We start from the raw sequence: 115343 nt of genomic DNA, 5'->3' as shown, positions 1-115343 counted from the left end.
ATTCTTCCTCAAATTTGTGAGGACTGTTCAAATTTGTTTCGTCCGATAAATAAACAGCAAAGCTGTCGAACTTGCCAGAAAGAACTGCCTGGTGATATTACGTATTGTGAAGATTGTATTGCTTGGAAAAACGCCTATCCCAATTATGATTTCAGTCATCATGCTTGTTTTTACTATGATTCAGCCTTCAAAGAATGGTTAAAGCGCTATAAATTTATGGGAGATGTCCGACTGGCAGGTACATTTGCTAAACAGTTGCAAATAATCCAACAAGAATTTAGCGATTATCAAATCTGTCCAATCCCACTAGCAACTGCTCGTTTAAAAGAACGTGGGTTTAATCAGGTCATTGAAATGTTGAGAGTAGCTAAAATACCTTATCGTCAACTGCTGACTCGCTCTGATCATTCACTTTCACAATCCCAAAAAACACGTCAGGAACGTTTAAAAACTACCCAACCTTTCAAATTAGCTGTTGTTCCAACGATCATCAAAGGGAAAAAAGTATTGTTGGTAGACGATGTCTATACGACGGGGCAAACCCTTTTCCATGCTGCTTCTTGTTTATTGCCACATGCTCCTGAAAAAATCCGCACCTTTTCGCTAGCTCGATAAATAAATGAAAAACGAATGTCCTTGATAGCGATTTAGTTTGCAAATGGATTAGAGTTCGATATAATGGTAGTAAGAAGAGGGAAAGAGTGGTCCTTCTCCTTCTTGATTGTGGTAGACGAAAGGGGTAATTTTTATGTTTAGATACAATGTACGCGGTGAAAATATCGAAGTAACTGAAGCGATTCGTGACTACGTTGAGAAAAAAGTAGGAAAACTTGAACGCTATTTCAGTGATGCACCCGATGCTACAGCACATGTAAATTTAAAAGTTTATACTGAAAAAACAGCGAAAGTGGAAGTAACTATTCCATTACCTTATCTTGTATTGCGTGCCGAAGAAACATCACCCGATCTTTATGCAAGTATTGATTTGGTAGTTGACAAATTGGAACGACAAATCCGCAAATTCAAAACAAAAATTAACCGTAAATCTCGCGAAACCGGTATGAACACAGCCGATGCAGCGGTATTATTCAATAACGAAGCTGACGATGCCGATCATGAAAATGATTCTGAATTAGACATTGTCCGTACGAAACGTTTATCACTGAAACCAATGGACAGTGAAGAGGCTGTTCTACAAATGAACATGCTTGGTCATAATTTCTTTATTTTTGAAGATGCAGAAACCAATGGTACAAGTATCGTTTACCGTCGTAAAGATGGCAAATACGGTTTGATTGAAACCGACTGATAAATAACAATTAGAAAAAGCAGTAAAAAGCTTGTGGCAAACCCTTAACGGTTTGCCACAGCTTCTTTTTTGTCTACGTCAGAAATTGTGAATTAATTGTGAATATATTACATTAATTGTGTTAAGATATTTCAATTATCTAGAACTAATGATAAAATAGAAACTAGAATCTACATAATCTGGATAATATATGTAAAAAGGAGATTATACAACGCATGGCCAATTTTATTCGTTCGATTATCGAAAATGATAAAAAAGAACTAAAACGTTTAGATCGTATTGCTAAAAAAGTAGAAGATCATGCTGACGAAATGGCAGCATTAACAGATGAACAATTACAAGCAAAAACAGCTGAGTTTAAAGCTCGCTATCAAAAAGGGGAAACTTTAGATCAATTATTACCGGAAGCCTTTGCGGTAGTTCGTGAAGCTGCCAAACGAGTGTTGGGACTTTATCCTTACCATGTACAATTGATGGGGGGGATCGTTCTTCACGATGGAAATATCCCAGAGATGCGTACTGGTGAAGGGAAAACTTTAACAGCGACAATGCCGGTTTATTTGAATGCATTGACGGGAGAAGGCGTTCACGTCGTTACTGTCAATGAATACCTGGCTACTCGTGACTCCTCTGAAATGGGCGAATTATACAACTTTTTAGGTTTAACAGTTGGCTTGAATATCAATTCAAAATCAGCGGACGAAAAACGAGATGCTTACAATTGTGATATTACCTATAGTACCAATAATGAATTAGGTTTCGACTATCTAAGAGACAACATGGTCGTTTATCGTCATCAAATGGTTCAAAGACCATTGAATTATGCGATTGTCGATGAAGTCGATTCGATCTTGATCGATGAAGCAAGAACACCGTTGATTATTTCAGGTCAAGCTGAAAAATCAACAGCTTTATATACAAGAACAGATAATTTTGTGAAACGTTTGAAAGAAGAAGAAGATTATAAAATCGATGTGCAATCGAAAACAATCAGCTTGACTGAAGCAGGGATCGAGAAAGCCGAAGAAACATTTGGCTTAGAAAATCTATATGATATCGAAAATACTGCCTTAACCCACCATCTGGATCAAGCATTGCGTGCCAACTATATCATGATCTTGGATATTGATTATGTGGTCCAAGATGGAAAAGTCTTGATCGTTGACCAATTTACTGGTCGTATCATGGATGGACGCCGCTACTCTGATGGATTACATCAGGCGATTGAAGCAAAAGAAGGCGTAGAGATCGAAGACGAAACGAAGACGATGGCGACAATCACGTTCCAGAACTATTTCCGAATGTATAAGAAATTGTCAGGTATGACTGGTACAGCAAAAACAGAAGAAGAAGAGTTTCGGGAAATCTATAATATTCAAGTTTGTCAAATCCCAACAAATCGTCCAGTCATTCGTGACGACCGACCTGATTTGTTATATCCAACATTGACTAGCAAGTTCCAAGCGGTGGTGCAAGACATCAAAGAACGTTACCGCAAAGGACAACCTGTTCTTGTCGGAACGGTAGCAGTGGAAACTTCAGAATTATTGTCTGATATGTTGAATCGTGAACGTATCCCACATGAAGTATTGAATGCAAAAAACCACTTCAAAGAAGCGGAGATCATCATGAATGCTGGTCAAAAAGGTGCGGTGACGATTGCAACGAATATGGCTGGACGTGGTACAGATATCAAGTTGGGACTTGGTGTCAGAGAACTAGGCGGACTAGCTGTTATCGGGACAGAACGTCATGAATCACGTCGTATCGATAACCAATTACGTGGTAGGGCTGGACGTCAAGGAGACCCAGGGATGTCTCAATTCTATCTTTCATTGGAAGATGATCTGATGAAACGATTTGGTTCTGAACGGATCAAAGCATTCTTAGATCGCATGAAAATCGGTGAAGAGGATGCAGTGATCCAAAGTAAGATGCTGACAAAACAAGTGGAATCAGCACAAAAACGTGTCGAAGGAAATAACTACGATACTCGTAAAAATGTCTTACAATACGATGATGTAATGCGAGAACAACGCGAAGTTATCTACAAACAACGTCAAGAAGTCATCATGGAAGAAACAAGTTTGTCTAAACCAATGATGAATATGATCAAACGTACGATCAGTCGGGTAGTAGATGCGCACACACAACTAGAAAAAGACAACTGGAACCTTGAAGGAATCGTTGATTTTGCGGGTAGTACATTAGTCCATGAAGACAGTATCTCGATCGATGATCTTAAAGGGAAAGAACCGCAACAGATCAAAGAATATTTAAATGAGTTAGCACAAGAAGTATTTAATACGAAAGCTAACCAGCTCAACGGACCTGAACAATTACTAGAATTTGAAAAAGTAGTCATTCTACGAGTAGTGGATTCGAAATGGACCGATCATATCGATGCTATGGATCAATTACGCCAATCAATCGGTCTTAGAGCATATGGACAAAACAATCCATTGGTTGAGTATCAAACAGAAGGATACAAGATGTTTGAAGAGATGGTTGGAGCGATCGAATATGAAGTGACTCGTCTCTTTATGAAAGCTGAGATTCGTCAAAATGTTCAACGGGAGCAAGTGTCAACCGGCGAAGCAGTTCAACCAACTACCGGTGATGCAAAAGAAAATAGCAACACAAGTGCCAAAAAACAACCGGTTCACGTGAACAAAGTAGGCAGAAATGATCCTTGTCCATGTGGTAGCGGGAAAAAATATAAAAACTGTCATGGAAAAGATGAGAACTAATTTTTGACAGCTAGCAGATAAGATTGGTGAGATCGGTTCTTTTTGATTAAGAATCGACTCACCTTCTTTCTGTTATGAAGCGTTTCTGTTAAACTAAAGTGGTTGAATAAAACATAAAATAATGTAGATAGAAAGAGGGAAGTTTATGGAGATTTCAGAAATCCGTAACTTATTAGCTGAGATGGAAGAAAAGGTCACAAGTTTCAGGAGGTCTCTTTGACTTAGATCGGTTGGAAGAAGACATCGCTGAAGCTGAAGCCAAAATGGCAGAGCCTGGTTTTTGGGATGATAGCGAAGCAGCACAAAAAGTGATCAATGAAAACAACACAAATAAAGAAACGTATGATCAATTCAATGCGTTAGCTGAAGAATTAGAAGAATTAGCGCTAATGGTAGAAATGTTGCAAGAAGAACCAGATGCACAAATGCAACAAGAAGCAGAAGACAGAATCCAACTATTAGACGAAAAAATGAAGACGTATGAATTAGCCATGCTTTTAGATGGTCCATATGATCGCAACCATGCAATCGTCGAACTTCATCCTGGAGCAGGGGGTACAGAATCCCAAGACTGGGGAAGTATGTTGTTACGCATGTATACACGTTGGGCAGAACAACATGGCTACCAAGTGGAAACATTGGATTACCAAGCAGGGGATGAAGCAGGAATAAAAAGTGTGACTTTACTGATCAAAGGGCATAATGCATATGGCTATTTAAAATCAGAAAAAGGTGTCCACCGTCTTGTTCGGATCTCCCCATTTGATTCAGCCAAACGGCGCCACACTTCGTTTTGTTCGGTCGATGTGATGCCAGAACTAGATGAAACGATTGATGTTGCCATCAACCCAGATGACTTGAAGATCGATACGTACCGAGCAAGCGGTGCTGGAGGACAACATATCAATAAAACAGAGTCTGCCGTTCGGATCACTCATCTTCCAACAGGAACGGTCGTAGCTAGTCAAGCGCAGCGTTCACAATTAAAGAACCGAGAACAAGCAATGAGCATGTTGAAAGCGAAGTTGTATCAACTTGAGGTTGAAAAGAAAGAACAAGAAGCTGCAGCATTGCGTGGGGAGCAAAAAGAAATTGGTTGGGGTTCACAAATTCGTTCCTATGTCTTCCATCCATATTCAATGGTAAAAGATCACCGGACAAACGTAGAAACTGGTAATGTTCAAGCTGTAATGGATGGCGATTTAGACTTATTTATTGACGGATATTTAAAAATGCACCTCTAAATAGTTGACTTTAATTGAAATAAAATTGTAAGATTTTGAAAGCAAGATGAAACATTACCATGCTATAATGGTGAGAGACTGAGAAAAGATATGGAGAGAACGCCATGATTGAAATGAAGGATGTCATGAAAAAGTACTCAAATGGTACGACTGCAATCCGAAATTTATCGGTTGTTATCGATCAAGGAGAGTTCGTTTATGTAGTTGGTCCATCAGGGGCTGGGAAATCTACATTCATCAAATTGATGTATCGAGAAGAAAAAGCGTCAAAAGGAACCTTAAATGTTGCTGGTCATGATTTAATGGCAATCAAAAACAAAGATGTTCCTTACTTACGCAGAGAAATCGGGGTAGTTTTCCAAGACTACAAACTGTTGCCGAGAAAAACAGTTTACGAAAATGTCGCTTATGCGATGCAAGTAATCGGTAGAAAACCACGAGATATCAAAAAACGTGTGATGGAAGTGTTAGATCTTGTTGGATTGAAACATAAAGTGCGTGTTTTTCCAAGTGAGCTATCTGGTGGGGAACAGCAACGGGTATCGATTGCCCGTGCAATCGTAAATACGCCGAAAGTATTGATTGCTGACGAACCTACAGGAAATCTAGATCCGGAGAATTCTTGGGAGATCATGAAGTTATTGGACCGAATCAATGCTCAAGGGACAACGGTCGTTATGGCAACCCATAACAGTACGATCGTGAATACAATTCGTCATCGAGTGATCGCCATCGAAAATGGACGAATCATACGTGACCAAGCGGAAGGGGAATATGGATACGATGATTAGAACCTTTTTCCGACATTTATTAGAGAGTATCAAGAGTTTAAAGCGTAACGGCTGGATGACTGTCGCTTCAGTGAGTGCCGTGACGATCACCTTAACATTAGTTGGGGTGTTCATGGCTGTGATCATGAATGCAACGAAACTAGCCGAAGATATCGAAGGTAACGTAGATGTTTCTGTTTTCGTTGATATTGGCACGAATGAAAAAGATATGAAGACTCTTGAAAAACAATTAAAAGAGATTGATCACGTCAAAAGTGTCAAATTCTCAAGTAAAGACCAAGAGTTGAAAAAGATCCAGGATGCTATGGGGAATTCATGGAGTTTATTTGAAGGAGATAACAACCCGTTATATGATGTTTATGTCGTTCAAACGTCAGAACCTTCTTATACGAAACAAGTATCTCAAGAAGCCGGAAAATTAGCGAATGTTTCTCGCGCGGATTACGGTGGAACGTCTTCAGATAAAATTCTTAAGCTTGCAGGAACCGTTCGAACATGGGGCTTAGCTGCAGCAGCATTATTATTGTTTATTGCAATGTTTTTGATTTCAAATACAATCAGAATCACGATCTTATCTCGCCAAAAAGAAATTCAAATCATGCGATTAGTTGGTGCCAAAAACGGCTACATTCGTTGGCCATTCTTTTTAGAAGGTGGCTGGATTGGTTTGATCGGTGCAATTATTCCGGTATTGCTGATTACATTTGGGTACCAAGAAGTATTCCGAATGCTTAACCCTTCATTATTGCGCTCCCACTATTCCTTGATCCAACCACAGGATATCGTGTGGAAAATCAACGCTTTGATGGCTGGGATCGGAATCATTATCGGTTCATTAGGATCAATTATTTCGATGAGAAGATTCTTGAAGTTTTAATTCATTTCCATCGTTTCACCATATGAAAGGATGGAACGAGTTGTTTCAAGAAGATCCAACAACTTTAAAGTTTAAATGGATGATTCAATGAATCAGCAGACAGAAATTCATTTTTCTGTCTGCTTTTTTAGTTATGATAAGAGTGACCATTTTGTAAAACGCTATGATTTTTTTTACCTCATAATATAAAATAAAAAAATAATATCAAGTAATGATCAATAGGAGGTCATATCGGTTCAGCAGTAGGTATTTTAATTCATTGAGATCATTATCTGTCTGATACTTTCACTTTACTTTAAAAAACATCTCGGCTATTCTTAAGTAGGTGTAAAAGTGAAGAGGTGAGCCATGAGAGTAGTTGTTGATAATTTTTTTACGATCATCTTAATTGCGAATATCTTATTATCAATTGTCATTGTTTTTCGTGAACGAAAAGAAACCGCTCAGACATGGGCATGGTTGTTAGTATTAATGTTTATTCCGATTGTCGGTTTTCTTTTATATATCTTTTTTGGCAGAGGTATTTCACAAGACAAGATCTTTGATTTGAAGATCCAAGGGAAAATCGGGAAGAACTTGGAAATTGAAGAAGACAAACAAGCCTTGATGCGAGGACTTTATCCGCATCCACCAACAGGACAAGTTGATGTCAAGCAACTAATCTATATGCTGACAGTGTTTGAAAGTACATTGTACACAACTGGAAATGAAGTGACTTTGTTTACGGATGGACGAGAAAAATTTGATGCATTGATTGAAGACATCAAGCAGGCAAAAGATCATATCCATCTACAATATTATATTTATCGGGGCGATGCTCTGGGTAAGGAAGTGCGTGACGCGCTGACTGAAGCAGCTCAAAGAGGGGTCAAAGTCCGTGTATTATTAGATGCTTGGGGGTCTACCCAAGTAAATGCAAAATTTTTCCACGAATTACAGGTAGCTGGTGGTGAAGTCGCTTTTTTCTTTCCACTATTTGTCCCTTATATCAATCCACGAATCAATTATCGAAACCATCGGAAAATCGTTGTCATTGATGGGAAAATTGGTTATACTGGTGGATTTAATGTAGGAAACGAATATTTAGGAGAAGTTTCAAAGTTTGGTTATTGGCGAGACAATCATTTGCGAATCTATGGGGAAGCAGTTTATACGCTACAAAATCATTTCTTGATGGATTGGAACTCGCAGCACGTGAAAGAAGTCAGCTATGCACCAAAATTTTTCCCAAAAATTGATTCTGTAGGCACTTTAGCACTTCAAATCGTCACAAGTGGCCCAGATTCTGAGCATGAACAAATCAAATTGACTTATTTAAAAATGATTTCATTAGCAAAAAAAGAAATATTGATTCAAACGCCTTACTATATCCCAGATGAATCCATTCATGAAGCATTGAAATTAGCCTTGCTTTCTGGTGTCAAAGTTCAGATTCAGATTCCCAATAAACCTGATCATCCGTTAGTCTATTGGGCAACTTATTCTTTTGCAGCAGAACTAATCGAATATGGTGCAGTGATCGAAACCTATGAAAATGGGTTTATCCATGCTAAGACCATGATCATTGACAGTGGAATAGTTTCAATTGGTTCAGCAAATATTGATGTCCGTTCATTCAAATTAGATTTTGAAGTGAATGCGTTGATCTATGATGAAGGAATGGCGACTCACGTAAGAAAAGCTTTCTTTGCTGATTCAAGAAAGTCACAACTGTTAACCAAAGAACGCTATGAAAATCGAGGATTTATCATCAAATTAAAAGAAGGTTTGGCACGATTGATCTCGCCATTATTATAATTGCTACTTCCAGCTAATCAAAAAGGACATGAGGGAGGCGTCTAAGACGTCAGCTCATGTCCTTTTTCTGTCGGAGCCATTTCTGTAAACTGTCAGAAATGGAGAAAGCGTCTCACAGGAACAAAACTAACTTTGGGGTACTTCTTGTTTTTGGGGAAAGCAAGAAATAAGTTAGATAATGTTTGATAAAGAGACACATTTCAAAGCCAGTATAGCATAGAATAACCTAATGAGATAGTGTTTTTTTATTAATAATCATTATTTTTGTTATTTTATAATTTTAATTCGTTTTCAAGTATTTTGTTAAATGTTAAAATGAACTTACTTTAGGACTGAAGGAGATTTCTAAATGAAAAAATTAAAATTACTTTTACCAATAATAGGATTAACTATTCTTTTATCAGGTTGTTCAAAATGGATCGATCGAGGAGAATCCATTACAGCTGTCGGGTCTTCCGCATTGCAACCATTAGTTGAAACAGTCGCTGAATCTTTTCAGGCTGCAAACCCTGGGAAATTCATCAATGTCCAAGGAGGAGGAAGTGGAACTGGATTATCTCAAGTCCAATCTGGAGCAGTAGATATCGGGAATTCTGATTTATTTGCGGAGGAAAAATCTGGAATCGATGCAGCTGCTTTAGTTGATCATCGGGTGGCTGTAGTTGGGATCACACCGATCGTTAACAAGGAAGTGGGCGTTAAAGACATCTCAATGGAAAACTTACGGAAGTTATTTACGGGTGAAATCACCAACTGGAAAGAACTTGGCGGGAAAGACCAACCAGTGGTTATTTTAAATCGTGCATCAGGAAGTGGGACACGTAGTACTTTTGAAAAATGGGTCCTTGATGGAGAAACGGCGATTCGTGCGCAAGAACAAGATTCAAGCGGAATGGTGCGACAAATCGTTGCAGATACTCCAGGAGCAATTAGTTATGTCGCTTTCTCATATGTAACCAACGATGTGGCTACTTTGAGTATTGATGGTGTAGAGCCAACCGATGACAACGTTACGACCAATAAATGGATCATTTGGGCTTATGAACATATGTATACAAAAAATCAACCAAAACAGTTAACGAAAGAGTTTTTAAACTACATGCTATCAGAAGAAGTTCAAAATAATATCGTAGGTGAATTAGGTTATATTCCGGTTTCACGTATGCAAGTTGAACGTGATTGGGAAGGAAATATTGTAAAATAATCATCTTTACACAATCTTTACAAACTTCGCATAAATTTTACATGTTATTAAACTCAAATTGATGTTCGCTTTGTACACTGTATAAGTATGTTAAACCTTACTGGGGGGGAATCATCTGTGGAAGATGTGAAAAAAGTATTATTAACAAAATCAAAACGTTCAAAAATGGAGCAGCGTGGTAAATTCATCAGCTTCTTATGTATCGCCTTGATCGTTCTAGTAGTAGTAGCCATTTTTTATTTTGTTGCAAGTAAAGGATTAGCGACCTTTTTCGTTGATAAGATCAACGTATTTGATTTCTTGTTTGGAACGAATTGGAATCCTGGACAAATTGGTGCAGATGGTAAACCGATGGTCGGGGCATTACCAATGATCGCTGGTTCGTTTATCGTTACTTTTTTATCTGCGATCATCGCGACACCTTTTGCCATCGGTGCAGCGGTCTTCATGACAGAGATATCTCCAAAAAATGGCACAAAAATCTTGCAACCAGTCATTGAACTATTAGTTGGTATTCCATCTGTTGTTTATGGTTTTATTGGATTATCAGTCATCGTACCATTTATCCGAAACATTTTTGGCGGAACTGGTTTTGGTATTTTAGCTGGGACATTTGTTTTGTTTGTCATGATCTTACCAACTGTGACGACTATGACAGTCGATGCCTTAAAAGCCGTGCCGCGTCATTATCGTGAAGCGTCATTAGCTTTAGGAGCTACACGTTGGCAAACGATCTATAAAGTCGTTTTACGAGCTGCTGTACCGGGAATCTTGACAGCCGTTGTATTTGGTATGGCACGTGCATTTGGTGAAGCATTAGCGATCCAAATGGTCATCGGGAATGCTGCCTTGATGCCAACAGGATTAACAACTCCTGCTTCAACATTGACATCGATTTTAACAATGGGGATCGGAAATACGATCATGGGAACAATTGAAAACAACGTGTTATGGTCATTAGCTTTGATCTTGCTATTGATGTCATTAATCTTTAATATCGTGATCCGAATGATTGGTAAGAAAGGGGCATTGAAATAATGAACGCAAAACGCTCTGATAAAATCGCAACAGGAGTCCTTTATGCAATATCGGGAATTATTGTATTGATCTTAGCTGCGTTACTTTTATATATTTTAGTTCGAGGAATTCCTCATATCTCTTGGTCATTTTTAACTGAACCATCAAAAGCCTATCAAGTAGGCGGCGGAATCGGTATCCAATTATTTAACTCGATTTATTTATTATTGATCACGATGATCATCAGTTTTCCGCTTTCTTTAGGAGCCGGTATTTACCTTTCTGAATATGCTGGTAAAAACTGGTTGACTGATGTTATCCGTACTTCAATTGAAATATTAAGCTCATTACCATCTGTAGTCGTTGGTTTGTTTGGCTTTTTAGTTTTTGTTATCCAATTCCAGTATGGCTTCTCCATTATCTCTGGGGCACTAGCTTTAACAGTTTTTAACTTACCTCTATTGACGAGAACGGTAGAAGAATCTTTACAAGCGGTGCATTACACACAGCGTGAGGCAGGGCTTGCATTAGGTTTGTCACGTTGGGAAACAGTGATTCGTGTAGTTGTACCTGAGGCAACTCCAGGGATTTTAACAGGAGTCATTTTAAGCTCAGGGAGAATTTTTGGGGAAGCAGCAGCTTTGATCTATACAGCTGGGCAAAGCGCGCCTGCACTTGATTTCTCAAACTGGAATCCATTGAGTGTCTCTAGTCCAATCAGTATTTTCCGTCAAGCTGAAACACTAGCTGTTCATATTTGGAAAATCAATACGGAAGGAACGATGCCAGATGGCGTATCAGTATCTGCTGGAGCATCTGCGGTCTTAATTATCGCAGTATTACTATTCAATTTTGGTGCTCGTGCGATTGGTAAACGTTTATACCGGAAAATGACTTCAGCTTAAGGAGAAGAAGTAAGATGAAAGAATATAATTGGAATGAAAGAAATATCATCACAATGGGTCAAGAAAAAGAAATTGCCCTTTATACAGATGATCTTCATGTTTGGTACGGTGACAACGAAGCGATCAAAGGTGTTGATCTGGAATTTGAAAAGAATAAGATCACAGCTTTAATCGGTCCTTCTGGCTGTGGGAAGTCAACTTATTTACGTTCGTTGAATCGGATGAATGATGGGATCGCAAATACTAAGGTGACTGGTAAAATCATGTACAAAGATGTCGATATCAATGCACCACAAATTGATGTCTATGAGATGCGTAAGCGAATCGGAATGGTTTTCCAACGACCAAATCCATTTAGTAAATCAATCTATGAAAATATCACGTTTGCATTGAAGCAACATGGCGAAAAGAACAAGAAGAAATTAGATGAGATCGTTGAGACCAGCTTGAAACAAGCCGCATTATGGGATCAAGTAAAAGATAGCCTGGATAAAAGTGCTTTAGCCTTGTCAGGTGGTCAACAACAACGTTTATGTATTGCACGTGCGATTGCGATGAAACCGGATATCTTGTTATTAGATGAACCAGCCAGCGCACTTGATCCGATTTCTACTGGGACAGTGGAAGAAACATTAGTGAATCTAAAAGATGATTACACGATCATCATTGTGACCCATAACATGCAACAAGCAGCTCGTATCAGTGACTATACTGCCTTTTTCTACTTAGGAAAAGCGATCGAATACGATAAAACGAATAAGATATTTACTAGACCAAAAATTAAAGCGACCGAAGATTATGTATCGGGTCATTTTGGGTAAGACGGAGGATTCGTTATGACAAAAGAAATTATCTCATCAAAAGATCTTCACTTATATTATGGAAAAAAAGAAGCGTTAAAAGGAATCGATCTAAGCTTCAATCAAGGCGAAATCACAGCGATGATTGGTCCTTCTGGCTGTGGTAAATCAACTTATCTACGCTCATTGAATCGAATGAATGATTTGATACCGAGTGTGACGATCACTGGAAGTGTCCTGTATAAAGGAAAAGATATCTATGGCCCTAAAACGGACATTGTTGAATTGCGTAAAGAAATTGGAATGGTCTTCCAACAACCAAATCCTTTTCCCTTTTCGATTTACGAAAATGTGATCTATGGGTTAAAACTAAAAGGCGAAAAAGATAAAAAAGTCCTTGATCAAGTAGTCGAAGAAAGTTTAAAGGCTGCATCTGTGTGGGATGATGTCAAAGACAAACTGCATAAAAGTGCCTTATCCTTATCAGGTGGTCAACAACAACGGGTATGCATTGCAAGAGTGTTAGCCGTCAATCCAGAAATTATTTTGTTAGATGAGCCAACTAGTGCGCTTGATCCTGTTTCTACTGGGAAAATTGAAAGCATGCTCTTGGAATTAAAGGAAAGATATACTATGATTATAGTTACGCATAATATGTCACAAGCTTCACGGATTTCTGATAAAACAGCCTTTTTCTTAGATGGGAATTTAATTGAGTTCAATGATACGAAAAAAATCTTTATGACTCCAGAAAAACAAGAAACGGAAGACTATATCTCAGGGCGATTTGGATAAGGAGGAAACGAAATGTTACGTACACAGTTTGAAGAAGAACTACTTAACCTTCATAATCAATTTTATGAGATGGGGATGATGGTAAGTAGTGCAGTGCATAAATCAGTTCGTTCTTATATCAAACATGATAAAGCACTTGCTCAAGAAGTGATCGAAAATGATATTAAAATCAACGACATGGAAACACGTTTAGAGAAAAAAAGTTTTGAAATGATTGCTTTGCAACAACCAGTGACTACAGACTTACGGATGATTATTACCGTGATGAAAGCTAGTTCTGATTTGGAACGAATGGCAGATCATGCGGTTTCAGTTGCCAAATCAACGATCCGTGTGAAAGGTCAAACCAGAATCCCAGAGATCGAAAAAGAAATCTCTGATATGTCTGATTATGTCAAAAAAATGGTGGACAATGTGTTGGTTGCTTACGTCAAAACGGATGAAAAAGATGCTCGAACGATCGCAAATATGGATCAACGGGTCAATGATTATTTCAATCGCATCTACAATGCAACGATCAAAAATATGCAGTCTGATCCAGAAACAGTCATCAGTGGGACAGATTATCTAAATGTTGCCAGCTACTTAGAACGGATTGGCGATTATGTAACGAATATTTGTGAATGGATCGTGTATCTAGCTACAGGAAAAATAACCGAATTAAACTCAAATCATAACGAAATTTTCTAACTCTTGAAGATTGGAAAGTAACGATCAACGTGTGAGTTATAAGAAATAAGCCGAAAAATTCCAAAATAGGAAATATCCTAGGAATTCTTCGGTTTTTTTGTAACTTGAAGACTTAGAGTGAATATTGCTGACTTCTCTGAGAGAAAAAGGTCAAGACTAATTGTCTTTTGTATAATCGAAATTCAGCGACTAGTCTTTGTTTTTTCAACTCGTTCAATTATAATAAGAGCATAGAGATGAAAAGGAGTGAAAGAAGATGAAATTTGTTGAGCAAGATTTTGCTTATTATGAGCGGACAATCAAAAGAATGTATCAAAGTTATTATTGGAAGCGAATTCTAATCTTAGCATTCGTACTCGTGATTGTTCTGGCTTATACAGGCATCTTTCAGGAACATTTGCTTTATAATGTTTTACTGATGATAATCATTGCTGGGGGAGGTATTTATCTTTATCTGCAAAAACAAAAATTTCCAGAGGTCTATCAAAAATATCTAGAGATAAATCAACCAGAAGCAAAAATCGTTAAGATCCAAGAAGCAGAGTATAGCTATAATGATCTTGAAGACAAGAGTGTCAGGATTAACAAAACTGGTATGCGTAATTTGCCGTCAAGGAATAAACAGTAAACATTGATGGTTGGATTCTCCAAGTCCTTTTTTCCGCGTGAACCACTTCAAATTGTTTATTATGATATGCTTGAACTAACCTATGAAGAAAAGTTTCGTTTGAAGCGAAACGGCTATCATTCAATGCCACGTTTTTTGCGTCGGTTTACATTTAGTAATTTAAAAGAAAGCATTGGTAATATGGGACGTTTTATTGTCGGAAATATATTTTTACTAGTTATCCTGTTTCGTGTTATACGCTATTTATGGTCATTTATCCAATTGCTTTTTTAATATCTATAATATTCATACATAATTCATAAAAAATTAGAAAACAATATTTCTTGCCATAAAAAGGGAAAGAAATATTGTTTTTAAAGCATTATTGGCTGGTTCAATGGGAAGTAAATCGTTCAGTAACTCAAGTTGGAGAAAAAGTTACAACTTAAGTCCTATGACTTTTTCTTCCATTCCGTGCATAATATGAATGTAAGGAAAAGCTTGCAAACTATATTTGCTTAAGGAGGCAATTTCCATGAAAGAAAGAGAACGTATTTTAGACTTAGTTAAAAAAGGGATCCTTTCCACTGAAGAGGGCTTAGATTTATTAGAAAGCATGGCAACTGAGAAAGATGAAAAGCAAATCGCAAAAGAAGCAGATAAAGTAACTGCTAGTCATAAAGAAAAAGATCAAGCAACTCAATTGATCGATGAATTGGAAAATGGCACATCAGAAGAAATCCATTTTAATGCCGATCCAAAACAAAACGAAAAAGAAGATCAAGAAAATTTGGAACGTATCTTAGATGAGTTAGCAACACAAGCCAATCAAACGTCGGCTCATTTAGACGAAGTGAATGAAAAGTTAGCACAAAATAAAGCGGCAAGCAATGACAAACAGGAAACATTGATGCAGCTGAATACCAAAGAAGAATTGGATGAACTAACAGAAGATGAGCTTCTCCAAAGAAAGACTCTTGAATCTGAGATCAAGGAATTAGAAGCTGCGAGTGAACAATTAACAGAAGAACAATTGAAACTAGAAGCAGAATTAAAAGATATTCGCAAAAACCAATGGACAGAAAAGAAAGAAACAATTGCTGATAAATTTGAGTTACCAGATGACTGGAAAGAACAAGCCAACGATACATTGAACCAAGTTGGAGAAAAAATGTCTGAAGCTGGTTCTCAGCTAGGCAAGTTTTTGCGGAAGACATTCCAAACGGTATCGGAAACAGTTAATGAAAACATGGAATGGAAAGATGTCAATCTACGTGTACCAGGTATCGCAACGACAAAATTTGAACACGAATTTTATTATGAAGCACCTGCAGCAAGTATTCTTGATATCAAAGCTGCAAACGGAAATGTCACATTGAAAACTTGGGAAAGTGAAGATGTGAAAGTTGAAGCTAAAATTAAATTATACGGTAAAATGAATGCAGAACCATTCGAGGCATTCTTAGAACGTAGTCAAATTGAAGTCAATGATGAGCATGTCTCATTCCAAATTCCAAATAAACGTGTACGTGCGGATCTAGTCTTTTATTTACCAAAACGAGTATATGACCATACAGCAATCAAATTGTTAAATGGGAATATTACGATTAACGACTTAGAAGGTAAAGATGTGTACACCAAATCGACAAATGGAAATATCGTCATTCAAAAATTACAAGCAACCATGCTTGAAATTGAAGGCGTTAATGGGAATATCGATGTTCAATCAGGTGCAATCTTAGATTCGATCATCGAAACAGTGAATGGTACGGTCACTGTAGGAACAACCCCTGAAAATCTTTCCGTTTCTCTCGTTAATGGGGATGTACGGTTGACAATGAAAGAAGAACATTTGAAAAAAATTGAAGCAAGTTCAGTCAATGGCAATGTCAAAGTAGCTTTACCAACAGGAATTGGCATGGAAGGTAATGCGAAAACAAGTTTAGGCAGCATCAACAGCCGCCTGACTGATTATGAAGTAATCCGTGAAAAAAAAGAACGGACCAATCAATTACTACAGTTCCGTCGTCTCTCTGAAAATGAAGTAGCTAGAATCCAATTATCGACTACGACTGGTAGTATTTATTTAAAAGATACGGATCAATAAAGTAATCAACCGGTGAGTTAGCTTATTCTAACAATCGAAAGCAGGATTGATAAGTGGGATGTACGTTCACTATTAAACGATGATACTTGGTCATTCGTTCCTTTAACGAGGAAAAGCAAAAATCTTTGGAGAAAAAGTGTAGTGAGAATGAACAGTTTATCTATTGTCACACTCTTTTTCTTCCATTAAAATGAATAGAACAGAGGTGAAAGTAAAATGAAAAGAAAATTGACAAAATCAAATAAAAATATTGTTTTGACTGGTACATTAGCTGGGATTGCAGAATATCTTGGAATTGATCCAACGGTAGTTCGTGTGATCTATGTATTCCTAAGCTTAGTGGCATTTGGAAGTCCAGTTATCTTATATATTTTATTGGCTTTGCTCATCCCTTCTGGACGAAACAAACAGACTCGTTATGGGCATGAAAACCAATATTATCAAAATAATAATTATCATCATGAACAAACAAAAAAACGTAAAGAGGCGGAAAAGGTCAATGATGACGAATGGAGTGACTTCTAATGTCTTATCTTCAGCGCCTCATCGTGAATACGTTGACGTTCATCTCTCTGGCAGTGATTTTTCCGACGATGATTTATGTAGATAGTATTTGGACAGCTATTTTAGCAAGTTTCGTATTGTCTATCTTGAATATGTTCATTAAACCTATTCTAACAATTTTATCACTACCATTCACTTTAGTGACACTGGGCTTGTTCACATTTGTCATCAATGCGGCAATCTTGAAGATGACTTCCTTTTTTGTTGGAGCATCTAATTTTAATTTTGCTTCCTTTGGATCAGCTTTTTTGATTGCTGTGATCATGTCAGTGGTGAATATGATTGTCAGTGAACACAATAGTAGAAGGTAAACGTGAACAATCGATAATGACTAAAAGGGTACATCCATGGGAAATGTCTTAAATTCCCTGGTTGTACCTTTTTGCTTTGTTTTATAAAAAAAGTGAATTTAAAATAAAAACGTTTTTTTTATTTGGTAGTACTTTTTGTCAGACAATGATAAAATGGGAAGGAACACTCTAATAGAAATGAGGTAGCACGAATGGCAGAAGTTGTAAAAGTAAGCCAATTAGTAGAAAAATTATCATTAGAAATAGTGACTGGTGATGAAAAGAGTTTGGAGCGTGTTATCGTAACTGGTGACATCTCAAGACCTGGTTTAGAATTGACCGGTTATTTTAATTATTATTCACATGATCGTTTACAATTATTTGGGAGCAAAGAGATTAGCTTTGCTGAACGGATGATGCCGGAAGAAAGACTGATGATCATGAGAAGATTGTGCAGTGAGGATATGCCAGCATTCATTATTTCTCGGGGGCTTCCAGCTTCTGAAGAAATGATTCAAGCAGCCAACGAATACGGTATGGCTGTCTTACGTTCACCAATCTCCACATCCCGTTTGCTTGGAGAATTATCTAGTTATTTAGATGGTCGTTTAGCTCCTAGAACGAGCGTTCATGGTGTGCTAGTCGATGTTTATGGGTTAGGTGTACTCATTCAAGGGGATAGCGGAATCGGTAAGAGTGAAACCGCATTAGAATTAATCAAACGTGGTCATCGCCTGATTGCTGATGACCGAGTAGATGTTTATCAACAAGATGAACTGACAGTCATTGGTGAACCACCAAAAATCTTAGAACACTTGATAGAAATCAGAGGGATCGGAATCATTGATGTCATGAACTTGTTTGGAGCAAGTGCTGTCCGTGGTTCAATGCAAGTGCAGTTAGCCGTTTATTTAGAAGCCTGGGCGAAGGACAAAAAATATGATCGACTAGGTTCTGAAGATACTTCTGTGGAAATTGCAGAAGTGGGGATTCCACAAATAAAAATACCTGTCAAAACTGGACGAAACGTGGCCATCATCATCGAAGTTGCAGCAATGAATTTCCGAGCAAAAACGATGGGATTTGATGCAACAAAAACGTTTGAAGAAAGATTAAGTCGTCTGATCGAAGAAAATTCAGGGGCACAATAGCAAGGAGTGGAAACATGATAGCGCAAATCGATCGGGTAGCGTTCAATCTTTTAGGAATACCAATCTATTGGTATGCTTTGATCATTGTATCGGGAATAATTATTGCCATGTGGCTAAGTAGCCGTGAAGCCGTACGAGTTGGCTTAAAATCTGAGGATGTCACTGATTTTATGTTGTGGGGATTGCCACTTTCAATTATTGGCGCACGGTTGTACTATATTTTATTTGATTTACCACAATATATAGCTGATCCTATTCAAATATTCAATATCCGTTCTGGCGGGTTAGCTATTTATGGTGGATTAATCGCAGGTGCCATTACTTTATACTTCTTTACCAAATACCACTTTATTTCCATGTGGACATTTTTAGATATTGCCGCACCAAGTGTCCTACTCGCTCAAGCAATTGGGCGTTGGGGAAATTTTATGAATCATGAAGCTTATGGCCCTGTCACGACGAGAATCTTTTTAGAAAATCTTCATATCCCAAGATTCATAATTGATAATATGTACATTGAAGGTTTTTATCGTCAACCTACCTTTTTATATGAATCCGTTTGGAGTTTGATTGGCTTTATCCTACTCCTATTTTTAAGAAACAAAAAGCATTTACTGAAAAAAGGAGAAGTTTTACTTGTTTATGTGATGTGGTACAGCTTCGGGCGCTTTTTTATCGAAGGATTACGGACAGATAGTTTATACTTCTTAGGTGTTATTCGGATCTCCCAATTGTTGTCAGCCTTTTTATTCGTTGGAACAATTATTCTGTTTATCTGGCGTAGAAAAAAAGGAAATCTACCAGATTACGATCGCACTTTTGGTAAAAATCAAATGATTATCTAATTTACAGAGCTAAAAAAATGAAAAAAATAGCAGGAGTGGTAAAATGAAATATAGGGTGGCAGTCTTAGGAGCTGGCTCATGGGGGACAGCTCTTGCGCAAGTTCTTGCTGAAAATGGACATGATGTTCGCCTATGGGGACATCGTCAATCGCAAATAGACGAGATCAACCAACAACACACCAATCAAAAATATTTACCCGACTATCATTTGTCAACGTCAATCCGTGGTTTTAGTGAGTTGGAACAGGCAGTTCAAGATATTGATGCCTTGTTATTCGTGATTCCGACACGAGCCATTCGCTCTGTAGCACAAGAGGTGGTCACTAAATTGAATACCAAGCCTGTAATCATTCATGCAAGCAAGGGTCTAGAACAGGAAACACACAAACGGATCTCAGAAATTCTTTTAGAAGAGATCCCGAGTGACAAACGTCAATCCATTGCTGTTTTATCTGGTCCGAGTCACGCAGAAGAAGTAGCAAATCATGACATTACTACGATCACAGCTGCTAGCACAGATCAAAAAACAGCTTCCTTTGTCCAAAGGTTATTCATGAATCATTATTTTAGGATTTATACCAACCCTGATGTGATTGGGGTTGAAATGGGGGCTGCATTGAAAAATATTATTGCTCTTGGTGCAGGAGCAATCCACGGATTAGGTTTCGGGGATAATGCAAAAGCTGCTATTATGACTAGAGGTTTAGCTGAAATCAGTCGTTTAGGTGTTGCCATGGGTGCCAACCCCTTGACTTTTATTGGTCTTAGTGGTGTGGGCGATTTGATCGTTACTTGTACTAGTATCCATTCGCGAAATTGGCGAGCGGGCAATTTGTTAGGTAAAGGGCATGAACTGTCAGAAGTATTGGAAAATATGGGGATGGTTGTGGAAGGTGTCCATACGACAAAAGCCGCAAAAGAACTTGCTCAGCAAGTAGGTGTAGACATGCCAATCACTCAAACAATTTATGAAGTACTTTATGAAAATAAAAATGTACAAATTGCGGCAAGAGAAATCATGTTGCGAGATGGAAAAAAAGAAAATGAATTTTCACGATTAATTTTTTAGAGGAGAGATGACAAAATGAAAGTAAAAAAGGCAGTTATTCCAGCAGCAGGTTTAGGAACAAGATTTTTACCTGCAACAAAAGCGATGGCAAAAGAAATGCTTCCAATCGTTGACAAACCAACGATTCAATTTATCGTAGAAGAAGCACTTAAATCAGGGATCGAAGACATTTTGATCGTCACTGGGAAAGCAAAACGACCAATCGAAGACCATTTTGATTCAAATATCGAGTTAGAAACGAATTTGAGTGAAAAAGGGAAAACAGAATTATTGAAGTTGGTTGAAGAAACAACTGATGTAAATCTACACTTCATTCGTCAATCTCATCCAAAAGGGTTAGGACATGCTGTATTACAAGCCCGTGCTTTTATCGGTAATGAACCTTTTGTTGTGATGTTAGGTGATGATATCATGGAAGATGAAGTACCTTTGACACAACAATTGATTGATGACTATGAGCGGACACATGCATCAACAATCGCAGTGATGGAAGTGCCACAAAAAGATACGTCTAAATACGGAATTATTAATCCTGGTGAAGAATTAGAAGAAGGATTGTTCAATGTTAAAAACTTCGTTGAAAAACCAGACCCAAGTAAAGCACCAAGTAATTTAGCTATTATTGGACGCTATTTATTAACTCCTGAAATCTTTGATGTTTTGGCAGAACAACAACCAGGTGCTGGGAATGAGATCCAACTGACAGATGCGATTGATACATTGAATAAAACACAACGAGTATTTGCTCGTAACTTTACAGGCAAACGCTATGATGTTGGTGACAAGTTTGGTTTCATGAAAACCAGTATCGAATACGGCTTGACTCATCCAGAAGTCGGCGAACCATTAAAAGAATATATCAAAGAGCTAGGGAAACAATTAGAAGCTGATCAAACGATGGTACCAAAAAAAGACAACAAAAAAATTGAATCAAAAGATGAGCTGAAAAAATAAATTTTTTAGCAATGAAAGCTTCAACTGCTCTTATCCAAAAAAAGTAGTTGAAGCTTTGCTATTTTTTATTTGTTTAAAAAATGCGAAAATGCTATGCTTATAGAAAGAGTATCAGAAGGGAGTTCGAGTATGACAGGCGGAGAAATTGCTGGGCTGATTGCGGCCATCGCATTTGCAGTCCTCGTTGTTTTTATCATAAGAGTATTGTTACAATTATCAAAAACATTAGAAAAAGTGGATCAAACAGTGGCAGAAGCAAATACGACGATTGAAGTCGTCACCAAAGATGTCGATCTTTTGTCAAGGCAGGTGGAAGGTTTACTAGTCAAAAGTAATGAATTGCTTTTAGACATCAATGGGAAAGTAGAAACGATTGATCCATTATTTACAGCTATCGCAGATTTAAGTGAAAGCGTGTCAGAATTGAATACATCAAGTAAAAATATCGTAACCAAAGTTGGTGGGATTGGGCGTACAACAGCTAAAGCTACCGTGGCTGGAAAAGTTGGTGGCACAGCTTTAAAGTTTTTCAAAAATAAAAAACATACAGAAAAGACTGGAGGAATTTAATTATGGCAAAAAAAGGTGGATTTTTACTAGGAGCAGTTATTGGTGGGACAGCAGCGGCAGTCGCAGCATTATTATTAGCACCAAAGTCAGGAAAAGAACTACGCGATGAACTTGCTGCACAAGCAGATGATTTACTTGATATGGCTTCAGACTACACGGATATGGCAAAAGAAAAATCAGCGACATTAACAGACATCGCAAAAGAAAAAGCGCAAGATCTATCCCAACAAGCTGGTGACTTAGCTGGTAGCGTGAAAAATAAAGTCAATCATTCTGCAAATGATGTCGAAGATGAGTCTGAAGACATTTTATTAACATTAAAAGAACAATCAGAAGATCTTTCTCATCGCTTCAAGAAATCAGCAGATGAGCTTAAAAAGCCAGTCGGACAAATGAATGAAACAGTTAAAGATGCATCTGAAGATATGATGATCAATGCGAAAGATGCTGCAGGTGAAGCTGGACAAACAGTCAAAGAAGGCATTGCTGAAGCAAAACCAGTCGCAAAAGATGCGCAAGCAATGGCAGATATGGCTAAAGAAGACGTAAAAGCTAAAAAAGAAGATTTAAAAGATACATTTACTGACAATGGAAAATAGGCAATTTCTATTTTTTGTAAATAATCAATAGATGCTATCTCGATTTTGGTTAATCGAACGGAACAAGTGATGAATATCAAAGCTAGCAAAGTTTCCTAGCTTTGATATTTTTTTGTTTGATAATTACTAGAATAATACATAATGTAAAGGTCTAATTTGCGTAATCACTTGATAGCATGCTTATTACCATGAGAGTGAAGACACTATAAAAGGACCAGAATGATCAGAAGAATTCGTAAAATCTATTGGTAACCAGAGCTCTTTGGTATGAATGGGTCAACAACAATTAGTGAGGTTGAAGATAAGAAAAAAATGAGTCTAGGACTAACAGTCGCCCTAGACTCATTAATAGATGTAGAAGTGATAAACGGCGTTCAAAGAGCTGATCTTCGGCGATAAGTCAAAAAATCTCAAAACATGGGAAGCTGTTTCGAGATTTTCAACCTTACTGCTCCTGTGATTACTCGTCGCAGGTTTTACTTGGTGAGCGCTCAGATCAAGCCGCTCTTCTCACAACCTCTGATCCACGGCGTTCAAGAAGCAACTCCTCAACAATAAACGATAATTTTCTAAAATATGAGAAGCTATTTTAAAAAATCATCGCTTATTCGTTCGGAGTTAACCGCTTCTTTCACGACCTTATTCAATAACCAATAATTCTTTTGGCGTAGTTGTAAATGGAATACAGCCGTCTTTTGTCACATAGACACAGTCTTCGATTCGAACACCTACTTGATCAGGGATATAGATTCCTGGTTCAAGGGAGAAGCACATGCCTTCTTCGATGACTAAATCATTTCCTGCTACAAGGGAAGGAAATTCATGGACAGTGGTTCCGATTCCGTGACCTAGACGATGATTGAAGTATTCGCCATAGCCATAGCTATTGATTACATTTCTTGCAATTTGATCTAGTTCGGCAGCCGTTACGCCGGGACGTACAGCTGCTTGGGCAGCTAATTGTGCCTCAAGTGTGATTTGATAAATTTTTTCCTGAAATTCAGTTGGTTTTTTATAGGCTACAGTTCGAGTAGCATCGCTGCAATAACCATCCCAAACAACACCTAAATCAAACAAAACAAGTTCATTAGGCGAAATTTTTGTGCTGCCTGGAGCACCGTGGGGGCTTGCTGCGTTTTTACCAGCTAAAACAAGCGTGTCAAACGACATTTGCGAAACACCTTGTTTTTTTAGTTGATATTCGATTTCTGCAATGATTGCTTGCTCAGTAACACCTTCTTTTACTGCCTTAAAGCCGATTTCAAAGGCAACATCTGCCCATTTACCAGCAGCAAGTAATTGGTCTTTTTCTTCCAGTGTTTTGATTAATTGGAGACGTTGAATGATTGCTGTTAAATCAGTAAAGTTGTCAGAACCAGTTAGAACATCTGAAATGGCATCGAAACGATCAACGGTTAACGCATTTTTTTCGATTCCGATATTTCCAGGCTGACCATAACGGTGACGAATTTCTTTCCCAATGATTTCCCAAGGATTTTCGCTGTCTAAATAGCCACGAACATCAAAAGACCATGCACTGTTTTGTGCATCTTCAACTTCTAAAGCCGGAGTGAATAAAAAAGGATCCTGTTCAAGTGGGATAAATAGTGCTAAGACACGTTCATGGGGTTCACTTTCGTATCCTGAAAAATAAGCGATGTGTCCTGGATCACTAATATAGGCAAGATCCACTTGATTTTGAGCCATCCATTTACGTAATTCGTTGATTTTTACGTTATTCATTTTGGCATCCTTCTTTCTAATTTATTGAATTATTAGATAATTGTACCACTTAATGTTTCAAAGACCAACGTATAAAAGTGAAAAAATGAATTATTTTCATGAAAGCGGTAGTAAAACGGTTGCAATTTTGAGTATTATTTGTTATCCTGTTTTAGAAATGTAAAGCGTATTTTCAGAAAACATATAAAAATGAACAGGAGAGCAAGAATGGAAAAGCAAACAATTACTATTTATGATGTAGCGAGAGAGGCAAATGTTTCGATGGCTACTGTTTCACGTGTCGTTAACGGGAATCCGAATGTCAAACCTGCGACTAGAAAAAAAGTGTTAGAAGTCATTGATCGATTGGACTATCGTCCGAATGCTGTTGCACGTGGGCTAGCAAGTAAGAAGACAACGACAGTAGGGGTAATCATTCCAGATGTCAGCAATATGTTTTTTGCTTCTTTAGCACGTGGGATCGATGATGTTGCTACAATGTACAAATACAACATCATTTTAGCAAATTCAGACGGCAATGATCAAAAAGAAGTGAATGTATTAAATAACTTGTTAGCAAAACAAGTAGATGGCGTGATCTTCATGGGACATCATATCACTGATGAAATCCGTGGTGAGTTTTCTCGATCTAAGACTCCTGTAGTATTGGCTGGCTCAATTGACCCTGATGAACAAGTTGGAAGTGTGAATATCGATTACACTTCAGCAACTAAGGATGCTGTCAATAAATTAGCTAAGAATGGCAATAAAAAAATTGCCTTTGTCAGTGGGGCATTGATTGATCCAATCAATGGTCAAAATCGCTTGAAAGGATATAAAGAAGCACTTAAAGAAAATAATTTACCTTACAGCGAAGGTTTGATCTTTGAAGCAGAGTATAACTTTAAAGACGGATTAACTTTAGTTGATCGCATTCATAACAGTGGCGCAACAGCTGTTTATGTTTCAGATGATGAATTAGCTATCGGTATTTTAGATGGTCTTTTAGATAAGGGTGTGAAAGTACCGGAAGAATTTGAGATCATTACAAGTAATAACTCATTGTTAACAGAAGTTGCACGTCCACGCCTAACAAGTATCACACAACCATTGTATGATTTAGGTGCCGTTTCAATGCGTCTATTAACAAAAATGATGAATAAAGAAGAAGTTGAAGAAAAAACAATTATCTTACCTTATGGAATTGAAGAAAAAGGATCGACGAAATAATAAGTGATTAACACTCCACTAGATGATGCTAGTGGAGTGTTTTTAACTTCTAAAATGAAACAAGTAAACATTCGTTGAAGCTTTTAGCTAGTTAACAAGAACAACTATTTATTTTTTTGTAAAAACTTGGACAAATTTTAGCTTTTTATTCCGTATAATGAAATGGAATCTCTATCAGAAGAGAAAATCTAAATTGTAAGGAGAAGTTATAAATGTCAGATATTTATTTTGTGAAACTGCTTCCTGATGTTTACGATGAGTTAAAAACTTCAAAGTACAAAGAAATAACATTAGAAAATTTAAATAGGACATATCTTGCATTGGAAAGAAATAGGAGAAATTGGTATATTCCTATTAAATCTTTTACAGAGAAAATTTTTACAGAGTTTGTATATCCATTGCCAGTAATGGAAGAGAAGTACAAGAACAATCGTCGCTGTACTCCAGGTTTTGTTTTTAATCATTCCTTGTATCTTGATTCTTCACTGGTAATAGTAACTAAGGATCCGGGAATGGAATTATATCGTCCGTTTATAGAAGAAAATAAAGAAAAGATCATAGAAAAATTTTATTATTTTGTAAGTATGGCACATCATATTAATGAACGTGGTAATAAGTTGGTTAACTCAATTGACTTATTTCCAGAAGGAGTTGAATATATACTAACTCTTAGGTTTAATGAGGGAATAGACGATAAAAGTATACAAAGCTTGAATAAACGGGGGGATAGGGAAGGGATTGAAACGTATCGAAAAAAACAACTTTCAACTTTTCTAGAAGAGGATAATTTTATTAAGTTTTTATCTGTTACAGCGCATCTTCCTTGGCAACATTCAAAAATAACCCAAAACCTGATCGCCCAAAAACCAGAGGTCCAATTGGCTCTCGAGGCTCAGGAATGGAAGAAACTAGGAAAAAAATTAAAACTGGGTCCAGACGCACTTTATAGAGACCATATAGAAGTACGTTTCGACAAAGAAACAAAAAGTAAACTAACAGCCTCTTTTCTAGTACAGGTTTTCGATGTTAGTGAATTAGCGGAAAAGCAAGAAATACCCAGACCAGCATACTATGTAGGGAATCAAACAGTTGATTCATTTCTCTACCAAATTTTGTTCCAAAGTATTAACCAATTTAAAAATATGCCAATCGAGATTCAGTCAGGAATGAATGATAAACAAACATTGAGTAACTTTATGCGTTCAGCCATACATAAGACAAGAGTGACTAGTACCGATCATCCAGACCAATTAGAATATTTTAAATCAGAAGCGATTGGTTATATCTTAGCAAAACATATAGGTTTACATACGGAGAGTTATTCTTTTGAATATCTTTCTACTTTGAAAAAAAGTGAATTGTCTGACAGTAAAATCGATGCTATTTTAGTTAGCATTAGTAGGAAAGCAAGTCAAATATATGGACGGTTTAGAGACAATTTTAACGATATTTTGAAAAAAAGCATGGAAAATGATACAGTCTTCCAATTTCAAAACAATCAATCTATTGAGTTATTAGATCCTGTCAACAAAAGGAGAAAAGGACGTGAAGCTTCAAATGAACGTAATCAAAAAAGGGTTGACAGCATACGTTTGGAAGAAGAGAAACAAAAACAGCATGACCCACAAGTATGGATAGAAGTACAAACTAACAGTAGCGAAAGAACCAATTGGAATAAAGATGAAAGTAAAATGCAAAGTCCTGAAGAGCCAAATAGAGAAAACAATAGCGATTATTGTAGGGAAATCGAAAGTAAGCAAGTGATGACTGTCAAAGAAGGGGATAACCGGCAATCAGGTGACTTTAAAGGAAAAGACAAAGATGATGCAAGCCTACCTTTAGAAAAAGCTGAGCCCTCGATGAATATCAATGGAAATGACCAACAGTCAGATAACCTAAAGAAATCAAGTGAAACGAACCCGCTGTGGTTTGAAATTGGGGTATGGGAACCAGTCATACATGAAAAAGAAAAAAGCAAACCTGCTACCAATGATCTAAATAGTTTTAACCCTAGCACCTTTAAAAGCTTGACTGCTCCTAAATTCAAAGAAGGAACCAGCCTATATTTAGAAAAAGCTGAGCCCTCGATGAATATCAATGGAAATGACCAACAGTCAGATAACCTAAAGAAATCAAGTGAAACGAACCCGCTGTGGTTTGAAATTGGGGTATGGGAACCAGTCACATATGAAAAAGAAAAAAGCAAACCTGCTACCAATGATCTAAATCATTCTAAATATTCACCGACTACAGATAAAAATACTCATCAACAGCAAACAGTGGATCAAAAAAGGAATAAAGCAATGAACTTAGTCAAACAGCAAGAAAAAAAGCGTATGGGCGCTACTGAAAAATTAACAAGATAAAAACAGTCGCCATAATTGGCGACTGTTTTTTAGGTCCTTTGTCAAATAATGTTGGTGCGTTTCATCAATATTATTTGACAAAGTCTGAGTTATTCTTTTTCTTTATCATTTTCTTTTTTTGCTGGATGTTCTCGAGCAAAGGATGAAGCAGTTCCCCAATAGTTTTTATAGTTTTCATCCGTTCCACCGACACCAAACTTGAATGTTGATTTTTTTGGACCATTTTTTGCCCAAAGCGATTCAACTGTCTGACTTGGCGTTTCGATGGTTTTCTTATCAACAGTAACTTTACCAGGAAGTTGTCCTGTAAAGGATGCTACTTTTTTCTTGGAGACATCAGAAGATAATTCAAATTTATCCTTTGTCCCGAACATCGCTGGATTTGCTTGGTATACTTGATTAATGAGATTGGCTAAATAGCTAGAAGAACGTAATCGGGCTCTTGAGTCCATTCCAGTGTTGTCATCGTGACCTGCCCAACTACTGATCGTAATAGATGGCGTTGAAACAATCAGCCAAGAATCACGGTAGTCATTTGTTGAACCTGTTTTGCCGATCCAATCCGCTTGTCCCAGTTCATGATTTAAAGCAGTAATATCATCTTTAAAAGGTGTCGTGATTTTCGCAGTGATTACACTACGCATCATATCATTCATAATTGATGCTGTAGCTTCAGAATACACTCTTACAGGTTTTTCCTCATGTTTGTAAATGGCTTTTCCTGAGTTATCAGTAATTGAATCAATCAAATAACCTTCTTGATAGACCCCGCCATTAGCTAAAGCTTGGAAGCCATTGGTTTGTTCCAAAGTCGTTACATCAACGGTTCCCAAAGGTGCAGACTCAACGCCCCAATTATCGTTGGTTGGATAATTCATTTTTGCCAAGTAATTTTCATAAGCATATTGTTTAGAACCACCATTTTCTAAAACATCCTGATATAAATGATAGGCAGGGATATTGTTAGACCATTCCAAAGACTCTCGAATCGTTTGGAAGGTATTAGAACCTTCATTCGTTGCATTGACGATTTTTTCTCCTGCGTTACTTCCTTCTTGCCAGGTAGTTGCGTAATCAGAAACACGTGATTCTGATCCTACGAGCCCCATATCGATGGCTGGACCATACACGAGTACTGGTTTAATCGAAGACCCAGCTTGTCTTTGGGTGTCAAAAGCATGATTATTTTGGTTTTGTAGATAATTTCTACCACCAACAAAACCATAGATACGACCAGTTTTATTATCCATCAAGACATTTCCTGTCTCAACTTGTGTGGCTTTGCCATCGTCTAATAGATGACCATAACTTTTTGCTGCTTCTTGCATTGCCGCATAAACATTTTTATCGATCGTTGAATGGATCGTATAACCTTTGTTTTGGATCGTTTGTTGTGCTTTTTGATAGTAGGCATCATAGACTGAACTATCAGATAAATCTGCATCATCTTTTTCAGCTAATTGTTTAGTGATGATCTCTGTGGCTTCACCCATAACGGTATAATATAGAAACTCACGATCACTTTGTTCAGCAATCTGTTGTGGTAAGAAATCTTTCGTGAGATCATAAGCTTTCGCTTCTTCATATTGCTGTTTTGTGATTTTATTTTCACGATACATGCTGAATAGAACCACATCTTTTCGATTCAATCCTGCTGAAAGGTCTTCTTTTAAACTCCCAGTATTTGTGTAAGGACTATAAGTGATCGGACTTTGTGGCAAGCCTGCGATAAAGGCAGCTTGTGGTAAGTTGACATCTTTGGCATTAACACCAAAGATTCCTTTCGCTGCTTCTTGTACACCAGCGATATTTTGTCCTTTATTGTTTCGACCAAATGGAGAAACATTTAGATACATAGAAATAATTTCATTTTTGGAAAAGTGTTTCTCGACTTGTGCCGCTAATAAAATTTCATTTGCTTTTCGCTTGAATGTTGTTTCATCAGTCAAGATTTGTTGTTTGACTAACTGTTGAGTCAACGTGGAACCACCGGAAGAACCGATACCAGTTGCTTCAGAAAATAAAGCACGCAAAACAGCTTTTGGTACATAGCCGTTATGTCGCTCAAAATACTCATCTTCAGTACTAATGATTGCAGTTTTCAATAAAGGCGAAATTTGATCTGAAGGAACGGCTGTCCGCATTAAATCAGTTTGGATCTTTGATATTTCAGAATTGTCAGCATAAACAAGTTTAGATGTTTCTGTAATGTTGCCAAGCTCTGATTGCAGGGTTGCTTTGGATGGTATTTCGGTATCTTCAACAAGATAGGCAAAATAACCAGATCCGATACCAACACCAAGGGCTGCCAGTAGCAGAAGAAGGACGACGATAAAAGTAGTCAGTGATTGGAAGACACCAAAAGCGATGTTTAATCCCAACCATTTTTGCTTTTTCCTTCGATGTTGCTTTTTCCGAGTATCTTTACGTGGCAAAAGGGTTCACCTCAACTAATAGTTTTATTTCGCTAATTATAGCAAATAATGGAACAAAAAAACAGATATGGTGATTTTTATAAGGATTATTTCAACTTTCTTTTTCTGAATGATAGAGTGAACGAGAAACTTAAAGCACTAGACCGGTTTTCGAGTCGTAAACTTTCCTTTCCCTATATGTTCAGTTAAAATAGAAAAAGATTAGCTTATTTAGAGTGATTATCAATGAATGTAATATGGCTTGATAAGGATTTCGATCATTGATTCACTTTTCATGGAGAGGAAGAATTTTATGTTATTAGGGTCACACGTAAGCATGAGTGGGAAAAAAATGCTATTAGGGGCAGCAGAAGAAGCTGCAAGTTACGGTGCTTCAACCTTTATGATTTATACTGGAGCACCGCAAAATACTAGACGTAAAGCAATTGAAGACATGAATATCGAAGCGGGGAAAGCGTATATGAAGGAACATGGATTATCTGATATAGTGGTTCATGCACCTTATATTATTAATTTGGGAAATACGATTAAACCGGAGATGTTTCCTTTTGCGGTTCAATTTTTAAGAGAAGAGATCGTCCGAGCGGAGGCTTTAGGAGCAACCCAGATCACTTTACATCCAGGTGCCCATGTCGGTGCAGGTGCCGCAGCAGGTATTGCCAAAATCATTGAAGGGTTGAATGAAGTTTTGACGAAAGAACAGACTGCACAAATTGCTTTAGAGACAATGGCTGGTAAAGGGACGGAAGTCGGTCGGACATTTGAAGAATTAGCGCAGATCATTGATGGCGTGACTTTGAATGAAAAACTGTCTGTGACATTTGATACTTGTCATACGAACGATGCAGGCTATGACGTGTGTCATGATTTTTCAGGTGTCATGACAGAATTTGATAAAGTAATCGGCTTGGATCGATTGAAAGTGTTACACATCAATGACTCGAAGAATCCTCAAGGGTCACATAAGGATCGTCATGCCAATATTGGTTTCGGTACGATCGGTTTTGATGCACTGAAAGAAATCGTACATGAACCGATGTTTTCAGATATTGCCAAAATCTTAGAAACCCCTTATGTAGGGAAAGAGAAAAAAACGGCCTATGCACCATATGGAAAAGAAATTGCTATGTTAAAAGAAAAACACTTTGATCCAGAAGCTTTCCCAGAATTATTAGCAGCAGTGAATGAATAAACAAATGAAACCTTAAAGTTTTGATTGTAGGATTTGTGCAAAATCTACTGATATTAGTAGAAAAAAACGTGATTTATCTACTTCACGAAGACATTTCAACAAATGGACATAAAAGTTGTTGAATGTAGTTATACGAATTAAAATAAGCCGAAGAATTTCCCTGAGTAACTATTTCGGGATTCTTTGGCTTATTTTTTAAAATCAGACACATCTGTCTCATCTTTTTTAGTCACATCAATAGAAGCAGGTACTTTTTATTAGTTATTTTCTTGAACGGTTAGTTGTTGCAAACGTTCTGCGTATCTTTTGTTCCCTTTATACAAGTCGACGATCGTCCAACACAATAAGGCTAAGACAGCAAAGATAATCAAGTAGGCCACATTGTCTGCCCACATCAATTCATTGGTAGTTGCTTGATCACCAAAGAAACTTTCGATTTGTCCAGGCAACCCTCGTAAATTCAAGAATGTCAGACTGATTACGGAGATCCAGCCTAAAGATTTAACGAATAGATTATTTTTAAATTGTTTCCCCATCTCTACTTCACTATTTGTCATCATCAATAATGGAATCATTGAAAAAGGAAGCGCAAATGCAAGGAATACTTGAGATTCGTTCATCAAATGATTCAAAGCAGTATGTTCTTCGATCGTTCCTTTCGTGCTAGTAAAGAGGACACAGAGTAAAACAGGGATGACAGACAAGAGACGTGTGACCAAACGACGTAACCAAATCGGCATACGCATGTGGATAAAGCCTTCCATGATCACTTGTCCTGTCAGTGTTCCAGTAATCGTAGAATTTTGTCCAGAAGCTAAAAGGGCAACAGCAAATAATGTAGATAAAATGCCAGATTTTGCTACAGTGGTCAATACATCATTGCTCATAACAGAAGGATTAGACAATGCTTCGTAAAGCCCAAAAAATGATGGGTCTTGCACAGAACCATTTTTAAATACTGCAACGCCCATGATCAAAAGTAAAGCATTGACTAAAAAAGCCATAGTTAATTGAATATTAGAATCCCAAGTTGTAAAACGAACAGCTCGAGCGATATCGGTTGGGTCTTTCCGATCGATTTCTCTCGTTTGTGAGACTGCAGAATGGAGATACAAATTATGAGGCATGACAGTTGCGCCAATGATTCCTAATGCACCTGTCAATGGTGTTTCACCACCAATCATCGGTGAATCAGCAAACGTTTTGCTATTAGGAACAAAGCCAGCAAATAAATGTTTCCAGTCGGGATTTGACAAAGCCACTTGGTAGACAAAAACGAATAAAATGACAAAGATCAAACAAACGACGATCGCTTCAATTTTACGAAAGCCAATCTTAGTTAACATCAATAAAACAAAAACATCAAAAACAGTAATAAATACGGCAATTACTAATGGAATATCAAAAAGTAAATAAAGGGCAATGGCGGCCCCAATTACTTCTGCAATATCGGTTGCCATGATTGCCAATTCAGTTAACACCCACAAAATCACACCAAGTGTTTTACTTGTACGGGCTCGGATGGCTTGGGCTAAATCCATTTGACTAACGATGCCTAGTTTTGCTGCCATATATTGCAAGAGCATAGCGACTAAGCTGGATAAAAGAATGACTGACATCAGTAAATATTGAAAGTTTTGACCTCCTGTAATAGAAGTCGACCAGTTTCCTGGGTCCATATAACCTACCGCAACGAGTGCGCCAGGACCTGAATAAGCTAATAATGTTTTAAAAAAACTTTTCCCTTTAGGAACTTTGACTGTTCCGTTCACTTCAGCTAAAGATAAGCCGTTGGTGTGTTCAATCAATTTTTGTTTATGGAATTGATTACTCAAAAAAATCACCTCTCATTTTCTTCACGACACCATTCTACACCTGCATCAAAAAAATTGAAAGCAATTTATTCGGTTTGCCTAAAAAAAATATATGGTCAAGCTTCTATTTGGCGAAGTTATAGGAAAGCAGTAAAATAAACTTTTTAGCCAAAACTAAAGAAAACGCCTTTCTTTTTTGGGAAAACTTTAGTAAAATAAGTCATTGAGAGCAATTCGGAAATAGAAAGGAGAGATTTATATGGTAAAAACAGGAATAGTCGTACTTATCGCAGTTATTGCTTTATTAATCGGCGCAATCGGTGGATTCTTTTTTGCGCGTAAATATATGAAAGATTATTTAGAAAAAAATCCTCCCGTTAATGAGGACATGTTACGATCAATGATGATGTCAATGGGGCAAAAACCATCTGAAAAGAAAATTCGTCAGATGATGCAACAAATGAAAAACCAAGGGAAAAAATAGGGTTTTCATTGGACAAATCATAGCGGGCTGATTGATTTCAGCTCGCTTTTTTTGTTAGATGGATTTATGGAAGCGATTAAAAACAAGGTTGTGTAGTTAGTGAGAAAAATGAGTGACACTGACTAAATTTTTAAGAGAAAAAGAGGTTGATGGGAGTTAAAAAGGAGGAAAAATATGTCTATTTTTAGGAAGTTGGGTTGGTTTTTTAAACAAGAAAAGAAGCACTATGTGATCGGCGTTTTTTCTTTATTATGTGTTGCCTTGGTTCAGTTAGTTCCGCCTAAAGTAATCGGGATCATCATCGATGAGATTGCAGATAAGAATCTCTCCATGCGATTTATCGTCTTTTGGATCGCTGTATTAATCGGATCTGCCATTTTACAGTATCTCTTTCGTTTCATTTGGCGGGTGAATATTTGGGGAAGTGCAGCGAGGTTAGAGAAGGAATTACGTCAGCGTTTGTTTATCCATTTCACTCGTATGGATAGTATGTTTTACCAAAAATATCGTACAGGTGACTTAATGGCACATGCGACCAATGATTTAAATGCGATTCAAAATGTGGCAGGAGCAGGCATCTTGACATTTGCTGATTCGGTCATTACCGGTGGAACCACAATCATTGCCATGATCCTTTTCATTGACTGGCGCTTGACTTTACTTGCTCTGATCCCTTTGCCGCTATTAGCTGTTACTTCAAGGATATTAGGATCAAAACTACATGATGCTTTTCGAGAATCACAAGAAGCTTTTTCCAGTATCAACGACAAAACGCAAGAAAGTATTACTGGGATTAAAGTAATCAAAACTTTTGGGCAAGAGCAGGAAGATCTGGCAGATTTTCAAGAAAAAATCGAACAGGCAATCACCAAGAATAAACGTGTCAACTTTTTAGATGCTTTGTTTGATCCGTTTATCACGCTGATCATTGGGTTATCTTATGTTTTAACGATCATCTTGGGTGGTAAATATGTGCTAGATGGCACGATCACGATTGGACAAATGGTTTCCTTCATCAGTTACATTGGAATGTTGGTTTGGCCGATGTTTGCTATTGGTCGGTTGTTCAATGTTCTGGAAAGAGGAAATGCTTCTTATGACCGAGTGAATGAACTCTTACATGAGAAGACCCATATCGTCGAACAACTTGGTGCAGTGAAGACACCCGCAAAAGGAGAATTAAATGTAGAGATCGCGCAATTCCATTATCCCAAAGAAGAATTACCCGCCTTGGAACAAATCAAGTTTGCAATTAAAGAAGGGGATACATTAGGAATTGTTGGTAAAACTGGTGCTGGAAAAACCACGATCATGAAGTTGCTGATGCGTGAATATGATGACTATCAAGGACAAATCAAATTTGGTGGTCGTTCGATCAAAGAATATTCCTTAGATGCTCTTTTACATTCTATTGGCTATGTACCACAAGATCATTTTTTGTTTTCAATGACGATTCGTGAGAATATCCGTTTTTCTGATCCTAAGTTATCTAACGAAGAAGTGGAAGCTGCTGCTTCGTTAGCATCAATCAACCAAGAGATCAAAGAATTACCGAAGGGGTATGAAACATTAGTTGGTGAGCGGGGTGTTTCCTTATCTGGTGGACAAAAACAGCGGATCTCGATTGCCAGAGCATTGATCCAAAATCCAGAGTTATTGATCCTTGACGATGCGTTGTCGGCAGTGGATGCTAAAACAGAAGAAAGAATTTTGCGAAATTTAAAAGAAATTCGTCAAAGTAAAACCACGATCATTGCCGCTCATCGACTAAGCAGTGTGATGCATGCTGATGAAATCATCGTCATTGACAAAGGACAGATCGTTGAACGTGGCCGTCACGCCGAGCTATTGGCTTTAGGTGGTTGGTACAAACAAATGTGGGAAAAACAACAGTTAGAAGCCAAAATTGAAAGGGGAGAAAATGATGGAAGATAACTATCAATCCGAATGGTCAAAATCCATTCCATTGCGAGAGCAAAAGCAAATCATTAAACGCTTGTTGCATTTTGCTAAACCCTTTAAAGCGACTTTCATCATTGCCATCCTGTTTGCTTTGGGATTGTCAGTAATCAATGTCCTATTACCTCGAATCATTCAAACCTTTATGGATGAATATTTAGCCAAACAATCTGCTACGACACAAGTGATTTTATTTTTTGCAGGCTTGTATTTATTTGGGGTCATCGTCAAAAGTATCATCTGGTTTTTCCAATGGTATTTGTATTCCAATGCTTCGCTTAAAACCTATCAATATATCCGTATAAAATTATTTGAAAAATTGCATACATTGGGAATGAGATATTTTGACCAGACACCAGCCGGCTCGACCGTCTCAAGAGTCACGAATGACACCGAAACGCTTTCTGAATTTTGGTATGTTTTTCTGATGGTATTGACAGGCATTTTCGCAGTAGTTTCCTCCTTTATTGCAATGTTTCAAATCAACGGACGCATTGCTTTATGGCTGTTGCTTTTTTTACCTGTTCTAGGAGTCGTGATCTGGTATTATCAAAAATTTAGTTCTCGGATTTATCGTAATATGCGAGAAAAGTTAAGTCAGTTGAATACTAAATTAAATGAATCCATTTCAGGGATGCGGATCATCCAGCAATTCCGGCAGGAAAAACGGTTAGCAAACGAATTTGAAGCGGTCAATACGGATTATCTCAATACACGATACGCTATGATCAAAACCAATTCGCTGTTATTGAGCCCGATTATCAGCTTTTTATATGCATTAGCCATTGCTTGGGCACTGACACTTTTTGGCTTAGATGCCTTAAAATCACCAGTGGAAGTTGGGCTGATCTATGCTTTCACCACATATGTCCAAGGGTTCTTCAATCCGATGTCTCAAATGATGGATTTCTTAAGTATATTCACTGACGGGATCGTCGCTGGTAGCAGAATCTTAAAAATCATGGACACAGAAGAATACGCACCACAGCAACATGAAGGAGCAAACAAAACCATCACTGAGGGGAAAATTGAATTTCGTAATGTTAGCTTTTCCTATGATGGAAAAAATAAAGTACTGAACAACATTTCTTTTGTTGCCAATCCTGGTGAAACTGTCGCATTAGTCGGTCATACTGGCAGTGGGAAAAGTTCGATCATCAATGTCTTGATGCGTTTTTATGAATTTTATGAAGGGCAGATTTTAATTGACGGGTGTGATATTCGGGAATATCCGATTGCTGAACTTCGTAAAAAAATGGGGTTAGTTCTCCAAGATGCTTTTCTATTCTATGGGGATATTGCAGGAAATATACGTATGATGGATCCAGCGATCACAGATGAACAGATACGTGCAGCGGCAGAATTTGTCCAAGCAGATCGCTTTATTAATGAATTACCAAATGGGTATCATTCAAAAGTGATTGAGCGAGGCGCAAGTTATTCTAGTGGACAACGACAATTGATCACATTCGCACGAACCATTGTTACTGATCCTAAAATCTTGGTTTTAGATGAAGCAACTGCCAATATTGATACCGAGACAGAAGGATTGATCCAAGAAGGATTAGCAAAGATGCGTCAAGGAAGAACCACTATTGCGATTGCGCACCGCTTGTCAACGATCAAAGATGCGGAACTCATTCTTGTCTTGGATAAAGGAAAAATCGTTGAACAAGGAACCCACCAGGAGTTGCTAGTAAAAGAAGGACTGTATGCTGATATGTATAAACTTCAAAGTGAATAGTTGTTCCAAATAGAAGTAATCAGACAGAGAAAAAGAGGAAATCATCTTCTTTTTCTCTGTTTTTTTAATAAAGACAATTTTATTGAGTATCAGAAGTAGAGTACCTTGAACAATAGCGTTTGAAATAAACAAACAGATATAAAATAACTATTTAGTGATCATTTCTTAGCGGAGACATTTTATCGTCTGTCAGAACTTAATGAAAAACAAAAAGCAGTTTTGGTAGACTTAATGGCCAACAAGATTGATGATTCAAAAGTATCCGTAGAAGAGCTCAAAAAAGTAGTGGCTGCCAAAATGGAACAACTCTCATCAATTGAATCAAAACAAAGAAACAAAGAGAGTGAGGGGGGGAGCAAGTTTTAGTCAGGCAAGAGAACGTAGACTAATAGGCGCTACTGAGCCTAGTCCAACTGCTAACAACTACGAAAAACAACATGAAATTTAAGCAAATAAAACCTAAAAAATATCCATGTTGTCATGGTAAATTTTTTAGGTTTTTCTTTTTGGACACGACTAACTTAACAAGCTAGATGGTGAAAAGAGAAAATGCATAAGAAGCTGAAAAGTGTGAGATAATTTATTCCTTAATTGTAGGAGGCTCTTCCATAATAGAGGAGCTGATTGGGCGATCGTCTACTTTTTGTCCGATTTTGATTAAATGGTTGAGGTTTTTTTGATATTCCTCTGCAAAGATACAGCTGTATAGTACGTCTAGTAAGTAACAAATTGAAGTATTGATCGTAAAATTACTGATTTTGGAATACAATCGTTCTCTGGTAGTGATACGAAGGATTGCTGAGCTGAAAGTAGAAAGAGTGGAATCACCAATACTCGTCAATGTTAAAATCGGCACATTGATTTCTTGCAAAATCTTGGCTGTTCGTAACATCATTTTATTTTCGCCGGTATAAGAAATTAAGATGGCACAAGTATCAGGCGTACAGTTGTAGGCTTCATAGTAGGATTCGCCTGAAGTCGTCACAATCGTTACGTCTCGTTTGATTCGCTTCATTTTCAACATAAAAGCCTGCGAGATCAAAGTATTCGAATTACTAGAAAAAAGGACGATTTTTTTTGCTTTCAATAAAAGCTGTTTTGCTCGTTGTAGGTCATCGTGGTGAAGCAATGAGAGTGTGTCTTCAATCGTCATTCGTTCCAGTGCAGCGACTTTGTTCGCAATAGACATGATTCCATCGTTTTCTAGAAAGGGGAGGTTGGCATCAACTTCTTGAAAATTTCCTTCCAAATACTCGTTTTCCGCCAAAAAAGCTTCCTTAAAGTGGACCCAACCGTTGAACCCAGCCTTTTTGGCAATCCGAATCAACGTAGAAGGATGGACATAACATGCCTTCGCAATTTGTTGAATTGTTGCTTCTTTGAGTTGATGTTCATGGCTTTGAATATAATGGATCACTTGTGTTTCTGCGGGAGAAAAAGCAATTTTTTTTAGTTTTTCTTTTAATAGCATGACGATCCTCTTTTACATGTTTTTAATTTTTTGTGTAAAAATATTGTAAGCGCTATTTGTTGATTCGTCAATCGTTCGTTGTTCATATACAAGATTTTTACAAAATAATCGGCTATATAATGAATTTTTGTAAATGGAAATGCAAAAGAATAAAGTTAACTTGTTGTTTTCGTTTACAAAAAACATAATATAGTTGTAAAAACAAAAAAGGAGGAAGCTCATGGAACAAAAAGTGAAGATTGCAACAATTGGTGGCGGAAGTAGCTATACCCCTGAATTGATGGAAGGGTTTATTAAACGATATGAAGAATTACCGATTAAAGAAATCTGGTTAGTGGATGTAGCAGAGGGTCAAGAAAAATTAAGAATCGTCAGTGAAATGTCTCAACGAATGTGGGATGCTTCGCCTTATGATGTTAAGATCTATGCGACGTTGGATCGAGAAGAAGCACTGCGAGATGCTGATTTTGTAACAAATCAGTTTCGGGTAGATCAATTAGATGCCAGAGTGAAAGATGAACGAATCCCTGCATATTATGGCATGCTTGGACAAGAAACCAATGGAGCTGGCGGGATGTTCAAAGCGTTTCGTACCATTCCGGTCATTCTTTCAATCGTAGAAGATATGAAAAGACTATGTCCCGATGCTTGGCTGATCAATTTTGCCAATCCTAGTGGAATGGTTACAGAAGCTGTCGTTCGCTACGGAAAATGGGAAAAGGTAATTGGGCTTTGTAATGTACCAGTTATGGCAATGATGACAGAGCCAGAAATGCTGGGAGAAACCAAAGAAAACTTGATTTATAAATTTGCTGGACTCAATCACTTTCATTGGCATAAAGTAGCAGATTCACATGGAAACGATCGAACGAATGAGCTAATCGACCGACTTTATGCTGAAAATAATGGCTTACCAAAAAATATATTCGATGTGCCGTTTTTCAAGGAACAATTACAACAAATGCAAATGATTCCTTGTGGCTACCATCGCTATTATTATCGTGAAGAAGAAATGTTGAACCATGCTTTAGAAGAATATCAAACAATTGGTACAAGAGCAGAACAAGTTAAAAAAACGGAAGCAGAATTATTTGAGTTGTATCAGGACCCAGAACTAGACCATAAACCAGAACAGTTACAACAACGTGGGGGTGCTTATTATTCAGATGCTGCCTGTGAAACGATCGCTTCGATCTATGCCAATAAAGAAACCCAAATCGTTGTTTCAACAAAAAATGACGGCGCTGTTCCTGATCTGCCTGCTGATTGTGTCGTGGAAGTCACAGCGTATGTCGGGGCACAAGGGGCACGCAACGTTGCTTTCGGTTCTTTGCCACCAGCTGAACGTGGCTGGCTTCAAGTCATGAAAAATATGGAATTATTGACGATCGAAGCGGCAGTGACGGGTAATTATGGCACAGCGCTTCAAGCATTTACGATTAATCCCTTAGTACGGTCGGGTGAAACAGCGAAACGGATCATGGATGAATTGTTTGTTGCTCACGAAGCGTATTTGCCACAATTTAAGGAAACGATCCACCGCTTAAAAGAAGAGGGGATCGAAGTACAAGATAAAATAGCAAACAACCTGACAAAAACTTATCAAAAACAATAATGGAGGAAGTAGGATGGCATTTAGGAAAGACTTTTTATGGGGTGGCGCAACGGCTGCCAATCAATGTGAAGGAGGCTACGCTGAAGGTGGACGTGGTTTAGCTAATGTTGATGTTGTTCCGATTGGTAAAGATCGTTTTTCAGTGATCACTGAGAAACAAAAAATGTTTGACTTTGATGAGGAACATTTTTATCCAGCAAAAACAGCCATTGATATGTACCATCGTTACAAAGAGGATATTGCACTTTTTGCGGAAATGGGATTTAAAACCTATCGCTTATCCATTGGGTGGAGTCGTATTTTTCCAAAAGGTGATGAAAAGGAACCAAATGAAGAAGGGTTGAAGTTCTATGAAGATGTCTTTAAAGAATGTCAAAAATATGGAATCGAACCGTTAGTGACAATCACTCATTTTGATTGTCCGATGCATTTGGTCAAAGAATATGGTGCTTGGCGTTCTCGAAAGTTGATAGAGTTTTATGAAAGACTTTGCCATGTCATTTTTAATCGTTACAAAGGACTAGTGAAATACTGGTTGACCTTCAACGAAATCAATATGATTTTACATGCTCCATTTATGGGCGCTGGATTGTATTTTGAAGAAGGGGACGATGTGGAACAAATCAAATACCAGGCAGCCCATCATGAATTAGTTGCTAGTGCAATCGCTACAAAGATCGCTCATGAAGTGGATCCAGAAAATAAAGTTGGCTGTATGTTAGCAGCCGGCGCAAATTATCCTTACACTTGTAAACCTGAAGATGTCTGGGCTTCAAGAAAGGCGGACCGGGAAAACTATTTCTTTATTGATGTCCAGTCAAGGGGAAGTTATCCAGCCTATGCTTTAAAAGAAATGGCACGTAATGGAATCAAAATCGAGATGGAACCAACTGACTTAGAAATATTAAAAGAACATACCGTTGATTTTATTTCATTCTCCTATTACTCTTCTCGGGTAGCTACTACTGATCCAAAAGTATTAGAGCAAACGGCCGGTAATATTTTTGAATCGGCTAAAAATCCTTATCTTTCAGCCAGTGAATGGGGCTGGCAAATTGATCCATTGGGGTTACGTATCACGATGAATGATCTTTATGATCGTTACCAAAAACCATTGTTCATCGTCGAAAATGGGTTAGGTGCCATTGATACACCAGATGAAAATGGCTATGTAGAAGACGACTATCGGATCGATTATTTAGCACAACATATCCAAGCAATGAAAGATGCGGTTGAGCTCGATGGTGTGGATCTCCTAGGCTACACGACTTGGGGCTGTATCGATCTTGTCTCTGCTGGGACTGGCGAAATGAAGAAACGCTATGGGTTCATCTACGTTGACCGTGACAACGAAGGAAATGGGACATTGGAACGCTCGAAGAAGAAATCGTTCAATTGGTATAAAAAAGTCATTGCAACAAATGGAGAAGATTTAAGTAACGAATAGCGAATCAAATAAAAGTCTATTGTTTTTAAACTGATTTTTCGAGTATAATAAATCTATTCGAGAAAAGAGTAAGCAGAACAATAGACTTTTTTTTCTATAGGCTGTAAAGTAAGCTTACTTGATTTTTATAATGGAGGAATGTACATATGTATGATGTTATCGTGATTGGTGCTGGACCTGCTGGAATGACTGCTGCGTTATATGCGTCACGTTCAAATCTTTCAGTTGCTATGATTGAACAAGGCGCACCTGGTGGACAAATGAATAACACCGCTGAAGTTGAAAATTACCCTGGATTTGATTCTATCATGGGACCTGACCTTGCATATAAAATGTATGAAGGTGTCACTAAATTTGGAACAGAAAATGTCTATGGAATTGTGCAAGACATCAAAGACCATGGAAATTACAAAGAAGTGATCTGTGAAGATCAATCTTATGAAGCCAAAACAGTGATTATCGCAACGGGTTGTATCCATCGTAAGTTAGGTGTTCCTGGAGAAGAAGAATACGCTGGACGAGGTGTTTCCTATTGTGCAGTATGTGACGGTGCTTTTTTCCGAAACAAACGCTTAGTCGTGATCGGCGGTGGCGATTCTGCGGTAGAAGAAGCCATCTACCTAACGCAATTTGCTTCTGAAGTCGTGATCGTTCATCGAAGAGATGAATTACGTGCGCAAAAAATCATCCAAGATCGCGCATTCGCTAACGAAAAGATTTCATTTGTCTGGGACACTGTCACAGATGAAATCGTTGGTAATGACATGGTGGTCACTGGGGTTAAAGCGCATAATGTGAAAACGAATGAAACCATTGATTTAGCAGCAGATGGCGTGTTTATTTACGTAGGATTAGATCCATTGACTGAACCATTTAAAAAAGCTGGTTTAACTAATGCAGCTGGTTGGATTCCAACAGATCAAGACATGCGTACGACTATGCCTGGTGTGTTCGCTATTGGGGATGTTCGTGAAAAAGATTTACGACAAATCACGACAGCAGTCGGCGATGGCGGCATTGCTGGTCAACAAGTTTATAAATATTTAGAAGCATTAGAAGAAACAACACAAGCGTAAAGTGATCAAAAGAGATGAAGCGCTTCTTGAATACTATTCATTTTTATACTACTAAAGAGAGAGTGGGACAATAGTTCTTTCTCAAAAAGAAAATAAGTTCGATTTTGATGTTTATTGTCAAAATCGAACTTATTTTTTCTGTTATGCGCACTTTCCTCTCCATAAGGCATATACGTAGAGGATGCAAAATTGGCTTGAATAGTGCAAAACTAAATCCAAATTTAAAGATCCATTTTTGTTTAGATGGGTTAAATATGAGTGAGGTTTTATCTAAAGACAATTGCAACGGCAAAAAGAAAACATCAACTGAACTTCGCTACGTTTATCGCAATTGGAAGGAATTGAGCGAGAAAGTTATTTTTATGAAAGGAGGACAGAGGGTAAAAGCACCTTGGGAACAGGAACCAGAAGTTTGGCAAGCATACTAGCCGAAGAGTTGGAATAATCTTGGAACTTTGCAAAAGAAAGAAGAGCAAACAAAATAAAAAAAGAAAATTATTTGATATTCTAAAAAATAAAAAAACTCAACCAGATAATCGTAACGGTTCAGTGCAATTTCAAAAACAAGAAAAATCTTGTTTGATATTGTAAGAACAGTAGGAATAATCTTGATCTTGGTGAAAGAAAAGAAGATCCTATCTGCGCTTATTTTTTCTTCTGACTTTTCTATCTAAAAAGAGAATGCTATACTGAAAGAGGTAGATATTTTAGAAAGAGGTGTTCGCTTCATGTCTTGGGAACAAGTATACCAACAATGGGCCAATGAAGAAAATTTAGAAGAAAATTTAAAAAAACAATTAACTGATCTTAGTCAGGACCCTGAAAAGCTGGAAGATGCTTTTTATGCTCCTTTAGAATTTGGAACAGCAGGAATGCGGGGAATTTTAGGTCCTGGGATCAATCGAATGAATATTTATACGGTCAGACAAGCAACAGAAGGGCTGGCACGTTTTATGGATACACAAGGAGAAGAAACAAAACGTCGCGGCGTAGCGATTGCTTATGATTCACGCCATCAATCGCCTGAATTTGCGATGGAAGCAGCGAAGACTTTGGCACAACACGATATTCCTTCTTTTGTCTTTGAGAGTCTACGTCCAACACCTGAGCTTTCTTTCGCTGTTCGTCATTTGAATACGTTTGCGGGAATCATGGTGACAGCTTCTCATAACCCAGCAGCTTACAATGGCTATAAAGTTTATGGAGAAGATGGCGGACAAATGCCACCCGCTGATGCGGATGCATTGACAAAATATGTACGTGAAGTAAGTAATCCTTTAAAAGTCGCTGTTTTAGCTGATGACGAAGTAGAAACTAGTGGATTGATTACGATCATTGGTGAAGAAGTCGATAAAGCATATTTGGAAGAAATCAAAGCAGTCACGATTGATCAAGAATTAGTCCAAACAATGGGGAAAGACTTAAAATTGGTGTTTACACCCCTTCATGGTACAGGAAAAATGCTAGGAGAAAGAGCATTACAACAAGCTGGTTTCGAACAATTTATGCTTGTACCTGAACAAGCTGTAGCTGATCCTGACTTTACAACGGTTCAATCACCAAACCCTGAAGAACATTCAGCATTTGAGTATGCGATTCGTTTAGGTGAAAAAGAAGGCGCTGATCTATTGATTGCAACTGATCCTGATGCGGATCGCTTAGGAGCAGCAGTTCGCCAACCTGATGGCTCTTATAAAGTTTTGACCGGTAATCAAATCGGTGCGTTAATGATTCAATATATTTTAGAAGCACATCAATCACGAGGGATTTTACCTGAAAATGCAGCCGTACTTAAGTCAATCGTATCAAGTGAACTTCCTGCAGCCATCGCTGAAAGCTATGGCGCTACGATGATCAATGTCTTAACAGGCTTTAAATTTATTGCAGAAAAAATCCATCAATTTGAAAAAGATCATTCTCATACATTTATGTTTGGTTTTGAAGAAAGCTATGGTTACTTGGTCAAACCATTTGTACGTGATAAAGATGCAATTCAAGCACTCTTATTGTTAGCCGAAGTGGCTGCTTTTTATAAAAAACAAGGGAAGACACTTTATGACGGCTTACAAATGATTTTTGAAAAATATGGTTATTTTGCTGAAAAAACAATCTCAGTCACGATGAGTGGTCAAGAAGGTTCAGCCAAAATCGCTGCTTTGATGAAGAAATTCCGTGACCATGCCCCATCAGAATTTGCTGGAGCAAAAGTTCTTCAAACAGAAGATTTCAAAGAATTAACGAAAACAGATTCAGCTGGACGAGTGGAAAAATTAACGACACCTCCATCTGACGTATTAAAATATGTATTAGAAGAACATGGTTGGGTAGCGATCCGTCCTTCAGGAACAGAGCCAAAAATCAAATTCTATATCGGTGTAAAAGGCAATTCCGCACAAGAGGCACAAGAAAAGATCGATACCTATGAAGCAATCATCAAATCAATGACAGAAGAATAAAATAATTGAGACTGATGGAAAAAGTGGTAAACTTTAGAAGTCAGTCTTTTTTTATGGAGGTGAATCGGTTGACAGACACACCAAAAAGCGAAATAAAAAAAGTGAGTCAATTATTTAAAGTCTTAAGTGATCCTACCCGATTGAAAATATTGATGTATTTAAAAGATGGAGAACAAAATGTGACGGCCATCAGCCAAGCGGTGGAAATGGAACAATCCGCTGTTTCCCACCAACTACGTTTATTAAGGGAAAACCATGTGGTAAAATCGCATCGTGAAGGCAAAGCAATATTGTATAGTTTAGATGATTTTCACGTGTTGGATATCTTGGAACAAACCTTGAAACATGTGGAACATCAGTAAAATAAGAATGAGGCATTTCTAAGGGAATGTAAATAGATTATACTGAAAAAAAAGCCAGCTGACACGTGTCTGCTGGCTTTTTTTTAACTAGTTATGCGTTTGGTTCTGGTTGTTTGTTATAGTTGCTTACTGGATACAATTATTTGTTCTTTATTTTTCTCCTGAAGTATCCGTGCCATAATAACTGTGGTCCTCTAAATCTAAGGCATTTAGGATCAACGAAGCCGTTTCTTCAATTGAGAGAGAAGCAACATTGATCACAACGCAACCTAATTTTTCATACAAATCATTAGCAAAATCTAATTCTGCTCGTATTTTTTCGATATCAGAATAAGCCGTATCAGGATTTAATCCATAGGAACGCATCCGTTCTTTTCGAATATTATTTAAAATATCGGGATTATTGGTTAAACCAACAATTTTTTTAGGATCGATCTCCCAAAGTTGTTTTGGGATATGGGCTTGAGGAATGAGTGGGAGATTCGCCACTTTTAAGTTTTTATTCGCTAAAAAAAGACTTAACGGTGTCTTTGACGTTCTGGAAACTCCTAGCAACACCACGTCTGCTTCTAAGAAACCTCTTGGATCTTTCCCATCATCGTATTTTACAGCAAATTCCATTGCCTTGATTCGTTTAAAATAATTTTCATTCAATAAATGTAGGGCTCCAGGTTGACGAGTGGGTTGAATTCCTGTTAATCGTTGGATTTCTTCGATCGGTGGGGTCATCACGTCAAAACTAAATAAGTTGTTTTCTTCGCAAAAACTTCGGGTATAATCAATCAGCTCTTGGTTGATCAAGGTATGAAGAACTAACGCTTTTTCTGCTAACGCATCTTGTAAGGCTTGTTCGAGGGTGTCTTGGTCAGTGACAAACGTTCGACGAAATAAATTAAATTCAACTGTAGGATATTGTGCCATGGTTGCCTGTGCGAGTTTTGTTGCTGTTTCACCAGCTGAATCAGAAATGACAAAAAAAGTAACGATCTCAGTAGAATCAAAAGCCATAAATAAAAAACCTCACTTGCATTTTTTTTATCTTTAGTATACCATACTGTGGAATATGTACTTCGTAATCATTTTGATTTGGAGGGGAAGACTTGAAAAACCAAACATTAATCGAACAATCGTTAGAAATTTTGAAAAATAACGGATTTAAATACACGAAAAAGCGAGAAGCATTATTGACTTATTTGGTCAAAAGAAATCGTTATGTGTCAGCAAAAGAAGTATTTGATTTTATGAATGAGGAATTTAAAGGAGTGAGTTATGATACGATTTATCGTAATCTCCATGATTTCTCTGAGTTAGACTTATTAGAAGAAACCGATTTGAATGGCGAAATGAAGTTTCGTTTTCATTGTTGCCAGGGAGAGATCGGTCACCATCATCATTTTATTTGTACCGTTTGTGGGATGACAAAAGAAATCCATATGTGTCCAATGGACTATTTTGAAAATCAATTATCAGGTTGTACGATCGAAGGGCATCGGTTTGAAATTTTCGGTCGATGTGAAAACTGTCAGTAGTTGTTTTATAATAAAATAACATATCATTATTTTAAAAAATCCAAAGATTCCCTTGACGGTCAAATCAGCATTAGATATAATGTTTTATAGAACAGTCTTGTTTTTTGGATTATAATTTCAATAACAATTACGGTTACTTTTTAAGCTCGGAGGGAGGGAATTAACATGTCAAAAACAGTCATTCGTAAAAACGAATCAATTGACGATGCTCTTCGTCGCTTCAAACGTTCCGTGTCAAAAGCGGGTACTTTACAAGAATCTCGTAAACGTGAATTCTACGAAAAACCAAGCGTAAAACGTAAGAAAAAATCTGAAGCAGCTAGAAAAGCAGCGAAAAAACGCAAAAAAACGCAAAAAAACTAGTTCCTTTATGAATTGGAGTTGGTAGTGTGTCACTACTAAGTAGATTGAACGATGACATGAAAACAGCGATGAAAGCAAAAGATAAAGAATCTTTACAAGTCATACGTATGATTAAGTCATCCATTCAAAACGAGCAAATCAAAGAAGGTCACGACTTGACTGAAGATGAAGAATTAACAGTGTTGTCTCGTGAAATGAAACAACGGCGTGATTCTTTACATGAGTTCGAAGAAGCTGGACGTGACGATTTAGCTGAAAAAGTGAAAAGTGAAATAGTAATTGTTGAAAAATACATGCCAGAACAACTTTCTGAGGATGATATTCGTCAACTTGTTCAAGAAGCGATTACACAAACTGGAGCTTCTTCTGTCAAAGAATTTGGCAAAGTCATGGGTGCGATCATGCCGAAAGTCAAAGGAAAAGCAGATGGGAACCAAGTGAATGCGATTGTGAAAGAGCTATTACAATCTTAAACTTATCATTTAAAGAGTTTGGGACAACCGCCCTCTCTTAAAAAGAAAATAAGCCTGATTTTGATCCACAACGTCAAAATCAGACTTATTTTTTTTAGATTTTTTTCATGCATGTCCCAATTTCCTCAAGGTGAGCGCCAAGGCAACATCAATCGGTACGCCTTGTTCCCCATGCAATCATACATATCCTTCTTTTATCTCTCTTCCTCACTCGATAGATCTAGGCTTGGTTAGATTGGTTCTTTGCCTTATCTATTAAGTAAAAGCTGTTTATTGATAGGCAGGAATCTCTCAATCATGGAATAACATAAAGTAAATCATGGAAGTTCAGCAAAGTAATTTTAGGTTAAAATGAATGAAACGAATAAGGAGTGAGACAACCTTTTTTATTTGCTATATAGTTTTTTACGAATATGGTAAAATAGGAAGGAATGAATTGAAGTAAAGGAGATGTCTATTTTTGACAGAAGCATCCAGTTCTTTAGAAATTAGATTAACAGCTGCTGACGATATCAGTATGTTGTTAGGCTCGCATGACAAACATGTAAAATTAATTGAAGAAATGACTGAAACAACGATTCATACGAGAGGCGAAATGATCCAGATTATTGGAGAAGAGCCGGGGCTTTCGTTAGCACAATCGGTGATACGTACCTTACAAGAATTGATCAAGCGGGGGATACATGTCAGTACACCTGATGTTGTTACTGCCTTAAAAATGGGGCAAAAAGGGACATTGGATTACTTCATTGAAATGTATGAAGAAGAAATCGTCAAAGACCGCAATGGTAAACCGATTCGAGTGAAAAATAGTGGACAAAAACAATATGTCGAGGCCGTTGCTAAACATGACATCGTATTTGGTGTCGGTCCTGCTGGAACAGGTAAAACATTTCTAGCTGTCGTTTTAGCAATTGCTGCGTTGAAAAAAGGCGAAGTCCAAAAAATCATTTTGACTCGTCCAGCGGTGGAAGCAGGAGAAAATCTTGGTTTCTTACCGGGTGATCTGAAAGAAAAGGTTGATCCTTATTTACGTCCAGTGTATGATGCACTGTATCAAATATTTGGTTTAGATCATACCAATCGTTTGATGGAGCGTGGGATCATCGAAATTGCGCCATTAGCTTATATGCGTGGGCGAACACTTGACGATGCTTTTGTAATACTAGATGAAGCTCAAAATACAACAGTGGCACAGATGAAAATGTTCTTGACTCGTTTGGGGTATCAATCAAAAATGATCGTAAACGGCGATACAAGTCAGATTGACTTACCTAAAGGGACGATGAGTGGTTTGATCCATGCAGAACGTACATTGAAACAAATCAAAAAAATTGCTTTTGTCAATTTTGAAGCAAGTGACGTCGTTCGTCATCCTGTTGTAGCCGAAATCATCAAAGCTTATGAAAAGGCAGATCTTCATCAAGAGTAAGGCTTAGGGGGATAAGCGAATGTTGAATAAAATACTCCAACAACTGCAAGCAAAATTAGGAAAGGCGGCAATGCCTTTCTTATTGCTTTTGTTTTTTGTGATCGTTTGTGGCGTTACGTTCAGTAGCGTCAAGCAAAAAGCCAATGATTTCAAAGAAGGACAAGTGGCAGAAGAAAGTATCCGTGCGAATAAAACGATCGAAAATACAGAAGAAACGGAACAAAAAAGAAAACTAGCAGCGGAAGCTGTTACGCCAGAATATACGTATCAACAAGATTTGGCGAGTGAACAAAGTAGTCGCATCAAGCAGCTTTTTGAATTGATCAATAAAACAAATGATTCGATCAATAAAGCGTATAAAGAAAAAGTGGATAAAGCAAAAGAAAATGAGAATGTTCCCAAACCAACTATAGATGAGCGAATTGCAGCTCTAAAGAAGAGTTTTGAAAATGCTAATGCTGAAAACGTGGCATTTTATCAAAAATTACCGACTAACTTTTACACAAAAATCTTTGGCATGTCAGATAGTCAAATTGCGACAGTCCGAGATGAAAGTCTGCGATTGATCAATGAACAAATGAAAAAACAAGTTCGAGAAAGTGATTTAGAAACCTTCAAGCAACAGGCGGAAGAACAGATCCAATATTTGAACGTGACACCTGACCAACAACAAACGATCCATTATCTTGTCGATCAAGGAATCGTCGTAAATGATGTCTTAAATGAAAAGAAAACAGAGGAATTGAAACAATCAGCAAGGAGTGCGGTTCAACCGGTCATGATCTATCAAGGCGAAATCATTGTTCGTGAAGGAAATCAAATCGATGCAGATGCAATGAAAAAGCTTGAATTATTAGGATTGACCAGTCAAACAACGTCAATTTTTCCTTTAGTAGCAATGATCTTAGCAGTCTTATTGCAAATTGCTGTTTTAGTTTACAACTCAATGCAGTACCATGAAGCCGGAAAACGAACAGAGTATGTTCTCTTTTATGTTACGGCTATGTCCATCAGTGTGTTATTAATGAAATTTTTCCAACTATTCCAAACGGAACAAGCAGCTTTTATCCCGCTGTTTTATCCTGCAGCTTTTGTTCCTTTAGTTTTAAATTTCTTTTTGAACCGGAGGGCAGGAATCATGGCTGCCTTGTTCCAAGCCGTATCTGCATTGTTTATTTTTTATGGCTCGATTGGGACCAACTTTTTGACCGTTATCTTGATGGCTTATCTTTTTTCAGGTTTATTAGCGACGGTTTTAAAACGCCAACGAGTGTCAGAACAATGGTTTTCAGCTATGATGTGGGTCATTATTTTTCCGTTGATGATGGATGTTGTGTTGATCGTTTATCAAGGTATGAGCTTTAGTAATGGAACAACTTGGTTAACACTGATTTGTGGCTTTATGGGGGCTTTGCTGTCGTATCTGTTAACGATGGGATTACATCCGTATATCGAATTGATGGTCAACGATGATAGTGTGATCGTCTTGAATGAGTTAAGTAATCCTAACCATCCATTGCTAAAACAGCTATTGGAAGAAGCACCAGGAACTTATCATCACAGTATGATGGTCGCCAATTTAAGCGCGAACGCAGTGGCTGAGATCAATGGGCGGTCATTATTGACACGTGTAGCTTGTTACTACCACGATATTGGTAAAATCAAACATGCTAGCTTTTTTGTAGAAAACTTGCCTTCTGGTGCTGAAAATCCACATAATTTCTTATTACCGGAAGATAGTAAACAGATCATTTTTGGTCATGTGACCGATGGAGCGAAAATTTTAGAGGAATATGGCATGCCGCAAATGGTAATCGATATTTGCCGACAGCATCATGGAACAACATTGATGAAGTATTTCTATATCAAGGCAAAAGAAAGAAATCCTGAAGTCACCGAAGAACAATTTCGTTATCCTGGCCCCAAACCACAGACCCGAGAAGCCGGCATCGTGAATATTGCAGATAGTTGTGAAGCGGCAGTACGGGCAATGGATCATCCAACAGGTGAAAAAATCGAAAAATTTGTCCATAATTTGATTGAAGAACGAATCTCTGATGGTCAACTTGATGATAGTGGTTTAACATTAAAAGAAATTCGCAAAGTGGAAAAATCTTTGATCAGTGGGTTAAGTAGTACCTTCCATTCACGGATCAAATATCCTAAAATGAAATCGGAAGCGGAAACGATGAAAGTAGAAAAAGAAAATGGCTAAAATAAAAAATATCAGCAATAAGTAAGAAAGAAGCGATAAATATGGACATCACATTTATGGATGAAACACAGAAAGTTTCAACAGAAAAAATCAAAGAGATCGAGGACCTTCTGCAATTTGCAGCGGCTCATTTGAAATTACCCGAGGAAACAGAAATGTCTGTTACTTTTATGGACAATGCAGCAATCCAAGAAATCAACCGTGTCTACCGTGGCAAAGATGCCCCAACAGATGTGATTAGTTTTGCATTAGAAGACGAAGGGGAAGACGAAATTCCCGTGATTTTTGAAGAAGGCGATAATCCTTTACCACGAGTATTAGGAGATATCATGATCTCAATTGAGCGTGCCCAGGAACAAGCGGAAGAATATGGTCATTCGTATGATCGAGAGTTGGGATTTTTGGCAGTGCATGGCTTTTTGCACATCAATGGTTATGATCACATGACACCCGAAGATGAAGCAGAGATGTTTGGTTTACAGAAAGAGATTTTAGATGCTTATGGACTTAAAAGATAAAGAGTGCGAGAAAAAGGTTGAGAAAAATAAGCACTTCGCTATGTCAGTAGAATTTGCTCTTCAAGGGGTTAAAACAGTCTTTGATGAGGAACGTAATATGAAAAAACATGTAGGTTTTGGGTTGCTGGCGTTTTTTATGGGAGTTGTATTTCAACTGAATCAAATAGAATGGCTGTGGTTAGTTTTAGCAGTTTTTCTGGTGTGGATCGTTGAGATTTTAAATACTGTTTTTGAGAATGTGGTGGATATGTTTACCGATTTTCATTTCCATCCAATTGGGAAAAAAATCAAAGATATGGCGGCAGGAGCAGTGTTAGTCACCGCTTGTTTTGCAGTGATCGTCGGTCTCATTTTATTTGTACCTAAAATCTATCAAATGTTTTTTAATTAAAAGGAGAATAATATGTTAGAACATAAATCAGGTTTTGTCGCTATTGTGGGACGACCAAATGTTGGTAAATCAACATTATTAAATCGAATCGTTGGGCAAAAAATTGCTATCATGAGTGACAAGGCACAAACGACCAGAAATAAGATCCAAGGCGTTTATACGACACCAGAAGCACAGTTGATTTTTATCGACACTCCGGGAATCCATAAACCAAAACATCGTTTGGGTGATTTTATGGTGGAATCAGCCTACAGTGCACTAAGAGAAGTGGATGCTGTCTTATTTATGATCAGTGCGGATCAAAAACGTGGACGTGGGGATGATTTTATTATTGAACGATTAAAAAATGTTCAATCACCTGTTTATTTGATCATCAATAAAATCGATAAAGTTCATCCAGATGAATTATTGGGAATCATCGAAGATTATTCGGCACAAATGCCTTTTGCGCAAGTTGTACCGATTTCGGCTACCGAAGGGAACAATGTGGACCGTCTAATGGAAGTGTTGATCGCTGAGATGCCAGAAGGTCCTCAATACTTCCCGGATGATCAAGTAACGGATCATCCAGAATACTTTATCGTTTCGGAATTGATTCGTGAGAAAGTCCTGTTTTTGACTAGAGATGAAGTCCCACATTCAGTGGCTGTTGTTGTTGACTCAATGAAACGCAATGAAAATGATAAAATCCAAATTCAAGCAACCATTATCGTTGAACGTGATAGTCAAAAAGGGATTATCATCGGTAAAGGTGGTAAAATGCTAAAAGAAATTGGGACGAAAGCAAGAAAAGATATTGAGAATTTGCTTGGTGACAAAGTATTTCTAGAACTATGGGTTAAAGTTCAAAAAGATTGGCGCGATAAAAGAGTTTATTTACAAGATTTTGGTTACCGCAAAGAGGAATACTAACTTTAAGTAGATAAAAATGAGTTGAACGTGAATATTCGATAGACGAAACCGCGTGTAAAAGTCAGAAGACAAGAAAATGAGTAGAATAAGTGGGAAAGGAAAATGATTCAGTGAATGATTTTTCTTTTCCTTATTCTTTTTCTAAAAGGGGGCGAAAAAAATGAGCCAGCTAGCCGAATCAAAAGGGATCATATTGTCCAGTCGAAATTATAAAGAAAAAGACAAATTAGTGAAAATTTTTACTGAGTCTGCGGGGAAACTGATGTTTTATGTCAAAGGAATTCACCGGCAAAACCAACCATTAGCCCCTGCACTACTCCCTTTTACTGAAGGAATCTACATCGGTACGTTTAAAAGTGAAGGACTTTCGTTTATAACCAGCGTAAAAGATGTTCACTCCTTTAGAAAAATTCAAGAAGACATTTTTTTAAGTGGTTACGGCACGTATTTGTTAAACTTAGTGGATGCAGCGATCGAAGACCATCAATATGATCCCCATCTTTTTCAATTTACACAAGCAGCATTGCAACGGATGGATCAGGGGGACGACGCGGAAATCATCACTAACATCTTTGAGGTACAATTATTGCAACGCTTTGGGATTGCACCGATTTGGACCCATTGTGTGGTGTGTGGCAAAACACAAGGTAAATTTGATTATTCTTCCAAATATGGAGGCGTGCTATGCGAAGAACATTGGTCAATGGATCACCGTCGTTATCATGCAGATCCAAGAGCTGTTTATTTCGTGCGTATGTTCTCTGCTATTTCTTATGATAAGATCACAGGGATCAATTTAAAAGACGAAACCAAGGCAACGATCAGGCAACTGATTGACCAGTTATACGAAGAATACGTAGGGATTCATCTAAAAAGTAAAAAGTTCATTGATCAAATGAAATCATGGGAACATGTCCTAAAAAAGCCTGATCCGGAAGGAGAAAGTGCTTCTGAAAACCAAAAAAATGAGTAGAATGTTCAATCAACATTCAAAACTATTTGACAAAAGCCTAACTATACGTCTATTATGGAACCTAGATAAATGAGAGTTTTGTACAAAAACTTGATTGGCTAAATAAAAGAATAAAGTACGTTGAACAAGATCAGTAAAAAATACGTAGCAAAAGCGAGTTCGGGAGGGTGTGAGCCGAATGCTGTCGGTTTTTGAAGAGGCACTTGGGAGTACTGACAATGAAGCTGCCGAAATTTTCGGAAGTAGGGTGGAACCGCGAAGTTATTCGTCCCTATGTTTGTTTAGACAAGCATAGGGACTTTTTGTTGTTTCAAATTCTCAGCAAACTATTTAGAAGTGGAAGGAGTCATTTTAAATGAGCAAAAAATTATCTGTACAAGACATGATCTTGACGTTACAAAAATTTTGGTCATCAAATGGGTGCATGTTGATGCAAGCCTATGATACAGAAAAGGGGGCAGGTACAATGAGCCCCTATACCTTTTTACGAGCAATTGGACCAGAGCCTTGGAATGCAGCATACGTAGAGCCTTCTCGTCGCCCAGCCGACGGTCGTTATGGGGAAAATCCGAACCGTCTGTATCAACATCATCAGTTCCAAGTAGTGATGAAACCATCACCTGAAAATATCCAAGAACTTTATTTAGAAAGTTTACGTTTATTGGGGATCGATCCTTTGGAACACGACATTCGGTTTGTCGAAGATAACTGGGAAAACCCTTCGATGGGCTGTGCCGGTGTTGGTTGGGAAGTTTGGCTCGATGGAATGGAAATTACACAATTCACGTATTTCCAACAAGTCGGCGGTCTGCCATGTAAACCAGTGACATCTGAAATTACTTATGGTTTGGAGCGCTTGGCATCCTACATCCAAGAAGTAGAAAGTGTCTATGATCTTGAATGGTCAGATGGCGTAAAATATGGGGAGATTTTCAAACAGCCTGAATACGAGCACTCCAAATATTCATTTGAAGTCAGTGATCAAGAACTATTATTAAGTAATTTTGATCGTTTTGAAAAAGAAGCTAAACGATGCATTGATGAAAATTTAGTTCATCCTGCCTATGATTACATTTTAAAATGCAGCCATACATTCAATCTATTAGATGCTCGTGGTGCAGTTTCTGTCACAGAACGTGCTGGTTATCTGTCACGTATCAGAAATATGGCAAAATCTGTTGCAAAGATTTTTGTGGCAGAGCGTGAAAAATTAGGATTTCCTTTATTGAATAAAAACACAGCAAATCCAGAAACGGTTAAGGAGGCTGAATAACATGGCAAAAGAGTTACTTTTAGAAATCGGGTTGGAAGAAATGCCTGCCCATGTAGTTACACCAAGCATGAAACAACTGGAACAAAAAACAGCAAAGTTTTTAGATGAACACCAATTGTCTTATGATACAATCGAAACTTTTTCAACGCCAAGACGTTTAGCGATCAAAGTAACCAATATCCCAGAACGTCAAGCAGATAGCGAAGAAGAATTAAAGGGTCCGGCTAAAAAAATCGCATTGGATTCAGATGGAAATTGGACGAAAGCCGCAGAAGGGTTTGTACGTGGTCAAGGTTTGACGACTGACGATATTACCTTTAAAGAGCTGAAGGGTGTAGAGTATGTGTACGTAACCAAATATACACATGGACAACCAGCGAAAGAAGTATTGACTGGACTTGCAGATGTCATCAAAAGTTTGACATTTCCTGTTACGATGCATTGGGCAAATTTTGACTTTGAATATATTCGTCCTATTCATTGGATTGTTGCTTTACTAGATGATGAAGTGATTCCTTTCGAGATTTTAGATGTTACAACAGATCGCACATCACGTGGTCATCGTTTCTTAGGAGAAACAGTTCGTTTCGCTCATGCCAATGAGTATGAAGAAAAATTACAAGAACAATTCGTGATAGCTGCGCCACATAAAAGAAAAGAAATGATTGTCCAACAAGCAACTGAATTAGCAGAGAAAAACCATTGGACGATCGATTTAGACGAAAAGTTATTAGAAGAAGTGAATAATTTAGTCGAATATCCCACAGTTTTTGCTGGCGATTTTGAAGAAAAATATCTGTCTGTCCCTGAAGAAGTATTGGTTACTTCAATGAAGGAGCACCAACGTTATTTTGAAGTAAGAAATGACCAAGGATTACTCTTGCCACATTTTATTTCTGCTCGAAATGGGGATCGTGTCAAACTAGAAAACGTGATCCGTGGAAATCAAAAAGTATTGACTGCTCGTTTAGAAGATGCAGAGTTTTTCTACAATGAAGATAAAAAGATTCCAATCGAGACTTTTGTTGATAAATTAAAATCAGTGACTTTCCATGAAAAAATTGGAAGCATCTACGAAAAAATGCAACGAGTACAAGTTATTGCTCGTATTTTAGGTAAATCTGTCGGCTTATCACCAGAAGAGTTAACGGATTTACAACGTGCTGCTGAAATCTATAAATTTGATTTAGTGACCAACATGGTAGGTGAGTTTCCAGAGCTTCAAGGGATCATGGGTGAAAAATATGCGCGATTAAACGGCGAAACATCAGCTGTAGCAACAGCTATCAAGGAACACTATCTGCCAATTTCAAGTGAAGGTGACTTACCAGAAACCAAAATTGGTGCAGTATTAGCGATTGCAGACAAATTAGATAGTATCTTCTCTTTCTTTACAGTTGGAATGATCCCAAGTGGGTCAAATGATCCGTATGCTCTTCGTCGTCAAGCGTATGGGATTGTCCGCATCATCGAAGCAAAAAATTGGGCATTTCCATTGGTTCGTTTACAACGTGAAATCGACCAGGCAATCAATGAAGATCAAGAACGTTTTGGCGTCCAGTTATCGGATGGACAACAGGCAGTCATTGATTTTATCAAAGGACGTTTCCGTCAGTTACTAACTACAAAACAAATCCGACACGATGTGATTGATGCAGTTTTAAATGCAAAACAAAGCGATTTGACAAAAGTTTTTGCAGCAGCTCAACTGTTTAAAGAACGTTTAGATGAGGAAGAGTTTAAGCCATCGATGGAAGCATTGACTCGAGTGGTTAATTTAGCGAAGAAAGCGCAAGAAACAACGACAACAGAGATTAATCCTGCGTTATTTGAAAATGAAGCTGAAACAGCACTTTATCAAGCGGTAGCAGAAATGAAAAAACAATTTGGTACACAAACGCTGAAAGAAGATTATGATCAACTTGTTGCTTTACGTCCATTGATCGAAACGTATTTTGACCAAACCATGGTCATGGTAGACGATCCTGCTGTCCGTAACAATCGTTTGGCACAGCTGAAACAAATTGCTGAAATGGCACTATCAATAGCAAGCTTAGATCAGATTATCACTAAATAAATCAGGTGGCCCTTTGCCAACTTGATTTGAAACAAGCGTTATGACAAGTCTAGCTCTGAGATATAAGCCGAAGCATCCGAAAATAGTTTCTTCTATTTTTAAATGCTTCGGCTTATTTTTTGACTGATTACCGAAGTGCAGATCTTTGAACGCCGTCGATAAGATTGTGAAAGTACCAGAGTGGATGCTTTCATAGCAATTACTCGTTTTAGCGTAAAAAGTAAGCTTAAGGTCTTAATACCTCAGACTCTTTTTATGTAGTGTATATCGTTTTTATTCATGCTATCTAGCAATAAGCGACTTTTCTTTCACGAATCAGAACAATATGACATTTTTTGGTAAAAAGAGAACAATCGGTTAGTGCTATTGAGTGAAATGCATAGTTTTTGTTATTTTTAAATCATCCTTTATTTAAAAATGAAAGTTAGGTATAATTAATATAGAAAAATTGTTATTCATAACAAGAAAAGCTTGTTATGAATGGGATAATAGTAAATAGGATCTCAGGTAGAAATTCTTTACTTATCTAATAGAATTAGCAAATTTACCGTGATTTGGAAGCGATTAGATAAAGTAACGATTTATTTTTTTGGGAATAAAACGTTTTTAAAACGATGGGATCCAGTATCTTACTCTAGATGATAATAATTATCATCTGAATGATAAACTAAAAATTTTTTTAGAAATCGATGTCATTTAATTATCTAAGTATGTTCATAGGATGGAAGTCTCACGAAGCTTCACTGAAACGAGTATATTTTATGAGAACAAGTAACATCAGCAGGATGTCATGTGTTAAAAGAAAAATGAATCTAGGAAAGTAACAGGAAAGTGGAGAGAAATGGAAGAGACAATTAGTATAAAAGAGATCATCGGAGTATTTCGTAAGCGTTTGTTGACCTTATTTATTTCAACGTTAGTTGGTTTGGCGGTAGCAAGTTTCGTTACATTCTTTATTTTAACACCCAAGTTTAGTTCACAAGCCCAATTGATTGTCACGTTGCCTCAGTCAAATATTACGAATGTCAATGATGTGAATACGAATTTACAAATGATTAACACCTACAAAGATATGATCATTAGTGACTTAGTTTTAAGTGAAGTGAAAGATCAATTAGAAACGCAAGATCAGCTAGCAATGACGGTTGGAGAAATCAAACAAGCAATCACAGTGAATCAATCCGAAAATTCACAAATGTTTTCTATCCAAGCGATTAGTTCGATTCCAGATAATGCTCAGAAAATTGCGAATACCACAGCTGAGGTGTTTCAAACGAAAGCAAAAGATGTGATGAATGTCGATAAAATATCGATCATTTCTGAAGCGGTTGCGGACGGAACATCGGTGTCACCAAATAAAAAAATAAATATTGCCCTTGGCCTTATTTTAGGTCTGATGATTGGCATGGGGATAGCTCTGTTATTGGAATTGTTCGACCAGACTGTGAAAGATGAAAAATATCTTTCGGAGGTCATAGGGTTTCCAATTTTAGGGACGGTACCAGAAATGACTGCCAAAGATTTCAATAGAAATGACAAAAACAACAACGCACCGGTGACAATAAACGATGAAACTGGTGAACAAGCGAGAGCTTCTCGTAGAGCTCGTTCGAGAGTGTAGGAGGGAAAACATGCGACGTGTCATAAAACAAAAAGAAACACTACTTCAACCGATTCGTTTGATTACTTTAACTAATCCTTCATCAGCAGCGGCTGAGCACTACCGAACGATTCGAACCAATATCCAATTTGTTTCAATCAATGATCAACAAGTCAAAACGATCGTGGTCACGTCATCTGGACCAGGTGAAGGGAAATCGACCACGGCTGCAAATCTGGCTGTTGTCTTTGCAAAAGCTGGTCAGAAAGTGTTATTAGTTGATGCTGACATGCGAAAACCAGTTATTTACAAAGCATTTCAAATAAATAATCATTATGGGTTAAGTAATCTACTCAGTTCAACTGAAACGATCAGTAAAGGGATCCAAAAAACGGCAATCAAGGAATTATCAGTATTACCAAGTGGACCGATTCCTCCTAATCCATCAGAGCTGTTAAGCTCGAAAAGAATGGATCAGCTAATGGTAGAAGCAAGTCAGCTCTATGATATCGTGATGTTTGATTTGCCGCCGATTGTAACTGTGACAGATGCTCAAATCTTGTCATCAAAGGCAGATGGTACGCTTCTGGTAGTACGTGAAAAGACTTCACGAAAAGAAGCAGTTGTGAAAGCCAAAAAATTATTAGAGATGGCTCAGGCAAAGGTACTGGGAATTGTTTATAACGGAGTCGAACAAAGCAAAGATACAAGTTATTATTATGAATGATAAAGAGGAGGTAAAGGGAATGATCGATTTACATTGTCATCTATTACCAGCAGTTGACGATGGTGCGCAAAACCTGGAAGAAAGCTTGGCAATGGCTGAAAAAGCGGTTGAACAAGGGATTACTCATATTTTATGTACACCGCACCATAACAATGGCAAGTACTGTAATCAAAAGAAAAAAGTCATTCCCCTAGTCGCCACTTTACAAAAAGAGCTGGATAAAAGAAATTTACCGTTGGTGTTATTAGAAGGTCAAGAAGTTCGTATTACTGGAGAATTGCTTGAAGCGCTTCACCGAGATGAACTTCTTTTTACAGATTTAAATGATACTTATCTGTTGATTGAATTTCCTACATTAGAAGTACCGTTATATGCAAAGAACCTTTTTTTTGAACTGTTGAAACTAGGAAAAATACCAGTAATCGTGCATCCTGAGCGTAATACTTATTTTGCAAAAGATCCGAATCGTTTGTTGCCTTATCTAGAAATGGGCTGTTTGACACAGCTGACAGCGCCAAGTTATCTGGGGCGCTTTGGCAAAGAAATCCAAAAAACAGCAAAAAAAATGGTCAAGTACAATCTTGTACAAATGATTGCTTCGGATGCTCACGGTGTTGAGCGACGTTCTTTTTGTTTAAAAGAATGTTATGAACAAATCGCTAAAGACTTCAATAACGAAAAAGTTGAGCAAATGAAACAAGTCGCCAAAGATTTAATCAATGGGGAGCAGATTCATTATCCAACTTATCAAGCGATAAAAAAGAAGAAGTTTGGGTTATTTTAGGGGGAGTAAAGGTGTTTGAAGTCACAAGAAAAAGAAAGATTGCTATTTTGATAGGAGTTGATAGCTTATTGTTGTTTTTGGCAAACATTGCTACAATTAGATTCATGAAGCCATTCGCAGAAGTATCAACGGATTTTATGTTCATCTCTACAGGCGTTTCAATAGGTTTCTATTTGTTTTATGGGAGTTTATTTAAAGTCTTTACAAGGATCAATCGCTATATGAATTTAGAAGAAATCAGGGCGATTTTTGTTTCTTTGTCGATCACTATGATTTCAAATCTTTTTGTCTTGTTTTTTATCAATCATCAGTATATGTTACGTCTAACGATCTTTACCTATATTTTGTCTTTGCTTTTAATCATGGGAAGCCGTCTGGAGTGGCGTCTTTACATTGAGAAAAAGCAGACAAAGCTACAACCTAGAGCCACTGCCAAGAAGACGATCATCGTAGGCGCTGGTGAAGGCGGTAGAATTTTGGCAAATATCTTACTTGGATCAAAAACAGCAAGTGACACCTATGTCATTGGTTTTGTTGATGATGATCCTAATAAGCAAAATACATATCTTTCAGGAAAAAAAGTGATCGGTATGATCAAAGACCTCCCTGCACTAATCAAGAAACATGATGTACAAATCGTTACCATCGCCATTCCTTCCTTATCCAAAACAAAAATCAGGAATATCTTTCAAATGGTAGAATCCTTGCATGTCAAAGTAAACACGATGCCTTCAATGGAAGAAATCGCTTCTGGAAAAGTCAGTGTCACAAAATTAAAAAAAATTGACGTAGTTGATTTACTAGAAAGAGATGAAGTTGAATTGGACATTGAATCGATCAAAGGTCATTTGACAGGGAAAACCATTCTTGTGACTGGTGCGGGTGGCTCGATCGGCTCAGAGATTTGTCGGCAGATTATCCAGTTTTCCCCAGCACAATTATTACTAGTAGGACATGGGGAAAATTCGATTTATTTGATCGATCGGGAACTCCGCATGAATCAGCAAAATCAGCAGACAAAAATCGTCCCGCTCATTGCAGATATTCAAGATCGTGACAAAATCAATGAGATCATGCAAAACTATCGCCCAGATATCGTTTATCATGCTGCAGCACATAAGCATGTTCCTCTCATGGAAGTAAATCCCAAAGAAGCAGTAAAAAATAATATTCTTGGAACGAAAAATGTTGCGGAAGCAGCCAAACAAGCGAAAGTCAAAAATTTTGTGATGGTCTCAACAGATAAAGCGAATCATCCACCTAATGTGATGGGAGCGACAAAGCGGATTGCAGAAATGATTGTAACAGGATTGAACGAAAAAAATGAAACAACATTTTCCGCTGTTCGCTTTGGAAATGTATTAGGTTCACGAGGAAGTGTGATTCCTGTCTTTCGTGAACAAATTGCGCAAGGTGGACCAGTCACGATTACTGATTTTCGGATGACACGTTACTTTATGACAATTCCTGAAGCAAGTCGATTGGTCATTCAATCAGGAGTCTTGGCTAAAGGTGGAGAGATTTTTATTTTAGATATGGGTGAACCAGTCAAAATCGTCAACCTTGCCAAAAATATGATTCGCCTGAGTGGCTATCGTGAAGACGAAATTGAAATTCTTGAAACGGGTATCCGTCCTGGGGAAAAACTATATGAAGAACTACTGTTGGATAAAGAGAGAAACGATGAAGCTGTCTATGAAAAAATTTTTGTCGGAAACATCAAAGGTTATTCAAACCAAAAAGTGATGGATTTTATCCGTCATTTACCAAAAGATGAGGAACAATTAGCAAGAGAAGTGATTCGTTTTGCCAATGCTTCTAATCAATAGAAACTAGCTGTTTTAAGTTGATCGTACTACTAGTAAAGTAGCAAAATCATTGTTTTATGTGCTGGATTGTACGATTCCTGCGATCAAAAATTGCATAGGGATACGTTATTCAAATCGCATGTAAAAAAACGTTTGACCATCAAAAAAAAGAAACGAGAGGAGAAAGCGAGTGGATGCAATAATAGTAGGAGCAGGTGGGTTTGGTAAAGAAATTGCTTTTTTGCTCCAACAACAAAATGAGTATCAGTGGATCGGTTTTGTCGATGATCGTAAAAGTGAGCAAAGCGATGTTCTAGGAAAACCTGTGATTGGCAAAATTGCTGACTTGCTTCAAGTCAAAACACCAATGGCAGTTTTTCTTGGGATTGCGGCTCCGACGGTCAAAGAAAACATCTATGAACAGTTACGACAAAACCCTCACTTGCTTTTTCCAAATTTGTTTGCCCCTAGCGCATTGATTGGCTTAAATGTTCAACTGGGCATTGGGAACATATTGATGCCTTACACGACCTATACTGCAGATATTTCAATCGGTGACTTCAATATGATCAATATTGGTTCAACAATCGGTCATGACTCCATTATAGGTAGTTACAATGCCATTTTTCCTAATGTCAATATTTCGGGAGCAGTCACTTTAGGAGATAAAAATGAACTGGGTGTCGGTACAAAGATTATTCAAGAACGTTCGATTGGTGATGGTAACATTATTGGGGCTGGTAGTGTTGTCATCAGAGATATCCCTCATCATTCAAAATGGGTGGGGGTACCAGCAAAGATAATTGAAAGGTGGAGTTGATGTGAGAAAAAAGCGAATATTATTAGCTTCGCCCCATATGAGTGAAGCAGGCTATGAACAAGCGTTTGTCAAAGAAGCCTTTGATACGAATTGGATTGCTCCTTTAGGTGCCAACGTCGATGGTTTTGAGCAAGAACTGGCAGATCATGTGGGAGCCAAGCATGTTGCTGCGCTTTCTTCAGGTACGGCAGCGATTCATTTAGCATTAAAGGCAGCAGGTGTCACGAAAGGAGATCAAGTGATTTGTCAATCCTTGACTTTTGCAGCTACGGTCAACCCGATTCTTTATCAAGGAGCCGTCCCAATCTTTGTGGATAGTGATGCCGAAACTTGGAATATGAGTCCTGTCCATTTACGCGCAGCTTTAGAAAAATATCCAAAAGCGAAAGCGGTGATCGTCGTTCACTTATATGGATTAGCTGCAAACTTAGCTGAAATCATGCAGATCTGTCAAGAATATCAAGTGACGTTGATTGAAGATGCTGCCGAATCATTAGGAACGACTTACCAAGGTAAATATACAGGAACGTTTGGAGACTATGGGATTTATTCCTTCAATGGAAATAAGATCATCACAACTTCAGGTGGGGGAGCATTGATCTCTGACGATCAATCAAAAATCGAAAAAGTCAAATTTTGGGCCACTCAATCTCGTGAAAATGAACGTTATTATCAACATTTAGAAATCGGTTACAACTATCGTATGAGCAATATATTAGCAGGAATCGGACGTGGTCAATTAAAAGTATTAAATGAAAGAATCCAAAAGAAGCGTGCCATCTATCAATTTTATCAAGAAGAATTGTCCGAGTTTCCTAATATACAATTTATGCCGGAAAACTCTTGGAACGAACCTAACTATTGGTTGAGTGTCATTCGTTTAGAAGGAATAGATCCATCTTATTTGATTGAAGAATTGGAAAAAGAACAGATCGAAGCACGTCCTGTCTGGAAACCGATGCACTTACAGCCTGTTTTTGACTCTTTTGATTTTATTGGCGGCGAAGTTGCAGAATCGCTTTTTTCTTCTGGAGTTTGTCTTCCCTCAGATACTAAAATGACGGATGAAGAGTTAAATAGAGTCGTTGCAACGATCAAGCGAGTGATGCGTTATGAGTAAACCAACCTTTTATCGACTTTTTGGAAAGCGTGCGTTCGATCTTTTTTTCTCAGGTCTTTTATTGCTTTTGCTTGCACCACTGATGCTCATACTTGCAGGGTGTGTGCGATTAAAATTAGGTTCACCGATTATTTTTAAGCAAACAAGACCAGGGAAGAATGAACAATTATTTTTTATGTACAAGTTTCGCACGATGACAGACGAGAAAGATCAACATGGCGCGTATCTTCCAGATGAAGTTCGTCTAACAAAATTCGGCAAACTACTTAGAGCGACTAGCCTTGACGAGCTGCCAGAGCTTTGGAATATCTTTAAAGGCGAAATGTCTTTTGTTGGTCCTCGTCCATTATTGGTAGAATATTTGACACTTTATAATGAAGAGCAACGAAAACGCCACAACATTCGCCCAGGTTTGACCGGATTGGCCCAAGTCAGTGGTAGAAATGCGATCAGTTGGGAAGAAAAGTTTACGTATGATTGTTTGTACGTTGAAAGTTATTCGTTTGGCAAAGATGTTTGGATCTTGTTACAAACAGTCCTTAAAGTGTTCAAACAAGAAGGGATTAGCTCAAATTTTGGACCAACAAGTGAAAAATTTGAAGGGAATGAACCATACTGAAAATTTTATATGTGACGACGATCTCCAATACACTCAATGCTTTTTTAATCCCGCATATTGATCAACTAATCAAAAATGGACATGAAGTGAGTGTGGCATGTGCGCTTGAACAACCGTTGGCATCTTATTTTTCTGATAAAAAAATACCTGTGTTTCAAATACCATTCAATAGGAATCCATTAGCTAAAAGCAATCTTTTAGCCTATAAGAAAATCAAACAGCTGATCAAAGAAGAGAATATCGATATCGTACATACGCATACGCCAGTTGCTTCGATGGTGACAAGACTTGCTTGTAAGCGGATCAATATTCCTATCTACTATACGGCACATGGGTTTCACTTTTATCAAGGAGCCCCAATGCTTAATTGGTTCGTCTATTACCCAGTTGAAAAATACTTATCTCGTTATACAAGTAAGCTTATTACCATTAATCAGGAAGATTATTTGCTTGCTTCACAAAAATTTAAAGCAACACAAACTCATTTGATTCAGGGGGTTGGAATCCAAGTCGAAAAGTTCGAGAAAACCTTGGTTGATAAACGGCTAAAAAGTAAGGTACTTTCACTAGCTCAGCCAACAACCAAAGTACTCCTTTCAGTCGGTGAATTGACTAAAAACAAAAACCACGAACTGGTGATTCATGCACTCGCTTCATTTAAAGACCAAGATTTCCACTATTTTATTTGTGGAACGGGGCCTTTGAAACAAACGCTGGAACAAAAAATTAAATTTTTAGGTTTGGAAAAGAAAGTCAGTTTACTCGGATATCGTAAGGATATTATTGAGATCATGAAAATGAGTGATCTATTTCTCTTTCCTTCTTTAAGAGAAGGATTGCCCGTATCGATCATGGAGGCTATGAGCGTTGGTTTACCGGTAGTTGCTTCAAATATACGAGGCAATAAAGATCTGATCTATGATGAGAACACAGGAAAATTGTTTGATGTCAAAGAGCCAGAAGAACTAGTGAATATTCTTCAAGATTTTTTTGCTGGAACGTTACCTGTTACAAAATATTCCGAGAACGCTGCTGCTCATATCCAACAATTCAGCGAAAATGTAATCATCAATCAAGTAGCAGAACTTTATGAAACTTTATAACTAAAGGAATTTCACAAAATAAAAAAAGCACTTAAACAGGGAAAATGAGGTGAAAAGCTCTTAACCTCAAGAATGCTTTGATTATTTGTAAGAGTGACTGACGAAATGAGCCTGGGTTTAAAGGAAAAGTAAATGGCTTTGTTTTTTTAGAAGAATGATAAAGCGAATGAAACGAAGAACGACCAATAACGTTCCAGTTTGTGTTTTTTATGTTAATAAAACTAATTATAGAGGTGAAACCAATTGAACGTATCAATTTTCGGCCTAGGCTATGTAGGGCTAGCCAATGCGTTATTACTTAGCCAGAATGAGAATGTCAAAGCTTATGACATCGTAGCAGAAAAGATCGAACGACTACAAAAGAAGGAGTCCCCAATTGAAGACCGTGAAGTACATAATTTTCTTCAAAGAGAAGACCTAGCAATCGAATTTATTAAGGATTTCCGAGAAGCGGTTCTTTTTGGTGATTATTTGATTATTGCCACACCCACTGATTACGATGAAAAGAAAAATTATTTTAATACCTCATCGATTGAGAGCATCATTGAACAAGCTCTCGCCATTCGTCCAGAAGCAAAATTTATCATTAAGTCCACGGTACCAGTAGGGTATACGGCCGAATTAAAGAAAAAATATCAAACAGAAAATATTGTTTTTTCACCAGAATTTTTACGTGAAGGTAAAGCATTGTACGATAATCTTTATCCTTCCCGCATTGTTGTAGGAGAATGTTCAGATAGAGGGACAGAGATTGCGAATATGTTCAAAAAGAATACGCAAGCAGATAATGTCCCAGTTTTATTGACTCATTCAACAGAAGCGGAAGCAATCAAGTTATTCTCAAATACGTATCTGGCGTTGCGTGTGGCTTACTTCAATGAATTGGATAGTTATGCGGAGATACGAGGCTTAAATACGAAACAAATCATTGAAGGCGTCGGACTGGACCCACGTATCGGCTCTCATTACAATAATCCTTCATTTGGTTATGGAGGGTATTGTTTGCCAAAAGATACGAAACAGTTGAAAGCAAATTATACCGATGTGCCTAACAATCTTATCCAAGCGATCGTTGAAGCAAATACAACCAGAAAAGATTTTATTGCAGAACAAATTTTAGCCCAAAAGCCTAAGACTGTGGGAATCTATCGGTTAACGATGAAAGCCGATTCAGACAATTTCCGTTATTCATCGATTCAAGGAGTCATGAAACGAATCCAGGAACAAGGAGTTTCGGTGGTTGTCTATGAGCCAACGTTACCTGTTGAAGAATTTCATCATGCGCCTGTCGTTTCGGATCTTGCGCGATTCAAACAACTATCGGATGTGATCGTCTCAAATCGGATGGACCATCAATTAAAAGATGTGATCGAAAAAGTCTATACGAGAGATATTTTTAGTCGGGATGAATAAATGAAAAATATAGCCAAAAATTTTTTTTATCAGAGCTTGTTTCAACTGACGAAAATCATTCTTCCGATTATTACCATTCCAATCGTTTCTAATGCTTTAGGACCAAGTGGGATCGGTCTTTATAATTATACGTTTTCAATTGTCCAATATTTTGTTTTGTTTGCGGGGCTAGGGGTAACGATGTACGGGAACCGGGAAATAACTTTGACTTACAACCGTAAGAAAGAAGCGTTATCAGAAGTTTTTTGGGAAATTCTGCTTTTTAAGGCATTAGCGAGCTTAATTGTCATAGTCGCTTACTTTATTGTTGCCTCTTTATTAAATAATCGTTCGTATTTGTTTGTCCAATCCTTGGCGATTTTTGCCGTATTATTTGACGTATCTTGGTTTTTTATGGGAATTGAAGATTTTAAGAAAACTAGTATAGCTAATTTAGTAGTCCAACTAGTCACGTTTTTTCTCATTCTTTTCTTGATTAAAAACGAAGACGACACGTTAAAATATACCTTGATTCAAGGACTAGGTTTAGTTTGTTCACAAGTGTGTGTCTGGTTCTTTATTCCTAAATACATTCATTTGACGAAAGTTGATTTAAAGAAAAGTCTTAGTCATTTAAAGGGCTCTTTTGATTATTTTATTCCTCAAATTGCGATCATGTTGTATACCAATTTGAATAAGACCCTTTTAGGTTTCACATTAGGAAGTGTTGCAGTGGGCTATTTTACCAATTCTCTGCAATTGAATACCGTATTCATCACGATCATAACTACCTTAGACATCGTCTTACTTCCCCATATGACAAGTTTTTTTGCAAAAAAAAATATGGAGAAAATCGTTCGCACGATGGAAAAAACGATTCATTTACAATTGTTTTTTTCGATTCCAATCATGTTTGGGATGTTGACAGTTTATGACAAGCTCGTTCCTTGGTTTTTTGGCGAAAAATTTAGCTACATCACTCAAATTATTCCATATTTTACGGTTTTGATTGTGATCGTTCCTTTAGGCATGGCGATTTCTAGACAATATCTAATGCCAATCGGTCAGGTTAAAGAGTATAATCGTTCAGTAATCATTGGAGCTATCATCAATCTTGTGGCAAATCTCATACTATTGCCGTCTATTGGCTTTTTGGGCGTCGTATTTTCAACTATTCTCGCCGAAAGTTTCGTTACAGTTGTAAGAACAAGAGCTTTTCTAAAACAGACGACGTTTACCTTTTCTCTCAGAAAAATCGGGATGTTTATAATTGCTGGATTGATCATGTGTTTGATCACCAGGTTTTTAACAGGTCATTTAACGAGTAATATCCGAACCAATCTGATCCAATTCGTCATTGCTTGTCCAATCTATCTCGCAATCACAACGATAACGAAAGTCAATCCACTAGTTGATTTATTGAAGATCAAAAAGAAAATCTAATGATGACAAACAACAGGTCAAAGACCTTGAAAGTGGTTGCTGCTAGTGAAAAGAAAAATGTTTACACTGATTTTCATTCAATCCGAACCATTGATTCGGCAATATAGAGAAGAATAGTCAATGATCAGAGGACAAAATAAAAAAGGAGGAGAGGCGTTCTCTCTTCCTTTTTTATTTTAGCTATTTTGAGAAATAAACGAAATGCTTAGTTATTTCCGTTTTTGTTGTTTTCCAGCGTTACGACCTGTTTGGTTTTTAGGTGCTTTGACTTGTTTCTTCACTGGTTGTTCGCTATCCGCAGGTGTCACGTCTTTACGAGGTGTTACGACTTGCTTCGGTGGATTTTGTTTTAACTCTTCTGCCACTTGAGCTTTTAATTTAGGCTTCATGATGACATTTGTAATGAAGGTTTGCAAACAACTAAAGATACCACCAACTACCCAATAAAGTGTGACTCCAGCTGGCGCACTGATCGACATGAAGACGATCATCGCAGGCGAAACGATAAGCATCGTACGCATTGTTTTCTTTTGTTCTTCAGGGATACCGATTGTTGAAATATATCCTTGAAGTAAATAAGCAGCACCAGCAATCGCAACTAATACAAAACTAGGGTGTCCTAAGTCGATCCCATAGAAAGAGGATTCACGAATGCCTTCTGTATAACGAGCTGTGAAATAAAGGGCTGAAAAGATCGGCATTTGGATCAAGAGAGGCAAGCAGCCAATCCCGCCAGTCATACTTAACCCATTTTCACGATAAACTTGTTGCATTTCAGCTTGTGCAGCCATTTGTTCTTCACGAGTAGTCGCCGTTTTTAGTTTTTGTTGAGCGGCTTCGACTTGCGGCTTCAATGCTTGCATTTTTTCAGATTGGATCATTGTCTTTTTCGATTGACTAATACCTAATGGCAAAATGATGATACGAACGATGACTGTCATTAAAATAACAGCCCAACCATAGGACCAGTTGAAGTTCTCCACTAAATATGTAATCGCTTGTCCCATTGGATGGACTAATACTCGGTACACGATACCTGATGTGTCAGGGTTACCATTTGAATCCAGACGAACACAACCAGATAAGAAAAGCATGACTGTGACAAGGCCAGAACCCAATACCCAATTTTTCCATTTATTCATAAAATACTTCCTCTTTTATAATTTTTACACAAAATTAACTATACTAAAAAAGCACACACAATTCAATCTACTTTATAGAAAATTCATAGATTCCTACCTATATGGTCTTAAAAAAATAAAAAAGTTATTTGTCAAACCACAAAAAGGAAAGGGAGAAAAGCCATCGGTTAAACAGAAGCAAAAACGATCAAACGAGTGAGGGACGATTAGAAGAGAGAAGGCACGTTGTTTCTTTAAAAAAAGTCCTTTATCGTCAAACTTTCTTAAAGTCATGTGAGCCTTCTCATAGTGTAAATAGAACTACCTTTTGCGTGTTTCGTCCATTCAGAATCAGTAAATTAGCCGATCACATCAAATTTTTTTCGTTCTTCCATCATCGGATTATCTTGCAAGTCAACGTATTGTACGCGACCACTAGGACTTGGAGAATCCTTTACTTCTTCAATGAATCTTTTGATCGTTTCCTCATCGCCACATGCTTCGATTGTCACCGAACCATCTTCTTCGTTTTTAACTGTGCCTGTGATCCCTAATTGATCGGCAACGATTTTTGTCATATAACGAAAGCCAACACCTTGGACACGTCCTTGAACGTTCATCTTGATTTTTTTCATCATATCCACCTTTCTTTCCTTGCTTTTTAAATTAATGATACCGATTTTTTGATGTTGTAACAAGTTCAAGGTTCGAATTCATGCTATAATTAAGTGAGGTGAAAAATGTGAAAGAAATCCAATCAGCAAAAAATCCAAGAATCAAAGAATTGAAAAAACTACATAAGAAAAAATACCGGGAAGAAACAGGCGAGTATCTACTCGAAGGATTCCATTTGGTTGAAGAGGCAGTTGCTTCTCATGCCAAAGTAAAAGAAATCTTAATCACAGAAAAAGGGTTAGAAGAGTGGGAGGAGTGGCTTAAAAACCATTTAGACATCCCTTGTACCTTGGTAACGAATGAAGTCATGGCTGTGGTATCAGATTTGCCAACACCCCAAGGTATCTTAGCCGTTATGCTCTACGAAAAAGTAAACATGCCCGAATTAACTGGAGGATGGTTATTGTTAGATAATGTCCAAGATCCTGGGAATGTTGGAACAATGATTCGTACGGCAGATGCTTTTGGACTATCTGGTGTCGTTTTAGGAAAAGGATCAGCTGACATTTATAGTACAAAAGTGTTAAGAAGTATGCAGGGGAGCAATTACCATCTACCAATACTTCAAACAGACCTTGAGCAAATGATCCCGCTTTTAAAGGAACACAATTTTAATATCTATGGAACGGAATTGAACGAGGATGCTCGTTCATTAGAACAGGTAACTGTTCCTGAGAAGTATGCAATTGTCATGGGGAATGAAGGGCAAGGCGTGCGGCCCGAAATTCTTTCCTTGACGGATAAAAATATCTATATTCCGATTCGCGGAAATGCTGAATCATTAAATGTAGGAGTGGCAGCAGGCATCGTACTTTACCATTTCTCTTTATGATTAAGGAACTATTAAGCTTTCTACATTTTGATGGAACCTCACTAGAATATTCCGAACACTAATGGTATACTAGGATCAATTTCAAAGGAAAATGAAATTCAAAAAAGGTGGCAGATCAATAATTATGACAGAAAAATGGCGTGAAGACGAAGAATATATGTCTTATGTAGAAGATCTATTAGCAACAGATGCAGTGAAGAAATTAGCCAATTATACACAACATGTCCACTCCACTCGATTAGAGCATTCTCTTAGTGTTTCTTACTATAGTTATAAATTAGCCAAAAAATGGGGCGGTAATGCAAAAGCGACTGCACGTGCAGGTCTTTTGCATGATCTTTTCTACTATGATTGGCGTACAACAAAATTTGATGAAGGAACGCATGCTTATATCCATCCAAGGATCGCAGTGAAAAATGCAGAAAAAATTACTGACCTATCCGATTTAGAGCGTGATATCATCTTAAAACATATGTGGGGCGCTACGATCGCACCGCCTAAGTATAAAGAAAGCTATATTGTGACGTTTGTCGACAAATATTGTGCTGTGAAAGAAGCAGCGCAGCCAATGACTGCTTCGATGAAACAAAAATGGCAAAGATATTTCGGCAAAGAACAATCGATTTAATACGATGTGATTAAGAATTCTTCCTGAGAAATTTCATAAAATTTCTCAGGTTTTTTTTTATTGACGAACCATGATTTTTACTGTTTACTTTGTATCAAGTACAAGTTGTTGAAACAAAATTAAAGGGGGTGATGATAAGATGCCATATGGATCTTATTTAAAAGAGTGGAAAAGCTTTAACTAACGTACTTTGTTGAAGTTCTTTTCTTCAAAGTACATTCACTTGAAAGAAGAAAGGACTCAAAGTCATGGAAAAAACAATTAAACCTTATCAATATTATTTTATTAAAAGAGAAGTCGAACAATTAATATCAGTCTATCATTCAGTAAACGATTCTAAAACGATCGAAACGGTCCAAGCATTAGCTGTGGAGAGAATAGAGGAACTAGTAGAACCCTCACAAAGGATGAACCTTTTCTTAGAAAACATCTTAGATACTTCTTTGACCAAAGAAACTGCTGAACGCTTATTAGAAGAATTAAAAGAATCAGTTCAACCTTTTGAGCAACCTTCGAAAGCTCAAATCGAAAAATTATTCCGAAAAGTGAAAAAGTTAAAACAACCTGATTGGAATCATTTGGATTTAAGAGAACACACCTATATTGGATGGAATGATCCTGGTACCCAGAAAAAATTTCTTGTTTATTATGATGAATCAGGGAAGTTAAACGGTATTCGCGGGACTTTGTCCCCGACCATTACGAAAGGGATTTGTACGATTTGTAAAAAAACTTCGAGTGTGTCACTCTTTTTAGCAACAACAAAATCGAATTCAGATGGCACCTATACGAAAAAAGGAAACTATATTTGCCATGATAGTGAGCATTGTAACCACAATTTAGTCCAATTGACTCCTTTTTATGAATTTACTGAGATTGTAAAAAAAGAAGGATAATTTCATTGTATTTTTCATAAATATATGCTATTTTAATTGATGAAGTGAATAGGTGATGGTGTTCGCCTTTAAACGTTAATCTTAAGATAACTAATGACGCCTACTAAGAATCGGGATACCCCTTTTTTTAGTAGGCGTTTTTTTGAGGAGGAAAAGAGATGGAAAATCGATTACCTGACCCAATTAGGGTCGTCGTATACATGGTCAAGTGGCTATTGATCACATTGTTATTGGGAATCTTTATGGGGAGTTTATCAGCCTTTTTTCTCAATAGTTTAACATGGGTTACTAATATACGCCTTGCTTCACCCTGGTTGTTGTTTCTTTTACCAGTAAGTGGTGGAATTTTTGCTTTTTTATATAGTAAGTACGGAGGAAATTCTGGTAGAGGAAATAACTTAGTGATTGATCAAGGAAATGGTGGGGAAGAAAAAATTCCTTTACGCCTGATTCCTTTAACGTTATTTGGAACGATTACCACCCATTTATTTGGTGGTTCTGTCGGACGAGAAGGAACAGCTGTGCAAATGGGAGGCGCTTTAGCAGAAAATTTAGCCCGTCTCTTTCAGTTAAATAAAGTGGAACGGGAGTTATTGGTGATCAGCGGGATCAGTGCTGGTTTTAGTTCCGTTTTTGGTACGCCTCTGGCTGGAACACTATTTGGGTTAGAAGTTTTAGCAATTGGAAAAGTTAGAACAGAAGCCTTATTTCCAAGTTTTTTTGCAGCACTGTTTGCTAACTTTGTGACTGAAAGCTTTGGGGTGAAACATATCCATTACCCTATGGGGACGATTCCAAATTGGGATGTATCTCTTTTCTTTAAATTATTCGTTGCAGGCATTGCTTTTGGTCTGATTGGTTGGGTATTTAGTCGTTCGATCGTTTTTTTGAAAACTTGGTATGCCAAAAGAATGGCTAGTCCAGTTCTACGTAATTTTATTGGCGGAGCTGTGGTCGTCATCGCAGCGCTCTTATTGCAAACCCAAAGATATTTGGGGCTCAGTTTGCCTTTGTTAACTGATGCCTTTAATGGTACCGCCCATTTCTATGATTTTCTTGGAAAGCTTGGATTTACTGTCTTGTCTTTAGGTGCTGGTTATCAAGGTGGAGAGGTAACTCCTTTATTTGAAATCGGAGCGACATTAGGTGCTGCTCTAGCACCAATCTTACATGTGTCCATTCCTTTTTTAGCAGCCTTGGGATTCATTGGCGTCTTTTCAGGAGCAACAAATACACCCATTGCTTGTTTTGTTATGGGAATCGAATTGTTCGGTGGACAAGCAGCCAGTTATTTCTTTATGATCTGTCTGGTGAGCTTCATGTGTTCTGGTAATAGTGGAATTTATTCAGCACAAAAAGTAGTAGTGAAAAAGGGAATTCTTTTCCTGCCAATGATGGGAAGTCAGAAACAGTCTGAGCGATCTAAGGGGAGAACGAAAACACGAAAATAGTTGTTGCAAAAGGAAAGATTACAAAAAGTAAAAGGCATTTGGGGGGCACCCAAATGCCTTATTTAAATAAAGATGCTCAAAGCTGCGAATAATACGGTAAATAGCACGATTAAGCCACCAACGATCAAGTGTCTTTTTTTGTGCAGAACCAAGATGGCGATATATTCTCGCAAAAATGCATTCGGCAAGTAGTAAAAGGCAGTTTTCGCTCCGATTCCATCCGCTTTTAAACCAGCTTGCTTTGCATAAAGACCTGCACGGAAGATGTGGTAATTATTAGAAGTGAAAATCGCTCGATATGGCCCACCAGTTTGTTGATCCATGAGTTCTTTAGAAAAACGCATATTTTCTAAAGTTGTCTTTGAATTGGCTTCCACCAAGATATCTCTCTCAGGAATGCCTTTAGCTAAAGCATATTGCTTCATCGCAATTGCTTCCGGCACTTTTTCATCTGATCCTTGACCACCAGACATCAATAGAATAGGCGGGTTCAAGGTTGCTTTACTTTGTGCCCAATAAAAGGCGATCGCTTTGTCGATTCTTTTTGCTAAAAGAGGGGATACCGTTTCGCCATTTAGTAGACCAGCCCCTAAAACGATAATGTAATTTTGGTTGTATCGTGGACGGTTGAACTGATACAAAAAAGAAACGGTTATAAAGTTATAGAAAACCACAAAAAGATAAAACAGAATCAATGGGACAGCCGTGAATAATACATTGAACCATTGTGGGAAATATTGGATAAAGAAGATTTGAAATATAGTATATAACGTCAAAAAGATTGCTAATAATAAAGTTAAGAGATTGGCTAATGAGCGAGATTCTCTTTTTAAAACTAATAACCCGTTCCAAAATAAAAAGACGATCAAAATGTAAACGCCAAATAACAAGATCAACAAAACGGGGATAGCAATTATTGCAAATAAACCACCAATAAAAATATTTTGTGTTTCAAGCAGCAAGGTGACTAAGTAGCCGCCAAAACTAATTAAAAAGAAATTGAACAATACCCCGTTCAATAGTTTGCGTTTTTCAGTAAAATAGGAGAATGCAAAAATACTGAAAAAAACAAGTGGGATCAAAAAGTAAAAGGTGGAATAAGAAATTTCCAAAACAATGAAGTAAGTGACCATCATCATAAATGTCCAAGATCCACAATAAAAGAACAGAGCAGGATCACTTTGACGACGGCGCCAATAAAGAATACCGGTAAACCCTAAAACATAGAGAACCAAGAAAGTCAGGTCTCTTGTCAAATTCATAGAATTAACTCCTTTCGTTTAGTGAACACGAAATAAAACGTGTTTTGTTTAGGTTGATACCAATTTACGCAAAAACGATTGATTGAAAGATAAAATCAATAAAATTGACACAACCTTTACTATTATAGCTAAAATTAGAGAAAAAAGCTGTTCTGAAAAATTAAAAACTAAAAAAAGGAAAACTTGAGGCATGTAGCAGGGATTGTTAGATAAAAGTACACCTCCTAAGTTAGACAATGACATTCTGACTTAAGAGGTGTACTTAAAATTCTACATTCTACTTGTTGGTATTTTAGCTGGATTAGAACAAATTACTAAAAAAATCAGTAACATGTCGCCAACCAATCACAAAGATATTTGCTTTTTCAACTGATTTAGCAGTAATAATATCTGTGGTTGGTTCTTTATTGTCTTCCAAATAGCCCAGTGAATCATCGGCTAAGGTAATCGTTGCTGTCCCTACCTTCATACCTTTATTGACGGGGGCTGCTACTTGATTATTCGTTACGACTTTTTTATCAAGGGTAGGAGTAATTTTTAATTTACCAGTATCCATACCATTTCTTACCCAAACTTTTACAGGATTTTTTAAGGCAACAGCTACTGAAGTTTCTTTGCCATCTTTCACTGCTAAGTTTTTTAAATCTGGAATACTTGCATTGGACTTTCCAAGTTCTTTAATTGACCAATTATCATAGCAGTAATCCATTAAGCGTCCGGTTTCGTTGAAGCGGGCACTTGGATTTGTTGCATGGTCATCGGCATTTAAAACAACCGTAATGACTCGTCTACCCTCTTTATTGATCGTTCCAACAAAACAAGCACCAGCAAATTCAGTTGTACCAGTTTTTAAACCATCTACGCCTTCTTTGTAGTTAACAAACCCAGAAAGCATCCAATTCCAATTCACCATTTCGACAGGTGACTGAGTCCCTTCGCCGAATGTTTCATTAGTAGTATTTGTCACTTTTAATACCTCAGGGAAATCTAAGATCAAGTGTCTGGCAACAATCGCAACATCTTTGGCTGACATTTGGTTTTCTTCTGTTTCCGAGGTACCTTCAGGACGATTCTCACCGAGATAGGAATTATTTAATCCAGAGGCGTTCACAATCGTTGCGTCGTTAATACCCCAATCTTTTAATTGTTTTTTCATCAATTCAAGAAACTTTGTTTCACTGCCAGCTATTTTTTCGGCTAAAGCTACCATTGAGGCGTTAGCAGATTGAATAAAGGCTGAATCAAAAAGTTCTTTGACCGTATAGCTGTTCTCTTTGTGCAAAGGTACGTTTGACAAGTCAGGAACAACGCTCAATTTTTCAGCATAATCTGAAATTGGCACTTTTTCATCCCAAGTCAGTTTTCCTTCTTTTACTTGATCAAGAACGATATAAAGACCAATTATTTTGGTGATTGAAGCAATTCCCATTGGTTTTTCTCCATCTTGATCATAAAGGATCTTACCACTCTCTGCATCAACAGCAAAAGCGGCTTTTGCATTGACTTTGAATGATTTGTCAGCGTGAACTGCTGTGATTGGTAAAATCGCAGTGAGGCACAAGATCAAACTTGTTAATAACATGAACAATCGTAATTTTTTTTGAGGCATTTATTTTCTCCTTGTTTTCTAATAGTTTTCCTATAAATTAAAATTTTATCAAAGAGATAGAGTAGTTTCAATATTTCTGATAAAAACATAATAAAAGATATTTATAGAAAAAGGAGAAAAGTGGTTACTTCTCTTGATCTTTGCTACGAATTTTTACCGGTTGCACTTCTGGCTCATTCAATCGAGAAGCAACAAAAATAGTAACAGCAGTTAGGGTTAATAAACTGAAGATCATGAATATGTGCATGTGATCACCTCATTCATTTATTTTCTCTTAGTGTAGCAAAAAGAATTGAATTTCTTTTTAAGAAATGAAAGGAATGATTGAGTAAAGTATGAAATAATTATGAAATTAATTAAATAAAACAAAAATAGAAATAAGTCGATTTATTAAAATTCGTTTTATTATCTCGAAAAAATTTGTTGTGGTAGACTTTACTTATAGTAAAGGAATGACTTTTTTTAGGAGGGATACGATTATGACAAAAATGGCGAAAGAATTATTGTCACAGCTGACTTCAGAAGGTGCTACAGGCCCATTCGTCACGATTATGTTGAACACCCATGTCGCACATCAAGATGTAGAAAAAGATCAAATCAAGTTCAAAAATTTTGCGAAAGAAGCAAAAAAACGGTTTGAAAAAAAATATGCTGAACATGACTGGTCCTTGTTCCAAGAAAAAATCACTAGTTTGTTAGAAGATGCTTCATTTTGGCGAAGCGCTACAACAAGCGTGGCTGTCATCTTATCTCCAGAACATACGTATATCCATCGCTTAGGTATTCCTGTAGATGACCAATATTATGTGAGTGATCTGCCATATCTTCTAGCGATTATCAAAAATAGTCACTTTAACTACGCTTATTATCTACTAGGATTGAATCGTGATTCAATGAAGTTGTACGAAGTAAACAATAAGCAGGTAACTGAAGTAAAATTACCGGAAGATGCACCGAAAGATGTAGTAACAGCTTTAGGTTCTGAGTTAACAGGTGGCGGATTAAACTATACTTCAAATGGTAGTGAGGGAGCTACGTTTCATGGTGTCAATCCAAAAGATGAGGAAGTAGAGATCGACTGGGTCAATTATTATCAAGCAGTTGATGATTATCTTAAGGATACCTTTGACAATCCTGAAAAACGCCCAATTTATCTCTTTGCGTTACCGGAAAACCAAACGATGTTCAAAAAAATTGCTAAAAATCCGTACTATTGTTCTGATGTGGCGATCTCTGCCTCACCTGCACAATTATCGTTAAAAGAAATCGAAGCAGGAGCTAAAAAACTCTCTGAGGAATTAGCTGCGAAAGAAGCAGAAGGGTATAATCGTTTGTTAGATAAGAAATTTATCGATCAACTAGTGGATATCGTTCCAGCTGCTAAAGAAGGGAAAATTTCTCACTTGTTTATTGCTACGTCTAACTTAGTGGATGGATTTGGAGAAGATCCAGAAACAGAGTATGACCGCCGTCAAGTTTTAAATGAATTGGCAGATAATGTCATCATGAACGGAGGACAAGTAGTCATTCTTGAACAAAAAGAGGCGCCAGATGAGAAAAGTTTAGTAGCAATCCTTCGTTACTAATAGAGTGCCATGAGATTTTGCATTTTGAATAAAGAAATGAAAGAGCACGACTGGGGAAATTTTTTCCTCAGTCTTGTTTATAGTTAAAAAATAAAAAGTAGAAGAAATCAATTCAACTGGTGTTATTTTACTATCAACTATCGTTCTTATGGGGAATCTTATCAAAAAAAATCGTTAGAGAAAGTCTGAATTATAAGGAAACGATTCCATATTTGTTAGGACGGAATACAGAGATATCCCTCTTTTTCTCGTTTTTGTCAGAAAACACCAGATGAAAAGGAAAAAAAGAAGGGAAAATAGTGGCTATTTTGTAACCGATATGATATATTAAGAGTGTAGTTTTTGTTCGGTAATCTGTGGCATGTTTCAAATAAACATCTTCCAGATATACACCATTCAAGTAATTGCAAAATATGTGTTGAAACACAAGGAGGATTTTTATTATGGAAACAGGTACAGTAAAATGGTTTAACTCAGAAAAAGGTTTTGGATTCATTACAGCAGAAAACGGTAACGATGTATTCGTTCATTTCTCAGCTATCCAAGGCGACGGATTCAAAACTCTTGAAGAAGGTCAAACAGTAAACTTTGACGTTGAAGAAGGTCAACGTGGCCCTCAAGCAACTAACGTTGTTAAAGCTTAATTAATTGATTTGAATAAAAGCTCGATAACTACATTGTAGTTGTCGAGCTTTTTTGTTTTGGATCAATCACGAAGTTAAATACGTTCTTCAGATAAGTGGAATTGATTCTGCATCAATAGGTAGTTGAGTAATCAGCCGGTAGGTAAGGTGATCAGATGATTTAGAAAGTGAACCAATAATATAAAGGTTTTTTTTCACAAATGGAAAGAGAGATTAAGAAATTTTCTTGTGATTGTAGTATAATCGCAAGAGAACATTTAAAGGCAAGAGAAGAGGAAGTAAATTTGAAATCAAAAACTTATGCAGTTGTCGATATTGAAACGACTGGGACAAATCCAAAAGAAGATCGCATTATCCAATTTGGATGTGTCATGATTGAAGGTGGTCGAATCACTTCTCGTTTTTCGATTGATATTAATCCCGGACGCAAGATTTCCAAACAAATCCAACATCTGACAGGAATTACCAATCGTCGTGTCCAACAAGCACCTTATTTTGAAGATGTGGCCGCAACCATCTATAATCTGTTGGCGGATACGATTTTTGTTGCTCATAATATTTATTTTGATTATAACTTTCTTAATCAGGAGCTATTAAGGTGCCAAACACCGGGATTAAAGATTCCTGGCATCGATACTGTTGAATTAGCTCAAATCTTCTTGCCAAGTGAGCCAAGCTTTCGATTGGCTGATCTGTCAGAGAGTCTAGGCTTTATTCATGAAAACCCACACCAAGCTGATAGTGATGCCGAAGTGACTGCCCAACTTCTTCTATTGATTGAAGAACGGATGCGCCGTTTACCATTAGTCACATTAGAAGCCATTTATGCATTAAGTGGGCAAACTGGAATGGATACAAGTCGATTTATTCAAAGTGTGATGGAAGAGATGAGAGAACAACCTCAGCCGTTAAACGAAGAATTAGAGATAATCGATGGGTTAGCTTTGCAAAAAAAAGAAGTAGATCTTTATACCAGCATTCATTACAACGAGCAAGTTTATCCTAGAAAGAAACAAGCTAAAGAAAAGATATTTGGGAAAACATTGATGTATCGTAAGGAACAAAATCGCTTGATGAATGCAGTATACGACCATTTTACCAAAGATGAGTCCAAAGATTTGATGATTGAAGCCGCTACTGGAATGGGAAAAACGATCGGGTATCTACTCCCACTCAGCTATTTAGCCACTCCTGAAAAGCCGGCGATCATCAGTACTGTCTCACTGGTACTCCAGCAACAGATCATGGAAAAAGATATCCCACTGTTAAATCAATTGTTGGATCAGCCGATTCAAGCAACAGTGATTAAAAGTTATCGCCATTATATCGATTTACAAAGGTTTAAAGCGACCCTTGAAGCGCCAAAAGAACAAAAACAGTATTTACTTTACCAAATGGCAATCCTTGTTTGGTTGACTCAAACAAAAACCGGTGATTTAGACGAATTGCATTTGACCAACTTGAATCATCTTCTTTTTAGTGAGATTGCCCATCGGGGGACTTCATTTTTAGCTAAAAATCAACCGTTTTATACACAAGATTTTGTTCGTTTTTTAGAGAGAAAGATCCAGCAAAGCAATTTTTTGATTGTGAATCATGCTTTTTTAGTCCAAGAAACCCAAAGAAAGCGACCATTGTTACCAGAGAGTCCATATTTATTGATCGATGAGGCGCATCATTTGCCTGATATTGCAGAGAAAGTCAATGATCGCCGCTTAAGTATTGCGTATTTTTTCAAACAAATCCAACAGTTTAACGAATCGGATCATTTGTTTGACCGGATCAAAGCGTATTTACCAGAAAACCACGAAGTTCAACGTTGGTTAGAGATTTACCAAGAGGAGTTAAACGCACTTAACGAAGCGCAAATTTTTCTGGCAGAAGGACTGAATCAATTTGCGGCAAAGCAAACAAACGGTCAGTATCCAGAAGAAATGATGGTTACTCAAGAAATGCTTTCGCAGTTACCATTTGAGTCGAGCCTTGCAATTGACCATCTCCATGTGTTTTATCGTGAAATCAAACAACTACAAGACCAAATGCGCTTAAGTTTGACAATCATTCAAGAAAGCTGGACGAAACAAATGCGCATTGATTTAGCCACTCTTTATCAATTATTCGATCAAATGGAAAAGCAAGCAACTTTGATGGAACAGTGGCTGGAAGATTGGCATGAAAATTTGATCCATTGGTTTGTTCCCAACAAAACGGCGCAACAAACGATTTTTCATCTTCACGATTTCAAGGCAGCCTCACTGAAAAGAACAGTTTGGTATCCGCGCTACACGCATATTTTATATATTGGCGGCACGCTTAAAGTGGGACCGAATCGTCAGTATCTTGCGAAACGTTTAGGAATTGAAGGTACACCATTGAAAGTGATCGCATCTCCTTATGATTACGAAAAACAAGCCCGTATCTATGTACCCAAAGAAGCACCGTCAATTAGTCAAGTTGATCAGCAACAATACGTGGACTATTTGTCTCAGACGTTGTCTCAATTGATCTTACAAGAAAAGCGGCCAATCTTGGTTTTGTTTACGTCACATGATATTTTACAAAAAGTTTATCAGGCGATTCATTTATCCATGTTAGAGCAAGGACGGGAAATCTTAGCCCAAGGGATCGGTGGTAGCCGACAGAAATTGTTGAAACGATTCATGCTGTCTGAAATGAGTGTTTTATTTGGAGCTGATAGTTTTTGGGAAGGTGTGGATTTACCGGGGGATGCTTTACAGATTGTCGTGGTTACCCGCTTACCTTTTGACAATCCGTTACGACCGATGGTGAAGGCAAGGAATACCTACCTTGAATCAGAAGGAATCAACCCATTCTATCAAGAATCGATCCCTAAAGCTGCTTTAAAATTGAGACAAGCCTTAGGAAGATTGATTCGTGGTGAAGAAGATCGAGGCGTTTTATTGATTCTGGATCGTCGATTACTGTCTGCGAAATACAGTAATCGGATCTTGCAGGCCTTACCGAAGAATATTACGATCAAAGAAGAAACATTGGTCGATATTTGCAAAGATATCCCAAAATTCTTAAAGAAAAACGAAGAATAAACTTCTTCAGACAATCTATTTTCGCATGAAAAATCTGCTATAATAAAACTTAGCGAATATAAAAGGAGCGACGATCCTTGAAGAAACAATCAAAACAAAAGCAAGAATCTCCGAAAGAAAAAACAATTAATCATGTATTACTAGGGTTGATTATCGCTTTATTAGCGATCATCGTATTTAGTTCGATTTTTTATTTACGTGCGAGCCGCCCAAGGATGCAAGCCAAACAAGAAGCAATTGAGATTGCTAAAAAATACGCAGGACTTGAAGAAGCAGATCACTTTTATTGGTTTACTCGGAATCATACTTACTTTTCTTTGACTGGTAAAAACGATAAAGGGCAAGAAATTGCGGTCATTATTCCTAAATCGGGCGAAAAGGTCAAAATATTAGCTCAAAAAGATGGGATAACTGAACAAGAAGCAAAAGAAAAAATTGCTCAAGCTCATCCAGAAGTCCAAATTGAAAAAGCTTCACTAGGAATGTACGATAATCAAGCTGTATGGGAAGTTGTTGGAAAAAATTCAAAGGATCAATTCAATTATTATTTGCTTTCTTTCGAGTCAGGGAAAGAAATAAAAACTATCACTGGAATATAATTTGTAAAGGATGAGTAGGATGAAGCTGTCAAAAAGAGTACAACAATTAGAACCTTCTGTGACGCTTGCTGCAGCAGCAAAAGCAAAAGCTTTGAAAGCACAAGGAAAAGATATCTTAAGTCTAACGGTCGGAGAACCTGACTTTGCAACGCCCGAAAATATCCAAGAAGTGGCGGTTCAGGCAATTAGAAACGGCAAAGCAAGTTACTATACGCCGAGCGCAGGGATTCCTGAACTACGCCAAGCAATTGTCGATTATATCAAGGAGTATTATGGGATCACCTATGAACCTTCTCAAACGATTGTAACGGATGGTGCAAAATTTGCGTTATATGCCCTTTTTCAGACGATTTTAGATCCTGAAGATGAAGTGATCATCCCAGTACCTTATTGGGTAAGTTATGGAGAGCAAGTAAAATTAGCAGAAGGTCGACCGGTATTTGTTAAAGGCGAGGAAAACAATGGATTTAAAATAACTGTTTCCCAGCTAGAAGCATCACGAACCCCTAAAACGAAAGCATTGATCATCAACTCTCCTTCGAATCCGACAGGAATGATCTATGATCAAAAAGAGCTGCAAGCAATCGGAGAATGGGCTGTCAAACATGATATTTTGATAGTTGCAGATGATATTTATGGACGTTTAGTTTATAATGGCAATGAGTTTACTCCAATTGCAACAATCTCTGAAGCTATTCGTAAGCAAACGATCATCATCAATGGGGTCTCAAAAACTTATGCAATGACGGGATGGAGAATCGGCTATGCTTTGGGGAACCAAGAAATCATCGATGGGATGATTGCAATTGCTTCTCAATCAACAAGTAATTCAACAGCAGTCAGCCAATATGCTGCGATTGAAGCGTTGACTGGTGAGCAAGATCCAGTGGAAGAAATGCGCGTGGCATTTGAAGAACGCCTAAATATCTTATATCCACTTGTTTCAAACTTACCTGGAGTGACACTTAATAAACCACAAGGTGCTTTTTATTTGTTTCCGAATGTAAAAGAAACGTTGGCTATGTGCGGTTATGAGAATGTCACGAAGTGGGTAGAAGATCTATTAGAGGAAACGGGTGTTGCTTTAGTAACTGGTGAAGGGTTTGGTGCGCCAGAAAATGTGCGATTAAGTTATGCAACGGATCTTGGAACTTTGGAAGAAGCAGTCCGACGTATTGCGCAATTTATTGAGAGTAAAAGTCAAATATAATCCTAATAATTAAGGTAGAGCGAAGGAGAGTCATAAGTGGAAACAATTCAAATCATTGATTCGAAAAATCATGTAGGAGAAACAGTAAAGATTGGCGCTTGGGTAGCAAATAAACGTTCAAGCGGAAAAATTGCTTTTCTACAACTAAGAGATGGAACGGCTTATTTTCAAGGAGTAGTTGTGAAAAGTGAAGTTCCAGAAGAAGTATTTCAATTAGCGAAAAATCTTCACCAAGAAACATCAATCATCTTGACCGGAGAAATCCGTGAAGATAGCCGTTCAAAATTTGGCTACGAAATCGGGATTAAGACAATCGAAGTTGTCAGTGAAAGTCATGATTATCCCATCACACCTAAAGAACATGGAACTGATTTTTTGATGGATCACCGTCATTTATGGTTACGTTCTTCCAGACAACATGCAATCATGCAAATCAGAAATGAAATTATTCGTGCAACATATGAGTTCTTTAATAACCATAACTTTGTCAAAATCGATCCTCCAATTTTAACTGGTTCTGCACCAGAAGGAACGACTGACTTATTTGAAACGAACTATTTTGACCAAAAAGCGTACTTGTCACAAAGTGGTCAATTATATATGGAAGCTGCAGCGATGGCTTTTGGTAAAGTATTCTCCTTTGGTCCAACATTCCGTGCAGAAAAATCAAAAACACGTCGTCATTTGATCGAATTTTGGATGATTGAACCTGAGATGGCATTTACACATCAAGAAGAAAGTCTAGAGGTCCAAGAACAATATGTTGCTTTCTTAGTACAAAATGTATTGGATCACTGTGATTACGCATTAGATGTCTTGGAACGAGACAAAGAAGTATTGAAAACTTATACGAAGTTACCATTCCCACGTATCTCTTATGATGATGCGATTGAATTATTGAAGAAAAATGGGTTTGATGATATTGAGTGGGGCGATGATTTTGGTTCTCCGCATGAGACATTCATTGCCAATTCATTTGAACAACCCGTATTTATCTTGAATTATCCAAAAGCAATCAAACCTTTCTATATGAAACCACATCCAACTCGTGAAGATGTAGTGATCTGTGCCGATATGATCGCACCAGAAGGATACGGTGAGATCATTGGTGGTAGTGAACGGGCAACGGATTATGAATTCTTATTAGAACAGATCAAAAATCATGGTTTAGACGAAAATGAATATTCTTGGTATCTTGATTTGCGTAAATATGGTTCAGTGCCACATTCTGGATTTGGATTGGGCTTAGAGCGAACAGTTACTTGGATCGCAGGTATCGACCATGTGCGTGAAGCAATTCCATTCCCACGTTTGTTAAACCGTATCTATCCATAAAAATGAAATAGCTGGTTCAACCACAAAAAACTGCAGAAAGTGGCCTCTTAGGAGGTTAACTTTCTGCAGTTTTTTTATAACTTAGTCAGTTTGTAATGGCTCTTTTAAAGCTTCAATTAATGGTTGGATCGTTGATTGCTGAAGAAGCAATTCTAAGGTACGAATCTCTTTTAGCGAAGGATAATTGTCTAAAAGTAGCCAGTTTTTCTGAGGAGCTATTGGAAGATTAGAAATCCAGTAATCGATGGAATCTGCATTTTGATCGTTCATTACAGAATCTTGGACATCAATGATTTCAAAAACTGCGTACTCATTCAATTTCGTTTTAAGAAGCGTAATCAGTAATTCACTATGTACTTGGTCGTAGGTAAAAGCAAGACCAATTTTTTTCTTCTGTTGATTTTTTCTAATAAGTTCCTTTAAGTGTTTATCATAGATAATCGTAAGATAGAGCCATTCATAAAATAAAGGATCATCATTTATTTCATTTCTGAAAGTGATCAATTTTTGTAACAGTCGGTTAGCAGTATGGGCAGAAAAGCGCCCATTTTGCTTAAAAAATTCAATCACAAATCGTTTTTTTTGATCATTTAACAAATATTTGATTTTTCCAGACAAAGTTAGTGATTGATCGATCGAATAATGGAGCTCGATTTCTTTATTTTCTCCAAATAGCTGGTAGAGTTCAGTTGTCAACTGAATCAAGGATTGCTTTTTCCCTTGCATTTCTAGTGAAAGCTTTGGTTCTTTCATCATTGACTGAAATGTTAAGAGATTTGATTGGACGACACCCGTATATGAAAGCTTGAATACTTCTTTGAAGTGTGCATAATCAATGACGATTCGTGAATCATCAAATGGTAAAGTTGCTGAGGATATTGCATTTTTATCCGCTGATTTATAATAAGTCGTTGATTTTTGGATATGGACACTAAGCTTAATAGTCACCCAGATCCAGCTACTTAATCGTTGTTGCTCTTGAGAAGTAGAGAAGTTGGGCAATTCGGTAAATGCTTGCAACAGTTGATCAAGAATTAATTGTTCTTTCGGAAGAATATATTGAGTATTAGCGTGATATTTTTCTGAAAAAAAGACATAAAAAAACTGATATAGTTTAGATGAATCTCCTGTAAAATAGAAAGGAGAGTCAGTCAGACAAATATCATGGCAGTTCAAAAAATCAGCTACTTGTTTTTTGATACGGCGAAATTGAGATTTACTGATTTTTAGTTTTTTTAAAATTTCCGAAGTTGTTATAAACGGACGAGAAAAAACCAGAGAAATAAATTGAAGCTGTACAGAATCTTGATAAATATAACTGTATACTTCACTATAGCTGATTGGTTTATTTTTTCTCAGCAATAAATGATCTTTTTTCTTTTCCACTTGAAAAAAGCCACGATTTTCCAGCTCATTCAATTGTTTAAGAATCGTTTGCTTGGTTGCTTGGGTTGTTTCTTCTAGTTGTTGAACGGTCACTTGTCCATTTGCTAAATATGTTTCTAAAATAATTAATTGGATATAATGTTTTTTGGATAATATCGCTTTCATCTTGGTTGGAACCTCCTTACTCGTTATAAGGATTGTACTAATGAAATAGCTGCTATCGGCAATGATAATTTCTTTTTTTGGAAAAAAAAATTATGGACAATTCCAAAAAATTAGTAAACATTAGCAGGATTGCTAAATAGAGAGATGAAAAATGGGAATTTGGCGATTTATTTCTTTTTTTGTGTAAAAAAGGATCTTTAAAATAAAATGTTCATGAAAATTCAAGGCAAATAAAAGAGTATCTCCAGAGATAATATAGAATGAGTCTCGTTACCTAATCGTAACAGCAGAAATCAATTAGTGGGGGAAAATAGAATGAAAAATAACATGAAGAAGGTATTTGTCGCAAGTATTGCCTGTCTGTCTTTAGGAACTTCTATAGGCGTACATGCAACAACCATAGGCAAGGAAGCTATTACTATCAGTGATAACTTGAAAGAAGTGGTTGAGGACTCGATTATCAGTAACGGGGATTTTAGCGCTGGTTTAGATCATTGGATCGTGTCAAACCCAGAATCGAACAATCCAACACTGGTAACTGAAAATGGGGTTTCTTATGTGAAAGCAATGTTGGGCGAAAATATCCATCAATATGTGAAATTATAACCCAACACGACCTACACATTTTCTTATGACGCTGCGGGAAGTAAAAATTTTCCGGGTAAAGTCGAGTTTGGTACATTGAATCACGGAGAAGAATTTGTTTCTTTACAAGAATCGGCACATAATAATGAACAATGGGAAAGACATTCGTTTACTTTTACGACACCAGAAAAAGACAATACATATATTATCCGTTTTTCTTCTACGGGAAATGGTTGGGCAACTTTTAAAAATATCGATATCCAATCAGAAGATGACACATCCCAAAATACTTTGTTATCTGTTGGAGTAGAAAGTCACCAACCATATATCTACTTAAACTTAACGCCAGAACAATTTAATAGCAAACAACGCCTGATGGTTTATTTGGATGGTAACTATTATTTTGAAACGTATAATGGTAAAGCTTACTACTCTTACAAAGATATAACAGACGAACTAGTAAAGATACGTCGTGGGTTTGAAGGCAACAAAGGTGAAAAAATTGAAGTTTATTTAGCGCCTGGATCACCTGGTCAAAGCTCTGCAGGTAAAGTATTGTTAGAAACCTATGTAGTAGAGAAAAAATTGGAATCAGCAGCGACTGAATATGATCAGATCGTGAAAGATATTCAAGTAGTTGGAAATAAAGTAGTGATGGATATTGATCGAGAAATATTTGAGCAAGACAATCGAATCGTACTTTATAAAAATGATGCATATATCGCGGAAACTTATAAAGGAAAAGCTTACTATTCATCAGTCAAAAAAATGAATGAGACTGTTCGGGTGACTTACAGTAAAGGCGTGGTTGCTGGCGATATCATTTCAGTTAAATTAGTAGGTAATCGACCAGGAACAAGTACTACGAATAGTTTCCAACAACTACTAGCGACTATAGAAGTGGAATAATCCCAGTAAAATAGATATCGCTTAGGATGAAGAGATACGACAACAATAAAAAAACTCCCTCACTCGTTTGGCTAGTGGGGGAGTTTTAATCAAATAGGAGAAATGCTTATTTTTTTTATTGCTGATAAGATAGCTATTAGGTATGGATTAGTTCGGGTAAGGACAAGTGTAGATTCCGTTGTTCAGTTCTTTTTTATTTGTGACACTCCTGTACTCTTACAATGGATGATATGGTTTTCACTTTATGAGTCGCTTTTTTTATTGTAAAGGTAATGCTTTTTTGATTGATAAAAAATAGAAGAAGTATTAGTTTGACAAATGAGTGACCACTCATATATAATTATACATGAATAAACGTTCATGTTTAAAGTGAGGAGGTCAGAGCATGAAAAGCTATCGATTAGAAGGATTGGATTGCGCAAACTGTGCAATGAAAATCGAAAAAAGAATCAACGAAATCAATGGGGTAAAGCAAGCAAATGTTAACTTTGCTGTAGGTAAATTAACGATTGACGCAGATCAGGATAAGATAGGTGAAATCGAAACTGAAACTAGAAAAGTGATCAAGGAATTAGAACCAGAAGTTGAGGTAAAAGAGATGGAAGAAGTGACTTCGACATTAAATGAAGAAAAAAAGGATCTGATTCGTATTGTCCTATCAGCTATTGGCTTATTAGGCTTGTTTATTTGGGCTCCAGCTGAACCGATTCGTTTTATTGGATTTTTACTTGTCTATTTATTTATTGGTTTTGATGTTATTAAACAAGCTGCATTAAACATTACGAGAGGTAAATTGTTTGATGAAAATTTTTTGATGGCAATCGCAACGATCGGTGCGATGTTGATTGGTGAATATCTAGAGGCAGTAGCGGTCATGTTGTTTTATCAAGTAGGTGAATATTTCCAAGGCTTTGCAGTCAACCAATCAAGAAAATCGATACGTGCATTGATGGAGATTCGACCAGAAGTGGCTCATGTTGAAACAGAAGCTGGATTGGTGACAACCCAGCCAGAAAAAGTAATGATTGGGGAGCATGTTTTTGTTAAACCAGGAGAACGAGTACCATTAGATGGGAAAGTCATCAGTGGGCAGTCATTAGTTGACACTTCTGCATTGACGGGAGAATCGGTTCCAAAAGAAGTTTTTGAAGGAGAGTCAGTATTAAGTGGTTTTATCAATATCAATCAACCATTAGTTGTTGAAGTAGAAAAAAATTATCAAAACTCAACCATTAGTAAATTGCTCGAATTAGTAGAAAATACAAGTAGTAAAAAGGCACCAGCAGAAAATTTCATCACTAAATTTGCTCGTTACTACACGCCAGTGGTAGTAGTATTAGCTGTTTTATTAGCCATTTTACCACCACTTGTGTTACCAAATACAGGATTTGATGAATGGATTTACCGAGCTTTGACGTTCTTAGTGATTTCGTGTCCTTGTGCTTTAGTAATTTCGGTACCTTTAAGCTTTTTTGGAGGGATTGGTGGAGCTAGTAAAATGGGTGTATTAGTGAAGGGTAGTAATTACCTTGAATTATTAGCTCATACAGACACCATGGTTTTTGACAAAACAGGAACTCTGACAAAAGGTGATTTTTCTGTTCAATCAATTGAAACTACTATGGTTGAACCTTTATTCATGCAATATGTTGCAAGTGTAGAACAATATTCGACACATCCGATTGCACAAGCGATTTTAGCTGATTATGAAGGAGCATTATTACCCACGGATCAAATGGAAGAAGTTTTAGGCGAAGGAATCAAGGCAGTTGTGGATGGGAAAGTAGTCTTAGTAGGAAATCATAAACTTTTCACTCGATACAATATAGCCTTTCCAGTCAATCAAGCAGTTGGTACCTTAGTATATGTGGCAATTGATCAACAGTATGTTGGAAGCATAGTGATTGCAGATTCCATCAAAGAAGATGCAAAAGCAGCTTTACAAAAACTAAAAAAACTTGGAGTTAAACAAACTGTGATGCTTACCGGGGACGCACAAGCAATTGCGACACATATTGGAAATGAATTAGGAATCGACACGGTCTATAGCGAGCTCTTACCGCAAGACAAAGTGGTTAAATTAGAGCAAATCCTCACGAACGCATCGCAAAAGACTGCGTTTGTTGGTGACGGAATCAATGATGCACCTGTGCTAGCTAGAGCTGATGTCGGAATAGCGATGGGAGGTCTTGGAAGTGATGCAGCAATCGAAGCGGCTGATGTAGTGATCATGAATGATGAACCTGGAAAAATCGCAGATGCTATTCGCTTATCAAGAAAAACGTTGAAAATCGTTAAACAAAATATTATCTTTGCGATCGGGATCAAAAGTGTTGTCTTAATTTTAGGCGCATTCGGGATTGCCACAATGGGAGATGCCGTATTTGCTGATGTAGGTGTCACTGTACTAGCAGTCTTAAACGCTATGAGATGTTTAAAACTCTAAAGATCGACTGTTGATCTAAACACAAGCATCGTTAAAGTGAACTTTTCTTGCCTACGGAGTAGGATTATCAGAAAATAAGTGAAAATCTTTAACCAAACTATTTATATGCGTGTTTAAAATGAAGTTCTATAGGTGTATTTTGTTTGTTATTGATCAATAGAAAAGAAATTTTCCTTTATTCGTCAGCTTGATGACTGTTCGGATGAAAGGGGAATTTCTTTTTTTATGTAAAAGCGACGATTTTTGAATTGTACTACCTATTGTTGTTTTTTGATTAGAAAGTAAGCATATTAAAATAACTATTTGATCTAATTTTTTGAAAATTCTTTTACATCGTTCAGTTTGAAAGGGATTAACTAATTTATACAAGGTGTTATCTTGTGTTAAATGATAAAAAGATGGAAAAACAGTGTGGGAAAATTAAAAATATACACACATAAAATAACGAACTATTATAAATAGATAAGAATTTGTTTATGATTGTGAATAGATAAATATTTTATTTAAAAAAATTTAAAAGGAGAAAACAGATGAACGATAAACAACTACGTTGGTTTACCGTAGCACTCATTGCTTTCAACATGGTTTGGGGCATGGGGAATGTAGTAAACAACTATGCGCAACAAGGAATCTCAGTTGTTACTTCTTGGCTATTGATTCTTGCTATTTATTTTATCCCTTATGCCTTGATCGTAGGGCAACTTGGTTCCGCATTTAAAGACAGTAAAGGTGGCGTCAGCTCTTGGGTCGAAAATACGACATCAAATAAACGGTTGGCATACTATGCTGCATGGACTTATTGGGTCGTCCACATTCCTTATCTTGCACAAAAACCTCAGGCAATTTTGATTGCTGCTGGATGGGCAGTTCAAGGAAATGGAAATATTGTTAACACAATGACTGTTCAAATGGTAGCAGTGATTTCCTTAGTAATTTTCTTAGCCTTCTTGTATCTTTCTACAAAAGGATTATCCACATTGAAGGTCATTGGTGGATTAGCAGGAACTGCGATGTTTGTCATGTCACTTTTATTTATTTTGATGGCAGTAACAGCTCCATTTATTACTACTGATATGGAATTTGCTACTACAGGAATGAATCAGGTCAAAACATACATCCCGACATTTGACTTTAGCTATTTTACGACCGTTTCGATGCTTGTATTTGCAGTAGGTGGGGCAGAAAAAATCTCTCCTTATGTCAATTCCACAAGAAATCCAGCCAAAGAATTTCCAAAAGGAATGATTTTCTTGGCTGCAATGGTTGGTGTTTGTGCGGTTTTAGGTTCTGTAGCGATGGGAATGTTATTTGCGAGTGACAATATTCCGAAAGACTTAATGGCAAATGGTGCTTACAGTGCTTTCCAAATCCTAGGCAACTATTATGGCATTGGTAATTCGTTGATGATCATCTATGCTTTGACAAATATGGTTGGTCAAATTTCCGCATTAGCCTTCTCAATCGATGCACCACTGAAAATTTTATTAGCAGATGCAGATCCAGAATTTGTTCCTTCATGGTTACGTAAACGAAGCAATAAAGGAACACTCGTCAATGGCTATTTATTGACTGGGATTTTAGTTAGCATCATCATTTTACTACCCATTTTTGGAATCAAAGACATGAACGAATTAGTGAAATGGTTGACTAATCTAAATTCAGTAGTAATGCCTATGCGTTATTTATGGGTATTCTTAGCGTATATGATGTTGAATAAAGCTTACAAGAAATTTACTTCTGAGTATAAATTCGTGAAGAATCCAAAGGTTGGTTTTATTTTCGGTGCTTGGTGTTTTGCCTTTACCGCTTTTGCTTGTATTCTGGGAATGGTTCCCAAAGTCGAGTATGCGGCTGATCCTAAAGCTTGGTGGTTCCAGTTGATCTCAAATGTCGTTACACCAATTATTTTGATCATGTTGGGAATGATCTTACCAGCGATTGCCCGTCGTGATAAAAATAAAAATGTAAAAGAAACATTGATTGAAACATAATGAGTTGAGAGAGAAACTATCGTTTCTCTCTTTTTTTGTGCCTCATGTTATCATAAATAAAAAAAGAAAAAGTTTTGAGTGGAGGAGGAATAAGATGAAGATAGTAATTTTAGGACAAAGTGGCTCTGGAAAATCGACACTGGCAAGAACTATTCAAGAAACGGCAAAGATTCCTCTTTTACCCTTAGATTTTTTATGGCATGGTACAGATTATAGTGAAAAGGCACAAGTTTGGTTTCAACTAGAGCAAGAAAACTTTATGGCTAAACATGAGAACTGGATCATCGAAGGAAACTATCTTGCTACTGCTAGGAAGAGACTGCAAGAAGCAGATCAAATCATCTTATTACGAGTGCCAACGTATCTTGCAATGGCTCGTGTCATCAAACGAACTTTAAAAAGAAAGCGAGATCGTGCGACCAGACTTGACATGCCTAATGACTTTACTGAAAAGTTGGATAAAGAATACTTGGATTTTTTGTGTTTTGTTTGGCGTTTTAAGCGAAAGAATGAACCTCGAATCTTCCAACTGATTGATACATTGCAAGTAAAAAATAAGTTACTCATTTTAGATAATAAACGTGATCGACAAAAGTATATTAACCAGTTGAAAAAAAATAAGCCCATTGGTTGACAATTTACGATTACAGTTGTAATCTATTATCGAAGTTAAGTTTACAAATGTAATCGATGGAGGTGGAAAACTAATGGAAGAAAAGAGAGTATTAATTAAAATCAGTGATTCTGAATGGGAAGTCATGCGAGTTATCTGGACTTTAGGTCAAGCAAATGCCCAACAAATCACTCAGATATTAGCTGATTCGATGGATTGGAAAGTAGCAACTGTTAAAACCCTTCTAGGGCGTTTGGTGAAAAAAGAAGCGCTTTGGACTGAACAAGAGGGAAAGAAATTTATTTATCATCCAGCTGTTTCCGAGATGGAAACCGTTCGAAGTGCTACTGAAAATCTCTTTTCACATATTTGTGCAAAAAGAGTCGGTGCGACGATTGCTGATTTGGTTGAAGAAGCGACATTGACCCAAGCAGATATTCAGCAGATCATGAAACAACTCAATAAAAAAGAGCCAGTCGAAACGATTGAATGTAATTGTATACCTGGCCAATGTGAATGTAAGAAACAGTAATAAGGAGGAAACAAGAATGAAACAAGAATTTTCAGTTAAAGGGATGAGTTGCAACCATTGTGTGGCTCGGATTGAAGAAGCGGTCGGAAGAATCAGTGGTGTCAAAAAAGTAAAAGTTCAGCTGAAAAAAGAAAAAGCCGTTGTGAAATTTGATGAAGCAAATGTTCAAGCGACAGAGATTTGTCAAGCAATCAATGAATTAGGCTATCAAGCAGAGGTGATTTGATGGCAACGAATACTAAAATGGAAACATTTGTCATTACTGGAATGACATGTGCGAATTGTTCTGCTCGAATCGAAAAAGAACTAAATGAACAACCTGGTGTCATGTCCGCTACTGTCAATTTAGCCACTGAAAAGGCAAGTGTGAAATATACCGACACTACTACAGAAAGATTGATTAAAAGTGTCGAAAATATCGGCTATGGGGCAATTTTATATGACGAAGCGCATAAACAAAAAATTGCTGAGGAGAAACAAACCTATTTAAGAAAAATGAAGTTTGATCTTATCTTTAGTGCGATCTTGACTTTACCCTTGATGTTAGCAATGATTGCCATGATGCTTGGAAGTCATGGACCAATTGTGTCGTTCTTCCATCTGCCTCTTGTGCAGTTGCTCTTTGCTTTGCCTGTGCAATTTTATGTAGGTTGGCGCTTTTATAAAGGAGCCTATCATGCATTAAAAACTAAAGCGCCGAATATGGATGTCTTAGTTGCGATTGGAACATCTGCAGCCTTCGCATTAAGCATTTATAATGGTTTTTTCCCTAGCCATTCCCATGATCTTTATTTTGAAAGTAGCAGTATGATCATTACCTTGATTTTACTTGGAAAGTATTTAGAACATACAGCAAAAAGTAAAACAGGCGATGCCATCAAACAGTTGATGTCCCTTCAGACAAAAACAGCACAAGTTTTAAGAGATGGCAAAGAAGAGACGATTGCAATTGATGAGGTCATGATCGATGACATCTTAGTGATTCGTCCTGGTGAACAAGTACCTACAGATGGACGGATCATTGCTGGCACTAGTGCATTGGATGAAAGCATGTTGACAGGAGAAAGTGTACCTGTTGAGAAAAAAGAAAAAAATATGGTTTTTGGTGGAACGATCAATACCAATGGATTGATCCAAATACAAGTTTCTCAGATAGGAAAAGATACGGTGTTGGCACAAATCATCCAAATGGTGGAAGATGCTCAAGGAAGTAAAGCACCGATCCAACAAATTGCTGACAAGATTTCAGGGATTTTCGTACCGATCGTTTTGTTTTTAGCATTGGTGACACTATTAGTTACAGGATGGCTCACGAAGGATTGGCAGTTAGCATTGCTTCATAGTGTGTCCGTTTTAGTCATTGCTTGCCCATGTGCGCTTGGTTTAGCAACACCAACCGCCATCATGGTAGGAACAGGAGTCGGTGCTCATAATGGGATATTGATCCAAGGTGGCGAAGCGTTAGAAGGAGCTGCTCATCTAAATAGTATTATTTTGGATAAAACTGGAACGATTACACAAGGCCGACCAGAAGTAACAGATGTCATCGGTCCCAAAGAGATCATTTCCCTTTTCTATTCCCTTGAATATGCTTCTGAACATCCTTTAGGAAAAGCTATTGTTGCTTATGGTGCAAAAGTCGGTGCAAAAATTCAGCCAATCACTGATTTTGTTGCTCATCCTGGTGCAGGAATCAGTGGAACGATCAACGGTGTTCATTATTTTGCTGGGACTAGAAAGAGACTAGCTGAAATGAACCTTTCATTTGATGAATTTCAAGAACAGGCGTTAGAATTAGAACAGGCAGGGAAAACAGTGATGTTTTTAGCCAACGAAGAACAGGTTCTTGGAATGATCGCTGTTGCTGATCAAATCAAAGAAGATGCAAAACAAGCAATCGAGCAACTACAACAAAAAGGTGTCGATGTATTTATGGTTACGGGAGATAATCAACGAGCCGCTCAAGCAATCGGCAAACAAGTAGGAATCGATTCTGACCATATCTTTGCAGAAGTTTTACCTGAAGAAAAAGCCAACTATGTAGAAAAACTACAGAAAGCTGGAAAGAAAGTTGGCATGGTCGGTGATGGAATCAATGATGCCCCAGCGCTAGCTTTAGCAGATGTTGGAATTGCAATGGGAAGTGGAACCGATATTGCGATGGAAACAGCCGATGTGACATTAATGAATAGTCATTTAACTTCTATCAATCAAATGATTTCTTTATCAGCTGCCACATTAAAAAAAATCAAACAAAATTTGTTTTGGGCATTCATTTATAATACGATCGGGATTCCTTTTGCTGCCTTTGGTTTTTTAAACCCAATCATTGCTGGTGGCGCAATGGCCTTTAGTTCAATCAGTGTATTATTGAATTCTTTAAGCTTAAATCGAAAAACGATTAAATAAATCGTTTCAGAGGAAAGGAAGGAAAAAGATGAATAATGGAATAGATCCTGAGAATGAAACAAATAAAAAGGGCGCTATTGGAAAGAATCCTGAGGAAAAAATAACTGTAGAACAAACGAATACCAAGAATAATTTACAGGAACATGGAAAAATGGAAAATATGGATCAACACCATACGCATGGACACATGGAACGGCACCAACAGATGGACCGTGGACACATGAGCGGAATGAATCATAGCCATATGGATCATGAAGATATGAGTGGAATGAATCATAGCCACATGGGTCATGAAAATATGGGTGGAATGGATCATTCTATGCACATGGGGAACTTTAAGCAAAAATTTTGGCTTTCTCTGATTTTAGCGATTCCGATTATTCTTTTTTCACCGATGATGGGGATGTCCTTTCCTTTTCAAGTGACGTTTCCTGGCTCTAATTGGGTGGTGTTGGTTCTGGCAACGATTTTATTTATTTATGGCGGACAACCATTCTTAAGCGGAGCCAAAATGGAATTGAAACAAAAAAGTCCAGCAATGATGACACTGATTGCTATGGGGATTACCGTCGCATATGTTTATAGTGTGTATTCTTTTATAGCCAACCTCATCAACCCCCATACACATGTCATGGATTTTTTCTGGGAATTAGCAACGTTAATCGTAATCATGTTATTGGGACATTGGATCGAAATGAATGCAGTCTCTAATGCCAGCGATGCTTTACAAAAATTAGCAGAATTATTACCTGAATCGGTAAAACGATTGAAAAAAGACGGGACTGAAGAAACCGTCTCTTTAAAAGAAGTCCATGAAGGTGATCGTCTAATTGTTCGTGCTGGAGACAAGATGCCAACGGATGGGACGATCGACAAAGGACATACCATTGTTGATGAATCTGCTGTTACGGGTGAATTCAAAGGGGTTAAAAAGCAAGTGGGCGATTCGGTCATTGGTGGATCAATTAATGGCGACGGAACAATTGAAATTACTGTAACTGGTACTGGCGAAAATGGTTACCTTGCAAAAGTAATGGAGATGGTACGAAAAGCCCAAGGAGAAAAATCTAAATTAGAGTTTCTATCAGATAAAGTAGCAAAATGGTTATTTTATGTGGCTTTAGTAGTTGGGATCATCGCCTTTATTGCTTGGCTCTTCCTAGCAAATCTACCAGATGCACTAGAACGAATGGTCACCGTGTTCATCATTGCTTGTCCGCATGCACTGGGACTTGCGATTCCATTAGTCGTTGCTCGTTCGACTTCGATCGCAGCTAAAAATGGGTTGCTTTTGAAAAATCGGAATGCGATGGAACAAGCCAATGATCTAGATGTGATCATGTTAGATAAAACAGGCACGTTGACCCAAGGAAAATTTACTGTAACTGGTATTGAGATTTTAGATGAAGCTTATCAAGAAGAAGAAATCTTGAAATATATCGGTGCTTTAGAAGCACATGCAAATCATCCTTTAGCGATTGGGATAATGAATTATTTAAAAGAAAAAAAGATTACTCCTTATCAAGCACAGGAACAAAAAAATTTAGCAGGTGTTGGTTTAGAAGCAACTGTGGAAGACAAAGATGTTAAAATTATTAATGAAAAAGAAGCAAAACGTTTAGGACTAAAAATCGACCCTGAACGATTAAAAAACTATGAAGCTCAAGGAAACACTGTCAGCTTTTTAGTAGTTTCAGATAAATTAGTGGCTGTGATTGCTCTAGGAGATGTCATTAAACCAGAAGCAAAAGAGTTTATCCAAGCGATCAAAGAAAAAAATATTATCCCAGTCATGTTGACTGGGGATAACCCCAAAGCAGCCCAAGCAGTAGCGGAATATCTTGGAATCAATGAATATTACGGTGGTCTACTGCCAGATGACAAAGAGGCGATCGTTCAAAGATATCTTGATCAAAGAAAAAAAGTGATCATGGTTGGTGACGGCATCAATGATGCGCCAAGCTTAGCACGGGCAACGATAGGTATGGCAATCGGAGCAGGAACTGATATTGCGATTGATTCTGCAGATGTTGTCTTAACGAACAGTGACCCCAAAGATATCTTGCATTTCTTAGAATTAGCAAAAGAAACAAGAAGAAAAATGATCCAAAATCTTTGGTGGGGTGCTGGTTATAATATTATTGCTATTCCTTTAGCAGCAGGAATCTTAGCACCGATCGGACTTATTTTAAGCCCAGCAGTGGGAGCAGTCTTGATGTCACTAAGTACAGTGGTCGTTGCACTCAACGCCCTAACTTTAAAATAAGTTGTTAACGTTACTTGATTAACGAGTGAGTGTAAAAATAGAAAAAAGACAATCTTTAAGGACAAACACAAGCAAATTTATTCAAATGAAAACTGGCAAGCAGCTATTTTTCAGCGAATCAAATTTAGCAAAGGTCGTTAAAGATTGTCTTTTTTATTTATGTAGATAAAATGAAAAGAAAAAATGGCAGGAGAAAAGTTGAGAGAGGGATTCAAGAAATAATCAGTAACCATAGTTGTTCCCATTGTACGAAATTTTGCACAGTTCAATGTGTGACGGTAAGAAAAAAATAGCAGTAGTTAACTTTTTCGATCTGTTAAATTAGAATTTAATGAATTTCGTTTGAATTAAAGAAGAAAAAATGTTTTTTTTCGTAATTTATATATAGGGAGATGTATTAATCTATAGTTGATCGTGCTCCTGAAACACACAGTAAAAAATAAGTGAGGGAACGCCAATGAAGTGGCAAAGATTATTGTCAAAAAATGTACAAAATCTATTTATATTGATCCATCAAATGAAAGATTTATCGTGGAAAAAAACGGATCTAGCAGAAAAACTATTAGTTGATGTGAAAACGATCGATCGATATTTAAAAAGATTAGAAGAAGGAGATTTTCCGATCCAACTGATTCAACATAAAAAAAGCGTAAAGCTGATTTATAATAAAGGCTACAGTGAGCCCTATTTATTGTTTGATTTTCTGATCCACTCCTCATCCTTTTGCTTATTGAAGGATTTGATTTTGAACACGGAGTATCAACAAGAGTATGATCGCTCCTCACAAGAGCGTTTAAGAAAATGGCTGGGGGAATATCATTTGTCTTTTTCTTATCGAAAACAACAACTTTATGGTTCTGAAAGAAAGATACGCTATCTTTTTTTCTGTTTTCTTAAAGATTTTCCCCTCTTTTTTATTGGGGATACAGAACAGTCTTTTTCCGAATTATTTATCCATTTGTTGGAGACACGTGCCCAAAATGCCGAAATCAAAATATTAGACGAACATCGCACGCTTTTTTTTGAACTTTTTCCAGAGTTGTTATTCCGACACGAACAACGTTTATCTGTCCGCGAAAAAAATTACCGCTGTATCGTTCGTTTAAGTTGCAACATCATTATCGAAAAATACTGGAAAAAAATTGAAGAAACGAAAATCTACCGAAAATTAATGACCTTAACAGAGAAATTGGATTCGTTGTTTTGGTTGGCTAGTGAATTTGAAAGTACGAATAAAACAACGATCACGCGAGTTATCTATCAAGAGTGGCTCCGTTACTCAATTGGACTACACGAAAGAGTAGTCAAAGAGGAATTTCATGAGTATCAGGAAAGCTTGCGTTTGGTGCCGAATGTTAATGAAAAACTTTATCAATACCGGATGGCTTTACAACAAGCACTTACATATCCATCGTATGAATGGGGCCTACTTTTACTTAAAGTTTTGCAAGAAAGAGGATACCTGGAAATCTATCCACCAGAAGTAAAAATCGTCTTTTTTTTTCGTTACGATCATGAGGAAGCGCGCCGCCTAGCTTCTGTTTTGGATAAGACCTTGCGACATCGAAAACGGACCTCCATACATGTTTGTACTCGATCAATCCCTCCAAGTTATGCACAATTGATTATTACGGACCATTTTTTTCCATTAAATAATAGTAAACATCAAAAGACTTATTTCTACCAACCTTCTTTTGGGGTAGATCGTCTACTATCAGATATTGATTATTGGATTGATACGAAAAATTGATTTTTATCATATGAAAAGGGTGTGTTATAATAAAGAAGATGAGTAAAGGAGGATGTCTTTTGGATTTAAAGAAATTAGAAGTTCCTACATCTTCAATCACTGAAGTAAAACGATCACCGATGGATGTATTTGATCAGGCAAGAAAAGCTGAAACCGGTGTATATATATTTAATCGTGAAAAAGTTGCAGGAGTGATGTTGACACAAGAGCAATATGAAACACTGTTACAAGAATTAGCAGATTTACGTCAGAAGGCAAATGAAGAAGTGCAGGCACCTATAGAAAGTAATGAACTACTTGGAAACTACGCTGACCAAACAGCTGCTGTCGTTTCGACTTCTGATGGTCTAGATGAGTTGGTACAAACACTGAAACGTTATTTGATTACTGGTGTAACGATTTCTGCTAAAAATTTAGATGAACGAATGGTTACACTAGGTTTCATTACGAAAAAGACGGGCTTTGGAGGAGTGGTCGATATGTTAAACGAATTGACCGCAACTGGAAAGATCAATTATCAGTTACGTAGAAAACCAAACAGTCGTACAGTAATTGCCGAGATTATTGGTGAACAAGACAGTCAATCACAATTATTTGATAAAATTATTATAAAAAAAATCTATCTGCATGAACTTTAATGAATAGCGTAAATTTTTATTTTTTGCTTCTTTCGGTGCTATGATTTTTCAGACTTTTTTACAAGGATCAATGAGAAATCATAGCTGATTTTCTATAAAAATCGGGTGGTTACCGATCCTTTGCTAGTCATATTTTTCGATTCACTGATTTAACGAGTGAAAATTCTTGCCCAAAAAGCCCCAAGAATTTGAGGGATCAAATACAAAACCGAAAGCAGTAAAATCAGTTGGGTTGGTTTGAATGGCTGGTAAAAGAAATGCCAATCAGAGTAATAGTGACAAATCAAATAAGAAATGAATGTTGAACTAATATTAATAAAGAAGAGAAAGAGTAACTGTTGCTTTTTCTGGAAGCTAAAGCCAGCGTAAAAAGACAGAAAAATCAAAAAAATCAAGCCAAAAACAGAATGATACCGATAATCTAGTAGTAAAGAGAAGTACACATACGGAATGAAAAGTAAGAGCAAAATTAATTTTTTTCCATGATTTTTCATGGTGTGTTCCCCCAATCAGGTGAATCCGATTTCTTCTACTTTCATTCTAAAATCAACCAGCTAATAATCAAACACTTTTTTGAAATTTGTAGATTAAATGAATAAACTCTCATAGCCTTATCTCTAAAAAAAAAGATTTTCCCCCTAATTTTTTTAGAGAAAACGCTTATAGTAGGTGAAAGAAAAAATCGCGTAGGAGTAAAGTGATGAAAAAGAAAATAAAACTTGAACAATTGTATTTATTTTTTTGGTTTTTTCCAATTCTGCTGTTGCCGTTTACTTGGGTGAATGCCGTTGTTCAGGGAGCAGAAATTTTGGGGCTAATTCATGGTACTGGGATTGTAGTATCGAAAAATTTTCCAATTTTAACACTATTCTATTTTTTAGTGAGTATGAGCTTGATTTTGACAAATAAATTTATGAATAGTTATAATTGGCATTTGATTCATTTTTCTTGTATGTTGGTTTTTACTTCCTTTTTTTCTATTCTGCCACGAATCATTGTTGGACCGAATGGCTTAAGTGAAAGTGGATTGAAAGATACAGGGGAAACTTCGATGTACTTTTTGACCATTAAACCAAGTTTTTATCTAGCGATTCTTTCGTTTTTATTAGCAGTCATTTTTTATTCTATAGCAAAATTAAGAATAGAAGAAAAACTGTCCGGCGAAGTTAATAAATAGGTTCAATAAAGAGGAAACATTGTGAGCAAATGATAGTAGCGAACAGTGTTTTTTTGCTCTTTGTCAAAGATTTTTGATCCCAAAACAGGCGTTGGCAGGATTCGACGTTTTGAAAACACTGTACAAAAATACCTGAAAGGATGGAAGAAGCAAGGTTGCCTGAAGAAAATCAAATATAAAAGAATAAATAACTGAAGGCACTAATATTCTGCAAATGAAATATTTCTTTTCATGTAATAATCAACCTTTTTTAAGCAAGCTAAAGATCTTCATTCTATGATATAATATTATTGTAGAAAGTTTGTGGGGTTTGGCAAATCCAATTGAGGGGGCGTGGTGCCTATGGGCTTATTAGCTTGTTGGACGTACTCTTTAGAAAGGAAATGCCTGATTTGTTCTCATTGGATCAAATCATTGCTATTATCGGAACAGCAGCAGTAATAATTACTGCCATAGCGAAAGCTAGTGATTCGATTTTAGCATGGTTAAAGTTCAAAAAAGAACAAAAAAATAGAGCCGTCTCAACTTTTGGCAGAGTAGACAGGCTCTAAACTTGTTAAAAAATGCCATCCGCTTTGAACGGACTACACATTAAGGGCTATGTTAGCGCATAGCTCCTTTATTTAATTATAGTATATCGTAGATAGAGAAGAAAGAAAAGGATTAAAGGTTAGTTTTGATATAAATTAACCTTTATTTTTGGGCTTTTTGTCAAATGACGTTGGTAAAGAGAAAGTCTAGAATCATTTGGACAGAAAGAAGAAAACTTCTTTCTGTGTTTTTTTTTGGTTAAAATAGTTTTACGTGACGGATCATGGTTTAAAGGATTTCAGGGGGGCTCTTCTCTCTGTTTTTACATCATAAAAAATTTGTCGGTGAATTTCACCAACATCAAAAAGTACGAAGCCTTTTTATTTGGCTTCGATTTACGATAACTTTACATAAATTAACTTGATATTTACACCTTCAATATGCAGGATTTACAGTGGATTGCTACAATTTACTTGTAAATAAGAAAGGGGTATATCAATGAAAAAAGTATTATTTTCTTTAGGTGTTTTAGGTCTTATGTTAGCTGGCTGTGGTTCCGGTTCTGGTAGCACGGATGGCTCCGCAGCACAAAATAATTCTGCAACTTCTGGCGATCAAGTCAAAATCGTGGCTGTCGGATCTACTGCGCTCCAACCTCTAGTCGATGCGGCACAAGAAAGTTTTGTCCAAAAAAATCCCAACTATCAAATCTCTGTCCAAGGTGGCGGAAGTGGTACTGGGTTAAGTCAGGTCGAGTCTGGGGCAGTGACAATCGGAAACTCCGATGTCTTTGCTGAGGAAAAAGAAGGCGTAGATGCAAGTAAAATAAAGGATCATAAAGTTGCGGTGGTAGGTATGGCGCCAATCGTCAATAAAGACACGAACGTCAAAAATATTACAAAACAGGAATTAATTGATATATTCACTGGAAAAATTACCAATTGGCAAGAACTAGGTGGGAAAGATGAAAAAATCAATGTCATCAATCGGGCAAATGGTAGTGGTACACGAGCTACTTTTGAAAAGTGGGGATTAGATGGTGCTACTCCAGTACAATCACAAGAACAGGATTCATCAGGAACTGTTCGACAAATTGTTAGCCAAACTCCTGGCGCAATCAGCTACCTTGCTTTTTCTTATTTGGATGACAAAACACAGGCTTTAAGTATTGATGGTGTAGAACCAAAAGAAGAAAATGTTGCTGACAACAGTTGGAAAATTTGGTCTTATGAACACATGTATACAAATGGTGAGCCTTCCCCGGAAGTTCAAAAATTTTTAGATTATATGATGACAGACGAAATCCAACAAGGACCGGTGAAAGAACTCGGTTACTTACCAATTACTGCGATGAAAGTAGAACGTGATGCTGAAGGAAACTTAAAATAAGCAATCATGTACTCAAATCTGCTACCCCTAAAAGTGTGCCTTTAACGGGCATGCTTTTTTTTTAGCTATTTCCTGCAAATGAATATGACAGTAATGAAAGATATTTATTAGTCATTTCATAGGCTTTTTTTTTACAAATGTATTAAGGTAAATATAATACTAATAATCGAGGTAAACGGTAAATGAGAATATTTAGTCATCAAACGGAAGTTGAAAAAGATCAAACTTCAGTTAAAAATATTACAAGATATGCTCCCGATTATCGAGAGGGGCTAACAGATGAGCAAGTTGCAGAACGAGTGCATGCTCAAGCAACAAATGAAACGATCGACCCATCATTTAAAACGAACAAACAAATCGTTTTGCAAAATATATTTACTTATTTTAATTTGATTTTTATCGTCTTAGCAGTTTTATTATGTCTAGTTAGTTCCTATAAAAATTTGACTTTTTTGCCAGTGATTCTTGCAAACACGGGAATTGCTATCTATCAAGAGATTCGCTCAAAAAAGATATTAGATAATTTGAGTGTACTGAATGCAGCAAAAGTCACAGTCGTAAGAAACGGCGTAGCCAATAAGATCGATATGGAGGAATTAGTTTTAGATGATGTCATCTTGCTCGAAACGGGTCAACAGATTCCTGCAGACGGTTATGTCTTAGACGGTAAATTACAAGTCAACGAAGCACTTTTGACAGGTGAAGCAGATGAGATAGTGAAAGAAGTAGATGATTATTTGATGTCAGGGAGCTTTGTCGTTTCTGGTAAGGCTTATGTACGATTAGACAAGGTTGGCTATGACTCTTACATCTCCCAATTAACAGCAAAAGCAAAAAAAATGGGAGGAGGCGAACAATCAGAAATGATTGCTTCGCTGAATAAATTAATCAAATGGATCGGGATCATTATTATTCCCATCGGTATCACCTTGTTTTCACAAAGTTACTTTTTTAATGGCAACACGATCAAAGAAAGTGTGGTAGCCATGGAAGCAGCTTTAATCGGGATGATACCAGAAGGCTTGTATTTATTGACAACGATCGCTCTAGCAATGAGTGCCGCTCGTTTAGCTAAGCAACGAGTATTATTACATGATATGAAAAGCATAGAGACTTTAGCAAGGGTTAATGTACTATGTGTAGATAAAACGGGAACTATTACTGAAAATCAGATGTCTGTACAAAAACTAGTGATTGCTAAAAATGAGCAAGCGGAGCAACAGGCAACTAGGATTCAAGAACTCATTTCAGATTATGCTAAAGCTATGGCAAATGACAATGCGACGATGCAAGCAATCAAAACGTACTTTAATAAGCCTACAGATCAAGAACCTTTATCTATCTTGCCTTTTTCGTCGGTACAAAAATTCAGTAGCGTAACATTTGCGGATGGGGTCTATGTATTAGGAGCGCCAGAAATGGTTTTACGTGAACGTTTCGAAACAGTTAAAAATGAATTTAGTCAATATGCTGATCAAGGCTATCGTGTGTTGGTTTTCGGTAGTTACCAAGGAATATTGAGCGAAGCACTTTTAGAAGCAGAAGTGATTCCGCTTGCTTATCTTTTGATTGCCAACCCAATTCGAAAAGAAGCCCCTGACACATTTGCTTATTTTAAGGAACAAGGGGTAGCAATCAAAGTGATTTCAGGGGATAATCCGCAGACCGTTTCAACTGTAGCATTACAGGCGGGCATTGCTAATGCAGACCAATATATTGATGTTTCTCAACTTGCTGAGGAAGATTATCTCTCAGCAGTGGAAAAATACACCGTATTTGGACGGGTAAAACCTGAACAAAAAATGCAGTTCGTTCAGCTTCTTAAACAAAAAAATACAGTCGCGATGACTGGTGATGGTGTCAATGATATTTTAGCAATGAAAGAAGCTGATTGTAGTATCGCTATGGCTTCTGGCAACGAAGCAACGATCCAAGCTGCGCAAGTGGCTTTATTAGATTCTGATTTTTCTAGAATGCCTGAGATCGTAGCAGAAGGTCGGCGAGTTGTTAATAATATTGAACGATCTGCTAGTTTGTTTTTAGTAAAAAATATTTTTTCTTTCTTACTTTCCGTCTTTTCTGTCTTGTTCGCACTGACTTATCCGTTGGAGCCTTCTCAAATTACATTGATTAGTCTGTTTACGATTGGTTTGCCATCGTTTTTACTTGCTCTTGAAGAAAACAAAAATCGAATTGAAGGAAAGTTTATTGTGAATGTCTTAGAAAAAGCTATTCCTGGTGGGCTAACAGATATGACTGTCGTGGGGACTTTAGTGGTAGGCGGTGTCATCTTGCATTTGAATAAGACAGATGTTTCCACGGCTTCAACGATGCTACTGACAGCGGTTGGTTTTCTCGTACTCTATAAAATTTGTCACCCATTGAACCAATTCAGAGGGCGGATCATTTTATTTTGTGCAGCAGGTATCTTATTTTCAGTCGTCTTTCTGCATAAATTATTTTCTATCTCCGCTATTTCACCCGTTTCGATTCTGTTGCTTTTGATTCTATTTTTTGCGGCGGACTCGATTTTCCGGCAGTATTCGCGAATGATTGAAAATTACAGCCAGTTGAAGGATGGAAAGAAAAAACGGTCTATTTGGTTCTGGCTCAAAGTGCTGTTTTCAGTAGACAATAAACACGATTAACAGATAGACAAAACAAAAATAGGCGGTTATGCCAACCGCCTATTTTTTTCTGTTCCGCTATTTCACTTGTTCATTCATTTTTTGAAGATTTAAAGGTGATCATGCTGGAGGGATGGTGACGGTAAAAGTCGACCCCATTCCTGGATGACTTTCCACTTTGATCGTACCACCCAAGAGATTGACGTAATCTTTCACAATAGCCAGACCTAGACCAGTACCACCTGAGTGTCGACTACGTGCTTTATCCACTCGATAGAAGCGCTCAAAGATCCTTTCTTGATCTTCACGATCAATCCCAATACCAAAGTCTTGGACGGAGAATGTCAATTGGTTGTCAACCTCGTAACGGATGATTATTTTCTCTGATTCTTTAGAATATTGGATTGCATTTTCGATCAGATTTTTGATGATCGGGTATAAGAGTTCAGTTTGAGTTGTAAATGATTGTTCTTTCTGTTGCATTTCCAGGGTTAAGTGTTTCTTTTCAATCATTGGTTGGTAACTTTGAATGATTTGTTCAAAGTAAGTTGCTAAATGGATGGTTTGCGTTTCGTGTGCCGTTTCTTCATCTTTTGATAGCTGAATGATTTCTCGGATCAGCTTATCTAAACGAATCGCATCTTTTTGCATGATCAATAGGAACTCATTCAATATTTTTGGGTCATCTTTGGCTCCATCCAGCAGTGTTTCAGTAAATCCGATCAATGAAGTAACCGGTGTTTTAAGTTCATGAGAAACATTTCCTACGAAGTCTTTTTGCAGTTTTTCTAATCGTCTTACTTTTGTGAGATCATAAGCCACGCCTAGAATCTGCCCAGTCTCTTCAGAACTATTGAAGTAACGTAAGCTGATGTCTAATGTTTGTTGTCCCTCTGAAATAGTAATTTCTTGATGGATCAATGGTTCATTTGGCGTAACTTGATGAATCAATTGGATTAATTTTGGCTCTTGAATGATCTCAGTATACCGTTGATTAGGCTGATAATCATGTACCCCTAAATGTGCCTGCATTTTTGGATTCAATAGCCGCAGATGTGACTCTGAATCGATCAAAAAGACACCAATCATTAATTCATTCAATAGAGTATACAATTGTTCTTCAGTGGTCGTATAGGCACGATAGACTTTACTCATTTGTTCACTCAAAGCATTGATCGTTTGGTAAAGTTCTTCCCATTGATCAGAAGTTTGCATGATGGTCTCGGTTTTATCAGGGTTTTTGACCATTTTCTTTAAGACGGGCAGGACGGTTTTCAAGGGACGGTTACGTTGATAAACCAAATAATAGCTCATACTGGACAAAACAACGAAGAAAACCAAAAAGAAGAAAAAGACCCAACGACGAAAATTTTCTGTTCTTGGCAAAAAGCCATTTGTTGGTTCTGCGATTCGAATAATGGCTTCCAACTGCCCATTCTTCTTGATCGGTAGTGCTACATATAATAGTTCTTCCTTTAACGTACTGCTCATTCTTAAAGAAGTACCTAGTGAGCCGCCATCAAGGACTGCTTTGATTTCTGGACGAGTATTTCGCTGCCCTCGTAGTGAGTGATCGGTCGTATCGAATAGGATTGTACCATTTGGAGCTAATAAGGTTAGTCGTTCATTTGATTGATGAACAAAGTCTGTTAAAACTGATTGATTATGCTTCGAAGATAAATCATCAATAGTCAATTGCTGGATCAGCAATTGCCCTTTTTTTGAAAGATAGCTTTCTTGTTGCTCGATGATTTGTTGTTTGAAATATTGAGAAATCATTTGCCAGCCACCGAAAAACAGTCCCACTAAGAGAATGAAAAAGAAGACACGCTCAGAAATTTTTTTCCAATTCATCGTTTTGGTTCCTGAAATTTATAGCCAAAACCGCGAACTGTCACTAAATATTTTGGATGTTTAGGGTCTCTTTCGATTTTTTCTCTTAAGTGACTGACATGGACATCAACGATTCGACTTTGACCTGCAAAATCAAAATTCCAGATGCGATTTAGCAGCGTATCACGATCAATTACACGATCTTTTCGTTTCATAAAATAAACGAGCAGTTCAAATTCTTTTGGCGTTAATTCGATCGGTCGTTCCTCTACGGTTACTTGGAAATTCGTTAAATCTGCTTTGATCTGTCCAATCGTTAGGTAAGCAGGTTCTGCTTCTTCTTGTTGGACATGGCGTGGTTCGATGCGGCGAAAAATAGCTTTCATTCGAGCAAGTACTTCTCTAGGGCTGAAAGGCTTTGTTAAATAATCATCAGCCCCAATTTCCAAACCGATGATCCGATCGACCTGGTCATCTTTGGCTGTTAGCATTAAAATTGGAGTATCAATTTTTTCTTGTCTCAACTTTTGGGTGATTGCCATACCATCTATAGAAGGCAACATCACATCTAAAATCATAAAATCAAAAGGTTCTTCCAGTGCTAATTCCAGTCCTTTTTGTCCGTCTAAAGCACTTGTTACTTGATACCCTTCTTTTTCCAGATTGAATGTCAACAATGTGACGATTGAAGGTTCATCATCTACCACTAATACTTTTTTCATAACTTCTCCCTTTTCTTGCGTTCATTCTTTTTGTTTATTTAAAAACAGCTATCAACTAATGCCTGGTTTTTTTAATTAAGTGTCATGAATAGACATTTCTTATTTTAGCATAGAATCCAGTAGAAGGACTATTTTACCAACTAAATAAATGGTATAATAGGAAGGCACTTTGTTGGATAAAGGAGTGAGTGGCAATTGATCGGAATTAGCGCTTGTTTAGGCGGTGTCTTATGTCGGTATGATGGACAAGAAAAAGCTGTGCCGGAATTAAAGAAACTGGTCGCTGAAGGTAAAGCGATCATGGTTTGTCCTGAAGTAATGGGCGGTCTTTCAACTCCTAGAGCCCCAGCAGAAATCGTTGGTGGCGATGGATTTGACGTTTGGAATGGTCAGGCAAAAGTGATCACTACAAATGGTGAAGACGTCACAAAAGCCTACCAAGAAGGGGCAATCCATGCTTATCAAAAATTAAAAGAGCAAGAAATAGATTTAGTGATATTAAAAGCGAAAAGTCCTTCTTGTGGTTCCTCTCTTATTTATGATGGGAGTTTTTCAGGAACCTTGAAGTCTGGAACTGGTGTAGCAACTGCTTATTTTATCCAACAAAAGATGACCGTACTCTCTGATGAAGAATGGTTGAAATTGCGAGGTGAACAGAATGGAAATCGAGAAAACGAACCGAATGAACGCACTTTTTGAATTTTATTCTACGCTTTTAACCGAAAAACAGATGAATTATATGGAGTTGTATTATGCAGACGATTTTTCATTAGGAGAAATAGCAGAAGAGTATGAAGTAAGTCGCCAAGCAGTATACGATAATATCAAACGAACCAGTAAGATTTTAGAAGATTATGAAAAGAAACTCCATCTTTTCTCTAATTATATTGTTCGGGAACAGTTATTAGAAAAAATGAAAACTTATGTAAAGGAAACTTATCCTAAAGATGAAGTTCTCCTTGATTATGTGAAACAGATCCAAGAAATTGAAGAATAAAGGAATGAAGAAATCATGGCATTTGAAAATTTAACTGAGCGCCTTCAACAGGCAATGAGCAAGTTAAGAAAAAAAGGGAAAGTTTCAGAAGCTGACGTCAAAGAAATGATGCGGGAGATCCGCCTTGCATTACTAGAAGCCGATGTAAATTTACAAGTAGTAAAAGACTTTACGAAGCGTGTTCGAGAACGGGCGATTGGTGTAGAAGTATTAGAAAGTTTAACACCTGCACAACAAATCGTTAAGATCGTTGATGAAGAATTGACGATCACTTTAGGGGCAGAAACTGTTGAATTGAATAAATCACCAAAAATTCCAACAGTCATCATGATGGCAGGTTTGCAAGGGGCAGGTAAGACGACGTTTACTGGTAAACTAGCCAACTATTTAAAGAAAAATGAAAATGCACGTCCTTTACTAATCGCAGGTGACGTGTATCGTCCAGCTGCGATCGATCAATTGAAAGTTCTAGGGCAACAATTAGATGTCCCTGTTTTTGATATGGGAACAGATGTTAGCCCAGTTGAGATCGTTCGTCAAGGGATGGAATTAGCAAAAGAAAAGAAAAATGATTATGTTCTGATCGATACGGCGGGGCGTCTGCATATCGATGAAACCCTGATGGATGAATTGAAACAAATCAAAGAATTAACACAACCAAATGAAATCTTGTTGGTTGTCGATGCGATGACCGGTCAAGATGCTGTCAATGTGGCAGATAGTTTTAACCAACAACTAGGGATCACTGGGGTAGTTATTACTAAATTAGATGGTGATACACGTGGTGGTGCAGCACTTTCGATCCGTTCTGTGACTGGCGCACCAATCAAATTCATCGGGTCAGGGGAAAAATTAACAGATCTTGAAGTTTTCCACCCAGACCGTATGGCAAGCCGTATTCTTGGTATGGGCGATATGTTGACGTTGATCGAAAAAGCGCAACAAGACTATGACGAGAAAAAAGCAGAAGAATTAGCGAAAAAAATGCGGGAAAATTCATTTGATTTCAATGATTTCATTGAACAGTTGGATCAAGTGATGGGGATGGGACCGTTAGAGGATCTGATCAAAATGATTCCTGGGATGAACCAAGTACCAGGGATTGAAAATGTCAAAGTAGATCCTAAAGATGTCGAACGTAAAAAAGCAATGGTTTACTCAATGACACCTGCAGAAAGAGAAAACCCTGATTTATTGAATCCAAGTCGTCGCAGAAGGATTGCCGCAGGTTCTGGTAACAGTGTGGTTGAAGTTAACCGCATGATTAAGCAATTTAAAGAATCACGCAAAATGATGCAACAAATGTCTAAGGGAGATATGAATATTCCTGGAATGGACCAAATGTTTGGCACAGGTGTCAAAGGAAAACTTGGAAAAATGGCGATGAATCGCATGATCAAGAAAAACAAAAAGAAAAAGAAAAAACGGAAATAAAGCTTCTATCGTACGTCTATCGTACTTCTATTATAATAGTAGAATTTTGTTTACCGTTTCATCCAACGAAAGAATCGTTGAGTTAGCTTCTGCTGGCTTTGCGATTCTTTTTTTGCATAATAATAGATAAGCCCAATTCAAAAACTACCTGCCATAGCGTTCCTCTTTTTAGATAGAGAAACAAAGGAATGGTACAATAAAGCTAAGAGGTGAAGAGAATGAAACGAAGATGTCCTTGGGGTGAGCAAACAGCAAGTATGAAACATTATCATGATACAGTTTGGGGTGTTCCAGAATATGATGATCAATTACTTTTTCGTAAATTGATGTTAGATATCAATCAAGCGGGATTAAGCTGGCAAACGATTTTGAATAAAAGTGCCTCCTTTGATGAAGCTTATGACTTTTTTTCGATCGTTAAAGTAGCCGAATATACAGAAGCAAAAATCAATGAGTTGATGGAAAATAAAGGGATCATTCGTAACCGTCGTAAAATTGAAGCAGCGGTAGCCAATGCTCAGGGTGTCCAAAAAATCCAACATGAATTTGGTAGTTTTGCGGATTATTTGTGGTCATTTTCGGATCATCAAGTGATCAATCACTCGTATAAAGAACAAAATGAGGTACCGACAACGAGCCCGTTATCTGATCAAATCGCCAAAGATCTAAAACAACGCGGATTTAAATTCATCGGAAGCACAACCATATATGCTTTTTTAGAAGCTGTGGGAATTGTCAATGATCATTTAGATCATTGCTTTCGCAAACAAGAAGTCAGCCAGATGGGAAAAGGAGAGTGAATATGATGGGGAAAATCGTCTTTTATGGTGCCATTAGTTTAGATGGCTACTTAGCAACAAAAGAGGATAGTTTACAGTGGTTATTTGACACACCAACTGGAGAAAAAACAACTTACGAGGCTTTTTATCAAACAATTGATCAAACGATTATGGGAAGAAAAACTTATCAGGAAGCAAAAAAATTGTTAGCAACTGACCATCTGTATCCTGAAAAAAAGAATTTTGTATTTTCTACTAACAAAGAATTGGTATTAAATGATGCAACAGTTGTTCATGAAGATCCCGTTTCATTCGTGAAAAACATAAAAGAACATTCTAACCAAACAGTCTGGGTCGTTGGTGGTGGGAATTTGTTGAAACCTTTGATCGAAAATCATTTGATCGATGAATGGTGGATCCAAATCGCACCTGTGCTTTTAGGAGAAGGTATTCGATTGTTTCAAGAAGGCACATACGAAGAACGCTTGAAACTAGTTGATACTAATTATTTTGGAGAGTTCATTGAATTGCATTATGTAAGTAATCGTGGATAATACTGGTTTAGTAAAAGGGAAGAGAAGTCTCGGAAAAAAGAACATAAAGAGGAATGAAAATTTTTCAAAGCATGAGGAGCGATTTTAACAAATCCTTTCTGATCCGCTCGGAGCTTATCGCTTTTTTCGTGGTCATATTCATGTATTGAAAACAAGCCGAAGAATTCCAAAAATAGGAGAAGCTATTTTGGGATTCTTCGGCTTGTTTTTCAGAGCTAGACAGGTTACAACCTTTTTTCGATTGTTTCCTTCATATATGATCTATTTGATTCGACCCATCGCTTATCAAAGCTAATTTTTACTTAGTTAATTTATTTAAAAAATCAAGATAAGCATCTAGAATCGTTTGGAAGAAGCTGAGTGTTCCTTCCACAATATGACCTTCTTCATCAACTAAGTTTGCAATATTGCCAATATAAGCTTCAGGTTGTTGTAAGGTAGGAACATTTAAGAATACAAGTGATTGACGCAGGTGATGGTTCGCGCCAAATCCACCGATACCGCCAGGGGAAGCAGTGACAACTAACCCAGGTTTGCCGTCCCATGCGCTTTGACCGTAAGGGCGAGAGCCTACATCTAGTGCATTTTTAAGTACAGCAGGAACCGAACGATTGTATTCTGGAGAAACAAAAACAACACCTGCTAATTCCTTGACCTCATCACGGAAACGACTCCATTCAGCAGGAGCATTCTCTGGAGTTTCAAGATCTTCGTTATAAAAAGGCAGATCATCGATCTTTACAAAAACACCTTCATATCCTTCAGGTAGCAAGTTAGCGAAAGCCTCTGCTACTTTTCTATTGTACGAATCCTTACG

General features: G+C 37.3%; 100 protein-coding genes, 1 pseudogene and 1 riboswitch (2 of these 102 cut by a window edge). Of the genes and pseudogenes, 86 read left to right on the top strand and 15 right to left on the bottom strand.

Features of this window, described 5'->3' with window-relative positions:
* From AB3H90_RS06415 to AB3H90_RS06300, 24 genes and pseudogenes are all read left to right on the top strand, one after another.
* Nucleotides 1-615 carry the 3' portion of a ComF family protein gene (locus AB3H90_RS06415; protein WP_368016411.1) on the top strand. 75 nt of this gene lie to the left of the window's left edge, so only the last 615 of its 690 coding nucleotides appear in the window; the start codon falls outside the window, past its left edge; the stop codon is at nucleotides 613-615.
* Between the two features lie 133 nt (nucleotides 616-748).
* Nucleotides 749-1309: a ribosome-associated translation inhibitor RaiA gene (raiA, locus tag AB3H90_RS06410; protein WP_010718572.1), complete on the top strand. Its 561-nt coding sequence runs from the start codon at nucleotides 749-751 to the stop codon at nucleotides 1307-1309.
* Between the two features lie 215 nt (nucleotides 1310-1524).
* Entirely contained in the window at nucleotides 1525-4059 is a 2535-nt protein-coding gene (gene secA, locus AB3H90_RS06405) for a preprotein translocase subunit SecA (RefSeq protein WP_010718571.1), read from the top strand.
* A gap of 145 nt (nucleotides 4060-4204) precedes the next feature.
* Nucleotides 4205-5303 (top strand): peptide chain release factor 2 gene (gene prfB / locus AB3H90_RS06400; RefSeq protein ID WP_178243920.1). Its coding sequence is split into 2 segments (ribosomal slippage): nucleotides 4205-4276 and nucleotides 4278-5303, totalling 1098 coding nucleotides; the frame shifts between segments, so codons are not numbered across the junction.
* Between the two features lie 104 nt (nucleotides 5304-5407).
* A complete protein-coding gene (gene ftsE / locus AB3H90_RS06395) occupies nucleotides 5408-6094 on the top strand; it encodes a cell division ATP-binding protein FtsE (protein ID WP_010718569.1) in 687 nt (228 codons plus the stop codon).
* Entirely contained in the window at nucleotides 6087-6971 is an 885-nt protein-coding gene (ftsX, locus tag AB3H90_RS06390; protein ID WP_278250225.1) for a permease-like cell division protein FtsX, read from the top strand. Before ftsE ends, ftsX begins: the two co-directional genes overlap by 8 nt.
* 348 nt (nucleotides 6972-7319) lie before the next feature.
* A complete protein-coding gene (gene cls / locus AB3H90_RS06385) occupies nucleotides 7320-8768 on the top strand; it encodes a cardiolipin synthase (protein WP_368016410.1) in 1449 nt (482 codons plus the stop codon).
* A gap of 349 nt (nucleotides 8769-9117) precedes the next feature.
* Complete coding sequence (locus AB3H90_RS06380; protein WP_063627395.1) at nucleotides 9118-9972, top strand: phosphate ABC transporter substrate-binding protein PstS; 855 nt, start codon at nucleotides 9118-9120, stop codon at nucleotides 9970-9972.
* A 117-nt stretch (nucleotides 9973-10089) separates the two neighbouring features.
* Nucleotides 10090-11010, top strand: coding sequence for a phosphate ABC transporter permease subunit PstC (gene pstC, locus AB3H90_RS06375; RefSeq protein WP_010718565.1), 921 nt, complete (start codon nucleotides 10090-10092; stop codon nucleotides 11008-11010).
* A complete protein-coding gene (gene pstA, locus AB3H90_RS06370) occupies nucleotides 11010-11894 on the top strand; it encodes a phosphate ABC transporter permease PstA (protein ID WP_010718564.1) in 885 nt (294 codons plus the stop codon). Before pstC ends, pstA begins: the two co-directional genes overlap by 1 nt.
* 14 nt (nucleotides 11895-11908) lie before the next feature.
* Nucleotides 11909-12715, top strand: a complete 807-nt coding sequence (pstB, locus tag AB3H90_RS06365; protein ID WP_010718563.1) for a phosphate ABC transporter ATP-binding protein PstB — start codon at nucleotides 11909-11911, stop codon at nucleotides 12713-12715.
* Between the two features lie 15 nt (nucleotides 12716-12730).
* Nucleotides 12731-13489, top strand: a complete 759-nt coding sequence (pstB, locus tag AB3H90_RS06360; RefSeq protein ID WP_010718562.1) for a phosphate ABC transporter ATP-binding protein PstB — start codon at nucleotides 12731-12733, stop codon at nucleotides 13487-13489.
* A 12-nt stretch (nucleotides 13490-13501) separates the two neighbouring features.
* Nucleotides 13502-14179 (top strand): phosphate signaling complex protein PhoU, encoded by a 678-nt coding sequence (gene phoU, locus AB3H90_RS06355; RefSeq protein ID WP_010718561.1) that lies wholly within the window; start codon nucleotides 13502-13504, stop codon nucleotides 14177-14179.
* Between the two features lie 256 nt (nucleotides 14180-14435).
* Nucleotides 14436-15080: pseudogene (locus AB3H90_RS06350) on the top strand (hypothetical protein).
* A gap of 241 nt (nucleotides 15081-15321) precedes the next feature.
* Nucleotides 15322-16893 carry a daptomycin-sensing surface protein LiaX gene (liaX, locus tag AB3H90_RS06345; RefSeq protein ID WP_368016409.1) on the top strand — a complete coding sequence of 524 codons (1572 nt, stop codon included), beginning with the start codon at nucleotides 15322-15324 and terminating at the stop codon, nucleotides 16891-16893.
* Nucleotides 16894-17109: 216 nt separating this feature from the next.
* The gene (locus AB3H90_RS06340) at nucleotides 17110-17418 is read left to right on the top strand and encodes a PspC domain-containing protein (RefSeq protein WP_010718558.1); all 309 of its coding nucleotides are present in this window, start codon (nucleotides 17110-17112) and stop codon (nucleotides 17416-17418) included.
* Nucleotides 17418-17768: a phage holin family protein gene (locus tag AB3H90_RS06335; RefSeq protein WP_010737969.1), complete on the top strand. Its 351-nt coding sequence runs from the start codon at nucleotides 17418-17420 to the stop codon at nucleotides 17766-17768. Before AB3H90_RS06340 ends, AB3H90_RS06335 begins: the two co-directional genes overlap by 1 nt.
* 191 nt (nucleotides 17769-17959) lie before the next feature.
* On the top strand, nucleotides 17960-18898 hold the full coding sequence (gene hprK, locus AB3H90_RS06330) for an HPr(Ser) kinase/phosphatase (RefSeq protein WP_010718556.1): 939 nt from the start codon (nucleotides 17960-17962) through the stop codon (nucleotides 18896-18898).
* 14 nt (nucleotides 18899-18912) lie between these two features.
* A complete protein-coding gene (gene lgt, locus AB3H90_RS06325; protein ID WP_010718555.1) occupies nucleotides 18913-19743 on the top strand; it encodes a prolipoprotein diacylglyceryl transferase in 831 nt (276 codons plus the stop codon).
* A 43-nt stretch (nucleotides 19744-19786) separates the two neighbouring features.
* Nucleotides 19787-20812, top strand: coding sequence for an NAD(P)H-dependent glycerol-3-phosphate dehydrogenase (locus tag AB3H90_RS06320; RefSeq protein WP_010718554.1), 1026 nt, complete (start codon nucleotides 19787-19789; stop codon nucleotides 20810-20812).
* Between the two features lie 15 nt (nucleotides 20813-20827).
* Nucleotides 20828-21766, top strand: a complete 939-nt coding sequence (gene galU / locus AB3H90_RS06315; protein WP_010718553.1) for a UTP--glucose-1-phosphate uridylyltransferase GalU — start codon at nucleotides 20828-20830, stop codon at nucleotides 21764-21766.
* A gap of 129 nt (nucleotides 21767-21895) precedes the next feature.
* The gene (locus AB3H90_RS06310) at nucleotides 21896-22336 is read left to right on the top strand and encodes a DUF948 domain-containing protein (protein ID WP_010718552.1); all 441 of its coding nucleotides are present in this window, start codon (nucleotides 21896-21898) and stop codon (nucleotides 22334-22336) included.
* Between the two features lie 2 nt (nucleotides 22337-22338).
* Nucleotides 22339-22935 (top strand): YtxH domain-containing protein, encoded by a 597-nt coding sequence (locus AB3H90_RS06305; RefSeq protein WP_034699167.1) that lies wholly within the window; start codon nucleotides 22339-22341, stop codon nucleotides 22933-22935.
* Nucleotides 22936-23202: 267 nt separating this feature from the next.
* Nucleotides 23203-23334 (top strand): hypothetical protein, encoded by a 132-nt coding sequence (locus AB3H90_RS06300; protein WP_275689562.1) that lies wholly within the window; start codon nucleotides 23203-23205, stop codon nucleotides 23332-23334.
* A gap of 240 nt (nucleotides 23335-23574) precedes the next feature.
* On the opposite strand, the gene AB3H90_RS06295 is transcribed toward AB3H90_RS06300, so the two are convergent.
* A complete protein-coding gene (locus AB3H90_RS06295) occupies nucleotides 23575-24678 on the bottom strand; it encodes a Xaa-Pro peptidase family protein (protein ID WP_010737965.1) in 1104 nt (367 codons plus the stop codon).
* A gap of 207 nt (nucleotides 24679-24885) precedes the next feature.
* Between AB3H90_RS06295 and ccpA the strand changes: the two genes are divergently transcribed.
* Nucleotides 24886-25887 (top strand): catabolite control protein A, encoded by a 1002-nt coding sequence (gene ccpA / locus AB3H90_RS06290; protein ID WP_010718548.1) that lies wholly within the window; start codon nucleotides 24886-24888, stop codon nucleotides 25885-25887.
* A gap of 212 nt (nucleotides 25888-26099) precedes the next feature.
* Nucleotides 26100-28253, top strand: coding sequence for a hypothetical protein (locus tag AB3H90_RS06285; protein ID WP_368016407.1), 2154 nt, complete (start codon nucleotides 26100-26102; stop codon nucleotides 28251-28253).
* A gap of 89 nt (nucleotides 28254-28342) precedes the next feature.
* On the opposite strand, the gene AB3H90_RS06280 is transcribed toward AB3H90_RS06285, so the two are convergent.
* Nucleotides 28343-30688: a transglycosylase domain-containing protein gene (locus AB3H90_RS06280; RefSeq protein WP_368016406.1), complete on the bottom strand. Its 2346-nt coding sequence runs from the start codon at nucleotides 30686-30688 to the stop codon at nucleotides 28343-28345.
* 292 nt (nucleotides 30689-30980) lie between these two features.
* Here AB3H90_RS06280 and AB3H90_RS06275 point away from each other — a divergent pair, with 292 nt between their 5' ends.
* Complete coding sequence (locus AB3H90_RS06275) at nucleotides 30981-31880, top strand: deoxyribonuclease IV (protein ID WP_081128037.1); 900 nt, start codon at nucleotides 30981-30983, stop codon at nucleotides 31878-31880.
* Nucleotides 31881-32137: 257 nt separating this feature from the next.
* Here the strand turns inward: AB3H90_RS06275 and AB3H90_RS06270 are convergent, their stop codons facing one another.
* Entirely contained in the window at nucleotides 32138-33715 is a 1578-nt protein-coding gene (locus tag AB3H90_RS06270; RefSeq protein WP_010718543.1) for an Nramp family divalent metal transporter, read from the bottom strand.
* A 238-nt stretch (nucleotides 33716-33953) separates the two neighbouring features.
* Between AB3H90_RS06270 and AB3H90_RS06265 the strand changes: the two genes are divergently transcribed.
* The 3 genes from AB3H90_RS06265 to AB3H90_RS06255 all read left to right on the top strand — a co-directional run bounded on the left by AB3H90_RS06265 (nucleotide 33954) and on the right by AB3H90_RS06255 (nucleotide 37881).
* Complete coding sequence (locus AB3H90_RS06265; protein WP_010718542.1) at nucleotides 33954-34178, top strand: YneF family protein; 225 nt, start codon at nucleotides 33954-33956, stop codon at nucleotides 34176-34178.
* Between the two features lie 174 nt (nucleotides 34179-34352).
* Nucleotides 34353-36113: an ABC transporter ATP-binding protein gene (locus tag AB3H90_RS06260; RefSeq protein WP_034700948.1), complete on the top strand. Its 1761-nt coding sequence runs from the start codon at nucleotides 34353-34355 to the stop codon at nucleotides 36111-36113.
* Complete coding sequence (locus AB3H90_RS06255; RefSeq protein WP_368016405.1) at nucleotides 36103-37881, top strand: ABC transporter ATP-binding protein; 1779 nt, start codon at nucleotides 36103-36105, stop codon at nucleotides 37879-37881. The genes AB3H90_RS06260 and AB3H90_RS06255 overlap by 11 nt, the downstream gene beginning before the upstream one ends.
* 580 nt (nucleotides 37882-38461) lie before the next feature.
* On the opposite strand, the gene AB3H90_RS06250 is transcribed toward AB3H90_RS06255, so the two are convergent.
* A complete protein-coding gene (locus tag AB3H90_RS06250) occupies nucleotides 38462-39352 on the bottom strand; it encodes a MurR/RpiR family transcriptional regulator (protein ID WP_368016404.1) in 891 nt (296 codons plus the stop codon).
* A gap of 220 nt (nucleotides 39353-39572) precedes the next feature.
* Between AB3H90_RS06250 and AB3H90_RS06245 the strand changes: the two genes are divergently transcribed.
* From AB3H90_RS06245 to AB3H90_RS06220, 6 genes are all read left to right on the top strand, one after another.
* The gene (locus AB3H90_RS06245) at nucleotides 39573-40967 is read left to right on the top strand and encodes a 6-phospho-beta-glucosidase (RefSeq protein ID WP_368016403.1); all 1395 of its coding nucleotides are present in this window, start codon (nucleotides 39573-39575) and stop codon (nucleotides 40965-40967) included.
* Between the two features lie 13 nt (nucleotides 40968-40980).
* Entirely contained in the window at nucleotides 40981-42414 is a 1434-nt protein-coding gene (locus AB3H90_RS06240; RefSeq protein ID WP_368016402.1) for a 6-phospho-beta-glucosidase, read from the top strand.
* Between the two features lie 146 nt (nucleotides 42415-42560).
* Nucleotides 42561-43490 carry a thioredoxin-disulfide reductase gene (trxB, locus tag AB3H90_RS06235; RefSeq protein ID WP_081128033.1) on the top strand — a complete coding sequence of 310 codons (930 nt, stop codon included), beginning with the start codon at nucleotides 42561-42563 and terminating at the stop codon, nucleotides 43488-43490.
* 254 nt (nucleotides 43491-43744) lie between these two features.
* The gene (locus AB3H90_RS06230; protein ID WP_368016401.1) at nucleotides 43745-43918 is read left to right on the top strand and encodes a hypothetical protein; all 174 of its coding nucleotides are present in this window, start codon (nucleotides 43745-43747) and stop codon (nucleotides 43916-43918) included.
* Between the two features lie 300 nt (nucleotides 43919-44218).
* Nucleotides 44219-45946, top strand: coding sequence for a phospho-sugar mutase (locus AB3H90_RS06225; RefSeq protein ID WP_368016400.1), 1728 nt, complete (start codon nucleotides 44219-44221; stop codon nucleotides 45944-45946).
* A gap of 14 nt (nucleotides 45947-45960) precedes the next feature.
* Entirely contained in the window at nucleotides 45961-46308 is a 348-nt protein-coding gene (locus AB3H90_RS06220; protein ID WP_368016468.1) for an ArsR/SmtB family transcription factor, read from the top strand.
* Nucleotides 46309-46458: 150 nt separating this feature from the next.
* On the opposite strand, the gene AB3H90_RS06215 is transcribed toward AB3H90_RS06220, so the two are convergent.
* Nucleotides 46459-47316: a pyruvate, water dikinase regulatory protein gene (locus AB3H90_RS06215; RefSeq protein WP_010718532.1), complete on the bottom strand. Its 858-nt coding sequence runs from the start codon at nucleotides 47314-47316 to the stop codon at nucleotides 46459-46461.
* A 92-nt stretch (nucleotides 47317-47408) separates the two neighbouring features.
* Here AB3H90_RS06215 and AB3H90_RS06210 point away from each other — a divergent pair, with 92 nt between their 5' ends.
* The 21 genes from AB3H90_RS06210 (at nucleotide 47409) to AB3H90_RS06110 (ending at nucleotide 69880) form a co-directional block, all read left to right on the top strand.
* Complete coding sequence (locus AB3H90_RS06210) at nucleotides 47409-47837, top strand: Fur family transcriptional regulator (RefSeq protein ID WP_010718531.1); 429 nt, start codon at nucleotides 47409-47411, stop codon at nucleotides 47835-47837.
* Nucleotides 47838-48002: 165 nt separating this feature from the next.
* Nucleotides 48003-48200 carry a 30S ribosomal protein S21 gene (gene rpsU / locus AB3H90_RS06205; RefSeq protein WP_010718530.1) on the top strand — a complete coding sequence of 66 codons (198 nt, stop codon included), beginning with the start codon at nucleotides 48003-48005 and terminating at the stop codon, nucleotides 48198-48200.
* A 26-nt stretch (nucleotides 48201-48226) separates the two neighbouring features.
* A complete protein-coding gene (locus tag AB3H90_RS06200) occupies nucleotides 48227-48673 on the top strand; it encodes a GatB/YqeY domain-containing protein (protein WP_010718529.1) in 447 nt (148 codons plus the stop codon).
* Nucleotides 48674-49133: 460 nt separating this feature from the next.
* Entirely contained in the window at nucleotides 49134-50105 is a 972-nt protein-coding gene (locus AB3H90_RS06195; RefSeq protein ID WP_010718528.1) for a PhoH family protein, read from the top strand.
* A 19-nt stretch (nucleotides 50106-50124) separates the two neighbouring features.
* On the top strand, nucleotides 50125-52320 hold the full coding sequence (locus tag AB3H90_RS06190) for an HD family phosphohydrolase (protein ID WP_010737951.1): 2196 nt from the start codon (nucleotides 50125-50127) through the stop codon (nucleotides 52318-52320).
* Nucleotides 52321-52361: 41 nt separating this feature from the next.
* Nucleotides 52362-52838, top strand: coding sequence for an rRNA maturation RNase YbeY (ybeY, locus tag AB3H90_RS06185; RefSeq protein WP_014834527.1), 477 nt, complete (start codon nucleotides 52362-52364; stop codon nucleotides 52836-52838).
* Nucleotides 52822-53229 (top strand): diacylglycerol kinase family protein, encoded by a 408-nt coding sequence (locus AB3H90_RS06180; RefSeq protein WP_172595700.1) that lies wholly within the window; start codon nucleotides 52822-52824, stop codon nucleotides 53227-53229. The genes ybeY and AB3H90_RS06180 overlap by 17 nt, the downstream gene beginning before the upstream one ends.
* A gap of 12 nt (nucleotides 53230-53241) precedes the next feature.
* On the top strand, nucleotides 53242-54141 hold the full coding sequence (gene era, locus AB3H90_RS06175; protein WP_010718524.1) for a GTPase Era: 900 nt from the start codon (nucleotides 53242-53244) through the stop codon (nucleotides 54139-54141).
* Nucleotides 54142-54301: 160 nt separating this feature from the next.
* Nucleotides 54302-55114 carry a DNA repair protein RecO gene (recO, locus tag AB3H90_RS06170; protein ID WP_010718523.1) on the top strand — a complete coding sequence of 271 codons (813 nt, stop codon included), beginning with the start codon at nucleotides 54302-54304 and terminating at the stop codon, nucleotides 55112-55114.
* Nucleotides 55115-55469: 355 nt separating this feature from the next.
* A complete protein-coding gene (glyQ, locus tag AB3H90_RS06165) occupies nucleotides 55470-56387 on the top strand; it encodes a glycine--tRNA ligase subunit alpha (RefSeq protein ID WP_010718522.1) in 918 nt (305 codons plus the stop codon).
* Nucleotide 56388: 1 nt separating this feature from the next.
* Nucleotides 56389-58464 carry a glycine--tRNA ligase subunit beta gene (glyS, locus tag AB3H90_RS06160; RefSeq protein ID WP_368016399.1) on the top strand — a complete coding sequence of 692 codons (2076 nt, stop codon included), beginning with the start codon at nucleotides 56389-56391 and terminating at the stop codon, nucleotides 58462-58464.
* A gap of 841 nt (nucleotides 58465-59305) precedes the next feature.
* Nucleotides 59306-60085 (top strand): YveK family protein, encoded by a 780-nt coding sequence (locus AB3H90_RS06155; protein WP_010737948.1) that lies wholly within the window; start codon nucleotides 59306-59308, stop codon nucleotides 60083-60085.
* A gap of 10 nt (nucleotides 60086-60095) precedes the next feature.
* Nucleotides 60096-60791, top strand: coding sequence for a CpsD/CapB family tyrosine-protein kinase (locus AB3H90_RS06150; protein ID WP_010718519.1), 696 nt, complete (start codon nucleotides 60096-60098; stop codon nucleotides 60789-60791).
* A 19-nt stretch (nucleotides 60792-60810) separates the two neighbouring features.
* Complete coding sequence (locus tag AB3H90_RS06145; RefSeq protein ID WP_010737946.1) at nucleotides 60811-61575, top strand: tyrosine-protein phosphatase; 765 nt, start codon at nucleotides 60811-60813, stop codon at nucleotides 61573-61575.
* 11 nt (nucleotides 61576-61586) lie between these two features.
* A complete protein-coding gene (locus AB3H90_RS06140) occupies nucleotides 61587-63404 on the top strand; it encodes a polysaccharide biosynthesis protein (protein ID WP_368016397.1) in 1818 nt (605 codons plus the stop codon).
* A 169-nt stretch (nucleotides 63405-63573) separates the two neighbouring features.
* On the top strand, nucleotides 63574-64203 hold the full coding sequence (locus AB3H90_RS06135; protein ID WP_368016396.1) for an acetyltransferase: 630 nt from the start codon (nucleotides 63574-63576) through the stop codon (nucleotides 64201-64203).
* Between the two features lies 1 nt (nucleotide 64204).
* A complete protein-coding gene (locus AB3H90_RS06130; protein ID WP_053766592.1) occupies nucleotides 64205-65323 on the top strand; it encodes a DegT/DnrJ/EryC1/StrS aminotransferase family protein in 1119 nt (372 codons plus the stop codon).
* Nucleotides 65316-65942, top strand: a complete 627-nt coding sequence (locus AB3H90_RS06125; protein ID WP_096710097.1) for a sugar transferase — start codon at nucleotides 65316-65318, stop codon at nucleotides 65940-65942. Before AB3H90_RS06130 ends, AB3H90_RS06125 begins: the two co-directional genes overlap by 8 nt.
* An 11-nt stretch (nucleotides 65943-65953) precedes the next feature.
* Nucleotides 65954-67045 carry a glycosyltransferase family 4 protein gene (locus AB3H90_RS06120; RefSeq protein WP_368016395.1) on the top strand — a complete coding sequence of 364 codons (1092 nt, stop codon included), beginning with the start codon at nucleotides 65954-65956 and terminating at the stop codon, nucleotides 67043-67045.
* 243 nt (nucleotides 67046-67288) lie between these two features.
* Nucleotides 67289-68458, top strand: a complete 1170-nt coding sequence (locus tag AB3H90_RS06115; protein WP_368016394.1) for a nucleotide sugar dehydrogenase — start codon at nucleotides 67289-67291, stop codon at nucleotides 68456-68458.
* Nucleotides 68459-69880, top strand: a complete 1422-nt coding sequence (locus AB3H90_RS06110) for an oligosaccharide flippase family protein (RefSeq protein ID WP_368016392.1) — start codon at nucleotides 68459-68461, stop codon at nucleotides 69878-69880.
* A 209-nt stretch (nucleotides 69881-70089) separates the two neighbouring features.
* On the opposite strand, the gene yidC is transcribed toward AB3H90_RS06110, so the two are convergent.
* Nucleotides 70090-71022: a membrane protein insertase YidC gene (gene yidC, locus AB3H90_RS06105; protein ID WP_010718510.1), complete on the bottom strand. Its 933-nt coding sequence runs from the start codon at nucleotides 71020-71022 to the stop codon at nucleotides 70090-70092.
* A gap of 338 nt (nucleotides 71023-71360) precedes the next feature.
* The gene (locus tag AB3H90_RS06100) at nucleotides 71361-71636 is read right to left on the bottom strand and encodes an acylphosphatase (protein WP_010718509.1); all 276 of its coding nucleotides are present in this window, start codon (nucleotides 71634-71636) and stop codon (nucleotides 71361-71363) included.
* Nucleotides 71637-71743: 107 nt separating this feature from the next.
* Between AB3H90_RS06100 and AB3H90_RS06095 the strand changes: the two genes are divergently transcribed.
* From AB3H90_RS06095 to AB3H90_RS06080, 4 genes are all read left to right on the top strand, one after another.
* Entirely contained in the window at nucleotides 71744-72508 is a 765-nt protein-coding gene (locus tag AB3H90_RS06095; RefSeq protein ID WP_034700883.1) for an RNA methyltransferase, read from the top strand.
* A gap of 124 nt (nucleotides 72509-72632) precedes the next feature.
* A complete protein-coding gene (locus AB3H90_RS06090; protein WP_010737939.1) occupies nucleotides 72633-73136 on the top strand; it encodes an HD domain-containing protein in 504 nt (167 codons plus the stop codon).
* Nucleotides 73137-73384: 248 nt separating this feature from the next.
* Nucleotides 73385-74032, top strand: a complete 648-nt coding sequence (locus AB3H90_RS06085; RefSeq protein WP_010718506.1) for a FusB/FusC family EF-G-binding protein — start codon at nucleotides 73385-73387, stop codon at nucleotides 74030-74032.
* 42 nt (nucleotides 74033-74074) lie between these two features.
* A riboswitch (Fluoride riboswitch) is annotated at nucleotides 74075-74142 on the top strand.
* A gap of 48 nt (nucleotides 74143-74190) precedes the next feature.
* Complete coding sequence (locus AB3H90_RS06080) at nucleotides 74191-75483, top strand: voltage-gated chloride channel family protein (RefSeq protein ID WP_368016390.1); 1293 nt, start codon at nucleotides 74191-74193, stop codon at nucleotides 75481-75483.
* Between the two features lie 62 nt (nucleotides 75484-75545).
* Here the strand turns inward: AB3H90_RS06080 and AB3H90_RS06075 are convergent, their stop codons facing one another.
* The 3 genes from AB3H90_RS06075 to AB3H90_RS06065 all read right to left on the bottom strand — a co-directional run bounded on the left by AB3H90_RS06075 (nucleotide 75546) and on the right by AB3H90_RS06065 (nucleotide 78601).
* The gene (locus tag AB3H90_RS06075) at nucleotides 75546-76745 is read right to left on the bottom strand and encodes a YdcF family protein (protein WP_368016389.1); all 1200 of its coding nucleotides are present in this window, start codon (nucleotides 76743-76745) and stop codon (nucleotides 75546-75548) included.
* 301 nt (nucleotides 76746-77046) lie between these two features.
* Nucleotides 77047-78354 carry a serine hydrolase gene (locus AB3H90_RS06070; RefSeq protein ID WP_368016388.1) on the bottom strand — a complete coding sequence of 436 codons (1308 nt, stop codon included), beginning with the start codon at nucleotides 78352-78354 and terminating at the stop codon, nucleotides 77047-77049.
* Between the two features lie 124 nt (nucleotides 78355-78478).
* A complete protein-coding gene (locus AB3H90_RS06065) occupies nucleotides 78479-78601 on the bottom strand; it encodes a hypothetical protein (RefSeq protein WP_010718502.1) in 123 nt (40 codons plus the stop codon).
* 232 nt (nucleotides 78602-78833) lie between these two features.
* Between AB3H90_RS06065 and AB3H90_RS06060 the strand changes: the two genes are divergently transcribed.
* From AB3H90_RS06060 to asnS, 6 genes are all read left to right on the top strand, one after another.
* Nucleotides 78834-79940 carry a hypothetical protein gene (locus AB3H90_RS06060; protein ID WP_010737935.1) on the top strand — a complete coding sequence of 369 codons (1107 nt, stop codon included), beginning with the start codon at nucleotides 78834-78836 and terminating at the stop codon, nucleotides 79938-79940.
* Between the two features lie 443 nt (nucleotides 79941-80383).
* Nucleotides 80384-80584 (top strand): cold-shock protein, encoded by a 201-nt coding sequence (locus AB3H90_RS06055; RefSeq protein WP_005875554.1) that lies wholly within the window; start codon nucleotides 80384-80386, stop codon nucleotides 80582-80584.
* A gap of 284 nt (nucleotides 80585-80868) precedes the next feature.
* Nucleotides 80869-83649 (top strand): helicase C-terminal domain-containing protein, encoded by a 2781-nt coding sequence (locus tag AB3H90_RS06050; protein ID WP_368016386.1) that lies wholly within the window; start codon nucleotides 80869-80871, stop codon nucleotides 83647-83649.
* A 77-nt stretch (nucleotides 83650-83726) separates the two neighbouring features.
* The gene (locus AB3H90_RS06045; protein WP_368016385.1) at nucleotides 83727-84248 is read left to right on the top strand and encodes a DUF5590 domain-containing protein; all 522 of its coding nucleotides are present in this window, start codon (nucleotides 83727-83729) and stop codon (nucleotides 84246-84248) included.
* Between the two features lie 19 nt (nucleotides 84249-84267).
* Complete coding sequence (locus AB3H90_RS06040; protein ID WP_034700871.1) at nucleotides 84268-85458, top strand: pyridoxal phosphate-dependent aminotransferase; 1191 nt, start codon at nucleotides 84268-84270, stop codon at nucleotides 85456-85458.
* Between the two features lie 36 nt (nucleotides 85459-85494).
* Entirely contained in the window at nucleotides 85495-86793 is a 1299-nt protein-coding gene (gene asnS / locus AB3H90_RS06035; protein ID WP_010718497.1) for an asparagine--tRNA ligase, read from the top strand.
* Between the two features lie 81 nt (nucleotides 86794-86874).
* Here asnS and AB3H90_RS06030 read toward each other — a convergent pair whose 3' ends face one another.
* Nucleotides 86875-88344, bottom strand: a complete 1470-nt coding sequence (locus AB3H90_RS06030; protein WP_368016383.1) for a helix-turn-helix domain-containing protein — start codon at nucleotides 88342-88344, stop codon at nucleotides 86875-86877.
* 315 nt (nucleotides 88345-88659) lie between these two features.
* Between AB3H90_RS06030 and AB3H90_RS06025 the strand changes: the two genes are divergently transcribed.
* The 11 genes from AB3H90_RS06025 (at nucleotide 88660) to AB3H90_RS05975 (ending at nucleotide 102483) form a co-directional block, all read left to right on the top strand.
* Entirely contained in the window at nucleotides 88660-88950 is a 291-nt protein-coding gene (locus AB3H90_RS06025) for a hypothetical protein (RefSeq protein WP_368016382.1), read from the top strand.
* Nucleotides 88951-89025: 75 nt separating this feature from the next.
* The gene (locus tag AB3H90_RS06020) at nucleotides 89026-89838 is read left to right on the top strand and encodes a hypothetical protein (RefSeq protein ID WP_368016381.1); all 813 of its coding nucleotides are present in this window, start codon (nucleotides 89026-89028) and stop codon (nucleotides 89836-89838) included.
* Nucleotides 89839-90223: 385 nt separating this feature from the next.
* Nucleotides 90224-92284 (top strand): heavy metal translocating P-type ATPase, encoded by a 2061-nt coding sequence (locus AB3H90_RS06015; protein WP_368016379.1) that lies wholly within the window; start codon nucleotides 90224-90226, stop codon nucleotides 92282-92284.
* 530 nt (nucleotides 92285-92814) lie between these two features.
* Entirely contained in the window at nucleotides 92815-94275 is a 1461-nt protein-coding gene (locus tag AB3H90_RS06010; RefSeq protein WP_010718493.1) for an APC family permease, read from the top strand.
* Between the two features lie 94 nt (nucleotides 94276-94369).
* Entirely contained in the window at nucleotides 94370-94909 is a 540-nt protein-coding gene (locus tag AB3H90_RS06005) for a topology modulation protein (protein WP_368016377.1), read from the top strand.
* Between the two features lie 73 nt (nucleotides 94910-94982).
* Nucleotides 94983-95420 carry a CopY/TcrY family copper transport repressor gene (locus AB3H90_RS06000; protein ID WP_053766604.1) on the top strand — a complete coding sequence of 146 codons (438 nt, stop codon included), beginning with the start codon at nucleotides 94983-94985 and terminating at the stop codon, nucleotides 95418-95420.
* 16 nt (nucleotides 95421-95436) lie between these two features.
* Nucleotides 95437-95646 (top strand): copper chaperone CopZ, encoded by a 210-nt coding sequence (gene copZ, locus AB3H90_RS05995; protein ID WP_010718490.1) that lies wholly within the window; start codon nucleotides 95437-95439, stop codon nucleotides 95644-95646.
* Nucleotides 95646-97829: a copper-translocating P-type ATPase CopA gene (gene copA, locus AB3H90_RS05990; protein WP_368016375.1), complete on the top strand. Its 2184-nt coding sequence runs from the start codon at nucleotides 95646-95648 to the stop codon at nucleotides 97827-97829. The genes copZ and copA overlap by 1 nt, the downstream gene beginning before the upstream one ends.
* Nucleotides 97830-97989: 160 nt before the next feature.
* Complete coding sequence (gene copB, locus AB3H90_RS05985) at nucleotides 97990-100095, top strand: copper/silver-translocating P-type ATPase CopB (protein WP_368016467.1); 2106 nt, start codon at nucleotides 97990-97992, stop codon at nucleotides 100093-100095.
* A gap of 457 nt (nucleotides 100096-100552) precedes the next feature.
* The gene (locus tag AB3H90_RS05980; protein WP_010737923.1) at nucleotides 100553-101845 is read left to right on the top strand and encodes a helix-turn-helix domain-containing protein; all 1293 of its coding nucleotides are present in this window, start codon (nucleotides 100553-100555) and stop codon (nucleotides 101843-101845) included.
* Nucleotides 101846-101904: 59 nt separating this feature from the next.
* Entirely contained in the window at nucleotides 101905-102483 is a 579-nt protein-coding gene (locus AB3H90_RS05975) for a prevent-host-death protein (RefSeq protein WP_010718485.1), read from the top strand.
* Between the two features lie 149 nt (nucleotides 102484-102632).
* Here the strand turns inward: AB3H90_RS05975 and AB3H90_RS05970 are convergent, their stop codons facing one another.
* Nucleotides 102633-102977, bottom strand: a complete 345-nt coding sequence (locus AB3H90_RS05970; RefSeq protein WP_014834534.1) for a hypothetical protein — start codon at nucleotides 102975-102977, stop codon at nucleotides 102633-102635.
* A gap of 206 nt (nucleotides 102978-103183) precedes the next feature.
* On the opposite strand from AB3H90_RS05970, the gene AB3H90_RS05965 reads away from it, so the two are divergent.
* From AB3H90_RS05965 to AB3H90_RS05955, 3 genes are all read left to right on the top strand, one after another.
* Nucleotides 103184-103660, top strand: coding sequence for a hypothetical protein (locus tag AB3H90_RS05965; protein WP_010718484.1), 477 nt, complete (start codon nucleotides 103184-103186; stop codon nucleotides 103658-103660).
* A gap of 1029 nt (nucleotides 103661-104689) precedes the next feature.
* On the top strand, nucleotides 104690-105580 hold the full coding sequence (locus AB3H90_RS05960; RefSeq protein WP_034700844.1) for a phosphate ABC transporter substrate-binding protein PstS family protein: 891 nt from the start codon (nucleotides 104690-104692) through the stop codon (nucleotides 105578-105580).
* Between the two features lie 182 nt (nucleotides 105581-105762).
* A complete protein-coding gene (locus AB3H90_RS05955; RefSeq protein WP_081127995.1) occupies nucleotides 105763-108228 on the top strand; it encodes a cation-translocating P-type ATPase in 2466 nt (821 codons plus the stop codon).
* Between the two features lie 99 nt (nucleotides 108229-108327).
* Here AB3H90_RS05955 and AB3H90_RS05950 read toward each other — a convergent pair whose 3' ends face one another.
* Together AB3H90_RS05950 and AB3H90_RS05945 are read right to left on the bottom strand one after the other, a co-directional pair.
* Nucleotides 108328-110061, bottom strand: coding sequence for an ATP-binding protein (locus tag AB3H90_RS05950; protein WP_010718480.1), 1734 nt, complete (start codon nucleotides 110059-110061; stop codon nucleotides 108328-108330).
* Nucleotides 110058-110762 carry a response regulator transcription factor gene (locus AB3H90_RS05945; protein WP_010718479.1) on the bottom strand — a complete coding sequence of 235 codons (705 nt, stop codon included), beginning with the start codon at nucleotides 110760-110762 and terminating at the stop codon, nucleotides 110058-110060. Before AB3H90_RS05945 ends, AB3H90_RS05950 begins: the two co-directional genes overlap by 4 nt.
* A 195-nt stretch (nucleotides 110763-110957) precedes the next feature.
* Between AB3H90_RS05945 and AB3H90_RS05940 the strand changes: the two genes are divergently transcribed.
* The 5 genes from AB3H90_RS05940 to AB3H90_RS05920 all read left to right on the top strand — a co-directional run bounded on the left by AB3H90_RS05940 (nucleotide 110958) and on the right by AB3H90_RS05920 (nucleotide 114526).
* A complete protein-coding gene (locus tag AB3H90_RS05940; RefSeq protein WP_010718478.1) occupies nucleotides 110958-111461 on the top strand; it encodes a DUF523 domain-containing protein in 504 nt (167 codons plus the stop codon).
* A complete protein-coding gene (locus tag AB3H90_RS05935) occupies nucleotides 111421-111759 on the top strand; it encodes a putative DNA-binding protein (protein WP_010718477.1) in 339 nt (112 codons plus the stop codon). The genes AB3H90_RS05940 and AB3H90_RS05935 overlap by 41 nt, the downstream gene beginning before the upstream one ends.
* A gap of 15 nt (nucleotides 111760-111774) precedes the next feature.
* A complete protein-coding gene (gene ffh, locus AB3H90_RS05930) occupies nucleotides 111775-113193 on the top strand; it encodes a signal recognition particle protein (protein WP_010718476.1) in 1419 nt (472 codons plus the stop codon).
* A 218-nt stretch (nucleotides 113194-113411) separates the two neighbouring features.
* The gene (locus AB3H90_RS05925) at nucleotides 113412-113993 is read left to right on the top strand and encodes a DNA-3-methyladenine glycosylase I (RefSeq protein WP_368016372.1); all 582 of its coding nucleotides are present in this window, start codon (nucleotides 113412-113414) and stop codon (nucleotides 113991-113993) included.
* A gap of 5 nt (nucleotides 113994-113998) precedes the next feature.
* On the top strand, nucleotides 113999-114526 hold the full coding sequence (locus tag AB3H90_RS05920) for a dihydrofolate reductase family protein (RefSeq protein WP_094940994.1): 528 nt from the start codon (nucleotides 113999-114001) through the stop codon (nucleotides 114524-114526).
* 298 nt (nucleotides 114527-114824) lie between these two features.
* Here the strand turns inward: AB3H90_RS05920 and AB3H90_RS05915 are convergent, their stop codons facing one another.
* Nucleotides 114825-115343 carry the 3' portion of an NADPH-dependent FMN reductase gene (locus tag AB3H90_RS05915; RefSeq protein ID WP_010718468.1) on the bottom strand. 36 nt of this gene lie beyond the right edge of the window, so only the last 519 of its 555 coding nucleotides appear in the window; its start codon lies off the right edge, out of view; it ends in the stop codon at nucleotides 114825-114827.

The organism is Enterococcus sp. C63 (assembly GCF_040887215.1).
In the GTDB taxonomy this organism is placed as follows: Bacteria; Bacillota; Bacilli; order Lactobacillales; family Enterococcaceae; genus Enterococcus_B; species Enterococcus_B hirae.
Note: the sequence above shows the minus strand (reverse complement) of the source record. Positions and strands in the feature narration are given on the sequence as shown.

Coding starts and splice junctions, on each gene's coding strand:
- AB3H90_RS06220 (WP_368016468.1), top strand. CDS start 45,961: ATGGAAAAAGTGGTAAACTTTAGAAGTCAGTCTTTTTTTATGGAGGTG.
- AB3H90_RS06005 (WP_368016377.1), top strand. CDS start 94,370: ATGAAGATAGTAATTTTAGGACAAAGTGGCTCTGGAAAATCGACACTG.
- AB3H90_RS06080 (WP_368016390.1), top strand. CDS start 74,191: ATGGAAAATCGATTACCTGACCCAATTAGGGTCGTCGTATACATGGTC.
- AB3H90_RS06040 (WP_034700871.1), top strand. CDS start 84,268: ATGAAGCTGTCAAAAAGAGTACAACAATTAGAACCTTCTGTGACGCTT.
- AB3H90_RS06075 (WP_368016389.1), bottom strand. CDS start 76,745: ATGAATTTGACAAGAGACCTGACTTTCTTGGTTCTCTATGTTTTAGGG.
- secA (WP_010718571.1), top strand. CDS start 1,525: ATGGCCAATTTTATTCGTTCGATTATCGAAAATGATAAAAAAGAACTA.
- glyS (WP_368016399.1), top strand. CDS start 56,389: ATGGCAAAAGAGTTACTTTTAGAAATCGGGTTGGAAGAAATGCCTGCC.
- ybeY (WP_014834527.1), top strand. CDS start 52,362: ATGGACATCACATTTATGGATGAAACACAGAAAGTTTCAACAGAAAAA.
- AB3H90_RS06155 (WP_010737948.1), top strand. CDS start 59,306: ATGGAAGAGACAATTAGTATAAAAGAGATCATCGGAGTATTTCGTAAG.
- AB3H90_RS06180 (WP_172595700.1), top strand. CDS start 52,822: ATGGACTTAAAAGATAAAGAGTGCGAGAAAAAGGTTGAGAAAAATAAG.
- AB3H90_RS06240 (WP_368016402.1), top strand. CDS start 40,981: ATGGCATTTAGGAAAGACTTTTTATGGGGTGGCGCAACGGCTGCCAAT.
- AB3H90_RS06250 (WP_368016404.1), bottom strand. CDS start 39,352: ATGCTATTAAAAGAAAAACTAAAAAAAATTGCTTTTTCTCCCGCAGAA.
- ccpA (WP_010718548.1), top strand. CDS start 24,886: ATGGAAAAGCAAACAATTACTATTTATGATGTAGCGAGAGAGGCAAAT.
- AB3H90_RS06100 (WP_010718509.1), bottom strand. CDS start 71,636: ATGAAAAAAATCAAGATGAACGTTCAAGGACGTGTCCAAGGTGTTGGC.
- AB3H90_RS06055 (WP_005875554.1), top strand. CDS start 80,384: ATGGAAACAGGTACAGTAAAATGGTTTAACTCAGAAAAAGGTTTTGGA.
- ftsE (WP_010718569.1), top strand. CDS start 5,408: ATGATTGAAATGAAGGATGTCATGAAAAAGTACTCAAATGGTACGACT.
- AB3H90_RS05955 (WP_081127995.1), top strand. CDS start 105,763: ATGAGAATATTTAGTCATCAAACGGAAGTTGAAAAAGATCAAACTTCA.
- phoU (WP_010718561.1), top strand. CDS start 13,502: ATGTTACGTACACAGTTTGAAGAAGAACTACTTAACCTTCATAATCAA.
- AB3H90_RS06070 (WP_368016388.1), bottom strand. CDS start 78,354: ATGCCTCAAAAAAAATTACGATTGTTCATGTTATTAACAAGTTTGATC.
- liaX (WP_368016409.1), top strand. CDS start 15,322: ATGAAAGAAAGAGAACGTATTTTAGACTTAGTTAAAAAAGGGATCCTT.
- AB3H90_RS06025 (WP_368016382.1), top strand. CDS start 88,660: ATGAAAAATAACATGAAGAAGGTATTTGTCGCAAGTATTGCCTGTCTG.
- galU (WP_010718553.1), top strand. CDS start 20,828: ATGAAAGTAAAAAAGGCAGTTATTCCAGCAGCAGGTTTAGGAACAAGA.
- AB3H90_RS05950 (WP_010718480.1), bottom strand. CDS start 110,061: ATGAATTGGAAAAAAATTTCTGAGCGTGTCTTCTTTTTCATTCTCTTA.
- AB3H90_RS06225 (WP_368016400.1), top strand. CDS start 44,219: ATGTCTTGGGAACAAGTATACCAACAATGGGCCAATGAAGAAAATTTA.
- AB3H90_RS06305 (WP_034699167.1), top strand. CDS start 22,339: ATGGCAAAAAAAGGTGGATTTTTACTAGGAGCAGTTATTGGTGGGACA.
- copZ (WP_010718490.1), top strand. CDS start 95,437: ATGAAACAAGAATTTTCAGTTAAAGGGATGAGTTGCAACCATTGTGTG.
- AB3H90_RS05925 (WP_368016372.1), top strand. CDS start 113,412: ATGAAACGAAGATGTCCTTGGGGTGAGCAAACAGCAAGTATGAAACAT.
- raiA (WP_010718572.1), top strand. CDS start 749: ATGTTTAGATACAATGTACGCGGTGAAAATATCGAAGTAACTGAAGCG.
- pstA (WP_010718564.1), top strand. CDS start 11,010: ATGAACGCAAAACGCTCTGATAAAATCGCAACAGGAGTCCTTTATGCA.
- AB3H90_RS06145 (WP_010737946.1), top strand. CDS start 60,811: ATGATCGATTTACATTGTCATCTATTACCAGCAGTTGACGATGGTGCG.
- rpsU (WP_010718530.1), top strand. CDS start 48,003: ATGTCAAAAACAGTCATTCGTAAAAACGAATCAATTGACGATGCTCTT.
- AB3H90_RS06065 (WP_010718502.1), bottom strand. CDS start 78,601: ATGCACATATTCATGATCTTCAGTTTATTAACCCTAACTGCTGTTACT.
- ffh (WP_010718476.1), top strand. CDS start 111,775: ATGGCATTTGAAAATTTAACTGAGCGCCTTCAACAGGCAATGAGCAAG.
- AB3H90_RS06190 (WP_010737951.1), top strand. CDS start 50,125: ATGTTGAATAAAATACTCCAACAACTGCAAGCAAAATTAGGAAAGGCG.
- AB3H90_RS05960 (WP_034700844.1), top strand. CDS start 104,690: ATGAAAAAAGTATTATTTTCTTTAGGTGTTTTAGGTCTTATGTTAGCT.
- cls (WP_368016410.1), top strand. CDS start 7,320: ATGAGAGTAGTTGTTGATAATTTTTTTACGATCATCTTAATTGCGAAT.
- AB3H90_RS06085 (WP_010718506.1), top strand. CDS start 73,385: ATGGAAAAAACAATTAAACCTTATCAATATTATTTTATTAAAAGAGAA.
- lgt (WP_010718555.1), top strand. CDS start 18,913: ATGATAGCGCAAATCGATCGGGTAGCGTTCAATCTTTTAGGAATACCA.
- AB3H90_RS06110 (WP_368016392.1), top strand. CDS start 68,459: ATGAAAAATATAGCCAAAAATTTTTTTTATCAGAGCTTGTTTCAACTG.
- AB3H90_RS06000 (WP_053766604.1), top strand. CDS start 94,983: ATGGAAGAAAAGAGAGTATTAATTAAAATCAGTGATTCTGAATGGGAA.
- AB3H90_RS06310 (WP_010718552.1), top strand. CDS start 21,896: ATGACAGGCGGAGAAATTGCTGGGCTGATTGCGGCCATCGCATTTGCA.
- yidC (WP_010718510.1), bottom strand. CDS start 71,022: ATGAATAAATGGAAAAATTGGGTATTGGGTTCTGGCCTTGTCACAGTC.
- copA (WP_368016375.1), top strand. CDS start 95,646: ATGGCAACGAATACTAAAATGGAAACATTTGTCATTACTGGAATGACA.
- AB3H90_RS06380 (WP_063627395.1), top strand. CDS start 9,118: ATGAAAAAATTAAAATTACTTTTACCAATAATAGGATTAACTATTCTT.
- AB3H90_RS06010 (WP_010718493.1), top strand. CDS start 92,815: ATGAACGATAAACAACTACGTTGGTTTACCGTAGCACTCATTGCTTTC.
- AB3H90_RS06150 (WP_010718519.1), top strand. CDS start 60,096: ATGCGACGTGTCATAAAACAAAAAGAAACACTACTTCAACCGATTCGT.
- AB3H90_RS06125 (WP_096710097.1), top strand. CDS start 65,316: ATGAGTAAACCAACCTTTTATCGACTTTTTGGAAAGCGTGCGTTCGAT.
- recO (WP_010718523.1), top strand. CDS start 54,302: ATGAGCCAGCTAGCCGAATCAAAAGGGATCATATTGTCCAGTCGAAAT.
- AB3H90_RS05945 (WP_010718479.1), bottom strand. CDS start 110,762: ATGAAAAAAGTATTAGTGGTAGATGATGAACCTTCAATCGTCACATTG.
- AB3H90_RS06285 (WP_368016407.1), top strand. CDS start 26,100: ATGTCAGATATTTATTTTGTGAAACTGCTTCCTGATGTTTACGATGAG.
- AB3H90_RS06340 (WP_010718558.1), top strand. CDS start 17,110: ATGAAAAGAAAATTGACAAAATCAAATAAAAATATTGTTTTGACTGGT.
- AB3H90_RS06245 (WP_368016403.1), top strand. CDS start 39,573: ATGGAACAAAAAGTGAAGATTGCAACAATTGGTGGCGGAAGTAGCTAT.
- AB3H90_RS06335 (WP_010737969.1), top strand. CDS start 17,418: ATGTCTTATCTTCAGCGCCTCATCGTGAATACGTTGACGTTCATCTCT.
- era (WP_010718524.1), top strand. CDS start 53,242: ATGTTAGAACATAAATCAGGTTTTGTCGCTATTGTGGGACGACCAAAT.
- AB3H90_RS06295 (WP_010737965.1), bottom strand. CDS start 24,678: ATGAATAACGTAAAAATCAACGAATTACGTAAATGGATGGCTCAAAAT.
- trxB (WP_081128033.1), top strand. CDS start 42,561: ATGTATGATGTTATCGTGATTGGTGCTGGACCTGCTGGAATGACTGCT.
- glyQ (WP_010718522.1), top strand. CDS start 55,470: ATGAGCAAAAAATTATCTGTACAAGACATGATCTTGACGTTACAAAAA.
- hprK (WP_010718556.1), top strand. CDS start 17,960: ATGGCAGAAGTTGTAAAAGTAAGCCAATTAGTAGAAAAATTATCATTA.
- AB3H90_RS06275 (WP_081128037.1), top strand. CDS start 30,981: ATGTTATTAGGGTCACACGTAAGCATGAGTGGGAAAAAAATGCTATTA.
- AB3H90_RS06320 (WP_010718554.1), top strand. CDS start 19,787: ATGAAATATAGGGTGGCAGTCTTAGGAGCTGGCTCATGGGGGACAGCT.
- AB3H90_RS06060 (WP_010737935.1), top strand. CDS start 78,834: ATGACAAAAATGGCGAAAGAATTATTGTCACAGCTGACTTCAGAAGGT.
- pstB (WP_010718563.1), top strand. CDS start 11,909: ATGAAAGAATATAATTGGAATGAAAGAAATATCATCACAATGGGTCAA.
- AB3H90_RS05970 (WP_014834534.1), bottom strand. CDS start 102,977: ATGAAAAATCATGGAAAAAAATTAATTTTGCTCTTACTTTTCATTCCG.
- copB (WP_368016467.1), top strand. CDS start 97,990: ATGGATCAACACCATACGCATGGACACATGGAACGGCACCAACAGATG.
- AB3H90_RS05935 (WP_010718477.1), top strand. CDS start 111,421: ATGGAAATCGAGAAAACGAACCGAATGAACGCACTTTTTGAATTTTAT.
- pstB (WP_010718562.1), top strand. CDS start 12,731: ATGACAAAAGAAATTATCTCATCAAAAGATCTTCACTTATATTATGGA.
- AB3H90_RS05980 (WP_010737923.1), top strand. CDS start 100,553: ATGAAGTGGCAAAGATTATTGTCAAAAAATGTACAAAATCTATTTATA.
- ftsX (WP_278250225.1), top strand. CDS start 6,087: ATGATTAGAACCTTTTTCCGACATTTATTAGAGAGTATCAAGAGTTTA.
- AB3H90_RS06265 (WP_010718542.1), top strand. CDS start 33,954: ATGGTAAAAACAGGAATAGTCGTACTTATCGCAGTTATTGCTTTATTA.
- AB3H90_RS06215 (WP_010718532.1), bottom strand. CDS start 47,316: ATGGCTTTTGATTCTACTGAGATCGTTACTTTTTTTGTCATTTCTGAT.
- AB3H90_RS05965 (WP_010718484.1), top strand. CDS start 103,184: ATGAAAAAGAAAATAAAACTTGAACAATTGTATTTATTTTTTTGGTTT.
- AB3H90_RS06230 (WP_368016401.1), top strand. CDS start 43,745: ATGAGTGAGGTTTTATCTAAAGACAATTGCAACGGCAAAAAGAAAACA.
- AB3H90_RS06015 (WP_368016379.1), top strand. CDS start 90,224: ATGAAAAGCTATCGATTAGAAGGATTGGATTGCGCAAACTGTGCAATG.
- AB3H90_RS06255 (WP_368016405.1), top strand. CDS start 36,103: ATGGAAGATAACTATCAATCCGAATGGTCAAAATCCATTCCATTGCGA.
- AB3H90_RS06260 (WP_034700948.1), top strand. CDS start 34,353: ATGTCTATTTTTAGGAAGTTGGGTTGGTTTTTTAAACAAGAAAAGAAG.
- AB3H90_RS06090 (WP_010737939.1), top strand. CDS start 72,633: ATGACAGAAAAATGGCGTGAAGACGAAGAATATATGTCTTATGTAGAA.
- AB3H90_RS05920 (WP_094940994.1), top strand. CDS start 113,999: ATGGGGAAAATCGTCTTTTATGGTGCCATTAGTTTAGATGGCTACTTA.
- AB3H90_RS06300 (WP_275689562.1), top strand. CDS start 23,203: ATGAATGGGTCAACAACAATTAGTGAGGTTGAAGATAAGAAAAAAATG.
- AB3H90_RS06030 (WP_368016383.1), bottom strand. CDS start 88,344: ATGAAAGCGATATTATCCAAAAAACATTATATCCAATTAATTATTTTA.